At 69.6% G+C, this 113,258-nt stretch carries 103 protein-coding genes, 2 pseudogenes and 1 CRISPR repeat array (1 of these 106 running past the window's edge); of the genes and pseudogenes, 49 read left to right on the top strand and 56 right to left on the bottom strand.

What is annotated here, in order from left to right; all coding sequences use genetic code 11:
* Nucleotides 1–386 precede the first annotated feature (386 nt).
* Nucleotides 387–758, top strand: coding sequence for a DUF742 domain-containing protein (locus BQ8420_RS32860; protein ID WP_235006381.1), 372 nt, complete (start codon nt 387–389; stop codon nt 756–758).
* A gap of 255 nt (nt 759–1,013) precedes the next feature.
* Here BQ8420_RS32860 and BQ8420_RS19990 read toward each other — a convergent pair whose 3' ends face one another.
* Complete coding sequence (locus BQ8420_RS19990) at nt 1,014–1,919, bottom strand: NADP-dependent oxidoreductase (RefSeq protein WP_087100676.1); 906 nt, start codon at nt 1,917–1,919, stop codon at nt 1,014–1,016.
* Between the two features lie 120 nt (nt 1,920–2,039).
* Here BQ8420_RS19990 and BQ8420_RS19995 point away from each other — a divergent pair, with 120 nt between their 5' ends.
* Nucleotides 2,040–2,405: a MerR family transcriptional regulator gene (locus tag BQ8420_RS19995; protein WP_087100677.1), complete on the top strand. Its 366-nt coding sequence runs from the start codon at nt 2,040–2,042 to the stop codon at nt 2,403–2,405.
* Nucleotides 2,406–2,427: 22 nt separating this feature from the next.
* Here the strand turns inward: BQ8420_RS19995 and BQ8420_RS20000 are convergent, their stop codons facing one another.
* Nucleotides 2,428–4,455, bottom strand: coding sequence for an AfsR/SARP family transcriptional regulator (locus BQ8420_RS20000; protein ID WP_200816011.1), 2,028 nt, complete (start codon nt 4,453–4,455; stop codon nt 2,428–2,430).
* 129 nt (nt 4,456–4,584) lie between these two features.
* Here BQ8420_RS20000 and BQ8420_RS20005 point away from each other — a divergent pair, with 129 nt between their 5' ends.
* Nucleotides 4,585–5,463 carry an alpha/beta fold hydrolase gene (locus BQ8420_RS20005; protein WP_087100679.1) on the top strand — a complete coding sequence of 293 codons (879 nt, stop codon included), beginning with the start codon at nt 4,585–4,587 and terminating at the stop codon, nt 5,461–5,463.
* Between the two features lie 29 nt (nt 5,464–5,492).
* On the opposite strand, the gene BQ8420_RS20010 is transcribed toward BQ8420_RS20005, so the two are convergent.
* From BQ8420_RS20010 to BQ8420_RS20020, 3 genes are read right to left on the bottom strand one after another with little or no spacing between them, the layout of a single operon-like run.
* Nucleotides 5,493–6,305, bottom strand: a complete 813-nt coding sequence (locus tag BQ8420_RS20010; protein WP_087100680.1) for an ABC transporter ATP-binding protein — start codon at nt 6,303–6,305, stop codon at nt 5,493–5,495.
* 57 nt (nt 6,306–6,362) lie between these two features.
* The gene (locus BQ8420_RS20015) at nt 6,363–7,460 is read right to left on the bottom strand and encodes an iron chelate uptake ABC transporter family permease subunit (protein WP_087100681.1); all 1,098 of its coding nucleotides are present in this window, start codon (nt 7,458–7,460) and stop codon (nt 6,363–6,365) included.
* Nucleotides 7,457–8,491, bottom strand: coding sequence for an iron ABC transporter permease (locus tag BQ8420_RS20020; protein ID WP_087100682.1), 1,035 nt, complete (start codon nt 8,489–8,491; stop codon nt 7,457–7,459). The genes BQ8420_RS20015 and BQ8420_RS20020 overlap by 4 nt, the downstream gene beginning before the upstream one ends.
* A gap of 160 nt (nt 8,492–8,651) precedes the next feature.
* On the opposite strand from BQ8420_RS20020, the gene BQ8420_RS20025 reads away from it, so the two are divergent.
* Nucleotides 8,652–9,665 carry an iron-siderophore ABC transporter substrate-binding protein gene (locus BQ8420_RS20025; protein WP_087100683.1) on the top strand — a complete coding sequence of 338 codons (1,014 nt, stop codon included), beginning with the start codon at nt 8,652–8,654 and terminating at the stop codon, nt 9,663–9,665.
* 65 nt (nt 9,666–9,730) lie between these two features.
* Here BQ8420_RS20025 and BQ8420_RS20030 read toward each other — a convergent pair whose 3' ends face one another.
* From BQ8420_RS20030 to BQ8420_RS20055, 5 genes and pseudogenes are all read right to left on the bottom strand, one after another.
* Nucleotides 9,731–10,600, bottom strand: a complete 870-nt coding sequence (locus tag BQ8420_RS20030; RefSeq protein ID WP_087100684.1) for a trans-aconitate 2-methyltransferase — start codon at nt 10,598–10,600, stop codon at nt 9,731–9,733.
* Between the two features lie 124 nt (nt 10,601–10,724).
* Nucleotides 10,725–10,868: pseudogene (locus BQ8420_RS20035) on the bottom strand (XRE family transcriptional regulator); the annotation flags it as partial.
* Nucleotides 10,869–11,379: 511 nt separating this feature from the next.
* A complete protein-coding gene (locus tag BQ8420_RS20045; protein WP_087100685.1) occupies nt 11,380–12,147 on the bottom strand; it encodes a TSUP family transporter in 768 nt (255 codons plus the stop codon).
* 319 nt (nt 12,148–12,466) lie between these two features.
* Entirely contained in the window at nt 12,467–13,099 is a 633-nt protein-coding gene (locus BQ8420_RS20050; RefSeq protein ID WP_087100686.1) for an alpha/beta hydrolase, read from the bottom strand.
* Entirely contained in the window at nt 13,096–14,046 is a 951-nt protein-coding gene (locus BQ8420_RS20055) for a ring-cleaving dioxygenase (RefSeq protein ID WP_087100687.1), read from the bottom strand. Before BQ8420_RS20055 ends, BQ8420_RS20050 begins: the two co-directional genes overlap by 4 nt.
* Before the next feature lie 277 nt (nt 14,047–14,323).
* On the opposite strand from BQ8420_RS20055, the pseudogene BQ8420_RS20060 reads away from it, so the two are divergent.
* A pseudogene (locus BQ8420_RS20060) lies at nt 14,324–14,737 on the top strand (DUF2254 family protein); the annotation flags it as partial.
* A 67-nt stretch (nt 14,738–14,804) separates the two neighbouring features.
* On the opposite strand, the gene BQ8420_RS20065 reads toward BQ8420_RS20060, so the two are convergent.
* Both BQ8420_RS20065 and BQ8420_RS20070 read right to left on the bottom strand, forming a co-directional pair.
* Nucleotides 14,805–15,059 (bottom strand): DUF397 domain-containing protein, encoded by a 255-nt coding sequence (locus BQ8420_RS20065; RefSeq protein WP_087100688.1) that lies wholly within the window; start codon nt 15,057–15,059, stop codon nt 14,805–14,807.
* Entirely contained in the window at nt 15,059–15,907 is an 849-nt protein-coding gene (locus BQ8420_RS20070) for a helix-turn-helix transcriptional regulator (protein ID WP_087100689.1), read from the bottom strand. Before BQ8420_RS20070 ends, BQ8420_RS20065 begins: the two co-directional genes overlap by 1 nt.
* Before the next feature lie 211 nt (nt 15,908–16,118).
* On the opposite strand from BQ8420_RS20070, the gene BQ8420_RS20075 reads away from it, so the two are divergent.
* Both BQ8420_RS20075 and BQ8420_RS20080 read left to right on the top strand, forming a co-directional pair.
* A complete protein-coding gene (locus BQ8420_RS20075; RefSeq protein ID WP_087100690.1) occupies nt 16,119–16,493 on the top strand; it encodes a hypothetical protein in 375 nt (124 codons plus the stop codon).
* Between the two features lie 109 nt (nt 16,494–16,602).
* Nucleotides 16,603–17,058, top strand: coding sequence for a GNAT family N-acetyltransferase (locus BQ8420_RS20080; protein WP_087100691.1), 456 nt, complete (start codon nt 16,603–16,605; stop codon nt 17,056–17,058).
* Nucleotides 17,059–17,351: 293 nt separating this feature from the next.
* Here the strand turns inward: BQ8420_RS20080 and aroA are convergent, their stop codons facing one another.
* Complete coding sequence (gene aroA / locus BQ8420_RS20085) at nt 17,352–18,641, bottom strand: 3-phosphoshikimate 1-carboxyvinyltransferase (protein WP_087100692.1); 1,290 nt, start codon at nt 18,639–18,641, stop codon at nt 17,352–17,354.
* Between the two features lie 50 nt (nt 18,642–18,691).
* On the bottom strand, nt 18,692–20,011 hold the full coding sequence (locus BQ8420_RS20090; protein ID WP_087100693.1) for a hypothetical protein: 1,320 nt from the start codon (nt 20,009–20,011) through the stop codon (nt 18,692–18,694).
* A 421-nt stretch (nt 20,012–20,432) separates the two neighbouring features.
* Between BQ8420_RS20090 and BQ8420_RS20095 the strand changes: the two genes are divergently transcribed.
* Complete coding sequence (locus BQ8420_RS20095) at nt 20,433–21,008, top strand: hypothetical protein (RefSeq protein ID WP_087100694.1); 576 nt, start codon at nt 20,433–20,435, stop codon at nt 21,006–21,008.
* 132 nt (nt 21,009–21,140) lie between these two features.
* Here BQ8420_RS20095 and BQ8420_RS20100 read toward each other — a convergent pair whose 3' ends face one another.
* From BQ8420_RS20100 to BQ8420_RS20125, 8 genes are all read right to left on the bottom strand, one after another.
* On the bottom strand, nt 21,141–21,401 hold the full coding sequence (locus BQ8420_RS20100; protein WP_200816012.1) for a hypothetical protein: 261 nt from the start codon (nt 21,399–21,401) through the stop codon (nt 21,141–21,143).
* Between the two features lie 318 nt (nt 21,402–21,719).
* The gene (locus tag BQ8420_RS20105) at nt 21,720–22,238 is read right to left on the bottom strand and encodes a GNAT family N-acetyltransferase (protein WP_087100695.1); all 519 of its coding nucleotides are present in this window, start codon (nt 22,236–22,238) and stop codon (nt 21,720–21,722) included.
* A gap of 9 nt (nt 22,239–22,247) precedes the next feature.
* Entirely contained in the window at nt 22,248–23,828 is a 1,581-nt protein-coding gene (locus BQ8420_RS20110) for an asparagine synthase-related protein (protein ID WP_087100696.1), read from the bottom strand.
* Nucleotides 23,829–23,869: 41 nt separating this feature from the next.
* Entirely contained in the window at nt 23,870–24,031 is a 162-nt protein-coding gene (locus BQ8420_RS32395; protein ID WP_200816013.1) for a hypothetical protein, read from the bottom strand.
* A gap of 203 nt (nt 24,032–24,234) precedes the next feature.
* A complete protein-coding gene (locus BQ8420_RS20115) occupies nt 24,235–24,414 on the bottom strand; it encodes a BldC family transcriptional regulator (RefSeq protein WP_087100697.1) in 180 nt (59 codons plus the stop codon).
* A complete protein-coding gene (locus BQ8420_RS33070) occupies nt 24,411–24,545 on the bottom strand; it encodes a hypothetical protein (protein ID WP_255404892.1) in 135 nt (44 codons plus the stop codon). The genes BQ8420_RS20115 and BQ8420_RS33070 overlap by 4 nt, the downstream gene beginning before the upstream one ends.
* A 127-nt stretch (nt 24,546–24,672) precedes the next feature.
* The gene (locus BQ8420_RS20120; protein WP_087100698.1) at nt 24,673–24,936 is read right to left on the bottom strand and encodes a hypothetical protein; all 264 of its coding nucleotides are present in this window, start codon (nt 24,934–24,936) and stop codon (nt 24,673–24,675) included.
* On the bottom strand, nt 24,933–25,286 hold the full coding sequence (locus BQ8420_RS20125; RefSeq protein ID WP_087100699.1) for a HAMP domain-containing histidine kinase: 354 nt from the start codon (nt 25,284–25,286) through the stop codon (nt 24,933–24,935). The genes BQ8420_RS20120 and BQ8420_RS20125 overlap by 4 nt, the downstream gene beginning before the upstream one ends.
* Before the next feature lie 552 nt (nt 25,287–25,838).
* Between BQ8420_RS20125 and BQ8420_RS20130 the strand changes: the two genes are divergently transcribed.
* From BQ8420_RS20130 to BQ8420_RS20140, 3 genes are all read left to right on the top strand, one after another.
* Nucleotides 25,839–26,648, top strand: a complete 810-nt coding sequence (locus BQ8420_RS20130; protein ID WP_087100700.1) for a helix-turn-helix transcriptional regulator — start codon at nt 25,839–25,841, stop codon at nt 26,646–26,648.
* Nucleotides 26,645–26,830: a DUF397 domain-containing protein gene (locus BQ8420_RS20135; RefSeq protein ID WP_087100701.1), complete on the top strand. Its 186-nt coding sequence runs from the start codon at nt 26,645–26,647 to the stop codon at nt 26,828–26,830. Before BQ8420_RS20130 ends, BQ8420_RS20135 begins: the two co-directional genes overlap by 4 nt.
* A gap of 121 nt (nt 26,831–26,951) precedes the next feature.
* Nucleotides 26,952–27,103: direct repeats of the CRISPR family, unit length 29 nt; unit sequence CGGTCCATCCCCGCGTGCGCGGGGCTCAC.
* Nucleotides 27,104–27,336: 233 nt separating this feature from the next.
* The gene (locus tag BQ8420_RS20140; protein WP_087100702.1) at nt 27,337–28,116 is read left to right on the top strand and encodes a thioesterase family protein; all 780 of its coding nucleotides are present in this window, start codon (nt 27,337–27,339) and stop codon (nt 28,114–28,116) included.
* Between the two features lie 18 nt (nt 28,117–28,134).
* Here BQ8420_RS20140 and BQ8420_RS20145 read toward each other — a convergent pair whose 3' ends face one another.
* Complete coding sequence (locus tag BQ8420_RS20145) at nt 28,135–29,364, bottom strand: MFS transporter (protein WP_087100703.1); 1,230 nt, start codon at nt 29,362–29,364, stop codon at nt 28,135–28,137.
* 69 nt (nt 29,365–29,433) lie between these two features.
* Between BQ8420_RS20145 and BQ8420_RS20150 the strand changes: the two genes are divergently transcribed.
* From BQ8420_RS20150 to BQ8420_RS20160, 3 genes are all read left to right on the top strand, one after another.
* Complete coding sequence (locus BQ8420_RS20150; protein WP_087100808.1) at nt 29,434–30,366, top strand: LysR family transcriptional regulator; 933 nt, start codon at nt 29,434–29,436, stop codon at nt 30,364–30,366.
* 76 nt (nt 30,367–30,442) lie between these two features.
* A complete protein-coding gene (locus tag BQ8420_RS20155; protein ID WP_369825521.1) occupies nt 30,443–30,811 on the top strand; it encodes an ArsR/SmtB family transcription factor in 369 nt (122 codons plus the stop codon).
* Between the two features lies 1 nt (nt 30,812).
* Nucleotides 30,813–32,534, top strand: a complete 1,722-nt coding sequence (locus BQ8420_RS20160; RefSeq protein WP_087100705.1) for a SulP family inorganic anion transporter — start codon at nt 30,813–30,815, stop codon at nt 32,532–32,534.
* Between the two features lie 22 nt (nt 32,535–32,556).
* On the opposite strand, the gene BQ8420_RS20165 is transcribed toward BQ8420_RS20160, so the two are convergent.
* Nucleotides 32,557–33,453 carry a DUF817 domain-containing protein gene (locus tag BQ8420_RS20165; protein ID WP_087100809.1) on the bottom strand — a complete coding sequence of 299 codons (897 nt, stop codon included), beginning with the start codon at nt 33,451–33,453 and terminating at the stop codon, nt 32,557–32,559.
* 170 nt (nt 33,454–33,623) lie between these two features.
* Here BQ8420_RS20165 and BQ8420_RS20170 point away from each other — a divergent pair, with 170 nt between their 5' ends.
* The 3 genes from BQ8420_RS20170 (at nt 33,624) to BQ8420_RS20180 (ending at nt 36,224) form a co-directional block, all read left to right on the top strand.
* Entirely contained in the window at nt 33,624–34,403 is a 780-nt protein-coding gene (locus BQ8420_RS20170) for a hypothetical protein (protein ID WP_235006383.1), read from the top strand.
* A 224-nt stretch (nt 34,404–34,627) separates the two neighbouring features.
* Nucleotides 34,628–35,734, top strand: a complete 1,107-nt coding sequence (locus tag BQ8420_RS20175; protein ID WP_087100706.1) for a ferric reductase-like transmembrane domain-containing protein — start codon at nt 34,628–34,630, stop codon at nt 35,732–35,734.
* A gap of 76 nt (nt 35,735–35,810) precedes the next feature.
* Complete coding sequence (locus BQ8420_RS20180) at nt 35,811–36,224, top strand: DUF6221 family protein (protein ID WP_235006384.1); 414 nt, start codon at nt 35,811–35,813, stop codon at nt 36,222–36,224.
* Between the two features lie 73 nt (nt 36,225–36,297).
* Here the strand turns inward: BQ8420_RS20180 and BQ8420_RS20185 are convergent, their stop codons facing one another.
* Entirely contained in the window at nt 36,298–37,167 is an 870-nt protein-coding gene (locus BQ8420_RS20185; RefSeq protein WP_087100707.1) for an NAD(P)H-binding protein, read from the bottom strand.
* A 160-nt stretch (nt 37,168–37,327) separates the two neighbouring features.
* Between BQ8420_RS20185 and BQ8420_RS20190 the strand changes: the two genes are divergently transcribed.
* On the top strand, nt 37,328–37,915 hold the full coding sequence (locus tag BQ8420_RS20190; RefSeq protein ID WP_087100708.1) for a TetR/AcrR family transcriptional regulator: 588 nt from the start codon (nt 37,328–37,330) through the stop codon (nt 37,913–37,915).
* A 57-nt stretch (nt 37,916–37,972) separates the two neighbouring features.
* Here the strand turns inward: BQ8420_RS20190 and BQ8420_RS20195 are convergent, their stop codons facing one another.
* The 6 genes from BQ8420_RS20195 to BQ8420_RS20220 all read right to left on the bottom strand — a co-directional run bounded on the left by BQ8420_RS20195 (nt 37,973) and on the right by BQ8420_RS20220 (nt 44,062).
* Complete coding sequence (locus BQ8420_RS20195; protein WP_087100709.1) at nt 37,973–39,433, bottom strand: aldehyde dehydrogenase family protein; 1,461 nt, start codon at nt 39,431–39,433, stop codon at nt 37,973–37,975.
* 52 nt (nt 39,434–39,485) lie between these two features.
* Nucleotides 39,486–40,271: an ABC transporter ATP-binding protein gene (locus BQ8420_RS20200; RefSeq protein ID WP_087100812.1), complete on the bottom strand. Its 786-nt coding sequence runs from the start codon at nt 40,269–40,271 to the stop codon at nt 39,486–39,488.
* A 54-nt stretch (nt 40,272–40,325) separates the two neighbouring features.
* Nucleotides 40,326–41,237, bottom strand: a complete 912-nt coding sequence (locus BQ8420_RS20205) for an ABC transporter permease (protein ID WP_200816014.1) — start codon at nt 41,235–41,237, stop codon at nt 40,326–40,328.
* On the bottom strand, nt 41,234–42,073 hold the full coding sequence (locus BQ8420_RS20210) for an ABC transporter permease (RefSeq protein ID WP_087100710.1): 840 nt from the start codon (nt 42,071–42,073) through the stop codon (nt 41,234–41,236). The genes BQ8420_RS20205 and BQ8420_RS20210 overlap by 4 nt, the downstream gene beginning before the upstream one ends.
* Entirely contained in the window at nt 42,070–43,038 is a 969-nt protein-coding gene (locus BQ8420_RS20215) for an ABC transporter substrate-binding protein (RefSeq protein WP_087100711.1), read from the bottom strand. The genes BQ8420_RS20210 and BQ8420_RS20215 overlap by 4 nt, the downstream gene beginning before the upstream one ends.
* Nucleotides 43,039–43,105: 67 nt before the next feature.
* Entirely contained in the window at nt 43,106–44,062 is a 957-nt protein-coding gene (locus tag BQ8420_RS20220) for an ABC transporter substrate-binding protein (RefSeq protein WP_087100712.1), read from the bottom strand.
* Nucleotides 44,063–44,475: 413 nt separating this feature from the next.
* On the opposite strand from BQ8420_RS20220, the gene BQ8420_RS20225 reads away from it, so the two are divergent.
* The gene (locus BQ8420_RS20225) at nt 44,476–45,180 is read left to right on the top strand and encodes a GntR family transcriptional regulator (RefSeq protein ID WP_235006385.1); all 705 of its coding nucleotides are present in this window, start codon (nt 44,476–44,478) and stop codon (nt 45,178–45,180) included.
* A 110-nt stretch (nt 45,181–45,290) separates the two neighbouring features.
* On the opposite strand, the gene BQ8420_RS20230 is transcribed toward BQ8420_RS20225, so the two are convergent.
* The 3 genes from BQ8420_RS20230 to BQ8420_RS20240 form a co-directional block, all read right to left on the bottom strand.
* The gene (locus BQ8420_RS20230; protein WP_087100714.1) at nt 45,291–45,956 is read right to left on the bottom strand and encodes a lytic polysaccharide monooxygenase; all 666 of its coding nucleotides are present in this window, start codon (nt 45,954–45,956) and stop codon (nt 45,291–45,293) included.
* A 57-nt stretch (nt 45,957–46,013) separates the two neighbouring features.
* Complete coding sequence (locus BQ8420_RS20235; protein WP_235006386.1) at nt 46,014–46,991, bottom strand: glycoside hydrolase family 5 protein; 978 nt, start codon at nt 46,989–46,991, stop codon at nt 46,014–46,016.
* A 293-nt stretch (nt 46,992–47,284) separates the two neighbouring features.
* Complete coding sequence (locus BQ8420_RS20240; protein WP_087100716.1) at nt 47,285–49,108, bottom strand: serine/threonine-protein kinase; 1,824 nt, start codon at nt 49,106–49,108, stop codon at nt 47,285–47,287.
* 280 nt (nt 49,109–49,388) lie between these two features.
* Here BQ8420_RS20240 and BQ8420_RS20245 point away from each other — a divergent pair, with 280 nt between their 5' ends.
* The 4 genes from BQ8420_RS20245 (at nt 49,389) to BQ8420_RS20260 (ending at nt 53,859) form a co-directional block, all read left to right on the top strand.
* Nucleotides 49,389–50,642: a cytochrome P450 gene (locus BQ8420_RS20245; protein WP_087100717.1), complete on the top strand. Its 1,254-nt coding sequence runs from the start codon at nt 49,389–49,391 to the stop codon at nt 50,640–50,642.
* An 18-nt stretch (nt 50,643–50,660) separates the two neighbouring features.
* Entirely contained in the window at nt 50,661–51,791 is a 1,131-nt protein-coding gene (locus BQ8420_RS20250) for an endo-1,4-beta-xylanase (protein WP_087100718.1), read from the top strand.
* 66 nt (nt 51,792–51,857) lie between these two features.
* Nucleotides 51,858–52,778, top strand: a complete 921-nt coding sequence (locus tag BQ8420_RS20255; RefSeq protein ID WP_087100719.1) for an aminoglycoside phosphotransferase family protein — start codon at nt 51,858–51,860, stop codon at nt 52,776–52,778.
* A gap of 109 nt (nt 52,779–52,887) precedes the next feature.
* Nucleotides 52,888–53,859 (top strand): alpha/beta hydrolase, encoded by a 972-nt coding sequence (locus BQ8420_RS20260; RefSeq protein ID WP_087100720.1) that lies wholly within the window; start codon nt 52,888–52,890, stop codon nt 53,857–53,859.
* Here BQ8420_RS20260 and BQ8420_RS20265 read toward each other — a convergent pair.
* Both BQ8420_RS20265 and BQ8420_RS20270 read right to left on the bottom strand, forming a co-directional pair.
* On the bottom strand, nt 53,801–54,628 hold the full coding sequence (locus BQ8420_RS20265) for a class I SAM-dependent methyltransferase (RefSeq protein ID WP_200816015.1): 828 nt from the start codon (nt 54,626–54,628) through the stop codon (nt 53,801–53,803). The genes BQ8420_RS20260 and BQ8420_RS20265 overlap by 59 nt on opposite strands.
* A gap of 170 nt (nt 54,629–54,798) precedes the next feature.
* Nucleotides 54,799–55,764 carry an AraC family transcriptional regulator gene (locus BQ8420_RS20270; protein ID WP_087100721.1) on the bottom strand — a complete coding sequence of 322 codons (966 nt, stop codon included), beginning with the start codon at nt 55,762–55,764 and terminating at the stop codon, nt 54,799–54,801.
* Between the two features lie 82 nt (nt 55,765–55,846).
* On the opposite strand from BQ8420_RS20270, the gene BQ8420_RS20275 reads away from it, so the two are divergent.
* Entirely contained in the window at nt 55,847–56,701 is an 855-nt protein-coding gene (locus BQ8420_RS20275) for an NAD(P)H-binding protein (protein ID WP_087100722.1), read from the top strand.
* A 44-nt stretch (nt 56,702–56,745) separates the two neighbouring features.
* Here the strand turns inward: BQ8420_RS20275 and BQ8420_RS20280 are convergent, their stop codons facing one another.
* The gene (locus tag BQ8420_RS20280; protein WP_087100723.1) at nt 56,746–57,450 is read right to left on the bottom strand and encodes a pentapeptide repeat-containing protein; all 705 of its coding nucleotides are present in this window, start codon (nt 57,448–57,450) and stop codon (nt 56,746–56,748) included.
* A 36-nt stretch (nt 57,451–57,486) separates the two neighbouring features.
* Nucleotides 57,487–59,067 carry a PucR family transcriptional regulator gene (locus tag BQ8420_RS20285; protein ID WP_087100724.1) on the bottom strand — a complete coding sequence of 527 codons (1,581 nt, stop codon included), beginning with the start codon at nt 59,065–59,067 and terminating at the stop codon, nt 57,487–57,489.
* A 313-nt stretch (nt 59,068–59,380) separates the two neighbouring features.
* Between BQ8420_RS20285 and BQ8420_RS20290 the strand changes: the two genes are divergently transcribed.
* The 5 genes from BQ8420_RS20290 (at nt 59,381) to BQ8420_RS20310 (ending at nt 66,377) form a co-directional block, all read left to right on the top strand.
* A complete protein-coding gene (locus BQ8420_RS20290; RefSeq protein WP_087100725.1) occupies nt 59,381–60,250 on the top strand; it encodes a xanthine dehydrogenase family protein subunit M in 870 nt (289 codons plus the stop codon).
* Nucleotides 60,241–60,756 (top strand): (2Fe-2S)-binding protein, encoded by a 516-nt coding sequence (locus BQ8420_RS20295; protein WP_087100726.1) that lies wholly within the window; start codon nt 60,241–60,243, stop codon nt 60,754–60,756. The genes BQ8420_RS20290 and BQ8420_RS20295 overlap by 10 nt, the downstream gene beginning before the upstream one ends.
* Nucleotides 60,753–62,111: an 8-oxoguanine deaminase gene (locus BQ8420_RS20300; RefSeq protein ID WP_087100727.1), complete on the top strand. Its 1,359-nt coding sequence runs from the start codon at nt 60,753–60,755 to the stop codon at nt 62,109–62,111. The genes BQ8420_RS20295 and BQ8420_RS20300 overlap by 4 nt, the downstream gene beginning before the upstream one ends.
* Nucleotides 62,111–64,543 (top strand): xanthine dehydrogenase family protein molybdopterin-binding subunit, encoded by a 2,433-nt coding sequence (locus BQ8420_RS20305; protein ID WP_087100728.1) that lies wholly within the window; start codon nt 62,111–62,113, stop codon nt 64,541–64,543. The genes BQ8420_RS20300 and BQ8420_RS20305 overlap by 1 nt, the downstream gene beginning before the upstream one ends.
* A 391-nt stretch (nt 64,544–64,934) precedes the next feature.
* The gene (locus BQ8420_RS20310; protein ID WP_087100729.1) at nt 64,935–66,377 is read left to right on the top strand and encodes an NCS2 family permease; all 1,443 of its coding nucleotides are present in this window, start codon (nt 64,935–64,937) and stop codon (nt 66,375–66,377) included.
* Nucleotides 66,378–66,455: 78 nt separating this feature from the next.
* On the opposite strand, the gene BQ8420_RS20315 is transcribed toward BQ8420_RS20310, so the two are convergent.
* Complete coding sequence (locus BQ8420_RS20315) at nt 66,456–67,661, bottom strand: serine hydrolase domain-containing protein (protein ID WP_087100730.1); 1,206 nt, start codon at nt 67,659–67,661, stop codon at nt 66,456–66,458.
* A gap of 198 nt (nt 67,662–67,859) precedes the next feature.
* Here BQ8420_RS20315 and BQ8420_RS20320 point away from each other — a divergent pair, with 198 nt between their 5' ends.
* Nucleotides 67,860–70,472 (top strand): molybdopterin-dependent oxidoreductase, encoded by a 2,613-nt coding sequence (locus BQ8420_RS20320; RefSeq protein WP_087100731.1) that lies wholly within the window; start codon nt 67,860–67,862, stop codon nt 70,470–70,472.
* Nucleotides 70,469–71,455, top strand: a complete 987-nt coding sequence (locus tag BQ8420_RS20325; protein WP_087100732.1) for a xanthine dehydrogenase family protein subunit M — start codon at nt 70,469–70,471, stop codon at nt 71,453–71,455. Before BQ8420_RS20320 ends, BQ8420_RS20325 begins: the two co-directional genes overlap by 4 nt.
* A gap of 82 nt (nt 71,456–71,537) precedes the next feature.
* On the opposite strand, the gene BQ8420_RS20330 is transcribed toward BQ8420_RS20325, so the two are convergent.
* Together BQ8420_RS20330 and BQ8420_RS20335 are read right to left on the bottom strand one after the other, a co-directional pair.
* Nucleotides 71,538–72,518, bottom strand: coding sequence for a D-alanine--D-alanine ligase (locus BQ8420_RS20330; RefSeq protein WP_235006387.1), 981 nt, complete (start codon nt 72,516–72,518; stop codon nt 71,538–71,540).
* Nucleotides 72,519–72,542: 24 nt separating this feature from the next.
* Entirely contained in the window at nt 72,543–73,865 is a 1,323-nt protein-coding gene (locus tag BQ8420_RS20335) for a PLP-dependent aminotransferase family protein (RefSeq protein ID WP_369825522.1), read from the bottom strand.
* Between the two features lie 466 nt (nt 73,866–74,331).
* Between BQ8420_RS20335 and BQ8420_RS20340 the strand changes: the two genes are divergently transcribed.
* The gene (locus BQ8420_RS20340) at nt 74,332–74,982 is read left to right on the top strand and encodes a hypothetical protein (protein WP_087100735.1); all 651 of its coding nucleotides are present in this window, start codon (nt 74,332–74,334) and stop codon (nt 74,980–74,982) included.
* A 349-nt stretch (nt 74,983–75,331) separates the two neighbouring features.
* Here the strand turns inward: BQ8420_RS20340 and BQ8420_RS20345 are convergent, their stop codons facing one another.
* Together BQ8420_RS20345 and BQ8420_RS20350 are read right to left on the bottom strand one after the other, a co-directional pair.
* Entirely contained in the window at nt 75,332–76,639 is a 1,308-nt protein-coding gene (locus tag BQ8420_RS20345) for a GAF domain-containing protein (RefSeq protein ID WP_087100736.1), read from the bottom strand.
* A gap of 508 nt (nt 76,640–77,147) precedes the next feature.
* Nucleotides 77,148–78,713 carry a PucR family transcriptional regulator gene (locus tag BQ8420_RS20350; RefSeq protein WP_087100737.1) on the bottom strand — a complete coding sequence of 522 codons (1,566 nt, stop codon included), beginning with the start codon at nt 78,711–78,713 and terminating at the stop codon, nt 77,148–77,150.
* A 250-nt stretch (nt 78,714–78,963) separates the two neighbouring features.
* On the opposite strand from BQ8420_RS20350, the gene BQ8420_RS20355 reads away from it, so the two are divergent.
* From BQ8420_RS20355 to BQ8420_RS20375, 5 genes are all read left to right on the top strand, one after another.
* Entirely contained in the window at nt 78,964–80,481 is a 1,518-nt protein-coding gene (locus BQ8420_RS20355) for a sodium:solute symporter (RefSeq protein ID WP_087100738.1), read from the top strand.
* Nucleotides 80,482–80,516: 35 nt separating this feature from the next.
* Nucleotides 80,517–81,476 (top strand): agmatinase, encoded by a 960-nt coding sequence (gene speB, locus BQ8420_RS20360; RefSeq protein ID WP_087100739.1) that lies wholly within the window; start codon nt 80,517–80,519, stop codon nt 81,474–81,476.
* A 5-nt stretch (nt 81,477–81,481) separates the two neighbouring features.
* Entirely contained in the window at nt 81,482–83,122 is a 1,641-nt protein-coding gene (locus BQ8420_RS20365; protein WP_087100740.1) for a thiamine pyrophosphate-binding protein, read from the top strand.
* A 369-nt stretch (nt 83,123–83,491) separates the two neighbouring features.
* On the top strand, nt 83,492–84,997 hold the full coding sequence (locus BQ8420_RS20370; protein ID WP_087100741.1) for a cytosine permease: 1,506 nt from the start codon (nt 83,492–83,494) through the stop codon (nt 84,995–84,997).
* A gap of 29 nt (nt 84,998–85,026) precedes the next feature.
* Nucleotides 85,027–86,460, top strand: coding sequence for an aminobutyraldehyde dehydrogenase (locus tag BQ8420_RS20375; protein WP_087100742.1), 1,434 nt, complete (start codon nt 85,027–85,029; stop codon nt 86,458–86,460).
* 80 nt (nt 86,461–86,540) lie between these two features.
* Here the strand turns inward: BQ8420_RS20375 and BQ8420_RS20380 are convergent, their stop codons facing one another.
* Nucleotides 86,541–87,038 (bottom strand): NUDIX hydrolase, encoded by a 498-nt coding sequence (locus BQ8420_RS20380; RefSeq protein WP_200816016.1) that lies wholly within the window; start codon nt 87,036–87,038, stop codon nt 86,541–86,543.
* Between the two features lie 146 nt (nt 87,039–87,184).
* On the opposite strand from BQ8420_RS20380, the gene BQ8420_RS20385 reads away from it, so the two are divergent.
* Nucleotides 87,185–87,736: an AAA family ATPase gene (locus BQ8420_RS20385; RefSeq protein ID WP_087100815.1), complete on the top strand. Its 552-nt coding sequence runs from the start codon at nt 87,185–87,187 to the stop codon at nt 87,734–87,736.
* A gap of 76 nt (nt 87,737–87,812) precedes the next feature.
* Here BQ8420_RS20385 and BQ8420_RS20390 read toward each other — a convergent pair whose 3' ends face one another.
* Nucleotides 87,813–88,433 (bottom strand): TetR/AcrR family transcriptional regulator, encoded by a 621-nt coding sequence (locus BQ8420_RS20390; protein ID WP_087100743.1) that lies wholly within the window; start codon nt 88,431–88,433, stop codon nt 87,813–87,815.
* 211 nt (nt 88,434–88,644) lie between these two features.
* Nucleotides 88,645–89,481: a dimethylargininase gene (ddaH, locus tag BQ8420_RS20395; RefSeq protein ID WP_087100744.1), complete on the bottom strand. Its 837-nt coding sequence runs from the start codon at nt 89,479–89,481 to the stop codon at nt 88,645–88,647.
* Between the two features lie 261 nt (nt 89,482–89,742).
* Between ddaH and BQ8420_RS20400 the strand changes: the two genes are divergently transcribed.
* On the top strand, nt 89,743–90,837 hold the full coding sequence (locus tag BQ8420_RS20400) for an alcohol dehydrogenase catalytic domain-containing protein (protein ID WP_087100745.1): 1,095 nt from the start codon (nt 89,743–89,745) through the stop codon (nt 90,835–90,837).
* A 112-nt stretch (nt 90,838–90,949) separates the two neighbouring features.
* Here BQ8420_RS20400 and BQ8420_RS20405 read toward each other — a convergent pair whose 3' ends face one another.
* The 6 genes from BQ8420_RS20405 to BQ8420_RS20430 all read right to left on the bottom strand — a co-directional run bounded on the left by BQ8420_RS20405 (nt 90,950) and on the right by BQ8420_RS20430 (nt 97,487).
* Nucleotides 90,950–92,659, bottom strand: a complete 1,710-nt coding sequence (locus tag BQ8420_RS20405) for a dihydroxyacetone kinase family protein (protein WP_087100746.1) — start codon at nt 92,657–92,659, stop codon at nt 90,950–90,952.
* Nucleotides 92,660–92,696: 37 nt separating this feature from the next.
* The gene (locus BQ8420_RS20410) at nt 92,697–93,566 is read right to left on the bottom strand and encodes a dihydrodipicolinate synthase family protein (RefSeq protein WP_087100747.1); all 870 of its coding nucleotides are present in this window, start codon (nt 93,564–93,566) and stop codon (nt 92,697–92,699) included.
* A gap of 49 nt (nt 93,567–93,615) precedes the next feature.
* Nucleotides 93,616–95,127, bottom strand: a complete 1,512-nt coding sequence (locus tag BQ8420_RS20415; RefSeq protein WP_087100748.1) for a tripartite tricarboxylate transporter permease — start codon at nt 95,125–95,127, stop codon at nt 93,616–93,618.
* A gap of 109 nt (nt 95,128–95,236) precedes the next feature.
* Nucleotides 95,237–95,740 carry a tripartite tricarboxylate transporter TctB family protein gene (locus BQ8420_RS20420; protein ID WP_087100749.1) on the bottom strand — a complete coding sequence of 168 codons (504 nt, stop codon included), beginning with the start codon at nt 95,738–95,740 and terminating at the stop codon, nt 95,237–95,239.
* A gap of 4 nt (nt 95,741–95,744) precedes the next feature.
* Nucleotides 95,745–96,716, bottom strand: coding sequence for a tripartite tricarboxylate transporter substrate binding protein (locus BQ8420_RS20425; RefSeq protein ID WP_087100750.1), 972 nt, complete (start codon nt 96,714–96,716; stop codon nt 95,745–95,747).
* Between the two features lie 90 nt (nt 96,717–96,806).
* A complete protein-coding gene (locus BQ8420_RS20430) occupies nt 96,807–97,487 on the bottom strand; it encodes a GntR family transcriptional regulator (RefSeq protein ID WP_087100751.1) in 681 nt (226 codons plus the stop codon).
* A gap of 600 nt (nt 97,488–98,087) precedes the next feature.
* Between BQ8420_RS20430 and BQ8420_RS20435 the strand changes: the two genes are divergently transcribed.
* Nucleotides 98,088–99,746 (top strand): FAD-binding dehydrogenase, encoded by a 1,659-nt coding sequence (locus BQ8420_RS20435; protein ID WP_087100752.1) that lies wholly within the window; start codon nt 98,088–98,090, stop codon nt 99,744–99,746.
* Nucleotides 99,747–99,921: 175 nt separating this feature from the next.
* Nucleotides 99,922–100,572: a Uma2 family endonuclease gene (locus BQ8420_RS20440; RefSeq protein WP_087100753.1), complete on the top strand. Its 651-nt coding sequence runs from the start codon at nt 99,922–99,924 to the stop codon at nt 100,570–100,572.
* Between the two features lie 52 nt (nt 100,573–100,624).
* On the opposite strand, the gene BQ8420_RS20445 is transcribed toward BQ8420_RS20440, so the two are convergent.
* Both BQ8420_RS20445 and BQ8420_RS20450 read right to left on the bottom strand, forming a co-directional pair.
* Nucleotides 100,625–100,873 (bottom strand): hypothetical protein, encoded by a 249-nt coding sequence (locus tag BQ8420_RS20445; RefSeq protein WP_087100754.1) that lies wholly within the window; start codon nt 100,871–100,873, stop codon nt 100,625–100,627.
* A gap of 16 nt (nt 100,874–100,889) precedes the next feature.
* Nucleotides 100,890–101,798, bottom strand: a complete 909-nt coding sequence (locus BQ8420_RS20450; protein WP_087100755.1) for an SPFH domain-containing protein — start codon at nt 101,796–101,798, stop codon at nt 100,890–100,892.
* 103 nt (nt 101,799–101,901) lie between these two features.
* On the opposite strand from BQ8420_RS20450, the gene BQ8420_RS20455 reads away from it, so the two are divergent.
* Nucleotides 101,902–102,399: a PH domain-containing protein gene (locus BQ8420_RS20455; RefSeq protein ID WP_087100756.1), complete on the top strand. Its 498-nt coding sequence runs from the start codon at nt 101,902–101,904 to the stop codon at nt 102,397–102,399.
* Entirely contained in the window at nt 102,396–104,198 is a 1,803-nt protein-coding gene (locus BQ8420_RS20460) for a PH domain-containing protein (protein ID WP_087100757.1), read from the top strand. Before BQ8420_RS20455 ends, BQ8420_RS20460 begins: the two co-directional genes overlap by 4 nt.
* Nucleotides 104,199–104,348: 150 nt before the next feature.
* Here the strand turns inward: BQ8420_RS20460 and BQ8420_RS20465 are convergent, their stop codons facing one another.
* Nucleotides 104,349–104,702, bottom strand: coding sequence for an STAS domain-containing protein (locus BQ8420_RS20465; protein WP_087100758.1), 354 nt, complete (start codon nt 104,700–104,702; stop codon nt 104,349–104,351).
* A 460-nt stretch (nt 104,703–105,162) separates the two neighbouring features.
* Here BQ8420_RS20465 and BQ8420_RS20470 point away from each other — a divergent pair, with 460 nt between their 5' ends.
* From BQ8420_RS20470 to BQ8420_RS20480, 3 genes are all read left to right on the top strand, one after another.
* Complete coding sequence (locus BQ8420_RS20470) at nt 105,163–105,699, top strand: NUDIX hydrolase family protein (protein WP_087100816.1); 537 nt, start codon at nt 105,163–105,165, stop codon at nt 105,697–105,699.
* Nucleotides 105,700–105,818: 119 nt separating this feature from the next.
* Nucleotides 105,819–106,421: a TetR family transcriptional regulator C-terminal domain-containing protein gene (locus tag BQ8420_RS20475; protein ID WP_087100759.1), complete on the top strand. Its 603-nt coding sequence runs from the start codon at nt 105,819–105,821 to the stop codon at nt 106,419–106,421.
* A gap of 28 nt (nt 106,422–106,449) precedes the next feature.
* Nucleotides 106,450–107,139: a nucleoside/nucleotide kinase family protein gene (locus tag BQ8420_RS20480; protein WP_087100760.1), complete on the top strand. Its 690-nt coding sequence runs from the start codon at nt 106,450–106,452 to the stop codon at nt 107,137–107,139.
* A gap of 13 nt (nt 107,140–107,152) precedes the next feature.
* Here the strand turns inward: BQ8420_RS20480 and BQ8420_RS20485 are convergent, their stop codons facing one another.
* Nucleotides 107,153–108,418, bottom strand: coding sequence for an NAD(P)/FAD-dependent oxidoreductase (locus tag BQ8420_RS20485; RefSeq protein ID WP_087100761.1), 1,266 nt, complete (start codon nt 108,416–108,418; stop codon nt 107,153–107,155).
* A gap of 258 nt (nt 108,419–108,676) precedes the next feature.
* On the opposite strand from BQ8420_RS20485, the gene BQ8420_RS20490 reads away from it, so the two are divergent.
* The 3 genes from BQ8420_RS20490 to BQ8420_RS20500 form a co-directional block, all read left to right on the top strand.
* On the top strand, nt 108,677–110,035 hold the full coding sequence (locus BQ8420_RS20490; protein WP_200816017.1) for an MFS transporter: 1,359 nt from the start codon (nt 108,677–108,679) through the stop codon (nt 110,033–110,035).
* Nucleotides 110,036–110,244: 209 nt separating this feature from the next.
* Nucleotides 110,245–111,585 carry a VCBS repeat-containing protein gene (locus BQ8420_RS20495; RefSeq protein WP_087100762.1) on the top strand — a complete coding sequence of 447 codons (1,341 nt, stop codon included), beginning with the start codon at nt 110,245–110,247 and terminating at the stop codon, nt 111,583–111,585.
* A gap of 152 nt (nt 111,586–111,737) precedes the next feature.
* Nucleotides 111,738–113,258 carry the 5' portion of an NACHT domain-containing NTPase gene (locus tag BQ8420_RS20500; protein WP_087100763.1) on the top strand. The gene runs 1,791 nt beyond the window's last position, so only the first 1,521 of its 3,312 coding nucleotides appear in the window; its start codon is at nt 111,738–111,740; the stop codon falls past the right edge of the window.

Below are 113,258 nucleotides of genomic sequence, written 5' to 3' on the forward strand. Positions count from 1 at the left end.
CGTCCGCCACTCCCCCGAAAAGCGAGCCCATGCCCCACGAGAAGCGTCGGCCGCTTCGCGCCCGCATGTTCACCCTGGTGTTGACCCCCAACGCCCCCGGGACTCCCCCACCGGCCACGCCACCGACACCTTCCCCACCGCCGAGGCCCAGGCCTGTCGATCCCACGCAGTCCCCCGCCCGGCACCGCGAGGGCGAACGCACGATCACCACGACCGGAACACGGAAGGATGATGTCGATGTCGGCGAGCACCGCGGCACGAGGCCTGGCCCTGGGCCAGGAGGGTTCGACCACCCGGCCGCACCGGTCGAGGGGCGACCGGGCGGATCGGGTGTGCGGGGCACGGCGCGCACTGTCGGCGCCGCCACCCGGCAGAGGAGGTCGGGGGTGATCCGGCCGCCGTGGCGGGGCCAGGGGTGGTCGGACGAATCGAGTCTGATCCGCCCCTACTCGCTCACCGGGGGGCGTACCCGGCCCACCCGCGCGGACCTGTCGGTGACCACCCAGGTGGTGGCGGTGCCCTCTGTCGAGCCGACCGAGCTGGACGCGGAGTTGGAGATGATCCTGTCGATGTGCGTGCGTCCGGTGCCGGTGGCCGAGGTGGCCGCTCGTTCGGGGTTCGCTCTGGGGGTGCTGCGGGTGTTGTTGTCGGACCTGGCGGACCAGGGACGGTTGATGGTGCACACCAACGACCGGGATCGACTTCGCCCCGACGCGGACACCCTGCGTTCGGTGTTGGCGCGGATCAAGGAACTGTGACTTCCTCATCCCTGCCCTTCAGGGCCGGGATGAGGAAGTGGCCCCGGTTCAGCTGCTTTCAAAGCTTGGAGGAAACACCCTCGTGCGCCTCGACCAGTCGCTGATGGTCGCCGATGCTCATGGGGTTCCTCGGCCCGGGTGAGGCCCACCGCGGTGGACATGGCGGGCGAGTGCACCGCGCAGCACACGCACGAGCACCTGACCGCGCCGGAACGATCAGGGCCTGGATCGTCCCGGCGCGGCGAACGGCGGTGGTCAGATGCCGATCACGACCTTTCCACGTGTGCGCCCGCGCTCACCGTGCGCGTGGGCGTCCGCGATCCGCTCCAGCGGGTAGGCCCGCTCGATCCGTGGGGTGTAGCGGCCTTGTCGGCCGAGTTCCGCCGCCGATGCCAGGAGTGCGGAGTCGTTGACCGCGTTGACGATGTGCGTGCCCAGGCGTTGGGCGTTGGCGTGGTCGGCGATCGTCGATACGCGCGTGGGGGCGCCCGTGATCGCGACGAGGTCGTCCAAGGAGCCGGAGGCCGCGGTATCGAGCACGAAGTCGACCCCGTGCGGAGCGAGTGCGGCCAGGCGCTCGGCGAGGCCGTGGCCGTAGGTGGTGGGAACGGCTCCGAGGTCGGTCAGGAACTCGTGGTTGCGTTCACTGGCCGTCCCGATCACGGTGGCGCCTTGAGCCAGCGCGATCTCGACCGCGGCGCTGCCCACGCCTCCGGCGGCGCCCTCGATGAGGAGGGTGCGTCCGGAGAGGGGGCCGAGCGCGTTCAGCCCGCCCAGCGCGGTCACCGATGCCAGGCCCGCGCCGGCGGATTCCTCGTCGCTCCACGTGGTGGGCGCGTGGGCCCAGGCGGAGAGTACGGCCAGTTCCGCTGTCGCCCCGGTGACACCGCCCAGGCCGAAGACACGGTCGCCGACCGCTGCCCCTTGGACGCCTTCGCCGACCTCGTCGATCACTCCGGCGGCGTCGCGTCCGGGGATGGCGGGCAGTTCTACGGGCAGCAGCCCCTGTAGCGCGCCGGCACGCGCCTTCCAATCGATGGGATTGACGCCGGCCGCCGCGACGCGAATACGGATCTCTCCGGGCCCGGGGTGCGGGTCCGGGGCCTGCTCGATCACCAGGTTCTCCACACCGCCGTACTCATGGAAGCGAGCTGCGCGCATGATGTGCTGTCCTACCTTTCCAGGATGCACCGAAATCCGGTGTTTGTTCGACGCCCGTTACTCTAAAACCTGACGTTGACGTCAGGTGCAAATCGAAACCGTCGGACGAGGGGAAGACCCGTGCGCATTGGTCTGGTCGCCGAGAAGACGGGCGTGAGCGTGAGAGCGCTGCGCTACTACGAAGAGCAGGACCTGTTGACCTCTGAGCGCAGCTCCGGTGGCCAGCGGCACTACCCGGACACCGCCGTGGGCCGGGTGCGGCTCATCCAACAGCTCTACGCCGCGGGCCTGTCGAGCAAAATGATCCGCGAGGTGCTGCCGTGCGTGGACACGGGTGTGGCGACACCGGTCATGGTGGACCGGCTGACCGGCGAACGCTCGCGCATCGACCAGCAGATCACGGACCTGCTCGCCGTGCGCGACCGTCTCGACCAGGTCATCGGCGCCGTGAGGGATTCGACCTCTGACCACGCCCAAGCGCGGTGACCGCGCCACCCGCGAGGGTTCCTCACCGGAGGTGGGACTCACCGTCCGGCCATCCGTGGGTGGAAATCCCCGCCGATTCCGGCGAGGAGGGCTGAAGAGCGTGTTCGACGCGCTCCAGCAGATCGCTGACCGGACCCGCGGTGAACAGGCCTCCGGCCGCGCCTGCCTGTTCACCGCGGGCCGGTGTCAGGGCGGTGTGGGCGCGACGCAGCGCGGGCCGGTGGTCGAGGGTCAGGGCGGCGTGGGCGATGAGTGCCCAGTGGGCCTCCATGAGCAGACCGGGGCCGGGGTCCTCGAAGCGGTCCAGGGCCAGGGCGGCCTCCTCGGCCCGGTCCTGGGCGAGTAGCCGTGCGGGAAGCGCCCAGGGTGCGTGCGGGCCCCACTCGGTGCCCGGTTCCTGCGACCAGGGCAGTCCGTGGCGTGACCGTAGGCACGCCAGGGCCAAGGCCAGAAGGCCTTCCTCCAGGCCGGGCATGCCCGCCGAAGCGGTGTGCTCGGCGGCGGCCCGGTAGGCGTCGGCCACCCGTTCGGGGTCCTGGCCCTGAAGGTCCAGGCGCAGTGCCCGGTACCAGGTGGTGAAGACCTCCACCAGGGGGCGTTCGTGGCGGCGGGCCAGGGACTCGACCGTCCCCACGTGGTGGTCGGCCCGCTCGACGTCCCCCAGCGCCGCACCCGTCTGCACCCCGATCAGGTGCCCCAGGATCTCGAAGGAGACGGCCCCTTGGCGGGCGGCCACCCGGACCAGTTCGTCGCCGATCCGCCCTCGCTCGGTGGCCAGCCCGGTGCGGTGGAAGGTCTGCATCCACCGGCCGTTGAGCGTGAACGCCAGCAGTGCCGGGTCGCCCGACTCGCGGGCCAGTTCTTCGGCTTCCAAGGCGGCCCGGCGTGGGCGTGGGGAGCGTGCTCCGCGCGATTCCAGGGCGATGGTGGTCAGTAGTCGGGCGCGTACCGCCCGGTGTGCGTCGTGGCCCAGGCCGGTCAGGGTCTGTTCGGCGGCGGCCACTACGCGCGTGGCCTGGTCGGGGTCGTCGGAGCGGGTCCAGTTGGCGGGTACGTCGAAGGCGCCGATCACTCGGGCGGTGAGTTCGGGGTCGCCCAGTTCTCGGGCGGCGTCGATGGCCTCCACGCGACGTTCTCGTGCGCCGACGAGTCCTTCGGGGCCGGTCAGGGCCAGGGTGCGCAGTAGGCCCACGGTGGATTCCAGGCGGGCTCGTGGTCCGGGGCCGGCCCGGTAGGCGCGGGCGGTGCTGTGCCAGAGCCGTTCGACGACGTCGGTGGGGCGTTCGGGTTCGTCCAGGTGGTCGGCTTGGTGGAGGATGTCGTGTTCGAGGCGGCGTAGGGCCCTGCTCGGGTCCAGGCCCAGGTCGTGGGCGAGCAGGGTGCGGGCGCGGCGCAGTACCTGGAGTGCCTCGCCTTGGCGGCCGGCCCGGTACAGGGCGGTGGCCAGGAGTTGCCAGGCCTGTTCACGCCAGGGGTGGTCGGCCACGTGGGCGTCCAGGTCGGCGATGGCCCGGTCGGTGTCGTGGGTGTCCAGGCGGGCTCGGGCCAGGGTTTCCACGGCGCCGAGTCGTAGTTCGCTCAGGCGGGCGCGTTCGGCCCGGGCCCAGGTGGTGTGGGCGACGTCGGTGTAGGCGGGTCCGCGCCACAGTCCCAGGGCTTGTTCCAGGGTGTGCGCCGTGCGGGCCGGGTCGGTGTCCGATCGCGCTTCGGTGAGGGCGTGTTCGAACTCGTGGGCGTCCACACGGTGGGTGCGTAGTGCGTATCCGGGGCCTTGGGTGATGAGCAGGCTCGGTGGGGTGCGGGGGGCGCGGTCGGGTTCCAGGGCTCGGCGCAGGGCCGCGACGAAGGTGCGCAGCGCCCCTACGGCGTCGGCGGGCGGGTCTTCCTCTTCCCACAGGTCGTCGACGAGTACTTCGACCGGGACGACGCGGCCGTGGGCGATCAGCAGTCGGGCCAGGACCTGGCGGTGGCGTGGCCCCTTGAGCGGCAGGGTGTGGCCGTTGCCGTCCCAGGCCCGCACGGGTCCCAGCACCCCCAGTCGCACCGTCACCGGTCCCACCCCCGTCTCCCCCGGCCTGTTCGAACAGGGATCACGGTACCGCGTGCTCATCGGTTGCTCATCGGGGCCCGACAGGCTGGTCACGTCCGCTTCTTCACCTGTTGTGAGAGGAACTTTCGCATGTCGAGTGTCATGACCGGTTTCGAACACCATCGCGTCCCGGTGGCCGAGGACGTGTCGTTGAACGTGGCCGTGGGCGGGTCCGGGCCCGCCGTGGTGCTGTTGCACGGTTTCCCGCAGACCCATCTGATGTGGCGGCACGTGGCCGCGGAGTTGGCCGAGGAGCACACCGTCATCTGCCCGGACCTGCGCGGGTACGGGGCCAGCGACCGCCCCGCCGAGAGTGGGCCCCACACCTATTCCAACCGCACCATGGCCGCCGATGTGGTGGCCTTGGCCCGGGCTCTGGGGCATGAGCGTTTCGCGTTGGCCGGACACGACCGGGGTGCCCTGGTGGGGATCCGTGCCGGGTTGGACCACCCCGAGAACGTCACCCATCTGGCCGTGCTGGACGTGCTGCCCGTTCCGGAGATGTGGGAGGCGTTGCAGGGGGTTCAGGGGGCGGTGGGCTTCCACCTGTATCTGATGGCGCAGCCGCCCGGGTTGGCCGAGGCGATGATCGAGGCCGCCCCGGAGGTGTTCTTCGGGTACTTCCTGGACCTGTGGGCGAACTCGCCCGAGGCGATCCCCGAGCCGGTCCGCCGCACCTACCTGGAGGCGTGCGCGGGCGCGGTGCCCTCGATCGTGGCCGACTACCGTGCCTCGGCCGGTATCGACCTGGAGCACGACCTGGCCGATCGCGCCGCCGGCAACCGGCTGAGCATGCCGGTGACGGTGTTGCAGCAGGACTGGGGCGCCGCGCTGGGGTACGACGCCGCCGCCCTGTGGGGCCGCTGGGCCAAGGACCTGCGCCACGACACGGTGGGATGTGGGCACTTCATGGCGGAGGAGGATCCGGCCCTGGTCGTCGAGGAGCTCCGCGCCCTGCTTGGGCGCTGACCTTCTGCCGGCCTCGCGATGGGCACCCCTTACTCGTGGTCGCGGCGCACCCCGCGCCGGTCCAGTGGCACGATCATCGGGGTGTTGGTCTCGGGGTCGGCGATGATGCGTACCGGCAGCCCGAACACCTTCTCCACCAGGTCGGCGGTGACCACGGTGGCCGGGTCGCCCTCGGCCACGATCGCGCCGTCCTGCATGACGATCAGGTGGGTGGCGTAGCGGCAGGCGTGGTTGAGGTCGTGCAGGACCGCCACCAGGGTGTGGCCCTGGTCGGTGTGCAGGTCCGCGCACAGGTCCAGCATGTCCATCTGGTGGGCGATGTCGAGGTAGGTGGTGGGCTCGTCCAACAGCAGCAGCGGGGTCTGTTGGGCCAGCACCATCGCCAACCACACCCTTTGGCGTTGACCGCCGGAGAGTTCGTCCACCGACCGATCGGCCAGCGCGCTCACCCCCGTGGACTCCATCGCCTGGGCCACCACCGCCTCGTCCTGGGCCGACCATTGGCGCAGGAAGCTCTGGTGGGGGAACCGCCCGCGGGCCACCAGGTCGGCCACGCCGATGCCGTCCGGGGCGATGGAGGTCTGGGGCAACAGCCCCAACCGGCGGGCCACCTCCTTGGCCGGGTAGGAGCCGATGACCTGACCGTCCAGCAGCACGTTGCCCTCGGACGGTTTCAGGGTGCGGGAGAGGGCGCGCAGCAGCGTCGACTTGCCGCAGGCGTTGGGGCCCACGATGACGGTGAAGGAGTTGTCGGGGATGGTGACGGCCAACTCGCGCGAGATGACCCGCTGGTCGTAGGCGAGGGTCAGGTCATGGCCGGTCAGGCGGGTCTGGTCGTTCATCGTCGCTCTCTTCGAGGTACGCGGGACGTCTGAAGGGTTCGGGGCGAGGGCGTGGGGTCAGGCGTGGCCGCTGCGCCACTCGGTGTACAGCAACCAGATCAGGTAGCTGCCGCCGATGACGGCGGTGACCACGCCCACCGGCAACTGGGTGGGCGCCAGGGCGCGCATGGCCACCAGGTCGGCGATCACCAGCAGGGTGGCGCCCATGAGCGCGGACCCGATCAACGTGGTGCCGCCGGTGCGCATCAGGCGCCTGGCCAGTTGGGGTGCGGCCAAGGCCACGAACCCGACGGGGCCGGCCACCGCGATGGCCGCACCGGTCATCGCGCTGGCCGCGGCCAGCGCGATGATCTGGGTGGAGCGGATGTTCACGCCCAACCCTCGGGCGGCGTCATCGCCCAGTTCCATGTACCGCAGACGCTGACCCATGATGAACAGCACCGGCGCCAACGCGGCGAAGCCGATCCATACCGCGAGGACCTCGCCCCACCCGCGTCCGTTCAGGCTGCCGATCATCCAGATCTGCGCGCCCAGGGCGTCGGTGAGTTCGGCGCGGGTCAGCAGGTAGTCGCGTACCGAGGCCAGCATCGCCGACACACCGATACCGATCAGTACCAGCCGGTATCCCTGTACACCGTTCTTCATCGCCAGCAGGTAGACCACGGCGGCGGTGATCAGGCCACCGGCGATGGCGCCCAGGGAGACCACCAGGCGGCCCGCGCCCAGGATGAGGATGGCGAAGACCGCGCCGGTGGCGGCGCCGGAGGTGAACCCGATGATGTCGGGGCTGCCCAGGGCGTTGCGCGACAGGCTCTGGAACACGGCGCCGGCGATGCCCAGGGCCGCGCCCACACCGATCGCGGTCAGGGCGCGCGGCAGGCGCACCCCTTGGACGAAGAACACGTCCAGTCGTTCGCCGTAACCCATCAGCGCGCCGGGGACCGCCGACAGGGGGATCTCGTAGTCGCCGACCGTGACCGAGACGACCAGGGTCACCACGCTCACCACGGCCAGGACCAGGCACAGGATCAGGGTGCGCGGGCGCAGCAGGAAGGAGAGGCGTTCGCCCTTGCTGCGCCAGGCCAGGGTGCCGCGCGGGCGTGGGCGCGGGTGGGTGTGGTCGTCGGTGCGTGGTGGGGCCAGGGTCTTGTTCACAGTTGGGCCATCTTTCTACTGCGGACCAGGGCGATGAACAGGGGTGCGCCCACGAAGGCGGTGATGATGCCGACTTCCAGCTCGGAGCCGGGCAGGATGACGCGTCCCACGGTGTCGGCGGCGGTGAGCAGGATCGCGCCCAGGACGGCGGAGTAGGGCAGCATCCAGCGTTGGTCGGGGCCGGTGATGACCCGGGCGGCGTGCGGGATGATCAGGCCGACGAACCAGATGGGTCCGGCGGCGGCGGTGGCGGCCCCGCACAGCAGGATGACGGCCACGGCCGTTCCGGCGCGGATCAGGGGGATGCGGGCGCCCAGGGTGGCGGCCAGGTCGTCGCCCAGGGCGATCGCGTTCAGGGAGGGGCCCAGGGCCAGGGTGAGCACGATGCCCACGGCCAGGAAGGGGGCGACCTGCCAGAACAGGTCCAGGTCGCGTCCGGTGAGGGAGCCCACCTGCCAGAAGCGGATGCGGTCGAAGACGAAGTCGTTGAGGACGATGACCCCGTAGATCAGCCCTTGGAGGACGGCGGCCAGGGCGGTTCCGGCCAGGGCCAGGCGGACCGGGGTGGCGCTGGCGCGTCCGCGTGAGCCCAGGGCGTAGACGGCGATCGAGGCCACGGCGGCGCCGACGAAGGCGGGCCAGACCAGGCCCGCGCCGCTGAGGCCGAACAGGAACACGGCGATGACCACGGCGGCCGCGGCACCGGAGTTGATGCCCAGGATGCCGGGTTCGGCCAGGGGGTTGCGGGTCAGTGCCTGCATGAGGGCGCCGGCCATGCCCAGGGCGGCGCCCACGAACACGCCGATGATGGTGCGGGGTACGCGCAGGGTGCGGATGACGTCGTGGTCGTAGCCGCCGTTGTAGGCGGTCAGGGCGGCCCAGACGTCGGCGGCGGGGATGGATTTGGCTCCCACGGTGACGCTGAGCAGGGCGCAGACGGCCAGCGCCGCCAGGGCGACGACGAGACCGATGGGGCGGATCACGCGTCGGGTGAGGGTGGGGCGCGTTGGTGTGGGCGCGCGCAGGGCCACGGCTTCCCCGTTCTGGTGCGGGTTCGGATGGTGATTGTGGGGGGTGGTGGCGCCGGCGGTGCCGACGACGCATCGTACGGCACCAGGGAAACCCTGACGAACCCCCCTGGGACAGGTTAGCCTTACCTACGTCATTTTCGCACGGAAGGGTCCCCCAACGATGCCTCGCACACGTTTCTTGCTCACCCTTGTCTGCCTGCCCCTGGCCGGGGCGCTCGCACTGACCGGGTGCGGGCCCGGCTCGAACGAGACCGGTTCCCAGGACTCGGCGGGCGGGGACACCCGGACCGTGGAGGGGGCCAACGGCGCGGTGGAGGTCCCGGCCGAGCCCGAGCGCGTGGCCGTGCTGTGGCGCCCCACCCTGGCCGCGGTGACCGGGCTCGGGCACGAGGTGGTGGGCACCATGGGCACCCCCGGTTCGGACGACCAGGGGTTGGCGCCGTTCCTGCCCGCCGACGTCGACGGTGGGGCGTTGACGCTGGTCACCAACTCCCCCGTGGAGGACGACGTCAACATCGAGGAACTGGCCACCGCCGAACCGGACCTGATCATCGGCGTGGACACCCAGATGGGCGCCCAGACCGAGATGCTGGACTCCTTGGAGGCGATCGCCCCCACCGTGCTGTTGGAGTGGGAGGGCACCGGTTCCTGGCGCGGGCACCTGGAGGAGGTCGCCGAGGTCCTGAACGCTCAGGAGGCGGCCGAGGAGGCGTTGGGCGCCTACGACGCCGCCATCGAGCAGGCGCGCACCCGGATCGAGGAGGCGGGTGTGGAGCCGGCCGAGACCGAGGTGTCGCTGGTGCGGTTGCAGGACGAGAACGAGATCCGGCTGGAGACCCCCGCGTCCTTCCCCGGACAGGTCGTCGACGACCTGGGTTTGGCCCGCCCGGACTCGCAGTTGGAGGCCGAGGGCGAGAGCGACTTCATCTCGCTCAGCTACGAGAACCTGGAGCAGGGTGATGGCGACGTCGTGTTCGCCCTGGCCGGATCCGGTTTCCCCGGTGCCCCGGACACGTTCACCGATGGGGTGTGGTCGAACCTGAACGCGGTGGAAGAGGAGCGCATCTACCGGGTGGACCACGACTTTTGGGGTGCGGCCAACCACCACGGCGCCCACCGCGTCATCGAGGACGTCACCGCGGCCCTGACCGGTGAGATGGACCCGGCGGTGTAGGCCTGTTCGTCGACCGCTGAGGATCCACCGCTGAACCTTGTGGCGCTCCCTGCTCGATCCTTGTGTCAGGTGCGGCGGGCGGCCCAGACCGTGCGTTCGGTGCGTACCGTCAGGTCATCGCGGCGCAGCACGCTGCCCGGACCGTTGGTGTCGAGGAGCCGGTCGAGCGCGGTGAGGTCCTCGGAGGAGATTCTGTCGGCGATGACACCGCGGATGCGTTGCAGGACGCCGAGGGCGTAGCAGCCGATCGCCTCGTTGCGGTCGTCTTCGATGTCGACGGCGATGGTGCGTTCGCCTTCTACGGTGAAACCGACGTCGGTCAGCATCGGCCCCCAGTCGGCACCGCGGCCGGGCATGTGTTCCTTTTGGAGACGGTCGGCCGCGGAATGGACGCGCTCTTCGAGGCCGGGCCGGTCCCTCGGCGCGTTCTCGGGCAGAAAGCGAGGGTGGCCGGCCAGTTCCACGACGGCGAACAGGGCGCCGGGAGCGAGCGCCTCGTGGACGTTGCGCAGCGCGCGGTCGGGTCGGGCCATGTGGTGCATCGAGGCCGACGCCCACACCAGGTCGGGTGTGCCGAGGTCGGGCCAGGCGGTTTCGTCGAGGTCGGCCTGTACCGTGCGCACGCGGTCCTGGACGCCGAGGGCACACGCCTTGGTGCGCAGGCGCTGAAGGTGTTCGATGGAGGCGTCGACGGCGGTGACGTGCGCGTCGGGGAAGCGGTCCAGGAGGGCGAAGGTGCCCGTACCGGTACCGCAGCCCAGATCCACGAGATGGTGGGGGGCGGTCTTCAGCGGCAGCCAGGCGGTGATGGAGGCGGTGTGCTCGGCGAGGACCTCTGCGTCCAGGTCCAGGATTTCCGCCTGGACCTCGGTGTCGGTTCCGGGCGTGTGGTGGGTGTGTGTTTGGTGAGGTGCGTGGGTGTGTGCGTGGTTCATGCCTGGCACCTTAGGAGGGCTTTGCGTTCGAAGCCCATCTTCTTGCTGTTTGCGCAAAAAGGTGGGTGGGCGTACTGCTCGACACGCAAGAGCCCGCCGCTGCGCGAGACCGTGGGCTCGGCCCTCACCCGGGGGCGCCCTGGTCGCCGTCGCGCTGGTGGCCGCGGCGGGCGTCGCGGTCGAAGATGCCCAGGATCTCGCAGGGCCCGCCTTCGACGCCGATCGCGTGCGGCATCATCGTGGGGAACTCGGCCGCCTGGTTGGTCTCGGGGTTTGAGCAGTAACCGAACGGCCGGTCGCGTTAAGCGGAAGAACCCCGACCGAGAGATCCGGGCCGGGCGAATGCGGTGTCCGTTCGCAGTCGACCTGCTCACTCCGAAGTCGACCTGGATGGACGCCAATACAGCGCCCCTACCGCGAAGACCACGGCGAGGCACGTGAGCACCCCGAGGGCCCAGATACTGGTCTGCTCATCCGAGCGGAACAGCGATGGGATAAGCAGGATCAACCCGGAAGCCGATATGGCCATCCCCAGCAGGCTGATCACGAACATCCACGTCTTTTTCATCATGATGACCTCAAAAGCAGCCGGCGACGGCGGTGATCGACCCTGTTCCGACAGCAGCGTAGGCGCCGATGCAGGCGACACATACCGCCCTACCCACTCCGGGCACCGGACACGAACCCCCACGGGCACTGACGAGGAGAGCTGAGAAGGCGCCGCTTACGCCGAGAACCGTCGCGACGCAGGCGGCAGTGGCTCCCCATGGGCGTGCGGGTCAGGTGAAGACGTCCCAGCCCATGCGTACCAGCAGCGCCAGCACCACCACGAGCAGAACGATCCGAATGAACCCGGCGCCCCGTCGCAATGCCATGCGGGCGCCGACCTGCGCGCCGATGATGGTGCACACCGCCAAGCCCAGACCCAGCAGCCAGTCGATGTGCCCGCCCAGGCCGAAGACCACCAGGGCACCGATGTTGGTGCACACGTTGATGATCTTGGCCGCGGCCGAGGCGTGCAGGAAGTCCATGCCCAGCACCGCGGTGAAGGCGATGATGAGGAAGACACCGGTGCCCGGGCCGATGAGCCCGTCGTAGAAGCTCACCCCCACCCCGGCCAGGGCCAGGACGGCCAGGATCCGGTTGCGGGTGCGCAGTGATGGGTCGGAGGTGGTGCCCATGGTGGGTCGAAAGACCACCAGCAGGGCCACCCCGGCCAGGACGACCATGATGACGGGCTTGAGGACGTCGGCGGTCAGGGCGGTGGCCAGTCCCGCGCCCAGCCCTGAGCCGATCAGGGCCAGGGCGCCGGTGGGCACGATGACGCGGTGGTCGAGTTTGACCTTGCGCGAGTAGGCCACGGCGGCGGAGACGGTACCGAAGACCGCGCCGAGCTTGTTGGTTCCCAGCAGGGTGGCCAGGGGTGTGGTGGGGGCGGCGACCATGAGGGCGGGCAGCAGGAGGAGACCTCCTCCCCCGACCACAGCGTCGACCCATCCGGCGGCGACGGCGGCCATCAACAACAGGCCGAGGATCTCGGGGTCCATCAGCGGACCTGCACGAGGAGAGAGGGGATCATGGGTTCTTCTTCGGGGCGGGGAACGGGACGCGTGCCAATCTAGACGGCCGGGCCGAGCGCTTTGTCAGCGGACCGGCGGAACTGTCCCTTTCCGGTTCCGGGGTGCGGCCTCAGTCCCCCAGCGCGGGTGATCTTGAGTCGAAGGTCGAGGTGTGAACGGATCGTATGAACAGATCAGTCACCTTGACGATGTAGATCTTAAGAAGGGTATGAAGAAGCGGTGACGTTCAGGTACAGGGAACGCCACCGCCGTTGCACGAGGGCCCAAGGAGGAAGGCCCTCAAGTTCTAGAAGCCGGCCCCCGCGAACCACTCGGTGGCCCGCGCCACCATCTGCGGCGGCAACTGGTGTCCCCCGGAGTGTTCCTCGGCGCGCACGTCCGCACCCCGCTCCCCCAGTTGGGCCGCCACCAGCCGCGCCTGGTCGATGGTGGTGATCGGGTCGGCCGCCCCGTTACCCAGGAACACCCGGGTCCCCGACAGGTCGACCGGATCGGGCTCGCGCCCCTGCAACGGAGCGCCACCGGCGAACAGCGCGGCCCCCGCCACCAGCCCCGGGCGCAGCAACAGCAGCCCCGCCCCGGTGTTGGCGCCGTTGGAGAACCCGCTCACCACGATCCGCTTCGGGTCCAGGTCGTAGGTGAGGGTGGCGGCCTTGACGAAGTCGGCCAACTCGGCGGTGCGCACGATGAGGTCCTCCACATCGAAGACCCCTTCGCGCAGGCGACGGAACCAGCGGTTCATGCCGCTCTCGCTGACCTTGCCGCGCGGTGAGAGCAACGCGGCGCCCGGGGCCAGGGCACGACCCAGCGGCAGCAGGTCGTGTTCATCGGCGCCGGTGCCGTGCAGAAGCAGCAGTGTGGGCGCGTCCGGCACGGTGGCCGGCTCGAAAACGTGGACGAAGTCCTCGGTGGTGGTCACCGGGGCACCTCCAGGTGGGGCAGGTTGGCGGCGATCTGGTCCTGGCGGGGCTGTAGCCACGGCGGCAGCTTCAGCGAACGACCCAGATCCATCAGGGGTTCGTCGTAGTCGAAGCCGGGGCCGTCGGTGGCGATCTCCAGCAGCACGCCGCCGGGTTCACGGAAGTAGATCGAGGTGAAGTAGCTGCGGTCGCGGATCTCGGTGACCCCCACCCCGTCATCGGCCAAGCGCCGACGCCAGGCGTCCTGGACGGAGGTGTCGGGGGCACGGTAGGCGACGTGGTGGACGGTGCCGGCGGCGACCAGGCCGCGCTCGGCCTTGGGGTCGGCCAACACGTCGACGATGGTGCCTACTCCGTCGCCGGAGTCGTTGGTGTGGAAGCGCATCCGGTCGGCGCTCTCGCTGTGCAGTCGAAAGCCCAACTGGTCGCCGAGCATCTGTGCGGTGCCGTCGGCGTCCTGTTCGGTCAGGGTGACGGCGCGGATGCCGCGAATGGCGCGGTCGGTGGGGACCGCTCCCCCGTCCCAGGGGTCGGTGTCGTGGTGGTCGGCGCTCGCGGCCAGTTCGATGAGCAGGCCGTCGGGGTCGCGCAGGCTCAGCACGTCCTCCTCACCGCGCTCGGTGGGGCTGGTGAAGGGGATGTCGAGCGTGGAGAGGTGGTCGGCCCACCAACTCAGGGAACCTTCGGGGACGGAGAAGGTCGTGGTGGTGGCCTGGCCCGCACCGATCCTGCCCTTGGGCGCGTCCGGCCAGGGGAAGAAGGTCATGATCGTGCCGGGGTTGCCGGCACGGTCGCCGTAGTACAGGTGGTAGGTCTCAGGGGAGTCGAAGTTGACGGTGCGCTTGACCAGGCGCATGCCAAGGACGTTGAGATAGAAGTCGGCGTTGGCCTGGGGGTCGCTCGCGATGGCGGTCACGTGGTGGATCCCCGAGGGGCGCACATCCATGGGTCCTCATCCTCTCCTGAAGCCGTGGTTCACCAACTCCAACAAGTTGAATCTTAAACTAATTCCGGGCGGATGTCTGCCCAGCGACACTGCGATTCGCTCTGTTTCTCCTGAGAACGACCGAATCGATCTGCGATCAGTATCGGCCGAGGACCACTGATACGTCGGCCGAATCTCCGTTCCCGGATTCCCCGACCCGTGAGCGTCCAAGAGATTCGGAAGTGGATCCGCGAACCGCCGACCTTTCCACGGATCGGCGCCGTCTGGACACCGAGCCGTGCGAAGGTCCAGGTGTGGCCCGTGTCGGAGTCGGCGGCTGACACACGGCCGGCCAGGTTCGGCACATGGGCAGGCCACTCCCCCACCGCCGACGAAGGAACCGGCCGCAGCCACGACCACCCGGGCATTCTCCCGAACCGGAGCGGGTCTGCTGATCTGGGTGAACGAACGCGCCTTGGTCACATGGGTACGGCGCAACGACGCCTTCGTGCAGGTCGTGCCCAGGATCGGCGACCATGTGCCCGATGGCGGCGTGCTCCTGATCGTGCGGTCCAGGGAAGAGCCGCGAGCCGTCGAGCATGCGACTCGGACACCGCACACCGGGCGGGAGCGGTCCATCTACCAGGCTCTGGCGATTGGTCTACGGCAGATCGTCGACATCGGTGTGCGCGCCCAGGCGTTCGGCGAGAACAACCAGACCACCGGGGGTTGGGCGGCTGGGAGCGGCTACTGGAAAGTGTCTGAGGAGTGGGGGCGCCTCAGCGGGTGGCGCTGCCCAGCAAAGCGGCCCACTCTGAGGAGGAGAAGGAGAGGTAGCCCAGTTCGCGCTGGGTGGAGTCACGCACAGCGAAGCCCTGGGGTTCGTTCAAGAAGGGACCGGCTTCGACGCAGCTCCGGTCACCGTTTGGGCTGTAACTGCTGATGTGCCAACCCACCTCGACATACTGGCCACCACTGTCAGAGCTGTAGCTACTGGTGCGCCAACCCGCGATCGTCGACGTGTCCCGATGCATTACAGATTCCTCTCCAAGGCCGCGATGAACGCTACCGAGTCTTCAGGGTCCAAGCTCATCTCGCGCAGCCGATCATAAGAATTGGCCTGCCGCAGGGCGTCATCGGATTCCATGTAGAAACCGCCCGCAGGGCTTACAGCATAGGCAATGAGGGAAAAGGGGTCCGACATGTGAAGCAGCATGAACCCACCGTTAGGGCTCACCAGCGCTCCGGCCTCGAAAGGAACCACCCGGATCTCGATGTTGGGGCGTTCCACTCGGTTGAGCAAGTGCCGGTACTGGTCCCGCATCACCGTTCGACCGCCGACGATGCGACGGAGAGCTGCTTCTTCCATCACGATCTCCAGTTGTACGGCGTTCTCACCTTCCAAGATCTTCTGACGTGACATCCTGAGCTCGACGCCTCGTTCGATCTGAGCAGGTGAATCATGTGGGTTGGCCGCACGAAAGAGCGCTTCGGCGTACGCGGGTGTTTGCACCAGCCCGTTGATGGGCGTGACATCGAAGGCCTGTATCCGCTCGGCGCGACTCTCCAACCACATGTAGTCGACGAACCAGTCGGCCACCTCGGAGGAGTACTTCTCCCACCAGCCGGTCTTGCTGATCTCATTGGCGAGCTTGAGCAGGGCAGAACGCTGCTGTTCACCCTCGACTCCGTAGAGGTCCATCAAGGCCAGCACCTCAGGCTCGCGGACAGGCAAGGCGCCCGACTCGAACTTGCTGATGGCGGAGAAGCTTCGCTGTAGGTACTCGGCCGCGTCGGTCAGCTTGAGGCCGTTCTGCTCACGCAGCTCCCTCAGCATCTTCCCCAACCATTGCGCGCGCAGGGTCGGCTTCCGCTTGGGCATCCGGGCCTCCTTCAAGAGGTCTAGGAAAATTGTACAGACAGCTTGACTTCTACTTTGATTCAGCCCACCCTAGCAGTAAGTGAGACAGGTCTCACCTGGGGCGATCACCCCAGGTAGTGCCTTCCCGCTGACACAAAAGCAGCCGCCCGGGGTGGGAACTGAGATTGGACCCTCTCCCCCACCTCGGGCGGCCTGACAGGACGGAGCATCGATGACCGACATCCACGTCCCTCCTCCCATTCTTCCCCAGGGGTGGGACGAAATCGACACCTCCATCGATGACGAGGCGCCGACCGCCCTCGACGATGAGCAGTTCCGGCGGTACTGCCTGACCATCCGCGACCTGCTGCGCGCCGCCGGTCTGCGGGTTCGTGACTACGACCGGCGCACCCCGGACATCCTGAACGTCAACGACGGGGACTTGGACATGCAGATCCAGTTGGACCGGTACCGGACGGCCGACGTCGAGATCCATCTGGGCGAGGCCCTTCCCGAAACCGGAACCTGTGTGCGGACCGCGAGCCGAATGGTGCGCCTGTTCGAGCTCGCCCGCGCGTTCGACCAGGCCAGGGAGCGGCTCACCTGATCCGCTTCCGATTCGCTCGCCCGGAACCCCACCTCACCCCTTCGGGTGGGGTTTCCCGAATCGGTCGCGCCTCCTTGGCAGACAGGGCCAAGGGCATGAGCATGGAGATATGGACACGGTGGTGCGTGACGCCGTCCCGGGCGATGGGCCCGGGATCGCCGCGCTGATCACCAAGGAGGCCCCGCACCTCGACTTACAGGGGTATCCCGATGGTCGATGGCCGGAGTTCCTGGTCGTGCTGGTCGCGGAACGGGCCGGTCGCGTCGTCGGCTGGGCGGAGGGGATCCTCGACGGTGAGTACGAGGGTTCGGGTGCTCCGGTCCCTCCCCCGCACGGGTACATCCTGGCGACCGTCGTCGACGAGGAGATGCGCCACCAGGGGATCGGCGGCGCACTCATCGAGAAGTTCATGCAAGAGGCCCTCGCAGCGAAGGTCGAGTGGGTCTTCCTCATCCCCGAAGGGGGCGAGGGGTACGAGGACCGCGTCCGTTTCTTCATCAACTCCGGCTTCACCCCCACGGAAGTCCTGGACGAGAAACGCCTGATCATGGCCCGCTGGACCTGATCCACCCTCACCTCTACATCCCGACCTACAGCACTGCCCTCGACATGCCATGGTCGACCCCCGAAAATACCCGCTCGGCCCCGGTGAAGAGGGCGGCCCCTGAGCGATCCGCCCCACCCCGTGCAGGGCTCACACACCGCTGGCTTTGACCACATGAAGTACGGTCCCGCCGGGCTTCACCCCCAGCGATCAACACGGCGATGTCACGCTCGGCTTCGATCTCAGCTTCTTCGAGCCGCTGCGCGGGGTTGCGGGGGAGGGATTTCCTCGGCAGTAGGCGGTCACGTGACCGCCTACTCCTCCAGGCTCACAACGGCACCGGAGGCCGCGACCAGGTGCTCGACGAAGTCCGGATAGGAGGTGGCTACCGACCCCCACCCGGAGATCGTGGTCTGCCCGTTGGTGCGGGCCACGGCCGCGATGGCAGCCGCCATCGCGATGCGGTGGTCACCAGCGCTGTCCACCTGCCCGGAGGTGAACGCGGCGTCCCCGCGCCCGTGGATGACCATGCCGTCCGGACGCTCCTCGGCGTGCACGCCGAACGCGGTCAGCATCGCCACTGTTGAGGCGACCCTGTCGGATTCCTTCACCCGCAGCTCCTTGGCTCCGGTGATGACCGTGGTCCCCTCCGCCCCGGCCGCCGCCACAGCCAGAACAGGGATCTCGTCCACGATCCCCGGTACGTCCGCGCCGGTGATCTCCACCCCGCGCAGCGGGGCGGCGACCACGCGCACCGACCCCGTCGACTCCTCCACCTGCACGTCGGCGCCCATCCTGCGCAGGATGTTCAGGAAATCCGCCCGTCCGAACCCCAGGTACAAGTTCGGCAGCTCGATCTCCCCGGCCAGGGCCGCGGCCACCGCCCAGAACGCCGCTTGGGAAGGGTCACCCGGAACTGTGTGCTCAGCCGGTGACAGCAGACCAGGGTGCACGGTCACCGCGGTGTCATCGATTTCGACCCGGCCTCCAGCCGCGAGCAGCATCTCCTCGGTATGACGTCGAGTCGGGTGCGGCTCGATGACCGTGGTGGGCCCCTGGGCGGACAGCCCGGCCAGGAGCAGACAGGACTTGACCTGCGCAGACGCTTTCGGAAGCTCGTAGGTGATCCCGGACAGACCGCCCCCGCGAATCACCAGTGGGGCCAGACGGCCACCGTCACGGGCATCCACTCCGGCGCCCATGAGCCGGAGGGGCTCGGCAACGCGGTCCACGGGGCGCTGACGCAGGTACCGGTCGCCGGTCAGGACACTGAGCCCTGGGTACCCCGCGCACACCCCGGACAAGAGTCGGATGCCGGTTCCGGCGTTGCCACAGTCGAGCACATCCACGGGCTCGTGCCGCAGCCCTCCTCGCACGGTCACGGCACCGTCGGCCTGGTCGAGGAATTCCACCCCGAACTGTTCGAGCGCGCCACGGGTGTGGGTGGCGTCCTCGCCTCGGGAGAGCCCGGAGATGGTGGAGGTCCCCTGGGCGAGCGCGGACAGGATCAGGGCCCGGTGGCTGATGGACTTGTCTCCAGGCACCAAAACGGTGCCCTGGACCCCGGAGGCCGGGGCGGTGATCGTCAGGACGTCGTTGTGCATGTTTCTCGATCCAGTTGGTTGGTCCGGCTCGACCACGCTCGGGGACCGGGTCAGGTGGCGGTCTCCCATATCCGGCTGGGATGGCAGCGTGGGCAGGGGCCGAGATCCTCATGGACCTCGGCCATCGGGTTGAAGCGAATGACATGTCGGCGTTGTTCGTGACAGGAGCGGTCCCCACAATGTTCGGGCGGTGCGGGTGCGGTATCCGGTAGGGCCTCGTCGAGCACACCCATCAGGGCGCCGGCCGGTTCGTCCAAAATGGCGAAGGGTCCGGGATCGGGAAGGTCCTCGCACCTGTGGCAGCGAGTGCGCAGGCCGGTGGCGTCGGCGGTCAGGGCGATACCGGGATGGGCCGTGCACGTGGGCGGTGCACCTGCCCGGGTGAAGGGATCTCGGTCGGCCATCGGGTCCGGTTCTCGGCGCGGGCGAGGGACCTTGGGCACGGAAGGACCCGGCAGGCCGCCAGGAGCGCGGTTGCGGGCGACCCAGATCGGCAGCGCCTCAACGAGGTGGCCGGGGCGGCAACGAGTGGACAGGACCGCGTACAGCGACATCGTGGTGTCGTGGTCCGAGCTCAGCCACTCCAGGAGTTCGGTGGGGCCCACCCGGTCATCGGCCAGCTGCTTGACGGCCCGGAGCGCGGCGGGCAGATGTTCCAGGACCAGGCGGCGATGCTGCCAGGGTTTGAGCCCCAGGCCGGTCTCCTCGGCGATCTGGGGGATGACGGTGCGTTCCAGTAGGCCGCCCCGGTCGGGGACGGGCCGTTCAGCTTCGGGGACGCCCCACTGGTCACCGTCGGTGTCGTCGGCGGGGGCGCCGTCGGCATCGGTGTCGGTGTTCGTGGTGGGGAGCTCGCTCGCGCGCGCCCGCGCGCCCTCCTCCCCCTCCCCTTGTTCTTGTGTATTGGTCTTCTTGTGTTTGGTCTTCTTAGGGGTGCGATTTTCCTCCGTTGGGTTATCCAACTCTGGAAAATCCCACTTAGGTTCTGACCTGCTGCTTTCCAGGAGGACGAGGTCCTTTCCCTCCAGGGAGCGGGCGAGCTCGGCGACTCGCTCCGGCAGGGACTCGGGATCGTCGGTGACCACCCAGTAGGCACCACCGAGGCACCCCAATTCGTCGCGGACCCGGTAACGGCGCAGGTAGCCGAAGGCTTCGAGTTCCTTGAGTCCGGCGCGGACCGCGGCCGCCCCACCAGGTGAGTTGGCGATGAGCTGTTCTAGGCCGATGCCCCACCCTTGACGGTGCGAAGCGATGAAGATGAGGAGGCCACGGGCCTTGTAGGACAGGCGTTTGTCGCGGATCGCGGCGTTGAGCACCCTGGTGAATCGATCGCCACCGAACCGGCCTCGGACGATGGTCGCGTAGCTCACGGCGTCACCTCCGGGGAGAGGTGGAACGTGAGGGCGACACGCGAAGCGGTCCCCCTGCTTCGGGCACGGGACGCTGTAGGCTTAGGATGCACTCCTAGCCGCCTTCCTGGTGTTGCAGGTTGGTGGTCAGAGCCCGGCAGGTGTTACCAGCACCGGTCGGGCTCGCTTTTTTCGAGTTGTGGGGGTCAGCCTAGCCTGACCGAACCCGTGTTCGGGGACAGAAGAAGAACCTGCTCAGGACCGTTTCGGCAGGCCCGAGAAACGAGTGCGGGGCCGATTCGTAGCCGACCGGACGGTGATTGCTCCCGGATCGACGCGCCCCTCGGCGTGTGCACGCTCCATTCGTAGGCGTCGCGCTTGGATTCCGTCAACAGCGCCTTTGTTCGGAAAACACTCTTCCCGCGTCTCCCCACGTGCAAGCATGAACAAAGCTCGTGAACGGTTCGGGGAAGAGGGTCTCGGGATGCCCAAGAAGAAGACGAAGAAGTCGATCAGTGCCAAGGACGCGCGGCGCAAGAAGGCACGGATGTCGGCGATGCAGCGCGCCCGCACCGGCCGGACACATTTCCCGATCGACTTCGGTCCCATGAGTCCCGATGGGATGAATCCGCAGGCGCTGTCCGAACACCTGCCCCTGGCACCGGCCCACACCCACGTGGACCCGTCCGACGGAAGCAACAATGAGTTGCCGCGGTCCCCGGCGCGTACCTGGTTGGAGATGTCCAGGGCCGGAGGCGGCGAAGAGGCCCTGGAGGTAGTCGAACGCTGGCCGTTTCGCCTGGTCCGGGCCGGTCGAACAGTCTCTCCGAACAAGGGCTGGTCCTGCCTGCGGCTGCTGGCGTTGGGGACCAAGGAGAACATGCGCTCGCTCTGCGACGGCCTGATCGAGCTGGAGGATGCCTCGTTGCAGACCTGGGACCCGCGCACCAACGCTTACGTACTGGCCAAGGACGTTCCGGAAACCAGCCACATGAGCCGAGCCGAAGCCTTGGTCTGATGAACGAATGCGCCGGAGCCCGAGTCCAAGAGCCTGCTGCCCACGACCGGGCCAAGGACGCGCTCGCCCCCTCGGTGCCCTCCTAGAACACGCCCCTTCAGCACGAACGGATACTCATGTCACTCGGGGCGGTCAGAGTGTCGAGGCGATGATGTTGGCCGGCTGGTCCAACCAGATGAGCTGCTGCTTCTTGGACATGGTCATGCCGAACCGGTCATGGTCGGGGCTGCCGGAGTCGAGCCACCACTGGTAGGCCGCTTCGAACTCCTGGAACAGTTCACGGGGTCCATACTGGCGGACCTCGTGAGAGGTAGCGCGCGGGTCGACGTGCCAGGAGGCCCAGGAGCCGCTGCCGGGGTCCACCAGGTACACGACGAACCGCTGGTCGGTCATCGTCACCGTCGCTACTGCCTGTTCTCGCCCTGCTTGTGTCAGTTAGTGAAGTTTATCCCCTGGTGTCCCACTTGATCCTGACACAGAGGGGGGCGGGGCCAGACTGTTACTTCTAGCTCCGCTTCGCGACCGCTACGTCGATGTCATCCCACAGTGAGCCCTCATCGGGGTGGAGGGCTCGGCCAAGGCTGACCGGTCCATCCCCGCGTGCGCGGCGCTCACTGTCGGGAAACGCTTGGGGGTGCGGTCATGCTTCGCTTTCTGCTTCTCGGGGGGCGGGGGCGGGGAGAGGACGGTCTCCCCGGCCCCGATCAGTCATCAGGTTCCGGCTGACACACCGAGCTGTTCGAGGTCCAAGCGCTCGGCTCGGCGTGCGAGTAGGTACAGGTGGCCGGCGCGGCGGTCCTGTTCCTTGACCAGGCTGAACCCCTGGGTCTCGTAGTACTTCACCAGCTCGGGGAAGAAGCACCCGCGTCGAACCCACTGACGTCCCTGCTGGGTGGCCTGGTCGACAGCCCACAGAGCGATCAGGGTGCCCGGCTTGTGCTTCCGGTATGCCGGGTCGGTCACCGTGGTGAACAGGTACAGGGCGGGTTCGGCTGCTTCCTCGGGTGTCCAGTCCTTCGGCGGGGCTTGCGTCATGACTGTGGTGCACCCCACGATCCGCTCACCATCCACGAGCACCCACATGGTGCCGCCCCCGGCCTGCCCAGCGAGATCATCGACCAGGTCCCGCCACGACTCCAACCCCTGGTCCTCTTGCCAGCCGCAGCGGGCTCGGATCATCGACGCGACCCCGGGTGTATCGGCCGTGGTGGCCTTGCGCATGGTGAACATGGGGTCCTCTCAGTGGTTCAGGAAAGCGGTGGCGCTCATGTGCAGGCTCAGGACTTCCAGGAGTTTGGAGTCCTGCTCTTCTCGGTAACGGGTGGCGGCCAGATGTTCGACCGCAGACCGAAGTCCGTCCGGGTCGACCAGGCCTGCGTCGAACAGGGGCGACCCTTCGGTCAGCATACGAGTGAACAACGCGGGGGCGTAGGTGGTCAGGGAATGCTCGATGACCTCGGCGAACGACTCGCGCTCTACGGGGTGGACGACGTCCTCGCTCATCCCGAGCACCCACAAGCGGCGGCGCTGCAACTGTTTCAGCTCACGCCACGCGAACGGCAGCTGTTCACCCAACTCGACCATGACCGGGTCGGCGAACGGGTGCATCGGCCAGAGCCCTTCCCTCAGCAGGACCGGCGCGGTGGTCTCCAGCGACAACAACGTCATGGAGTTGACCCGGGCCGGCGGCGCGATCCCGTCGTCAGCAAACTCCAACACAGCGCGGGCACGAGGCCCCACCCACGGCAGGATCTGAGCATCGGTGATCTCACCCAAACCCTGGTGGGGTTCCTCCTGCTGGGTGAGGGCGACCATCTCATCACCCCCGAGTCCGGTCACAACGGTGCGGGCCCCGGCCTCGGCGACCGCACGCGCCATCTGAGTGAACGGATGATGCAATGGGTCCTCGGTCGGGCTGACCACATCTCCACCCACCCACCGGCACCCGGGTGCCAACGGCGGGAACTCCATAGCGTCGATGACGATGTCGGTGTCGGCGAACTTCACCCGGTCGCGCATCTCAGCGCGGCGCCGGATCTGTTGCTCCCGGCCCGGCCCGCCGATCAACAGGGTGGCGGTGGGGAACAAGCCGGGATGGCGCTCGGCCACTCGGGTGGCCACGGTGCCCGAGTCGAACCCGCCCGTCAGGTGGAACAGGGTGGTGTCCTCGGCCCAGGGGCGCCGGTCCATCGCGGTGTCCATGGTGGTGACGAACGCGCCTAGGACGTCCGCGTCGGGCAACAACTCCCGGGGGGAGAAGTGCAGCGCCGGGGCGGGGTAACTGATCCACAGGTGCCCGCCGTAGTGCGCGGTGGCCCGTTCCGTGAGCCGGTGTACGCCCTGGAACAGGGTGTCGGTGCTGTACCGGGGCCGATAGATCAGTAGCCGGGCGGCCTCCTTGGGGTTGAGCCCGGTGGCGTGGTCGCGTAGGTCGGCCATGTCCCATGACCCGAACAGGGATCGGCCGTCGTCGGCGAGGTAGAGCGGCGTGGTCCGGGCCGACCCTGCGGTGACGCGCACGGGCTGGTCGAGTTCAGTCTCCACGAGTACGTAGTCGGTCGGCCAGTCGGTGACGGCGACGCGCGCCTGGTCGTACTCGCCGGGGGTGAGTTCACGAACAGTGGGGTCGGCCGCTGGGCGGTCGGCGACACGCTCACGGACCATGATCAGGGTGCGGTGCCCGTCGGTCGCGGCCAGGTGTTCCACGAGCGGGTGGGTGAAGGGCTCGACACGGCTGCGCTGGTCGAGGGTGCTGTAGCACGCCCCGGACCAGGCCCAGGTCGGGTTGTCGCTGTAGGGGGTCAGACGCAAGCTCAACATGGGGGGCTCCGGGGCGTGCGTAGGTCAGCAGATGTGGGTGGTTAGCGGGCGGTGGTGTCGTAGGTGTGCGCGGCATCGGAGGACCCCGAGGACTTCTTGTACTCGTGGCTCTGCTCGGGGCTCTGCACGATGAGGTGTGCCGGGGTGCTGAACAGGTCCACCCACACGGCCGGGGCCGGTGCGGGGGGCAGGAAGTCGTTCATGTTGCTCCTTACGTGGTCACTGGTGGTCTTTGGTAAGGCCACCTGCTTACCCTCCGCACCTGCTGCACAGCCTGCCGGGGCATTCCGCGCCGCATTCGGAGCACGTTCCCTTCTTCATTTGCCTCACCTCCTTTCATGTGTTGGTAAGCGGTGCCGCACCCCCCGCCGGGGAAGAGCTGAGGAGGGAGCGGGGGTGCGGGGGTCTATCCGCGTTGGGCTAGGAGGGTACGGATCTCCTCCTGCCGGTAGCGGTGGTGGCCGCCCAGGGTGCGGATCGAGGTCAGCTTGCCCTCCTTGGACCAACGGGTCACGGTCTGGGGGTCCACCCGGAACAGGGCGGCCACCTCGGCGGGGGTGAGTAGGGGGTCGGGGAGTCCGTTCACGGGTTGCCGTTCTTGTCGTCGGGCTCGGTGGTGCCGTACTCCGGCTCCAGGCGGCGGGCCTGGGCGTCCACAGCCGCCTGCTCCTCAGGGGTGAGTGGGGCGTCCTCATCGTCTGGTCGTCTCGTGGTCACGGCGCACCTTCCTTCCCGACCGGGGGGGGGGGGGGCTGGCTCTGATTGGACCCAGAGCCAGCCCCCACCTTTGTGGTGAGGTGGTGATGTTCCCCGACCGTCACAGGGTTTCCATCACCTCACCGGTCTATGAGGTCTGGTACCGGTCAGGGTGTCGGGTGAGGAGGTGTCGGACTCCGGATCTGAGTTGGGCCCATTGGGCGGAGTCGAACCGGGCGGCGGCGGCCAGTGCAGCGGCGGACTGGGCGGCTGCCTGCCGGGCGGCCACCATCTCTAGGAGCGCCAACCCGGTTTGGGCGTCAGCGGCGGCCCGCGCCCGGTGGGCCATCACCGTGGGGGTTTGCTGCTCGGCCCACCCCGTGTAGGGGGGCACCCGCATCGGATAGCTCATGGCATCTCCAGGGCGGCGCGCAGAGTGATCTCACCGGCGGGGGTGGAAACCCAGTCCCAGAACACGGAGACGTGATCGACCAACAGCATCCCAGACCGGTCGGGGCGCAACTCCGGCAGCGAGGGGTGGACCACCCCAGGCCGGGGACCCTGGTCAGTGACGGACAAGTACGCCAGGAACGGGCCACGGCGAATGGTCACCGTGGTCTCCCTACCAGGAAGCCCGGACGCGGTGTGGCGGTGCGCGTTGGAGACCAGGGCGACCGCCACGGACGCGGCATCACACGCCCTCGCATCACCGCACCGCATGTGCCGCCACTGCTGGTACACCCACCGCTGGACAGCGGTCACATCCCGCTCGGTAGAGCCGACCACGATCCCGCTGGTGTGGGCGGGCAGGCCGGTGAGCCGCTTGGGGTAAGGGCCGGCCGGTTGGGGTTTGAGAATTGGAATGTCTGGTGTGCGCGGTCGGGGGACGGTACCATTCATGCTGTCTCACTCCGGTGTGTTCGGGGTGGGGCTACAGTCCCGGGCGACCGCCTTCGACTTCGGTCACCGGGGCTTTTCTTGTGTGGTGGTCGACCCGTCTCGCACCGAATCGTTTGAGACGGGTCGACTCTTGCTCCCGCCCCGTGGAGGGCGGGGTGTTCGAGGTGGCCACCCCACGGGCCGTGTCACTCGTAGGGTGGCCGGTTCAGCTCAGGAACCCCACATCTCCCCAGACGAAGATCCGCTGAGCTGGTCCCCGATTCAGGTACTCCCCGAAGCGGGATCGGCACGGTGAGGTGCCTGAAAGGGACTCTTCCACTGCTGGCCAGGTTGGTCTATATTCATCGCACAGAACGTTTACGTTCCTATGGCAAGCGATACAAACTGATAGCCCGGTGATATTGGTGGTGAGGTGTGGGATCAAGCGATTCCGCCCGGCAGCGCTTCGGTAAGCTACTCAAGAAATACCGTGCCCTATCAGGCATGACGCAACAGGAGCTAGCCAAAGCTGCCGTGATCGCGCAGAGCACCGTCAGCGAACTAGAGGGAGGGAGGAAAGGGACACGACGCGAGCAAGTGGAACGAATAGACGCAGCTCTTATCGCTCACGGGGTGCTGCTGAACGCATGGGAAGCAGCGTTCTCCCCAACAGGGATGATCGGGTACTTCCGTGAAGTCGCTGAGGATGAGCAGGTCGCTATCGAGATCCGTGAATACGCGCTCGGGCTTGTGCCTGGACTGGTGCAGGTTGAACAGTACGCGCGGGCGATCAGTGAGCTTGCGTCCCCCTATGCCTCACCAGGGCAGATTGACCAGATTGTCCAGGCGCGTCTTTTCCGGCAACAGATCCTTGACCGGGAACACCCGCCGATGATGGTCGTGATACTGGATGAGTCGGTTCTCCGTCGCCGGTTCTCTAACCCCAAGGTGATGCCCGCGCAGATTAGCCACCTATTGGAGCTGAGCTATCGTCCCCGTATCACCATCCAAATCATCCCAACCGACACCGAGGATCACGCGGGCCTGAGCGGGTCGTTTAGGCTGAGCACTGCCCCTGACAGCAGCCCCTTCGCTTACGTCGAGGGCCAAGAGACGGGCATGACCCTCAAGGAACCCGAGATCGTGGCAAGCTATGAGCGAACATTCGCGGACCTGCGAAGCTTCGCTCTGCCTGTGCCCGCGTCACGATCCCGGATGGAAGAGATTCGAGGAAGCATCACATGATGACCGATGGTTGGAAGAAGTCCAGCTACAGCAACGGCCAGGGCGGCAACTGTGTGGAGGCGCGCAGCGATACGGGCGCTTCCCAGGTGCTCATGCGTGACACCCAGAACCGTGAGCTGGGCCACCTGGAGATGCCCGCGTCGGAGTGGGCGACCCTGCTCCGCACCGCAGCACGTGTCTAGCGATATCGCTTTGACATGAGTCGGACCCCACCAGAGGAGTTGGTGGGGTCCGGTTTTGTGTTCAGCGGGCACAGGCTACCCCGGGGGTCTACCGACCACCAGGACCAAAGGCCCGTCACTCCGGTCCATCCCCGCGTGCGCGGGGCTCACCAAGAGGGTTGGCGCGGTTAGATTCGGATTCACGGTCCATCCCCGCGTGCGCGGGGCTCACCCCGCGGCTCCTTTTGATTGACGAAATGGGGTCGGTCCATCCCCGCGTGCGCGGGGCTCACAGTTAATGACCTGCGACAACGCGAGACTTTATCTTCGCGTTATCAAGCACTGAGGGGTGCAACTGCTGATGATCCTACGGGAGCTTTTGGCCTGAGACAGGTAACGACCATGACCTCTGAGGCTCGCTCACGTTGGCCCCGAACCTGCTCGCTTGGAGTGGGGGTGGCGGCTTCCGGGTCGAGGCGCATCGGGGAGGATGCACTTGGCATGACCCCGTTGCGCAGGAGAACTCCTTGTCCCAGTCCCAGAACGCCTACTTCGTCCGGACCGGCGCTGACCGTTTCGTTCCCACCGAGCACGTCAGCGGCGCTTGGAACACCGCCGAGCAGCACTTCAGCCCGCTGGGCGGTCTCATCACCCACGCCATCGAAACCCACACCGCCGATCGGGGCCTTCAGCTCTCCCGGATCAGCTTCGACATCCTGGGCACGTTGGCGATGGACGAGTGCCGCATCGAGGTGAACACCATCCGTCCCGGGCGCACCATCGAGTTGGTCGAGGCGCTGGTGCACATCGGGGACCGCACCGCGGTGCGGGCACGGGCATGGTCGCTCATGGCGGGCGAAACCGGCACGATCGAGGGCGGCGGAGCCGACCCCCTGCCCGATCCGGAAGGCCTGGCGAAGAAGCCGCTCAGCTCGATCTGGCCCGGCGGGTACATCGCCTCCCTGGACGCTCGCCCGGTCGTCCCCTCCGTACCGGGGCGTGGCACGGCGTGGCTCTCCACCGACGTGGAACTGGTGGCCGGCGAGAAGGCCGGCCCGGTGGCCTCCTTCGTCAAACTGGTCGACACCGCCAACGGTGTCGCGGTGCGCGAATCTCCCCTGGAGTGGATGTTCCCCAACGTCGACCTCACCGTGCACCTGTTCCGGCAGCCGGAGGGGGACTGGGTCGGGCTGGACACCACGGTGGCCTTCGGCCCCACGGGGCTGGGTCTGACCAGCTCGGCCCTGCACGATCGGCGGGGGCAGGTCGGCCGCGCCGAGCAGAGCCTCACCGTCCGCCCCATGTAGCGGTCACGGGTGGGTGTCTCAGGAGGTCGGGAGTCGGCGCAGGCGTAGGGCGCACAGGCCCGCGAGCACGGTGAGGGTCATGGCCAGGGCGACGGTTCCGTTCCAGCCCACGGCGTCGTAGACCACGCCTCCCAACCACCCGAACAGGCTCGCACCCAGGTAGTAGGCGAGCGTGTAGACGGCCGTGGCCTGCGCGCGGCCGGTGGTGGCGTGGGATCCCACCCAGGCCGAAGCGGTGGCGTGGGCGCAGAAGAACGCGAAGGTCAGCAGCAACAGGGTGGCCGGCAGCAGGATGATCGAGGTGGTGAACAGTCCGCCGAGTCCGATCAGGAGCAGGACGGTGGCGGTGGTGAGCACTCCGTAGCGCCCCCAGCGCAGGGTGGCCGATCCGGCCATCCCTGAGCCGACCATGCCTGCGGTGTAGGACAGGAACAGCAGTGAGGCCACGGCCTGGGACAGGCCGAAGGGTTCGTCGGTGAGGCGGAAGCCCAGGACGTTGTACACGGCCATGAAGGCGCCCATCAGCAGGAGCGCCTGGGCGTACATGGGCACCAGGCCGGGGGTGGTCATGGCGGCCTTGAGTCGGCTGCCCATGCCGAGGGTGTCGTCGGTCGAGGCGGGGCGTGTGGCGGGCGCGCCCTTGGTCTGTCGGGGCAGGACGAGGACGAACACCACGAGGGCGACCAGGCCCAGGATGGTGTTGGCGGCGATGCCCCACTGCCAGCCGCCGTGTTCGGCGGCGAAGCCCGCCAGGAGGCGTCCGCCCATGCCGCCGAGGGGGTTACCGGCGATGTACAGGCCGGTGGCCTTGGGTGCGTCGCGGGGGTGGATCTCCTCGGCGAGGTAGGCCACGGCGGCCGCCGAGACCCCGCCCAGGGCGGCGCCCTGGAGGGTGCGCAGGAGCAGGAGCGTCCAGAGTTCGGTGGCGAAGGGCGCGGCGGTGCCCAGCACGATGGCCAGCAGGAGGGAGAGGCCGATGACGCGGGCGCGGCCGATACGGTCGGCGACACCGCTCCAGATGAGGGTGAAGCCGGCGAGGCCGCCGGTGGCCAGGGAGACGGTGAGCGCGGCCTGGCCCGCGGAGGTGCCGAACCCCGAGGCGATGGCGGGCAGGATCGGCTGGACCGACCACAGTTGGGCGAAGGTGGCGACGGCGGCGGCGATCAGGGCGATGACCGTGCGCCGGTAGGCGGAGGTGCCGGCCCTGGGTCTGGGGTCGGTCGAGGGTGGCACGCTGGTCACGGTCATGGTTCAACGCTAGGAAGCCCGCTTTCATACGTCCAATGCATGCTTTCACGTTCGTGCATACTGATCTGCATGGATAGCGCTGAGCTGGACGACCTGACCCATGTGTTGGCGCCCCGATTGCGGATGTTGTCGGCCATCGCCAGGACCCAGCACATCACCCACGCGGCTGCGTCCCTGGACATGCCACAACCCACGCTGAGCAGGGCTTTGGCCCGACTTCAGGAGGAATTGGGCATCGCGTTGATCGAACGCACCGGGCGTGGGATCCGACTGACCCGGGCGGGGCGGACGCTGCTTCCGCACGTGGAGCGGTCGCTGGAGGATCTACGCCAGGGTGTGGCCGAGCTCACCGGCGCCGAGGAGGGCCGGGTGGCGTTGACGTTCCTGCCCACGCTGGGGGTGGAGGTGGTGCCGGTGTTGCTGCGGGGCTTTCGCGCCGAGCATCCGGGGGTGCGTTTCACCCTGACCCAGGAGCCGTGGGCGCAGTCGCTGCGGCGGTTGTCGTCGGGAGACGCGGACCTGGCGTTGACCTCTCCCCTGCCCTCGGGTCAGGGGTTGGTCTCCCAGGTGTTGCAGACCCAGTACCTGCGTCTGGTGGTACCCGAGGGGCATCCGTTGGCGGGGCGGGGCGAGGTGTCGTTGGCGGCGGCGCGCGATGACTTCATCCTGCTCAAGCCGGGTCGGGGGGTGCGGCACCTGACCGATCGGCTCAGCGATCGGGCCGGGTTCACGCCCACGGTGGCGTTCGAGGCCGACGACATCAACACGGCCCGGGGGTTGGTCGCGGCGGGGTTGGGGGTGTCGGTGCTACCGGCCCGCCCCAGGGGCCCGTTGGGCGGCACGGTGGAGCTGGTCATCATCGATGGTGAGGCCGAACGGCCGGTGGGCATCGCGTGGCCCAGTGCGGGTTCGGGCGGTGGTTACGAACCCCCGGCGGTGGCGTTGTTCCGCGAGTACGTGTGCCGGGTGGGCCCGAAGGTCCTTCCGAACCTGACCGGGTGATCGGGCCACCGGCCGCGTCCGACCCCGCCCACCGGGTTCACGTCATGACGATGTGAAGATTTCTTCAATTAAGCATATGGTGGATGTGATCATCACGTCCCCGAACCCGAGGCCTACTGTGCACCGTCCCCTCTACCAGGCCAAGGCGGAGTTCTTCCGCATGCTCGGCCACCCCGTCCGCATCCGCGTCCTGGAGCTACTCCAGGACGGCCCCAAACCCGTCCGTGAACTCCTGGCCGACGTGGACGTGGAACCCTCCAACCTCTCCCAACAGCTCTCGGTCCTGCGCCGCTCGGGCATCGTCACCTCCCGACGCGAGGGCTCCACCGTGGTCTACGAACTGGCCGGTGCCGACGTCGCCGACCTCCTGGGCGCCGCCCGCCGCATCCTCACCGAACTCAGCACCGGCCGTGAGGAACTGTTGGCGGAGCTGCGTGAGAGCTGACATGACGCAGACGACTCCCGCCCCGGGCATCGGGCGGAGGCTGTGGGCGAACACGCGCGCGCTGTTGCCCCGACGCTCCGACTTCACCACCATGCGCCGCTCCCCCGGCCGGGACCTGCTCGCCGGGGTGACGGTCGCGATCATCGCGCTGCCGCTGGCCCTGGGCTTCGGTATCTCCTCCGGACTCGGCGCTCAGGCCGGGCTGGTCACCGCGATCGTGGCCGGGTTCCTGGCCGCCGTGTTCGGTGGCTCCAACCTCCAGGTATCGGGACCGACCGGCGCCATGACCGTGGTGTTGGTGCCCATCGTGGCCGTGCACGGGCCCACGGGTGTGCTCATGGTGGGGATGATGGCGGGGCTGATCCTGCTGGCCCTGGCCTGGGCACGGGGCGGCCGGTACATGCGCTACGTCCCCGCTCCGGTGATCGAGGGGTTCACCCTGGGCATCGCCGTCGTCATCGCCCTCCAGCAGGCACCGTTCGTGCTGGGTCTGCCCCAACCAGAGGGACACAACGTGCTGGCCGGTGCGATCTCCCTGGTCGTGGACTTCAGCGCCGACCCGGACTGGACGCCCCTGCTCATCGCCCTGGGCGTGGCCGCGGTGATGCTGGTGGGGGCGAGGTGGCGACCCACGTTGCCCTTCTCGCTGTTGGCGGTGGCCGCCGTGACCCTGTTGGTGCACCTGACCCCGTTGTCCACGCCCACGATCGGCGCCCTGCCCACGGGTCTGCCCGCGCCCTCGTTGTCGTTCCTGGACCCTTCCGCCGTGGGACCGCTGACGAGCGCGGCCCTGGCGGTGGCGGCGCTGGCCGCGCTGGAGTCGTTGCTGTCGGCCACGGTGGCCGACGGGATGCGCGTCGACGAACGGCACGACCCCGACCGCGAACTCTTCGGGCAGGGCGTGGCCAACCTGGTCGCGCCGATCTTCGGTGGTGTGCCGGCGACCGCCGCGATCGCGCGAACGGCCGTGAACGTGCGTTCGGGTGCCAACAGTCGTCTGGCCGCGGCCTCGCACGCCCTGGTGTTGGCCGTCGTGGTGCTGCTCGCCGCCCCGTTGGTGGGGATGGTGCCGATGGCCGCGCTGGGCGGTGTCCTGTTGGCCACGGCCGTGCGGATGGTCGAAGTGGGGTCGGTGCGCGCGATGATGCGTTCCACTCGGGGCGACGCCGTGGTGTTGGTGCTGACCGCGGTGGCCACCCTGGCCCTGGATCTGGTCACGGCGGTACTGCTGGGGATGGCGGTCACCGCGTTCCTGGCCCTGCGCGCGGTGGCGCGCGATGCCCGCCTGAACCGGGTGGAGTTGTCCCAGGGGCCGTCCGGCGACCACGGTGTGCGCGAACGCGCCCTGTTGGACGAGCACATCGTGGCCTACCGGCTGGACGGGCCGCTGTTCTTCGCTGGAGCGCACCGGTTCCTGTTGGAGTTGACCGAGGTGGCCGACGTGTCCGTGGTGATCCTGCGGATGTCGCGGGTCAGCACGGTGGACGCCACCGGGGCGTTGGTGTTGGGCGACGCGATCGAGCGCTTGGAACGACGCGGCATCACCGTGCTGCTCTCGGGGGTGCGGGCCGACCACACGCGGGCTTTGACCTCGCTGGGGGCGGTCGCCCGGTTGTTCGAGCGGGGGTCGGTGTTCGGCAGCACCCCCGAGGCGATCGACTTCGCCCACGGCCTGTTGCGAGAGCGAGGAACCCTGGGCCACGAAGGGACTGCTCCCGCCTGAGTCCGTCGGGGTGGCCACGGCCTCACCGGGTAAGTTGGTGGTCCTGCGGTGGGATGTGCAGGGGGCGGGGGCGGTAGACGAAGGTCACCAGCACCACGGAGATGATCATCAGCAGCAGCCAGGCGACCAGTTTGGCCGGGGAGACCATCTGCCAGCCGTCGGCCTGGTGGGGGTAGAGCCAGGATCCGGCGGCGGTGGCGATGTTCTCGGCGATCCAGATGAAGAAGGCCACGCCGCCGAACGCGACCAGGATGGGCATGCGCCGCCAGGGGCGGGATCGGTGGTTGCGAAAGTGCATGGTGCAGCGCAGGTACAGGGCCACGATGAGGACCAGCAGCACCCAGCGGGTGTCGAACAGGTAGTGGTGGCCGAAGAAGTTGAGGTAGATCGCCAGGCCCAGCAGGGCGGTGGCCCAACGCGGCGGGTAGTGGTCGAAACGCAGGTCGAACAGGCGGAACACGCGCACCATGTACGAGCCCACGGCGGCGTACATGAACCCGGTATACAGCGGTACCCCGGCGATCCACAGCAGCCCGTCGCCGCCGTACTCCCAGGAACCCACGGACGTCTTGAAGATCTCCATGGCCGTGCCGACCAGGTGGAACAGCACGATCACCCAGAGCTCGCGTCCACTCTCCAGGCGCAGGATCAGCATGAGCGCCTGGATGGCGACCGCTCCGATGACCAGGGCATCGCTGCGCGAGAGCGCGACGCTCTCGGGATACCACAGGTGGGTGGCGATCAGCAGGACGAGCATGGCGGCGCCGAAGACGCACGCCCAGGCCTGCTTGAGGGTGAAGACGACGAACTCCAGCACTCCCCCGCCCACACGTCCTTGGAGGGCTTCCAGTCGCCTGTTCGCCCACGTGTCCAGGCGCCGTTCGAGGGAGGTCAAGGACCGGGGGTGCTCTTTCGTCATGCGCTCGATCGTAGGGGCGGCCGCGTGGTGGCCGGGCGCGAGCATCAGCGCCTTTCGACGCTGGCCGGACCAGGCCCCACGAACTCGCCCCACGGGATCGCCGTGACCCGGCGCGGGCATGGGGAGGAAGATGGGTTGAGGTGACCTCCCCGTCGGTCTACGGTGTCGGAATGTCGACTCCCCGAGATCCCCGAACCCCCGGAGTCGGCGACTCACGCCCCTTTTCGGAGCGACACCGCCGCCCCCTTCAGATCATCGCTGCCGTCACCGCCACAGCCGTCGTGTTCACCATCGCCTGGTTCGCCCTCGCACCCGCCCCCGCGGCGCCGGGACCTTGGGACCACGCCCCGATGGCGGTGTGCTCCGAATCCGAGGGCACGGTGCTGCACGCCGACGTGGACGGCGACGGCCACCTGGACGAGGTCCGCGACCCGGATCGAGAAGGCGTGATCACCGTCGAGGGCGGCGGCGACGCTTGGCGGACCGACCTCCACGACACCCTGTCCCGTCTGGTGGGCATCGTGCGCGTGGACGATCCGGACCGAGAGACACGGGGCACGCTCGGGGACTTCGACGGCGACGGCCACGTCGATCTGGCCCTGTTCTGGTCGGCGCCGCACTCGGGCGATGACCCGGTGGAGGACATGCCGATCCACGAGGTGCACTTCGGACCACTGTCCCGCGACCTGACCAGCGAGAGGGTCGGCCCCCTTCGCATCGACTTCAAGGGGTTCGTGTACGGGATACGGGCCGGTGACCAGAACGGTGACGGCCGAGCCGAACTCCAGGTTTTCCAGACCGCGGGCGACGGTGGGGTCGACCAACGCGTCGGCCACTACGACGACGGCGGTGTCACCGTGGACAACGAGACCATCGATTTCCACGACACTTCGAGCTGGCGCCGAACCGATCTGGGGTGGGATGACATCGAGACCTGCTCCGGCGAGTAGGCGCACCCACCCCAAAGCCTGGCAAGCGCTTTCTTCTTGGTAAGCGCTTGCATGATATTTTCCCAGCTCACAGGAACCATGCTGCCCGAACAACGATGATTGAGCACTCAACAGGCCTGGGCTCGACGTCGACTTTCCGCTAGCGTTCCACTTCGGTCCGTGTTCCCCCGGTCACCCTCCCCTTCCTCGGAACCGGATATCCCCACCCCTCACCTGGAGCCGTGATGTCCTCCCCCGCCAGACCGCGACCCCGGCTCGACCGCCGGACGCTGCGCGCAGACCTGCGCACTCTGCTCCTCGACTCCACCGCCGCCCTGGTGGTGACCGCGGTGATCTTCGTGGTCCTGTACCGGCGCATCGACGACGGCACCTCGGCGACCCTGGAGGTCATGCCCTACCTGGCCGACGCTCGGATGTACTGGCTGTACTGGGCGTGCCAGGCCTTCGGCTGGTCGGCGATGCTGTGGGCGTGGATCACCGTCATGCTCGGGCTGTTGCGCTCGACCCGGCCGGTGTCGTGGTCGCCGGTCTCCCACGCCCGCCTGGAGCTCTGGCACCGGGTCACCAGCATCACCACCATCGGACTGATGTTCGCCCACGCCCTGGCGTTCTTCCTGGAACTGCTCCGCCAGAACGAGGACGGCCTGTCCTCGGGACGGCTGGTGTGGTCGGCCTTCGTCGACGTCTTCGTCCCCGGCGGGTACGCGACCGGCACCGGCCAGGTCGCCATCCTCCTCGGCCTGATCGCCCTCTACCTGGCGATCCCCCTGGGGCTGTCGTTCTACATTCGGGCGTGGACGGGTTCGCGCCTGTGGCGGGTGCTGCACCGGTTCGTCATCCTGGTCTACGTCCTGAGCGCGTGGCACACCCTGTTGTACGGCACCAACGTGTGGTTCGACGGCTGGTTCCGCACCCTCGTGTGGGGCCTTCAACTTCCGGTGGCCCTGCTGTTCCTGGCCCGGCTGCTGACACCGCTGCGACGCGAGGAGAGGCTCACCCGCACCGAACTCGGCGGTGGCGCCGGTCCCCTGCTGCGGCTGGGCGGTCGGCTGCTGGCGGCGGCCGGTGTGGTCGTGGTCCTGCTGGTCACGGTCACCGGCCGGGACGGCGGCAGGACCCCCGGGCAGGAGTCCGGGGACATGCTCATCACTCAGCCCATGGTCTGGGGCGGGCTCGTGGTCGTGCTGACGGTGATGGGCGCGGTGGCCCTGGCCGTGAGGTCGAGCGGGGAGCGGGTCTCGCGAACCGAAGGAATCGAACCCGGGTCGCGGCAGAAGGAGTCACCCCTGGACCCCACCTCCGATCGAAGTGACTCCGAACACCCGCTGTAGGATTTTTCGAAGAATGGTCCGGTGTTCCCCGACGCACGAAGCCATCGGGGAACACCGGAACGATCAGGGGGATTCGTTGGACGCATTGCTCTCGTTCCTGTGGGCGCGCACGGATGAAGGGTGGCGGGGCGCGCTGGCCGCGGGGGCCTCCTCCGCCGCGCGAACGTGGTCCGCGCGGCCGGACCGCGTGGAGTCCGCCGATGGTGCCACCGTGACGCCGACCTCAGGAGAAGACGCGCGGGTCGACCGCGCGCGCTCGGAGCACATCACCCGGAACGACCCCGCGCACGCACTCCGGACCCTGGAGTCCACCCGGCGTCTCCTCGAACAGTACGAACTGCTCCACGCCGATATGGTCGAACATCCGGAAAGGGAGATCCTGCTCCGCGAGTACGAGGAATTCATTCTTCCCCTGCTCGCCCTTCCGTTCTCCGATCACCCCGATCATCGTCCGGAATGGTCTCCTCGGGAGGCTCCCCCACGACGGTGAGTCCTTTTTCGGCGCCCATGTCCGGGGCCGAGGAATCCCGTGGCGCTCGCCCTCGATCGGTCGCCCGAGCCCTTCAGGCGTCGATGTGCTCCGCGAGTTGGTCGGCGAGTTGGTCGGCGACGCCTCGGGGTTCACGACCGAGGAGTTCGGCCAACAGCGGATCCCGTTCGGCGAAGTAATCCTCGCGGGTCGCGCGGAACATGGTGAGCATGAAGCGGGCCGCCTGCTCCGGAACACCGTTGGCCACCTGATCGGCGACCCACTGTTCGTCGTCCACGACGACGCGTTCGATGGTGCGGCCACTGAGTCGGGAGACGTGAGCGGCGAAGTCGTCGAGGGTGACGGCCTCGCCGGAAATCAGGGTGATGGCCCCGTCGAAGGAGCGGTCACCGGAGAGAACGACCGCCGCGGCCTCGGCCAGGTCGGCGGGGGCGGTCCACGGGACGGGCCCGTCGGCCGGGGCGGCGATCGCCCCGGTTCGTCGCCAGGGCCCGAGCAGGGCTTCGAAGTCGTGCCCGAAGAAGCCGTAACGCAAGGAGGTCCACCCGGCCCCCGAACCGGCGAGGATCTCCTCGGTGGCGGCGTGGATGGCCGCCGGGGGGTAGGGGCCCTCGGCCGCGGCGCCCTGTTGGCTCGTGTACAGGATCCTCCGAGCGCCGGCCGCGACCGCCGCCTCGATCGCGTTGCGGTGCAGGCCCACCATGTCGGCCGTCGGGTCGTTGCCGGAGACCAGGAGCACCTGGTCGGCGCAGGCGAAGGAGTGGCGCAGCGCGGCCGGGTCATCGTAGGCGGCCTGTCGTACGCGCACACCGCGGTCCGCGAAGTGCCGCGCCTTGGCGACGTCGCGCACGCTGACGCCGATCCGCTCGGCCGGCAGGCGCTTGAGGAGGTGCTCGACGGTGGCCCCGTTGAGGGAGCCGGTGGCACCGGTGACGACGATCATGTTCGCGGCCCTTCCCTGTGTGCCCGCACTGGCGTGCGCCTCGGTGGCACACCGTCACGCAAGTTGACCAGTGGGGTCAGTTTCGCATCCGTCGTCGACGGTAGATAACCTGACCTCACGAGTCAAATTACGCTGGCGGTAGCGAGGGACGGTAGGGACCATGACAGGTGGGACACCCGCGAAACCTCGGCTGCGCGCGGACGCCCGGCGCAACACTGAGCAGATCCGCCGTGCCGCGATCGACGCCTTCCAGGGGCGGGGCCTGAGTGTGCCGCTGGAAGAGGTGGCCAGGGCGGCTGGGGTGAGCAAGGGCACCATCTTCAACCGGTTCGGCGGCCGGGTCGGACTCATCGAAGCCGTCATCGAAGAGGTCGTCGCGAACGAGCTCCACGCCGTCATCGATCACGCGCGCTCCCTCGAAGGAGCTGGAGAACGGGTCGCGTACTACCTCACCGCGATCCGCGATCTCCAGTACCGCCAACCCACCGCCAACGACGTCCTGCTGCAGGAATATCCCCACTCAGAACAGCTCATGGACATCTGTCGGGCAGCGGGAGAGATCAACGACGAACTCGTCGCGGCGGGTCACGCCTGTGGAACCCTGCGATTCGGGTTCACGACGGACGACCTCCACGCGCTCATCGTCGACAACGCGCTCGCCCTCAAACACGGCACCCGCCCGTCCCGGGAGGCGTACGACCGCCGCACCGCCTTCCTCCTCGACGGGATCCGTGGTCAGCACGGGTAACGCGGGTAACGCGGGTCGTTTCGGGGCCCGGTCGGGCCCCGAAACGACCCGGCCGGCCTAGAAGGGGTAGCGGGCGGGGTCGGCCTGCATGGTCACCCACTGGGTCTCGGTGAAGGCCTCCAGGTTGGCGCGGGTGCCACCGAAGCGCGAGCCCGTACCCGAGTCGCCCACCCCACCGAAGGGCGCCACCGCCTCGTCGTCGACCGTCTGGTCGTTGATGTGCACGATGCCGCTGGGGATGCGGTCGGCGATCTCCAGCCCGCGCATGGGGTTGGTGGTGATCACGCCCAGGGACAGTCCGTACTCGGTGCTCGTGGCCAGCTCGACGAGTTCGTCGATGGTGGAGAAGCGCGCCACCGGGGCGACGGGGCCGAAGACCTCCTCGGCGTAGGCCTCGGTGGTCGGGGTGACGTGGTCCAGGACGGTGGGCCGGTAGTACAGGCCGTCGTAGGTGCCGCCGGCGCGCAGGAGTGCCCCGGCCTCGACGCTGCCGGTCACCAGTCCGTGGATCTTGTCGCGCTGGCCGGCGTCGATGACGGGACCGAGGGCGGAGCCGTCCTGTTCGGTGCTGCCCACCACCAGGGCCTCGGCCTTGGCGGCGAGCTTTTCGACGTAGGCGTCGGCGATCGCCTCGTGCACCAGGTGGCGGCCGGTGGTCATGCAGATCTGGCCCTGGTGCAGGAAGGAGCCCCAGGCGCCGATGGAGGCGGCGGCGTCCACGTCGGCGTCGTCCAGGATCACCAGGGGCGAGTTGCCGCCCAGCTCCAGGTGGGCGCGCTTGAGGTGACGGGCGGCGGCCTCGCCGACCTTGCGGCCGGCGGGTGTGGATCCGGTGAAGGAGATGACGCGCACGGGCGGGGTGGCGACCAGGGCCTGGCCGGCCTCGGCGCCGCCGGGCAGCACCTGGAAGACGCCTTCGGGCACCCCGGCCTGGCGGAACACCTCGGCCAGGACCGCGCCGCCGCAGACGGCGGTGCGCGGGTCGGGCTTGAGGATGACGGAGTTGCCCACGGCCAGCGCCGGTGCCACGGAGCGGATGCCCAGGATGAGCGGGACGTTGAAGGGTGCGATGACGCCGACCACGCCCACGGGCACCTGGCGGGAGAAGCTCAGGCGCGGCTTGGCGGTGCGCAGGATCTCGCCGTGCGGTTGGGAGGCCAGGGCGGCGGCCTCGTAGCACTCCTCGGAGGCCACGTGTACCTGGAAGCCGGCCATGCCGGCGGCGGCGCCGCCTTCGTGGCTCAGCCAGTAGGAGATCTCCTCGGCGTGGGCGTTGAGGATGTCTCCGGCGCGGCGCAGGATGGCGGCGCGTTCCTCGAAGGAGGTGGCGGCCCAGGCGACCTGGGCCTTGGCGGCGCGTTCTGCGGCCTCGTGGACGTCGTCGGCGTCGGCGATGCCGATGCGGCCCAGGACGGTCCCCGAAGAGGGTGAGACGACCTCGGTGTCGCCTCCCTTGGCGGGGGTCCAGGTGCCGGTGAAGACGGCGGAGGTGAACTTGTCGACGTCGAGCAGGCTCACGGTGGGCTCCTTGTGTTTCGTTGGTGATGCGGCCGTTCAGAGGGGGCAGGCTCTAGGCGGCGGGCGCGGTGGTGCCCTTCTTGGCCTGTTGGATCTGGGCGTAGACGTGGGCGCGCAGTTGGGTGAAGCGTTCGTCCTGGCGGGTGGTGAGCTGGTCGCGTTCGGCGGGCAGGTCGACGGTGATGTCGTCCTGGACGACTGTAGGTGAGTTGGACAGCACCAGTACCCGTTCGCCCAGGTAGACGGCTTCGTCGATGTCGTGGGTGACGAACAGGACGGTCACGCCCAGGCGCTTCCAGAGTTCGCGGACCAGGTCCTCCAGGTCGGCGCGGGTCTGGGCGTCCACGGCGGCGAAGGGTTCGTCCATGAGCAGTACCTGCGGCTCGTAGGCGACGGCGCGGGCGATGGCCACGCGCTGTTGCATGCCGCCGGAGAGCTGCCAGGGGTAGGCGTCGGCGAATTCGGTCAGGCCGACCGCGGCGAGTGATTCGGCGACGAGCTCGGCTCGGCGGGCCTTGGGAAGCTTCTTCTCCTTGAGCGGGAGTTCGACGTTGTCGCTCACGCTCATCCAGGCGAAGAGGCTGCGCCCGTATTCCTGGAAGACCACGGCCATGCCCGGTGGGGGTGAGAGCACTGGCTGTCCGGCGAGTTCGACGGTGCCGTCGGTGGGGGCCATGAGCCCGGCGATGCATTTGAGCAGGGTGGTCTTGCCGCAGCCCGAGGGCCCCACGAGGCAGACCAGTTCACCTTCGGCGAGTTCGAAGGTCAGGTCGCGCACGGCCTCCACCGCCGTGGCGCCCCCGTTGTAGATCTTCTGCAGACCGGTGACCTTGAGCATGGCGGAGCGTTCTCCCAGGTGGTGCGGGGTGTGTTCGTGGGTGGTGGTCATGAGTCACTCTCCCCGGTGTGCGGCGCGCAGGCCGCGGTACCAGCCCAGGACGCGACCTTCGACGAGTTCGAACAGGGACGACAGCACGAAACCGATGATGCCGAGCAGGACCATGCCGGCCCACATCTCGGGGATGGCGAAGGTGCGTTGGAACTGCACGATGGCGAAGCCGAGGCCGCTGGAGCTGGCGAACATCTCGCTGATGACCATGAGGATGATGGCCAGGGCCAGTGCCAGGCGCAGACCGGCCATGATCTGAGGGCTGGCCGAGCGCAGGATGAGCACGCGAAGGCGGGTGGTGCCGGTGATGCCGTAGCAGCGCGCGGTGTCGGACAGGACGGGGTCGACGGCGCGCACGCCTTCGACGGTGTTGAGCAGGATGGGCCACACGCACCCGAAGACGATGACGGTGATCTTCATGGTGTCGTCGATGCCGGCGAGCATGATCATCAGCGGCACCAGGACGGGCGGCGGGATGGCGCGCAGGAACTCCAGGACGGGTTCGATGGTGGCGCGTACGCGGGCGTCCAGGCCCAGCAGGACGCCGAGGCCGACTCCGATGAGGGCGGCCAGGGCGAAGCCGACGGCGAGGCGTCCCAGGCTGGGCAGGACGTCGACGAAGAAGCGGTCGGAGAACCACAGTTCGACGAAGGCCGTACCGATGGCGGCCGGGGTGGGCGTGTAGAAGCCGGCGCCGGGTTGTGCGGTGAAGGCCCAGTACACGCCGATGAGCACGGCGGGCAGGAGCAGGACGTGCGCGGTGCGCAGGGCCGCTCCGGCCGGTCCGCGGTTGCCGGGGCGGCGCCGCCGGGTGCGGGCCACGGGGCTCTCCTGTTCGGTCGGGTCCGCCTTGGGAGACGGGGTGTGGGTGTTCTCGGGCGTGGGCTGTGCCTGGCCGAGGGTGGTGCGGCTCATGTGTCGGCCTCCCCGCGCACCGAGGTGTGCCAGCGCAGGACGCGGCGTTCCAGGGCGCGCACACCGATGTTGATGACCACGCCGAGGATGCCGGTGGCGATGATCCAGGCGTAGACCAGGGCGATGGCGTTGCCCTGTTGGGCGGTGGTGATCTGTTGTCCGATGCCGGGTGAGCCGATGATGAGCTGGGCGGTGATGGACAGGATGAGCCCGACGGCGGCGGCCAGGCGCAGCCCGGTCATCAGGTAGGGCAGCGTGGTGGGCCACACGACGTAGCGGATGCGGGCCAGGCGGCCCAGTCCGTAGGAGCGGGCGGTCTGTTCGGCGACCGGGTCGACGTCGGCCACCCCGTAGAGCACCTGGATGTAGATGAGCCAGAAGCAGGCGTAGATCACCAGGAGCAGGGTGGAGCGGATGTCGGTGCCGTACATGAGCACGGCCAGCGGGATGAGCGCCACCGACGGGATGGGGCGTAGGAAGTCGACGGTGGAGGTGGTGAAGGCCCGCACGCGCGGTGCCGCTCCCAGGGCGAAGCCCAGGAGGACGGCGGCGACGAAGGCGATGGCCAGACCCAGGGCCCATCCGTACAGGGTGTGTCCCACGGCCTCCCAGAACGGGGCGGTGAGCGCGCGTTGGGCGAGGGTGAGCAGGACTTCGGAGACGGGCGGGAAGTAGCGTTCGGGCACTACTCCCAGGCGGGGTGTGGCCTCCCACAGCAGGAGGAAGGCGGCGATGCCCAGGAGGCCAAGCAGGGGCCGGTTGGGTGCGGTGCGCGCCCGAGCGCCCGGGCGGCGGGTGCCGCCCGGGGTCGGGGCCGTCGTGGTGGCGGTGCTCATCGGATGAGGGTGTCCAGGTCGGGATCGGCGTCGATGATGCCGTCGGTGACCATCAGGTCGGCGAGGGTGGCCACGGCGTCACCGTCGATGTCGGTGGGGAAGCGCGGCCAGCGCAGGTCGTCGATGATCGCCTCGTCGATCTCGGTGTAGGTGGTGAGGATCTGGGCGGTCTCCTCGGGGTTGTCCTCGGCGTAGGTCAGGGAGGCGTCCATGGCCTCGCTGAAGGCGTCGACGGTCTCGGGGTCCCCTTGGATGAGTTCCTCGCCGGTGAAGTACGCGGCCACGGACAGGTCCTCGTGCAGGTCGACGAAGTTGCCGGCGATCTCGGTGGCGCCCTGTTCCAGGGCGATGGTCAGGAAGGGCTCGACCACCCAGGCGGCGTCGACCTGGCCGTTGCTCAGTGCGCTGGGCATGTCGGGGAAGGCGAGTTCGATGAATTCGAGGTCGGTGGCGTCGCCGCCGTCCACGCGCACCGAGTTGCGCACGGAGGTGTCACCGATGTTGTTGAGGTTGTCGATGGCCACGGTGGCGCCGTCCAGGTCGGCGGCTCCGGTGACGTCGCTGTCGGGCGGAACGACCAGGGCGCTGTAGTCGGTGGCGGCGTCGCCGGTGGTGGTCATGCCGTTGGCGACCAGGGTCAGGGGCAGGCCCTGTTCGCGGGCGATGATGACGGAGGCCAGGTTGCCAAAGGCGAAGTCGAGTTCGCCGCTGACCACGCGGGGCACGGTGGTGGCGCCACCGCCGCCGGTCTCGATGGTCACGTCCAAGCCCTGTTCTTCGAAGAGGCCCTGTTCCACGCCGAGGTAGAGCGGGGCGACCGCGGTGATCGGCAGTACGCCCACGCTGACGGGGGTGAGTCCACCCTCGTCGGCGGCGCTGTCCGTCTCGCCGCCACAGGCGGTGACGGTCAGGGTGAGTGCGGCGCCGGCGGCGAGCACCCCCAGGCTGGTCTTGTTCGCGGTCATGTGTTCTCTCCAGGGACAGGGACAGGGACGGGGACACTGGCAGCGGGGCGGGGGGTGGTTCAGGGGATCAGGGAAGGAGCGCGTCCAGGTCGGGTTCGGAGTCGATGAGGCCGTCGGTGACCATCAGATCCGCCAGGGTCTGGACGGATTCGTCGTTGATCTGCGCGGGGAATCGGGGCAGGACCATCTGTTCGATGACCTGCTCGTCGATCTCGGTGTAGGTGCCGAGGATGCGTCGGACCTCGTCGGGGTTGTCCTCGGCGTAGGCCAGGGATTCCTCCAGCGCGGCGGTGATGTCGGCGAAGAGTTCGGGGTCCTGGGCCAGGCGGTCCTCACCGGTGAAGTACGCGGCCACGGACAGGTCGGGGTGGGTGTCGACGAAGTTGGAGGCGATCTCGCGGTGTCCGGCCTCGCGGATGGTGGAGGCGAACGGTTCCACGGCCCACACGGCGTCGATCTGGCCGGTCTCCAGTGCGGCGGGCATGTCGGGGAAGGGCAGTTCGACGAAGTCGACCGCGGTGGGGTCGCCGCCGTCGGCGCGCACGGACTGGCGGACGGTGGTGTCGCCGATGTTGTTGAGGTTGTTGGCGGCCACGGTCAGACCTTCGAGGTCCGCGGCGCCGTTGACGTCGCTGTCGTCGAGGACGAACACGCCGCCGAAGTCGGCGCCTTGTTCACCGGCGCTGGTGACGCCGTTGGTGAGCGCGGTCAGTGGCAGGCCCTGTTCGCGGGCGACGATGAGCGAGACGACGTTGCTGAAGGCGAAGTCGAACTCGCCGCTGATGACACCGGGGACGATGGCGGCGCCGCCGGAACCGGACTCCAGTTCCAGGTCGATGCCGCGGTCGCTGAAGAACCCCTGGTCGACACCCAGGTAGATGGGCGCGACGTCCACGATGGGGATGACGCCGGCGGTGACGGTGGTGAGCTCTCCTTCGTTCGTGCCCTCCTCGGAGGGGGAACAGGCCGCGGTGGCCAGGAGCGCGGCGGAGGCGGCGACCGCGAGTGCCGGGGACAGACGCATGGGATCTCCAACAGGGGGCGCGACACACAGGGATGTACGCTTTGCGAACACGTGTTCTTAAAGTGAACATAAGTGATCCCGATCACCAGGTCAAGGCGTGCATGAGGCACATTTCAGACACGTGAACAGCGAAAAGGTCGGATGACCGAGCCTGGGCAGCACCTTCGGAGGGGCGCGCGAGAGGAATGGGCGCCGCGAACGAGCGCGGGCGTCAAGAAGGGCCGGGGCGCCCTGAGAGAATCGAAGAGCCCGTGGTCCGGGTCAGGACGGGACCCGGACCACGGAGTCGAAACCCCGTACGGGGCCCCATATTCGACCCTGTGTTGTCCCAATGTCAACATTTGTACATCGAAGCGGTACTGAGACCCGAAAGATTCGTGTCCACGGTCGCGTACGCCGTACACTTTTGCGACGTGGCACGAGACGATGGCGGTAACAGCGGAATGCGACGAGTCCGCAGGCGAGGCCTGGCCCACGAGGCGGCCGACCGTATTCGGGAGTCCATCCTCGACGGACGGGTCTCCCCCGGCTCTCCCCTGCGCGAGGTCGAACTGGCCGCCTCCCTGGACGTGAGTCGCGGGTCGGTACGCGAGGGACTGGCCGTCCTCGAACGCGAGGGGCTCGTGCGCAGCGAGTGGCACCGCGGCGCTCGGGTGATGGACCTGCGCTCCCGGGACGTCGACGAGGTCTACACCGTGCGGGCCGCCTTGGACCGGCTGGCCACCCTCAGCGCCGCCTCCCGCATCGTCCCGGCCCAGCTGGCCGAACTGGAATCACTGGTCCAGGCCATGGGGCGGGCCTTGGAGGGCGACGCCGACGGACTGACGCTGATCGCCCTGGACCTGGCCTTCCACGACCGTGTCTACGCCATCGCCGACAACAGCCGTCTCACCGACGCCTGGCACGGCGTGCGCTCCCAGGTGCGCCTGATCCAGCTCACCCGCATCGAACACGACCAGGCCCACTACCGCGACCTGTTGGTCGGCGAACACCACGAACTGGTGCGCCTGATGAGTCGTGGCCCCAGCGAGGCACTGGCCCGGGCCGCCGAGGAGCACGTGGACTCGGCCCGCCGCGCCCTGATCCACCTGCTCGGCCAAGCCCCCCGGGGCCGCTGAGGCGCCCGCGCCCGGCACGGGTCGGGGCCCGGCCTCCTCCTGCGAGACCGGGCCCCGACCCTCCGGAGAGGGTCTTGAACCGACGGGATCCGACGGGATCCGGACGCTACCTAGTCGAAGACCACGTCGGAGCAGTTGTAGAAGGCCTCGGGGCTGTCGGAGCGCTCCCAGACCACATAGACGAGGTGCTGCCCCGAGCGCTCGGGCAGGTCGACGTCCCAGCGGTACTCGGCGCCCTCGACCCCGCCCTCGCTCAGCGGCGGGTCGGTGACCTCGCTGATCAGCTCCAGGTCGGACCAGTTCAGCGGGGAGTCGGGTGACCAGCCGGTGTTGGTGACGTAGGTGTAGAAGGTGCCGGGGTGGTGGGCCCAGGCGTTGTGGTGGAACTCGACCGTCTGGCCCGAGGGCAGCGACGTGGTGGGCCAGTCCGAGCGCACCGCGTTGAACGCGGCGAAGTCGGGGGTGGGCCCGCACAGCTCACCGTCGGCCACGACCTCCTGGTGCCGGCCGTCGGCGTCGCTGATCAGGTTGCCGAACCAGTTCCAGAACGGGTAGCTGCCGCCCTCGTCCAAGGCGTCGGCGCAGGCGGGGTTGGTGGGTTCGACGTTGCCGCCCTGGCCGCCCTCGATGCCATCGGCATAGCAGGCGTAGGTACGGCTGGCCGGGTAGGTGAAGGCGCCGTGCGCCTCGGCCGACTCCGCGCTCAGAGTCAGGGCCAGGCCGCCGACGAGGGCGGCCGAGGCGGTGAGAGCTCCGGTCCTGGCGAGGGTTCTCATGGGGGGTGTCCTTTCGAGGGGGGTACGCGGGGTTCGGTGGTGAACGGAGCGCGTTCCTCAGCCGCCGGTGGCGATGCCGTTGGGGCCGTGGAAGAGGCGCTCTCCCCATTCGGTGATCCGGTCGGCGTCGAAGTCCTCGACGATGTCGAGGTACTCCACGCCGCCGCTGTTGCCGCTCCAGGACCAGCCGATGTAGCCGAGTCCCAGGCGGTCGGCGTGGGCCATGATGGCGTCCTCGTCGGGGTCGCCGTCGCTGTGCTCGTGGCCGAACTCGCCGATGATCAGGGGCAGTCCGGCGTCGGTGAAGTGCTCCAGGTAGTCGACGACGGTCGACTCCTGTTCGTAGACGCCGTACATGTGGATGGAGAAGACGGTGTTGTCGTGGGGGTCGACGTCGGCGACCTCGGGGGCGGACTCGCGCATGGAGCCCTGCCAGTCCTGGCCCCAGTTGGGGGCGTCCACGACCAGCATGTGGTCGAGGCCGGCCTCGCGCAGGCGCACGATCGCGTCGGAGGTGTCGGCGGCCCAGTACTGGTTGGTGGCCTCGTCGTTGCCGTAGGGCTCGTTGCCGATGTTGACGATGATGTGGTCCTCGGCGCCGTCGAGGGCGCTCTGGACGTCGAGCCAGTAGTCGACGGCCTGGTCCAAGGTGGCGGCCTCGGGCTCTTCGCCGTAGCCGGTGGTGTCGTGGACCTCCAGCACGCACACCAGGCCCAGGTCGGCGCACTGGGCGACGAGGTCCTGGATCTGGCCTTCGTCGGTGCGGTCCCAGCGGTCGCCGCTGCTGAGGACGACGCGCACGGTGTTGGCGCCCAGTCCGGCGATGTCGGCCAGGGCGGTGGGGGTGCGGTCGGTGAACCAGGCGTGGGGGTGACTGACACCCCGCATGATCAGGTCGGTGCCGTCGGCGTGGGTCAAGCGACCCTGGTCGTCGACGTGCAACCCGGTCTCGGCCGCGGCGGGGGCGGCGTGGGCCAAGAGGGGAAGGGTCAGGGCGAAAGCCGCCAGGGACACCAGTGAGCGGGGTCGGTGCACTGTGCTTCTCCGTCGGTCTTTGTGACTACCATTCGCGAGAACACGATTTGGGAGCGTTCCCATGGCGCTTGTGGTGCAACTTAACAAGAGAAAAACCCCGCCACAATAGGGTTTCGGGCTGATCTTTCACTCACAGCTCAACTGAGCACACGTTAAGTTAACTGGACACTCAGCGCCGGAACCATCACGAGCTGCGTTGACACCGACTGATCACACCAATAAGTGGGGGCGGGGGACCGTTTCGGTCCCCCGCCCCCCCCTTCGGCCGGTTCGATTCTGTCCGGTACCGGGCCTCAGGCCCAGAAACCGAAGCTGTACAGCAGCCCGTTGGTCGCCGCGATGACCCCCATCGCCAGCACCGCGCCGGTCACGTACGAGGTCCGCAGCGAGCGCACCAGGAACTCCAGCGCCACCAGGTTGTTCAGGATGAAGTAGCCCAGCATGGTCGCGTGCCAGAAGGAGTCCATGCTCCAAGGCTCGAAGTAGTACGAGGCACCCGTCCACACGTCGGTCTCGGTGGTGAACCACGACCACCCCAGCGCCGCCCCGTAGCCCAGCGGGATCTGGATCAGCGGCAGGATCAACAGCGGCAACACCTTGACGAAGCCCCACAGGCCGGGCTGGTCCGCGCGGCGGGCCTCCGACTGCGCCCGACGGGCCGCGTCCTGTTCGGCGCGCATCCGGTCACGATGGGCACGTTCGGCCTCTTGGCGGCGCCGCTGCTCCTCACCCTGTTGCCGGGCGCGCTGTTGCTCCTCCTGCTGCCGGCGTTGCTGCTCCATCTGCCGGCGACGCTGTTCCTCGGCCTGCCTCCGCTGGTCCTGGCGCGGGTCGGTCGCCCCACGTCGCTCCCCGTACAGGTCCGCGTAGGGGTCGTCTCCCCCGGGCTGCTGGTGCTGCCGCGTGGCGTCGTAGCCCCCGGTGGCCGGAGGGCCGCCGGGCTGCTGCTGAGTGCCCGGGAACTGCTGGGTGGGCTGGTAACCCTGCTGATATTGCTGGGTGGGCTGGTAGCCCTGACCGGTCTGCTGCCCCTGGTTCCCCAGGACCGAGGTCGCCCCGGCCGAGGGGTCCTGCCCCTGTCCGCTCGCGGGGGCCACCCGGGTGGACTGGTCATCGCTCAGCGCGCCGGCCGCGGCGGCTCCGGCGGCCGCACCGGCCACCCCGCCCAGGGCGGCGGCGCCTCCGGCGCCCAGCCCCTCGGTGCGCTGGTGATCACCGGTGGCACCGGGATCGACGGGCGAAGTCGCCAGGGCCTTGTTGATCTTGGCCACCTGTTCCTGCACGCCCATCATCACCGCGGGCGGGAGCCAGGCCTGGCCGACGTGCACGTCGCCCAGGTAGTCCAGGATCTCGCCGGGGCTCGGGCGACCCTTGGCGTCCTTGGACAGGCAGGCCGCCAACAGGTGCCGTAGCGACTCGGGCACACCCGACAGGTCGGGTTCCTTACTGATGATGCGCATGACCATGGTGGGCATGTTGCCCTCGCCGAAGGGCCCGCCCCCCGAGACCGCGTGGGCCAGTACCGCCCCGTAGGCGAACAGGTCGCTGGCGGGGGTGAGCGGCTCGCCCTGGACCTGCTCGGGGCTCATGAAGCCCGGGGTGCCGATCACCGACTGGGTGGCGGCGGTGCCGTCGGTGGCCCGCGCGATCCCGAAGTCGATCACCCGCGGCCCGTCCTCGGCCAGCAGGACGTTGCCGGGCTTGAAGTCGCGGTGGATCAACCCCACCCGGTGGATCTCGACCAGCGCCTCGGCCAGACCGGCCGCCAGCACCCGCACCGATGCCTCCGGTAGCGGGCCGTGCGCCTCCACGGCCTCGTCCAGGGGAAGCGAGGGGACGTAGGAGGTCACCAGCCACGGCACCTCGTCGTCGGGGTCGGCGTCGATCACCGGTGCGGTGAACGCACCACTGACCTGGCGGGCCGCGTTCACCTCGCGGGCGAACCGCTCCCGGAAGGAGGTGTCCGCCGCCAGGTGCGGGTGAATGCGCTTGATCGCGACGGCGCGGCCGCCGGCCGAGCGTCCGAAGAACACCTGACCCATGCCACCGGCGCCCAAGCGCCCGATCAGCCGGTACCGGCCGATTCGCTCCGGATCAATGCTCTCTAGCGGCCCCAACGTCCTCTACCTCCGGCCTGTACAGCGTTGTCCTATGTGGAACGAGGCCCCAGTCTAGGGCGTGGTGCCCCCACCCGAACCACCGTCGACGAGTGTGATCCGGTGCCGGGCCAGGGTGTTCGCGCCGCCACCGGCAGGACGGGTGGAAGGGCACGGGGAACGAGCAGGACCGGGCCCATGGTTCCCACCTGGCCACACACGGCCAACCATGCGAGCGAAGGGGCCCGAGGGGGAAGGCCGACTTAGTGTCCAAGGACATCACCGACAGGATGAGGCGCCCGTGAAGACTCTCGACACCCTGCGTACCGACGCCCAGTTGCGCACGGCCCACGGCGTGTCCTGGGTGGTGGCCCAGACCGGGGACCATCCCAGTCGGCTCCTGCACTGGCCCTGGCGGGAGAACCCCTTTCCCACCTACCGGCGTCTGCGCGAGCGGGGTCCGGTGGTCCCCAGCCGGCTGCCCTTCCTCACCGCCACCACCCGCGCCGCGATCGAGAAGATCCTGCGCAGTCGCGACTTCGGGGTCCGCCCACACGGCGACTTCAATGTCGCCGAGCAGTTCAACGTGATGGATCTGTCGTTCCTGCAACAAGACCCTCCCGACCACACCCGGTTGCGCAAGATGGCCCGCCCGGCGTTCTCCCCGCGTCGGATGGAGGGGTACCGCGTCGAGATCGAGAAGATCACCGAGGATCTCCTCGACCGCGCCCTGGAACGCGGTGAGTTCGACCTGATGCGTGACTTCGCCCAGCCCCTGCCCATCATCGTGATCAGTGGCCTTTTGGGCGTTCCCGAACGTGATCAGGCCGATTTCGACCGCATCGGCAACGTCATCGGCACGGCCCTGGACGGGGCCCGTTCGGCGCGTCAACTGCGCCAGATCCAGAAGGCGACGGCGGAGTTGGACATGTTGATCGAGCGTTTGATGGTCGAACGTCGAGCCGACCCGCGTGAGGACGTGCTCTCCGACCTGGTCGCCCAGCATGATGACGGACGAATGAGCGCGACCGAGCTGGGCGCCATGTTCCGATTGTTGCTGGTGGCCGGGTTCGAGACCACGGTGAACCTGATCGGAAACGGGGTGATGGCGCTGTTGCGCCACCGCCACGAGTGGGAACGTCTGGTCGCCGATCCGGAACTGGCCGGCGGTGCCGTGGAGGAGGTTCTGCGTTACGACTCACCGGTCCAACTCACCGGGCGTTGGGCGCACCACGACACCGAGGTCGAAGGCGTTCCGATCAGCGCCGGCCAACAGGTCATGTGCCTGATCGGGTCCGCCAACCGCGACCCCGGACACTTCACCGAACCCGACCGCTTCGACATCACCCGCGCCAACGCCGCCGAGCACCTGTCCTTCTCCGGCGGGGCGCACTACTGCCTGGGAGCTCCGTTGGCCCGGCTGGAGGGCGTGATCGCCCTGCGAGCTCTGAGCCGGCGGGTTCCGGGGCTGCGGCCCACGGCGATGCCCACCCGACGCGACACACTGACCGTTCGTGGACTGGCGACGTTCCCGGTCACCACCGGGGAGCGGTAGAGGAAGCGGAGGCGGCGGGTGCGGAAGACGACCGAGAGGCGTCGGCGCACGGCCACACGCGGGCGAGGTGTACTACTCGCGGCGGGGGCGGTGTGCGTGGTGATCTTCGTGGTGGCGGCGGTATTGGCCCTGGTCCTACCCGGGCCGGCCGAGGAACCCGGAAGCGACCTGCCCGGGTTGGCCGAGTCGCACGGCATCAAGCTGGGCGTGGCCGTGGCGGTCGACCCGCTGCGGGACGACTCCGACTATCAGGACATCGTCACCGACCACTACACGTCGGTGACGGCCGAGAACACCATGAAGTGGGAGCACGTCCAGCCCGAGCGCCATGAGTTCGACTGGAGCGGCCCCGACACCATGGTCGACTTCGCCGAGGACCACGGCCTCGACATGCGCGGACACACCCTGTTGTGGCACAACCAGCAGCCCGAGTGGCTGGCACAGGGCTTCTACGACTCCGACGAGCTGCGCGAGGTCATGCGCGAGCACATGGAGGCGCTGGTGGGCCGCTATCAGGGGCGGATCGACTCCTGGGACGTGATCAACGAACCCTTCGAGGACGGCGGCCCCGAGCTGCGCGACAACCTCTGGTACCAGACGCTCGGCGAGGACTACATCGCCGAGGGGCTGCGGATGGCGCACGAGGTCGACCCCGACGCGAAGCTCTACATCAACGAGTTCGGGATCGAGGGCGGCGGGGACAAGGCCGACGCCCTGTACGAGCTGGCCTCCGGGCTGTTGGAGGAGGGGGTTCCGCTGCACGGCATCGGTTTCCAGGGGCACTTCGTGCACGGCGACGTGCCCGAGGACCTGGCCGAGAACATGCGACGTTTCGCGGACCTGGGGCTCGACGTGGAGATCAGCGAACTGGACGTGCGCATCGCCGAACCGGTCACCGACGAGGCCATCTCCGCCCAGGCCGAGGAGTACCGGCGGGCCGTGGAGGCGTGCCTGGACGTGTCGCGTTGTGTGGGCGTGAGCGTGTGGGGGGTGACCGACGCCCACTCGTGGATCCCCGAGTGGTTCCCCGGCTATGACTCGGCGCTGCCCTTCGACGAGGACTACCAGGGCAAACCGGCGCTGGGCGGGATGGTCGAGGCGCTGCGACGGGACCGACGGTCACCGGGTCGACCGGCGCCCGGAAGGTGAGAAGCGGGTGCGGGCAGGGGCCCGTACCCGCCATCCTGGGTCGCACCCGACCCGAGGAGCACCTCCATGGACAACGATTCCGTCCGCCCCGTCAGCGTGCCGGACGCCCTGGTCGAGACCGTCACCTCCTTCTTCGGCCCCGAGTGGGCGCGTCGGCTGCCCGCCCTGGCGATGGAGCGGATCGACGGGTGGGGGCTGACCGTGGCCGGCGAGAGCATGCACGGGGCGGTGGCCCTGGTGGTGCCGGTGCGTCGTGCCGACGGCACGTCGGCGGTGCTCAAGATCCAGCCCCAGGACCCCGAGACCGAGGGGGAACCCCTGGCCCTGCGCGCTTGGAACGGTGCCGGCGCGGTCCGACTGTTCGATCACGACCCCCGGACCGGGGCGATGCTGCTGGAGACCCTCGACGCGGGTCGACGTCTGGACGACGAGCCCTTGGAACCGGCCCTGGAGGTCATCGGTTCCCTGGTGGCGCGGCTGACCGCCCACCCGGGGCCGGAGGGGCTGCGCGGACTCGGGCCGCTCACCCGCGACATCGCCGTCCGGGGGCGGGCCGGGGTCGCCCGGATGGCGGAGTCCTGGCGACCGGTGTTGGAACGCTGGGCGGCCATCGCCGACGAGTTGTCCGCCGATCCGGGCGATCGTCTCCTGCACTGGGACCTGCACTACGAGAACGTGCTCGCGCCGTTGGAGGGCACCGATCGGGGCGATTGGTTGGCGATCGACCCCAAGCCGCTGGTGGGCGATCCCGGTTTCGAGCTGTTGCCGGCGTTGCGCAACCGTTGGGCCGAGGCGGAGGAGACCGGCGACCCCGTGCGAGCCACCAGGCGCAGGTTCGACCTGCTCACCGAGGTCGCCGGGCTGGACCGGGAACGGGCTCGGGCCTGGACGCGGGTGCGGCTGCTCCAGGACTGCCTGTGGATGCAGGACGCACGCCACCGTGTGCCGCGCGTGCACGCCCTCATCGACCGGGCGTTGAACGGCTGAGGGGTCGGGGCCGAGGACTTCGACGCTCGGGTCGGGGCCCCGAACGGGGTCCGATGTCGCTTTCGGTAGGGTTCCGCCACCTCAGTGATCCCTTTGCGGAAAGGCCCCGATGTCCATTCCCCGCCCGCCCTTCGACCCCGAACTGTTGCCCGCCCTGGCCCGGGTCAACGCCGAGATGCCTCCGGGCATCGGCCCGGAGCAGATCGACGCGATGCGCGTCCGCGCCGCCCGTCTGGCGCCCGGGGACGAGACCGACATGACCCTGGGCGGGGTCTTCACCGAGTCCGAGCACACCGCGCCGGGGTCGGAGGGACACGCGGTTCCGTTGCTCGTGTGGCGGCCGAGGGAGACCACCGCGACCACCGGTGCGCTGTACTGGATCCACGGCGGCGGGATGATCGGCGGGACCCACCGTGGCGGCGAGATCCCCGAGCTGCTGGAGATCGCGCACGAGCTGGATCTGATCGTGGTGTCGGTGGACTACCGGTTGGCCCCCGAGCATCCGCATCCCGCCCCGGTGGAGGATTGCTACGCGGGGTTGGTGTGGTCGCACGAGAACGCCGCCGAGCTGGGTGTGGACCCCGAGCGCATCGTGGTGGGCGGCGCCAGCGCCGGGGGCGGTTTGGCCGCCGCCGTCAACCTGCTCGCCCGGGACCGCGGCGGTCCGGCCCTTCGAGCGCAGCTGCTGCTCTACCCCATGTTGGACGACCGCAACGCTTCGGTCTCCGCCCACCAGATGGCGGGTGTGGGCACGTGGGACCGCACCTCCAACGACACCGGGTGGGGCTGCCTGCTCCAAGGCGCGCACGGCGGTCCGGACACCTCGCCCTACGCGGCGCCGGCCCGGGCGGAGGATCTGTCGAACCTGCCCCCGACCTATCTGGAGGTGGGGACGGCGGAGACCTTCCGCGACGAGGTCGTCGAGTACGCCTCCCGGATCTGGAAGGCCGGTGGTCGGGCGGAGTTGCACGTGTGGCCGGGCGGCTACCATTCCTTCGACGCCATCGCCCCCGACGCGGCCCTCAGCCGGAGCGCGCGGGGTCAGCGGCTACCGTGGCTGCGCCGCGTCCTGACCGATTGATCCTGTTTCCACGGTTTCGAGGCCGGTGGGCCTCCACCAGGAAGCGGTGCGCGGTGCAGACCAGGGCACCTTCGACGAGGATGCGTTCGTGCACACGCCGTAGGGCCTCCCACGTACGTGCGACGTCGAAATCCTGTGTCTGCCAGGGAACGCGGCGTAGGTGGAACACGAGCGCGCCCACATCGTGGAAACGCAGGGGCGACCGTGCCTCCTCGGCCGTGGTGACAACCAGGCCGGCCCGCTCCAGGTCCGCCGCCGCCTCGCCCACGTCCCACCGATCAGGCCGTGCCGGCGGGGCCAGACCCAGAGCGTCGTTGATCTCCAATCCGTCGTCGGCGCCGACCTGTTGGGTCAGGAACCGTCCGCCGGGACTCAGGAGACGGTGGACCTCACCGGGTGTGTAGGAGGAGTGCCGGTTCAGCACCACGGGGAACCGCGCATCGGGCAGCGGGACGGCGTCGTTCTCCTCGGGCCTGACCACGGTCACCCCCAGCGAAGCGAGCCGAGTGCGCGCGGCGACGACATTGGGCGGCCAGTCCTCGGTGGCGATCGAACCCGGAGGTAGCGGCGCGAGTTCGGCCAGAACCTCCCCTCCCCCGGTGCCCAAATCCAGTACGGGGCCGGTGGCCGCACGCACCAGCGAGTGGGCGTGATTCCCATAGGACCAGGGCGGGTCCTCTTGGACCATGCGCCCCTTGACGAAGGAGAAGTCCCAGCCCCGCAGGGGTTGCGTCCGAGCCTGTTCTACCAGGGCGATGAAGTCGTCCATCCGCACACCTTCCGGGAAGAGGAGGAGGCCAGATTAGAGCGGATCGGGCCGGGACCTCCACCGGGTTTTGCCGTCCCTTGAAGCGGAAGCGAACTCGGGGTGCGTCCGGAGGAGGCCTACTCCGTGCTGACCCGGGATCGCTGACCGATCTGTCCCCACCGACCGGGGCGTCAGGATTGAGACACCAGGGCCGGGGTCTCCATCGACCTTCGGCGGCGGTGAGCGGTGGGGGTGGTGCCGCGAACGCGTTTGAAGGCGGCGCTGAGCGCGAAGGCGGTCGAGTAGCCGACCCGACGGGCGATGGTGTCCACGGTCTCGTCCGTGGTGCGCAACCGCTCGGCGGCCATGCACACCCGCCACTCCGCCAGGTAGGTCATGGGCGGGGTACCGACCAGGGCCGCGAAGGTGCGGGCCAGGGCCGCCCGGGAGACCCCGCACCGTTCGGCCAGTTCGGCCACCGTCCAGGGGTGGGCGGGTCGGTTGTGCATCAGGCGCAGGGCGCGACCGACCACCGGGTCGCCCATGGCGGTGTACCAGGCGGGCGGTTCCACTCCGGGTAGGGAGAACCAGGCGCGCAGCTTGGTGATCAGGGCCAGGTCCAGCAGTCGATCCAGGACCAGCTGTTGGCCGGGGGCGGCGCAGGCGACCTCGGCCTCGATCATCGCGCCGAGTGGGTCGTAGCACTCGTCGGCGGGCACCACCAGGACCGGGGGCAGGGCGGAGAACAGGTAGGGGCCGAGGTCGTCACTGACCTCGTAGGAGCCGCTCAACAACAGGTCGGGGGCGTCCGAGGTGTCACCGTAGGTGCGCGCTCCCAGGGTGGTCTCCTCGCTCAAGCGTTCGCCGTCCGGGCCCAGGCACAGGTCCGCGTCCACCACGGTGCAGCTGATGGAGGCGTCGACGGGGTGGGCGATCGTGTGGGGTCCTGGTGCGCGCAGCAGGGCGGTGTCACCCGGGCCCAGGGCGAGTGGTTCGGTGTCGGCGAGGGCGATCCAGGCGTGGCCGCGCACCATGGTGACCAGGGTCAGGGGCGAGGTCTGATCGAAGCGCACGGCCCAGGGCGGTGTCATGACGGACCGGCTGAACAGGGCTCCGCGGGAACGGACCCCTTCCAGGAGGTCGGCGAGTGCGTCCATACACCTCAGCGTAGACGCTCGGATATCGATTCGAGCTTTTCGGCCATGGAACGTCTCGGCCATGCGGGGTTGACTCGGTGACATGACAGAGAACACGACACGGCGACCGGTCCTGGTGACCGGCGCGAGCGGAATGACCGGACGGCGGGTCCTGGCGGGGCTGCGGAACCTGGGGGTGGCCACGCGCGCGGCCTCGCGGTCCTCGGAGTGGCGCTTCGACTGGCAGGACCGGAGCACCTGGGACCGGGTTCTGGACGGCGCGGGGTCGGTGTACCTGGTGCAGTACGACCCCGAGCCGTTGACCGAGGCGTTCGTGGAACGCGCGGTCGCGCACGGGGTGGAGCGGATCGTGCTGCTGTCCGCCCGCGGGGCGGATCGGCCCGGTTACTTCGAGGGCGTGGACGAACCCGTCACACACCTGTTGAGCGAGGAGGCCGTGCGCACGAGCGGTCTGGAGTGGACGATCCTGCGCCCGGGGTGGTTCGCGCAGAACTTCGACGAGGGGGTGCTGGCCGACGGGGTGCGTGAGGGGGTGCTGCGTCTGCCCACCGGCGAGGGCGCGGTGGCCTGGATCGACGCCGAGGACATCGCCGCCGTCGCGGTGGCCGCCCTCACCGAAGAGGGTCACCACGGGCGCGCCTACGAACTCAGTGGGCCACGCGCCCTGACCCTGACCGAGGCGACCGCCGAGATCTCCACCGCGTCGGGGCGCCCGGTGCGCTATGAGGCGGTGTCGGTTCAGGACTACGTCACCGAACGCCTCGCGGCCGGTTGGTCGCGCGGGGACGCGCTCCTGATGACCTCGTCGCTCTCCGCCATCGCCAAGGGCCGGGAGGAGCGCCCCTTCCCCGGGGTCCGCGAGGCCTTGGGGCGCGAACCACGCGGGTTCGCCGAGTTCGTCGAGGAGGCCGTCGCCGCCGGGTCGTGGGTTCGCTGAACCCGCCGGGGCGGGGTCTGCGACGTCCCCGCCCCTCGGCTCGCCTACTCGGTGACGGTGATACCCAGGGAGGCCAGGATCAGCCCGGCCTGGACGGGGCCGATGGTGGCGCCTCGTAGGTGACCGGCCAGTTCCAGGGGCACCTCCCCCAGGTCCGCGCCGCGCAGGTCGGCCCCGGCGAACTTCGCCCCCACCAGGTGCGCGCCGCGCAGACGCGACTCCACCCACACCGTCTCGCGCAGATCCGCCGCCGCCAGGTCGGCCTCGTCCATGCGCAACCCCTCCAGGGTCTGTCCGCGCAGGACGATCCCCTTGCACCGGGCCAACATGAGGTTGCACTGGACGAAGGTATAGCCGATGCCGCGCAGCGAGGTGAGCCCCGCACCGGTCATCCGGCACCCGGAGAACACGGTGTCGGTGAGCAGGGCGCCCTGCCAGCGGGTGTTGGCCAGGTCCACCCGCTCGAAACGGGTGTCGGTGCAGTCGGAGTGGTTCAGGGAGGCGCCCGAGGCGCTGCCGCCGGTCACGACCGCGCCCTCCAGTACGGCCCGTTCCAGGCGCGCGCCGTCCAGTCGACAGTCGACCAGGCGGGCGTCCACCAGGTAGGCGTCGCGCAGGTCGGCCCCGCTCAGGTCACAGCGGGTCAGGACACGGGGCGAACCCACGTCGTGGGACAGCGCCTCGCGCAGGTCGAGTTCGGACAGGTCGGCGTCGGTGGTCTCGGCGGTGGCGAGAAGGTCGGTGCTCACGCCGAGGAGACTAACGGCCGGTGCCGACAGGCGCGGTCAGTCCCGCAGTTTGAGCGCCAGGAACAGGTCGACGCGGTGTTCGAGGTTGCTCAGGTCGCGCCCGGTCAGCTGTTCCACCCGGCCGATGCGGTAGCGCAGGGTGTTGACGTGGACGTGCATGGCGGCGGCGCAACGCTGCCAGGACCCGGAGTGGTCCAGGAACCGTTCCAGGGTCTCCACCAGATCGGAGCGGTGGTCGCGGTCGTAGGCGAAGAGCGGGCCCAGCAGACGCTCGCGGTAGGAGGTCTGCACCTCCTCGGGGACCGACGCCAGCAGGAGTTCGTGGGAGTCGATCTCGGCGCCGGCGATGACGCGGGAGCGTCCACCGCGCAGTTCGGCCAGGCGCCGGGCGTGGCGGGCCTCGACGGCGGCGCCGCGCAGTTCGCCGATGCCTCGGGTGGCCGAGCTCAGGCCGATGGCCAGCCGGTAGTCGAGCAGGCCGGGTTCCAGGACGCGGGCACGGTGGACGAGTTCGGTGCGCAGGGACTCGCCCCGGGCCCGGGCCTGCTCGTCGGGGCCCTCCACCGGAATGACCGCCAGGGTGTCGTTGTCGCCGGTGACGACGGCGCCGGGGTGGTCGGCGAGCAGTTCGGCGACCACGCGGCGGGCGAGGTCGGGCACCCGGGGCTCGGGCAGCATCATGGCGCTGACCACCACGTGGGCGCGGTCGTCGGGGGCGGGCCTTTCGCCGGTGCCGTGCAGCAGCGCGGCGACCTCGTCGAAGCGTTGGGCGGCGAGCAGGCGTGGCAGGCCCTCCAGATGGCGGGCCGTGGTCAGGGCGCGTTCCTCTTCGCGGCTGCGGGACAGGACACCGATGGAGACGAGTTCGGCGACGGTCTCGTGTTCCTCCTCGCTCCAGGCGTCGTGGTCGCCGGTGACCACCAACAGCCAACCGGACAGCGGGTGCGACTCCTTGGCCCGTACGGGAAGGACCGTGACGGCGCGGCCGCCGTCGTTCTCCCCTGGAAGGCGGGTGCCGTGGGGGAAGGAGGACCAGGTGAGGGCTTTGGTGGCGAGGTGTTCACGTTCGTGGGGGGAGAGCGGATCGTCGACGGAGGCGATGGTGCGACCGGTGGAGGAGAGTACCCAGGCCCGGAGCCCGGCCTGGGTGGCGGCCGAGGCGAACGCCCGGGGGAAGTCGGCGCCGGAGGCGACGTCGGCCATGAGGCGACGGTGTCGGTCCCGGGTCTCGGCGATGGTGGTGAACCGGCGCTGGGTCAGTGAGCGCAGGACCTCCTCGGTCACGGCGCCGAAGGAGGTCTCCGCGGGGATCTCCACGAGGGGGACGTCGTGGGCGCGACACGCGGCGATGAGGTCGTCGGGGATCTCGCCCAGTGCGGTTCCGGCGCCCACGGCCACGGAGCCGGCGCTCAGGATCGAGGAAACGAAGGTCTCGGAGTCCTCGGGGCGGGTACGCCACATCATCCCCGTGAGCACGAGTTCACCGCCGCGCAGGTAGCGCGCGGGTTCGAGCAGGTCAGTGGTGTAGGCCCACCGGATGTCGCGGTGGGCGTGCTCCGCCCCCGTCAGGAACCGCAGGTGCAGTCTCTTGACGGCGAGCAGGTCACTGATCTGCATGGACTTCCTTCGGTGTTCGGGTGGGCGTGTCTCCACCTGGGATGACTCCGGGTCAGGACACAGTGTGTCCCACGATGAGCGCGTCGCACACCCGAGGCGGAGTACTCGATGTTCTCACCGATGTCATTTGGAGGAAACGACCAACCACCGCTGTTCGTTCCCCGATCACTTCATGTCATCGACGCCTGGTCGGGTCCGGATTTCCAGTGGTGTACTTCACAAGATCGCCCCCTATTCACCGGGTCCCCCGGTTTCAATGAGGGTCCGCGTCGACGAGGACGCGGTCGGACCACAGCGCAGGACGAGGACGAGCATGGAATTCCTGAGGCCCTCCACGTTGGTGGAGGCCCTAGAGGCCAGGAGCGCCCACCCCGACGGTGTACCCATCATGGGCGGCACGGACGTGATGGTGGCCCTCAACTTCGACAAGAGCCGACCTTCGGCCCTGATCGACCTGACCCGGGTCCCGGAGCTGACCGAGTGGGGCACCGACGGTGACCACGTCCGTCTGGGCGCCGGGGTCTCCTACACCGAGGTCATCGAGAGCCTCAGCGGTGCCGCGCCGGCGCTGGCCAAGGCCTCCCGATCGGTGGCTTCGCCACAGATCCGCAACCGGGGCACGGTCGGCGGCAACCTGGGCGGGGCCTCCCCCGCCGGGGAGTCGCACCCGCCGCTGCTGGCCACGGACGCCGAGATCGAGCTGGCGTCGGTGCGCGGCACCCGCAAGGTCAAGGCACGCGACTTCTACCGGTCGTTCCGCAAGACGGCCCTGAGCGAGGACGAGCTGATCACCGCGATCCTGCTCCCCCGCGCCACCGGGCCACAGCAGTTCGCCAAGATCGGCACCCGCAACGCCATGGTCATCGCCGTGACCTCCTTCTCCCTGGCGCTGGACACCGAGAACCGGAAGGTGGGCACGGGGGTGGGCTCGGCCGGGCCGACACCGCTGCGCGCCGAGGCCGCCGAGGAGTTCTTGGAGGCCGAGTTCGATTGGGAGGACGGTCGTCCCCTGGCCGAGTCGGTGGTGCGCCGCTTCGGCGACCTGGTGGCCGCGGCCGCCCGCCCCATCGATGACCAGCGCGGCAGCGCCGACTACCGCAAGCACGCCCTGTCGGTCATGGCGCGCCGTGCGCTGAGCTGGTCCGTCACCGACTACCGGAAGGAGTCCTCGCGATGCGCGTGAATTTCAAGGTCAACGGTGAGGACGTCACCGCCGACAACGTCTGGCCGGGCGAGAGCCTGTTGTACGTGCTGCGTGAGCGCTTGGGTCTCCCGGGCAGCAAGAACGCCTGTGAGCAGGGTGAATGCGGTTCGTGCACGGTCTACTTCGACGGTGTGACCGCCTGTTCGTGCATGATCGCCGCCGGGCAGGCCGAGGGACGCGAGGTCGGCACCGTGGAGGGTCTGGCCAAGGAGCCGGGCAAGGGCGGTGACCGCACCCTGGGCGACGTGCAGGAGGCGTTCGTGGAGGCGGGCGCCGTGCAGTGCGGTTTCTGCACCCCCGGGCTGCTGGTGCAGACCGACGACCTGCTGGAGCGCACCGTGGGCTGCGGCAAGGACGCTCCGGCCGACGCCGAGATCCGTGAGGCGCTGGCGGGGAACCTGTGCCGCTGCACCGGGTACGAGAAGATCATCGACGCGGTGCACCTGGCGGCCGAGCGCCGCGCCGAGGCCGGGAGCGCCTCATGAGCAGGGTCATCGTGATCGAGGGCGCCCACGTGGTGACGGTGGAGGGCCCCGAGTACGCCGACGGGCACGTCGTGGTGCGCGACGGGCGTATCGCCGCCGTGGGCGCGGGCCCCGCCCCCGCCGTGGAGGGCGACTTCGAGCGCGTCGACGGCCGCGGGTGCGTGGTCACGCCCGGTCTGGTCAACACGCACAACCACCTCTACCAGTGGGCGACGCAAGGGTTGTTCGCCGACGGCACGCTCTTCGAGTGGTTGGTGGGTTCCTACGAGATCTGGCACCGTTTGGACGCCGACGTGGTGTCGGGGACGACGTCGGCGGGGCTGACACACCTGGCGCTGTCGGGGTGCACGACCGCCTCCGACCACCACTACATCTACCCGGCCGGGCGCGGCGACATCGTGGCCGCCGAGGTGGAGGCCGCCCGCGAGGTGGGCATCCGTCTGGACCTGGCGCGCGGTTCGATGGACCGCGGCCACAGCCAGGGCGGTCTGCCCCCGGACAGTGTCGTGGAGACCTTGGAGGGCGCCCTGGCGGGGACCGCCGCGGCGATCGACACCCATCACGACGCGTCCTTCGATTCCTTGACCCGGATCGCGGTGGCGCCCTGCTCGCCGTTCTCGGTCTCGCGGGAGTTGATGGTGGAGGCCGCGGTGCTGGCCCGCGCCAAGGGGGTGCGACTGCACACCCACCTGGCCGAGACCCTCGACGAGGAGGAGCAGTGCCTGGCCGAGTTCGGGTGCACCCCCGTGGAGTACGCCGAGAAGCTGGGCTGGCTGGGCGATGACGTGTGGTTCGCGCACGCGGTGCACCTGTCGGACTCCGCGATCGGTCGGATCGCGGCCACCGGCACCGGTGTGGCGCACTGCCCCACCTCCAACGCCCGTCTGGGCGCGGGCATCTGCCGGGTGCCCGAACTGCTCGACGCCGGCGCCAAGGTCGGTCTGGGGGTGGACGGTCCGGCTTCCAGCGAACTGTCCACGATGGCCGGCGAGATGCACCAGGCGCTCTTGATGGCCCGGGCCCGCAAGGGGCCGCAGGCGCTCACCGCGCGGCAGTCCCTGGAATTGGCCACGTTGGGCGGGGCCCGTGTGCTGGGCCGTGACCGCGAACTGGGGTCGTTGTCGGTGGGCAAGCTCGCCGACCTGGCCCTGTGGCGGGTGGACGGATTGGGTTACGACGTCATCGACGATCCGGTGGTGGCGATGGTGTTCGGCCCGACACCGCCCCTGGAGCGTCTGTTGGTCGGCGGGAACACCGTCGTCGACCGTGGAGAAATGCGCACTTTGTCGGCCGAGACCGCCGCCACGCGCGGCCGTGCCGCACACCGGAGTCTGATCCAGGAGGTGAGCCGCTGATGGCGGCGACGACCCGTACCGTCACGGACCTTTCCAGCACGACCAAGGACGGCGTGGGCGCCAGCCCGCGCCGCCCGGACGGCACGCTGAAGGTGACCGGCGAGTTCGCCTACTCGTCGGACATGTGGATGGAGGACATGCTGTGGGGCGCCACCCTGCGCAGCCCCCATCCGCACGCGAAGATCCTCGGCATCGACATCACCGAGGCCCTCAAGGTGCCCGGTGTCCAGGCGGTGCTGACCCACGAGGACGTTCCCGGCGAGAAGCGCTACGGCCTGGAATTCCAGGACCAGCCGGTGCTGGCCTACGACAAGGTGCGCTACAAGGGCGAAGCGGTGGCGATCGTCGCCGCCGACCACCCCGAGACCGCCCGGCGGGCGATGGAGCGTATCAAGGTCGACTACGAGGTGCTGGCCCCGGTGAGCGACTCCCGGCGCGCGGCCCTGGACCCCGACTACCCGCTGGTGCACGACAAGGGCGATCTGCCCGAGCACCCCGAGTACAACCAGAGCGGCAACCGGGTGCGCTACCAGCCCATCCGCACGGGTTCGTTCGTGGGCGGGGCCGCCTCCGCCCAGGGGCGCGAGGAGACCCTGGAGCGGCTGCGCTCCGAGGCCGACGCCGTGGTGTCCACCGAGTACGAGGTGGGCATGCAGGACCAGGCGTTCCTGGGCCCGGAATCGGGCATGGCGGTCCCGGCCGAGGACGGCGGGGTGGACCTGTACGTGGCCACCCAGTGGCTGCACGTGGACCAGAAGCAGATCGCGCCGGCCCTGGGCCTGCCCCAGGACAAGGTGCGGCTGACCCTGGCGGGCGTGGGCGGCGCGTTCGGAGCCCGTGAGGACCTGTCGATGCAGGTCCACGCGTGCATGCTGGCGCTGCACACCGGCAAGCCGGTCAAGTTCGTCTACAACCGGGAGGAGTCCTTCTACGGACACGTGCACCGTCACCCGGCCAAGATGCGCTACGAGCACGGCGCCAAGGCGGACGGCACGCTGCTGTACGCCACCCTGGAGATCATCGTGGACGGCGGCGCGTACGCGTCGGCGACCCCCGCGGTGGTGGGTGTGGCCTCCTCCCTGGGCATCGGCCCCTACGAGGTTCCGAACGTGCTGGTGGACGCCTACGGGGTGTACACCACCAACCCGCCGTGCGGGGCGATGCGCGGTTTCGGCGCGGTGCAGGCCTGTTTCGGCTACGAGTCGCAGATGGACAAGCTCGCGGAGAAGCTGGGGTTGCACCCGGTGGACCTTCGGCTCAAGAACGCCATGGCGCAGGGCTCCCGGATCATCACCGGGCAGGAGATCGACATGCCGCTGCCCATGGCGGAGATGTTGGAGCGATGCCGTGACCTGCCGATGCCGGTGGAACGCACCGAGTTGGAGGACCCGACCGACCAGCGCACCCTGCCCGGCGGCGTGGCCGGAACCACCCGCGGCGAAGGTGTGGTGCGCGGCGTGGGCTACGGCGTGGGGCTCAAGAACCTGTGCTTCTCCGAGGGGTTCGACGACTACTCCACCGCCCGTGTCCGCATGGAGGTGGTCAACGGCGAACCGGTGGTGCTGGTGCACACCGCGGCCGCGGAGGTCGGCCAGGGACTGGTGACGGTCAAGGGCCAGATCGCCCGCACCGAGTTGGGTGTGGAGAAGGTCGTGATCGCGCCCTCCGACACCCAGGTGGGTTCGGCCGGCTCCTCCTCGGCCTCGCGCCAGTCGTACATGACCGGTGGCGCGGTGCGCGCGGCGTGCGCGTCGGTGCGCGCCGAGGTGTTCGAACTGGCCCGGGGCAAGGGATTGGTGCCCGCCGGGGTCGAGGACACCGAGCTGGCGCTGGACGGCGGCAAGCTCGTCTCCGCCACCGGCGATGTGCTGGCGTCGCTGGCCGGCCTCCTGGGCGAGTCCGCCCAGGGCGGCGAGGTCATGGAGCACACCCGTGAGTACCACCACCGGCCCACCGAGATGATCGACCCGGAGCTGGGGCAGGGCGACTCGCACAACCAGTTCGGTATGTGCGTGCACCGCGCCGTGGTGGACGTGGACGTGGAGCTGGGCCTGGTGAAGGTCGTGGCTCTGGACGCCGTCCAGGACGTGGGCAAGATCCTGCACCCGCAGCAGCTGGCCGGTCAGATCCAGGGCGGTTCCGCCCAAGGTCTGGGGTTGGCGCTGATGGAGGAGATCCTGGTCAAGGACAGCGAGATCCGCAACCCGTCCTTCACCGACTACCTCATCCCGACCATCCTCGATACCCCGCCGATGCGCATCGACGTGCTGGAGCGCCCTGACCCGCACGCTCCGTACGGGCTGCGCGGCGCGGGCGAGCCGCCGACGTTGTCGTCGACCCCGGCGATCGTGGCCGCGGTGCGCGACGCCACCAGGCGTCCGCTCACCCACGCACCGGTGCGCCCGGAGGACATCGTCGGCATCGATCTGTAGTGCCGCGTCGGTCGGGGTTCGCCCGTTACGGAGCGGCGTTCAGGATGGTGCATCGCAAGGCGGCGGGAAGTCCTCATAGTGGTTCCTATGTGGGCTTTTCGCCAACGCGGCGAGGTGCCGTGCTGAACGTCGCGACGGGGTGAACCTCGGCTGACGCGGCACCAGGTCGCCCGGCGCGTGCGCGTGGCACCCACCGAGCCGGGAGGGGCGGCAAGCGCCCGTCGCCCTTCCCTCCAAGACCCGCCCACCTCGGATTTCACCGACGCCCTCGGTCCCGAGGTGGGTGGCCGGAGGGACAACGCCGTCCCGCCGTACCCAAGTTCGACTACACAGAGTAGTCAACCCCCCGAAAACACGGCTTCGCCGTGCTCATCTCCCTCCAGGAGGGGACATGACCCGACTCGACGACTCCGGAGCGCGTTCCACGAAGCGCTCCGCAACGGATCGATCCTGGCTCGACCGCTTCTTCCTCGTCAGCGAACGAGGATCCACCTACGGCCGGGAGGTCCGCGGAGGGCTGACGACGTTCATGGCGATGGCCTACATCATCGTCCTGAACCCGCTCATCCTCAGCGGCGTCACCGACGTGAACGGTGACCAGCTCTCGGCCGGCCAACTGACCACCATGACCGCCCTGGCCGCCGGGCTGGTCACCATCATGATGGGCGTGGTGGGCCGTGCCCCCATCGCCTGCGCCGCGGCCCTGGGAGTGATGGCGGTGGTCGCCTACCAGGCGGCGCCGGTGATGGCCTGGCCCGAGGTGATGGGCCTGGTCGTGTGGCAGGGCATCGCCATCATCCTCATGGTCGTCACCGGGGTACGCACCGCGGTGATGAACGCACTGCCGTACAACCTCAAGATCGCCATCGGTGTGGGCATCGGCCTGTTCGTGTCACTGATCGGTCTGTCCAACGTCGGGTTCGTCAGCGCGGGCGACGGCGACAGCCTCCTACAGATCGGCGCCGAGGGCGGCGGCGGGCACCTGGACGGGTGGCCGATCCTGGTATTCGTGGCCGGGCTGATCCTGGCCTCGGTACTGCTGGCCCGCAGGGTCCCCGGTGCCATCTTCTACGGGATCATCGGTGCCACCGTGCTCGCGGTGGTCCTGCACAACGTGCTGCGCCTGTCCCCCGAGTCCTGGGGCGGCGGCGTGCCGGAGCTGCCCGGAAGCCCGTTCGCGGTGCCCGACTTCGGGTTGCTGTTCCAGGTGGACCTGTTCGGCGCCTGGACCACCGCCGGGCCGACCACCGCCGGGGTCATCCTGTTCACGCTGGTGTTGGCCGGGTTCTTCGACGCCCTGGGCACCATCCTGGCCATCGGCACCAAGGCGAACATCGCCGACCAGGACGGGCAGATGCCGCGGGTCAACCAGATCCTCATCACCGACGGAGCGGGGGCGGTGGCCGGTGGTCTGACCAGTTCCTCGGCGACGCTGGTGTTCGTGGAGTCCACCGTGGGGGTGAGCGAGGGGGCCCGCACCGGTCTGGCCAGTGTGGTCACCGGGCTGTTCTTCCTGAGCGCGATCTTCTTCGCCCCGGTGTTCGGCATGGTGCCGGCCGAGGCGGCGTCGGTGGCGATGGTGCTGGTGGGCGCCATGATGATGATGCACGTGGGGCAGATCGACTGGACCGACATGTCGGTGGCCATCCCCGCGTTCCTCACCATCGCGATGATGCCGTTCGCCTACGACATCGCCAGCGGGATCGGCATCGGGATCATCGCGTACACGCTGATCAAGACCGCGCAGGGCCGCTTCCGTGAGGTCGGTTGGCTGATGTGGATCCTGACCGTGGTGTTCGCCTTCCACTTCGCCATGCACTCGATGGGTCTGTAGCCCACGAGCAGGACTGTGGCCGGGTCGCGAGGACCCGGCCACAGGTGTGTTCGGGGTGTGCCGATGCGGTGGGTGGGCTCAGGGAACGGCCGTGGCCAGGCAGCGGTCCAGGGCACCGCGCAGGGCCACGTCGCGCGGGTCGTTCCAGATCCGCAGGCCCATCCGGTTGGGGACGTAGCCGTAGCCGGTGCCGGTGGCCGGATCGGCGAAGCCGAAGGAACCCCCGGCCCCCGGGCTGCCATAGGCGCGGCCGTCGGTGCCGAATCGCCACTCGGGGAAGGGCTTCCACATCCCCGACGAGTAGCGGGTGCGGACCTTGAGGTTGACGTCGCGCTCTCCTCCCGAGGGCGCTACGGGTTGTTCCTCCAAGGCCCGCAGGCTCTCGTCGCGCACCCCCAGCATCGGCGCGCCCTGCGCGAACTCGCCGTAGAGCGCGGCCAGCGAGCGAGCGGTGGCGAAGCCGTTGCCGTGCGGCAGTTCCACCGACCGGTAGGCGGGACCGGCGAGTTCGTCGGCCGTGCGCAGCGGCGGGTTGGCGAAGGTCCGCGCGGCGATGGTCCAGGGCAGGCAGCGCGCGAGTACGTGACCCAGGGGTACGGCGGTGGGGTCGGCGGCCAGGTCGCGCCAGGACCCTCCGGTCAGGCGGGCCAGTCGGTCCGGACCGATCCGATCGGGAAGTCCCACGTACAGGTCCAGCCCCAGGGGGCCGGCCAGTTCCTCGGCGAGGTAGGCGCCGACGGTGCGCCCGTCCACCCGGCGCAGCAGCTCGTTGACGTAGAGGCCGATGGTGACGCTGTGGTAGCCGTGCCGCGTGCCGGGTTCCCAGGCGGGCGCCTGGTCGGCCAGGACCTCGGCGAGCCGGTCGTGATCGGCCAACAGGTCGGGGGTGAGTTCGGTGTCCAGGTAGGGCAGGCCGGCCCGGTGGGAGAGCAGTTCGCGGACGGTGACGCGACCCTTGCCGTCGCGGGCGAACTCGGGCCAGTAGCGGGCCAGCGGCCGGTCGTACTCGAACAGCCCTCGCGAGTGGGCGTGGGCCAGGACCAGGGAGGTCACGCCCTTGGTCGCGGAGAAGACGAGGGCGAGGGTGTCGGACTCCCAGGGAGCCCCGGTGGCGGGGTCGCGCACACCTGCCCACAGGTCGACCACCGGGCGGCCGGCGTGGTGGACGGCCACGGCGGCGCCGGTCTCCCCGTGTTCGATGAAGTTGTTCTGGAAGGCCTCGCGGACCGGTTCGAAGCCGGACTCGACCCAGCCGCGGATACGCGGTGGAGGGGTGAGGTGCATGAAAGGGAATCCTCGGGAGGGGGATGACGTGTACTTTCGTCGCCCGCCACAGTATGCGAAGCCCGAGGTGGCAAGGCGGTCGAACCGGGCGCGGATTCGGGTCCGAGCCGCTGCTTCGAGCGAAAAGGTCTTTGACAGCGGAGGAAACGGCCGCTTAAGTTGACAGTGACAACTTTCGTCTGCCCGGGAAGACGCCCCATGGACACCACGGTCAACGGCGCCCCCACGCCCACCCCCGACGAACCCGAAGTCAACGCCGCCGAGCATCTGCGCGACACGCTCGGCCTGACCGGCACCAAGATCGCCTGCGGAAGCGGAGTCTGCGGTGCCTGCACCATCCTGGTCGACGGTTCCCCCACCGCCTCCTGCCTGTTGCCCTCCGCCCACCTGGCCGGACGTTCGGTCACCACCGTGGAAGGATTGGGCGGCGACCACCCCGTCCAGCGCGCCTTCGCCGCTCACGACGGCCTCCAGTGCGGCTATTGCACACCCGGCTTCGTGGTGGAGGCCTCCGTGTTCGTGGACGCCTGGCGCGCCGAGCACGGCGACACCGCACCGGACCGCGACACGATCGCCGACGCCCTGGCCGGGCACCTGTGCCGATGCGGGGCCTACGAGGGGATCTTCGCCGCCGTGGCCGCCGCTTGCGCCGGTGGGTTCGACACCGAACCCGTCGAGGCGCCGCCGCGCGCGGACGCCCCGGCCAAGGTGACCGGACGCGCCCGCTTCACCGGTGACCACGCACCACCGGGAACCTGGACCGGGGTGATCGTGCGCTCCACCGTGCCGCACGCCCGGATCCTGAAGGTGCGTCCGGCGCACGACGACGGTGGCGCGGAGGCTCCCCTGGTGGACCTGTTGGGCGAGGACCGCACCGTACGCCACGTGGGTCAGGCGATCGCCGCCGTGGCCGCGCCCACCCCCGCCGAGGCCCGCAGAGTGGCCGCGGCGGTACAGGTGGACCTGGAACCACTGCCCTCGGTGACCACCGTCGAGGCCGCCCGCCGGCCCGGAGCCCCGCTCGTGTACCGGACCAAGGCCGAACGCGCCGCCGCGCCCGCCTACGGTGAGGCGCCCACCCCCAGGGCACCGTGGAACGGCAACGTGCGCGGGCCCGGTGTGGTGAGCTGGCGCGGCCCCACGGCCGTGTCCCGGCTGCGCGCCGCCCGGCTGCGTGAGGACCCCCGGTTGGTGGCCGAGGAGTACACCACCGCCACCCAGGTGCACACCCCCTTGGAACCGCACGTGAGCGTGGCGTCCTGGGAGGACGGCCACCTGCACCTGCACGTGTCCACCCAGGCGCTGAGCAGGATCGTCGACAAGGTCGCCCGGCGCTGGGACCTGCCACGGAATCGGGTGCACGTGGTGGCCGAGTACGTGGGCGGCGGGTTCGGCGCCAAGGGCGCCCTGTCCCCGGACACGGTGGCCGCGGTGGAACTGGCCCGGCTGGTGGACGCTCCGGTCCGGGTGTCGTTGGAACGCTCCGAGGAGATGACCGACGCCGGCCACCGACCGGGCAACCGCACCCGTGTGGCGCTGCTGGCCGATTCCGAGGGCGACCTCAGGGCGCTGGCCGTGGACTCGGTGGGCGACGGCGGGGTGTCGGTGGGATCCAACGTCGCCACCTTCGCGGCGTTGATGTACGGACGTTCACCCCGGCGCGTGCGCGACTTCGACGTGGTCACCAACCGCCCCCCGGGCGAGCCGATGCGCGGCCCCGGGGGGCCGCCGATGGCGTGGGCGCTGGAGCAGGCCGTGGACACCATGGCACTGCGGTTGGGTGAGGACCCGCTGGCGCTACGGCGACGGTGGGACGGCAACCCCAAACGTCGGGCACTGTACGAACGGGTGGCGGATCTTCCGCTGTGGCGGGACCGTCCCCGTGGTGAGCGCACCGGTCGGTTCCGACGCGGTGTGGGGTTGGCCGCCGCCGGCTGGCCCTATCTGCTGGGACCACAGGCACAGGTGGAACTGACCGTGCGCGGCGGGGACCTGATGGTGCGTTCGAGCACCCAGGACATCGGCACGGGCATCCGGACAGTGTTGGGCGACGTGATCGCGGACCGGCTGGGCATCGACGCCACGGGCCTGACCGTGGAGATCGGGCACGGTTCCTCGGTGCACGGCACCGGGTCCTTCGGCAGTCGCACCACCACCTCGATGGGACCGGCCGCGGCCGACGCCGCCGACCGGTTGCGCGAGGCCCTGCGTGAACACTCCCCCGACGTCCCCGCGTCGGGGCCCATCCCCGAGCACACCTTCAAGGAGGCCCTGTCCGGGGCCGAGGGGCTGCGGGTGGTGGGCGAACGCGGCCTGGACCGTTGGGGGCGGCTCACCCCGAACATGGCAGGCGACCTGGCCGTGGGACGCGGCATGAGCGGCGCCGTGCACGTGATGGAGGTGGAGGTGGACACCCTGCTGGGCCGGGTGCGCCCCACCCGATGCTGGGCGGGGATCGCCGCCGGGCGCATCTACAACGAACGCATGGCCCGCAACCAGTGCGAGGGCGCCGTCGTCCAGGGGGTGGGCTACGCACTGTTCGAGGAACGGCGCGACGACCCGCACACCGGTGTGGTGCTCTCCGACGACCTGGAGGAGTACCGGCTGCCCGGTCTGGGAGACGTTCCCGAGACCGAGGTGCACTTCCACCAGGAGGGCTTCGAGCACGTGCCCGGCGGGGGAATCGGGCTCGGCGAGGTGTCGGTGGTGGGGGTGGCGGCCGCGCTCGGCAACGCCGTCTTCGACGCCACCGGCATCCGCCACCACGACCTTCCCCTGCGCCCGGACCGACTGATCGGAGCAACACGATGATCGTGACGCGACCCACGAGTATGGCCGAGGTAGCGGAGGACCTGGCCGAAGAGGGGGTGCGCCCGCGCGCCGGGGGCACCGACCTGACCGCCTGCCTGGAGACGGGGGTGATCGCCCCGGGGCCGATGGTGGACCTGCTGGGGGTGACCGGTCTGGACGAGGTGGACTGGCGGACCGACGGTTCGGCCCGGGTGGGGGCGATGACCACCGTCGCCGCGCTGGGATCGGACCCTGAACTGAGCAGGGCCTATCCGGCGTTGGCGGCCACCGCGCGGGCCCTGGCCACCCCGCAGATCCGGGGCAGGGGCACCCTCGGCGGCAACCTGCTCCAACGCAACCGCTGTGCCTACCTGCGCAACCCCGCCTTCACGTGTTTCCAGACCGGCGGGGACTCCTGTCCGGCTCGGGAGGGAGACCACCTGCGCGGGGTGGTGATGGACCAGGGACCATGCGTGGCCCCGCACCCGTCGACGCTGGCGGTGGCACTGCTGACCTACGACGCGAGCGCGCACCTGGCGACGGGTCCGGCCTCCGAGGTGTCGGTGGCCGACCTCTACGAGGGCACCGATCCCACACGTGACCACACGTTGGAGCGGGGCACGCTGTTGACGGCCGTTTCGTTGCCGGTCCCGGCCCCGGGTGAGCGCTCCGCCTACCGGAGGGCGACCGGCCGCTCCCGCGCGGAGTGGCCGCTGGTGGAGGTGGTCGTTCGGCTGGAGTGCGCCGACGAGGGTCGAGGTCCCGTGGAGCGGGCCGCGGTGGCGGCGGGTGCGGTGGCACGTACCCCGCTGCGGCTACCCGAGGTGGAGCGGGCCTTGGTGGGTGTGGCACCCGGTGCGGATCTGCCCGATCGGGTGGACGGGGCGTTGACCGCCCTGGCCGATCGGTGCTCTCCCCTGCCCGCCACCGGGTACAAGGTCCCCTTGCTCCAGGGGACGCTCCGTGATGCGATCGAGACGGCCCTGGAGGTTCCGAGCCGGTGACACGGGCTCGAAGCCCTTCCGGAGCCGTGGGTCGGGTGGGCCGCCGTGGCGTGGCGGCCCACCCGAGCCCATCCGGGTCCGCTCAGCCGCGCAGGTGCGCCTGGTGGGCGAGCTCGCGGCAGACCACCGCGAAGTCGAGCCCTTCGGCGGCGGCCGCCATCGGGAACGTGGACGTCTCGGTCAGACCCGGGGCGACGTTGGTCTCCAAGAAGACGACCTCCCCGTCGGAGTCGACCATGAGGTCGGTGCGCGACAGGTCGCGCAGACCCAGGGTGCGGTGGGCGGTCAGCGCCACCTCGGTGGCGGCGGCCACCACCGACTCCTCCAGGCGGGCCGGGCAGAAGAACTCGGTGCGCCCGGCCGTGTACCGGGCGGCGTAGTCGTACACCCCGCCGTCGGGGACGATCTCCACGGGGGGCAGGACCACCGGTCCCTCACCGGTGTCCAGGACGCCCACCGCCAGTTCGGTGCCCTGGATCTGTTCCTCCACCAGCGCGGAGTCGCTGTAGGCGAAGCAGGACATCAGTGCGGTGGACAGGTCCTTGACCGAGGCCACCGGGGTGGCGCCGAACGCCGAACCGCCACGGTCGGGCTTGACGAACAGCGGCAGGCCGAGCCGTTCGGTGAGCTTGTCCAGGAGCGCGGGGGCGCCCAGGTCGTGGAAGACGGACTTGGGCAGAGTGACGCCGCGCGGCACCCGAACACCCTTCTCGGCCAGCAGGGCCTTGGCGGCGGGCTTGGCGTAGGCGAGTCGGCAGGCTTGGGGACGGGCGCCCACGTAGGGCACCCCGACCAGTTCCAAGACCTCGCGGATCGCACCGTCCTCCCCGGCGGACCCGTGCAGGACGGGGAAGACCACCTGGGGCGGGTCGTCGCTCAGACGCTGGAGAAGCCCGGCGTCGACGTCGGTGACCTGCACCTCGATGTCGAGTCGGCGCAGGGCCTCGGCCACGCTGCGGCCGGATTGGACGCTCACCTCGTGTTCGGGGGACAGACCTCCGGCGAGGACGAGGACCCGGTCAAGATCGGCCACGGCGCGGACCTCCTTCTGTACTGCTGTCATGGTGCTGGTGTCCCTCAGGGGTGGTCAGGGGAGGTCAGGGGTGGGTGCCTGGCTGCCTTCGGTGGTCGTGGCCATCGCGGGGCCGAACGTGTCGCGCAGATCGATCTCGCCCTCGATGGCACCGACGAGCCTGCGGACGCCCTCCCGGATCTGTTCGGGTGTGGGATAGCAGAAGCTCAACCGCATGCTGTCGCGCCCGCGCCCGTCGGCGAAGAAGCCGGTGCCGGGAACGTAGGCGACGCGGTGGTTGACCGCGCGCGGCAACATGGCCTTGGCGTCGATGCCCTCGGGAAGGGTGGCCCAGACGAAGAACCCGCCCTCGGGCCGGGTCCAGGTGCAGCCGACGGGCATCATCGTGTTGAGCGCCCCGAGCAGGGCGTCGCGCCGCTCGGTGTACATGCTGTTGAACGTCTTGATCTGCTCGCGCCAGGGGAAGGTCTCCAGGTAGCGGCGCACCACGAACTGGTTGAACGTGGAGTGGCTGAGCATCGCCGACTCCGCGGCCAGGACGAGTTTGGCGCGCACGGCCGAGGGCGCCAGGGCCCAGCCGATGCGCAGGCCCGGCGAGAGCGTCTTGGACAGCGAACCCAGGTAGATGACGTTCCCGTCGCCCTGGGAGTACAGGGTGGGCTTCTGTTCGCCGTCGTAACGGAGCAGACCGTAGGGGTTGTCCTCGACGATGAGCACGTCGTGGCGGCGACAGACCTCCATGACCCGCTCGCGGCGCTCGGCGGACATGGTGATGCCGGCGGGGTTCTGGAAGTTGGGGATCGTGTAGAAGAACTTGACGGTGCGCCCGGCCTTGGCGGCCTCGGTGAGGGCGTGGTCGAGTTCGTCGGTGTCGACGCCCTCGTCGTCCATGCCCACGTGGCGGATGTCGGCCTGGAAGGCGGCGAAGGTGTTGATCGCGGTGACGTAGGTGGGGGCCTCGGTCAGCACGATGTCGCCGGGGTCGACGAAGACGCGGGTGATGAGGTCCAGGGCCTGCTGGGAGCCGACGGTGACGATGACGTCGTCGGGGACGGCCTGGATGCCCTCCAGGGTCATGTAGTCGCAGATCTGTTCGCGCAGGACGGGGTCGCCCTGAGCGGATCCGTACTGTAGGGCCGCAGTGCCCTCCTCGGAGACCACGTCCTTGACCAGGTCGCCGAGCTGGTCGAGCGGCAGGGCGGCGACGTTGGGCATGCCGCCCGCCAGGGAGACGATCTCGGGGCGGGACGCGACGGCGAAGAGTGCCCTGACCTCCGATGCGACCATGCCCCGTGCTCGATGTGCGTAGCGGCCGACGTGCGGGTCGATACGCGAGCCCTGTTGGCCGGGCTGCTGCTCTCGGTGGTCAGCGGACACGGTCCACCTCCGAAGGAAGGACGGTCTTGTGGGGTCTGCCGGGTCGGCCCGGGAGATCTTCGTTGATCCCTGGTTCGACGCCGGGTCGGTCCCCTTGGTTCACGCGAAGCCACCGGTGACGGTCGGGCCGGGTGTGGCGTTCGGTGAGTCGGTCGGGTCGTGGCGAACCGTGGGACACGGTTCGGGAAATATCCGGAGTCTAGCCCAGTGGCCGTGTAGGCACCCCCCATCAGGGCTTTCCTGTGCTCTGACACACATCGTCACCGATGTCCGGTGTGTCGCGTTCGGTGACGGAGACGGTACCCGGGTTCTCGGTGCGACTCACAGGCGAATGACCAGAACATGACGCACTTTTCACCCCTACCACCCGAGTTGGACATAGGTGTTTTCAGGGATTTCAAGGACATTGGTGCGGTAAACCATCGCTCCCGGTGACGGGCGCGTCACCCGAGAACCGGAGGAGACCATGGGAGTCCGCTCGACCACCATAAGCATCTCCGCGACGCTGCTGCTGTGCGGCGCGCTGACCTCGTGCACGGACACCGCCCCCACCGAACAGGAGATCGACGCCGAACACCTGGAGCTGGCGCGGGCCGCCGACGCCCTGTCGGCGTCGGTGCTGCGACCAGGGGTCGAACGCGCCTTCGCCCGCAAGGGGCACCCCATCGACGGCACGCTCACCTGCTCCTCCCCCGCCGCCCCCTCGGAGCCGGAGGCCTCCGGTTCCCCGTCATCGTCCTCCTCGCCCGAGACGACACGGGACGGGCAGGACACGGTCACCGCCCACGGCGCGCAAGACGAGTCGGAAGAAGGGGCCGAAGAAGGCGAAGAACCCGTCAGCGGCGATCTGGCGGTGATCTGCGAGGGGCTGGACCGCGACGGCGCCACATTGCGCTTCGAGGGCCGACTCTCCTCCGAGGCGCTGGCCGAACGCGCCCCGGGCGACGACAGTCTGCCCGGCGACTTCGCCGGGACCGTCGACGGCGACGAGGTGTTCGCCATGGACTGTTTCCAGTGCGCGCCACAGGTCCCCGAACCGGAGGAAGCCGAATCCGACGGGACGGAGACGGACGAGCTCGCGGGCGAGGCGGAGTCCGCCGCACCCGAAGACGAGTGAGGTCGTCGGCGTCGATGTCGGTACGGCCCGGTAGTGGAGATGACGGCCCGGGCCGCACCGCATCGCACGCGCTCGCTCCCGGAGGATTCCCCCGAATCTCACGTGGAGCACTCCCCGAAACACGTCCGCGTTGGCCCCCGAACCCCCCTCAAGGTCCGTAGGACACGGACGCGCCCCGCACCGATGGAACACCTCCGTGCCCTCTCTTGCCCGGAGGCACCCACCGGTGGGCGGGCCGCGCACCCCAAGTTGATCCCATGCGCCCCATATCCGGCAACGGTTGCAACAGGTTGCGACGCGCCTACCAGGCGCAACGATACGGCGACCCTGCTCGGACACCCCGGAAGGGTCACCCGGGGTGGTCGCACAAGGCCGCCCCCTCGTCGCGGTCCAGCAGGATCCGCACCCCCGGGGCCAGCGAACCCGGGAGCAGGTTGCCGGAAGTCCGGGGACCGATCACCCGGACCGTGACCTCTCCGGCGAACCGGTAGGGGCGGCTTTCGATCATCCCACCCAGGTTGCGCCGCACCCGGGACATCTCCGCGCGCACGGTGACCACGTGGCCGTCGGCCCCGAACAAATCCTCGGACAGCTCGGCGCCCGAACGTCCCTCCCGGTGCACGGCCAGCAGGAACAGCAGTTCCGCGTGGCGCGGGGTCAGGTTGTGCACCCACTCGCCACTGGGCCCGGCCACCGTCACCGTGGACGCTCCGGGTTTGGACAGGTCCAGGGTGACCGCGGTGGAGCCGGCCCGTTCCCCGGGACGGGGCCGGATGAGCCAGCCGCCCGGCAGGGGTTCCAGGGCGCACTCGCCCAGGGCCGGGATCCAGGCCGTACCGCTCTCGCAGTGTTTGGGCAACAGCACCCGCCGGACCGGTTCCATGTGCACCGCGGCGGCGGTCCAGCCGGTGTCGTCCACCACCAGGGCGGGTCGGTTGAGTCCGGCCAGCAGAGGCGCGGCCACCGAACGCAACCGTTCCAGGTGGGTGTGGTGCAGCCCTTGCAGGTGCGCCTGGGCCAGCTGGGCGACCGCGCTGACCAGGGCCAGGGTGGAGGGGTGGATGGTGGAGACCGGGCCGGTGACGTCGATGGCGCCCAGCAGTCGCCCGTCCCGGGGGTCGTGCACGGGGGCACAGGCGCAGGTGAGGGCGTGCAGGTTGCGCACGAAGTGTTCGGCGGAGTAGACCTGCACGGGACGACCGACCACCAGAGCGGTGCCGATGGCGTTGGTGCCGATGCTGCCCTCGTTCCAGAAGGCCCCTTCGACCAGGCCGACCCGGTCGCCGACCGTGCGCATCCGGTGGGCCCCCTCCCTCCAGAGCACCTGTCCCGAGGCGTCGGTGACCAGCATGATGTGGTCGGCCTCGTCGGCCACCGAGACCAGGGAACGGCGAATCAGCGGCAGCACTTCGGCGATGGGCGAGGCATCGCGTTGGCGTTGCAGTTCGTCCAGGCGGGACATCCGTGGCGGGGGGCCGCCGTCGGGATCGATGCCGAACCCGCGCATGCGCTCCCAGGAGTCCTCGATCACCGGACGCAACGGCGCGGGCGTGGGGCGCCCAGTGAGCAGCGCGTCGTGGGATCGGCGGAGCAGGTCGGCGTGCTCGCGCGCGTCCACCCCGGAGGGCAGCGCCGTGTCCAGTGATGGAAACCTCATGTGAGTCCTCGGGTGCGCGTCCCCGCCTTGAGACGGGGAGCTCGCCCCTTCCTCCTTCTACGTGACCAGACCCCGAGGGACCGGGGTCCTCGTGACCCCGTCAGTTTCCCGGTTCGACTGTGGTGAGACAGGGAGAACCGAGAGATGCCCTTGTTTCGGATGTCATTTCGGTTCCATCCTTCCGTTTTCTGCTCGAATTATCCTCGGGACCATACCGAACGCACTCATGCGCTTTTTCCGGCGAGGCGTCCCGGTTCGTGCCATCGTTGGTGTTTCGGTACGGGGGTGCGCAGGTCAGTGGACGGAGTTCGGGATGGGCAGCATCCCCAGAATCGAACGGGTCCATGAAACGTTCTGGAAAATGGCCGGATGCGGCCACTCGACGGAGCCGCGCATTCGACGCTGTCGTTGTTCGTCCGCGCAGGTGAGGGTGGTTATCGGGGGTTTTCGGTCGAGTGTCGTCACGTGCAGTGGCCCGTGCGGGATCTTGTGAAGGTTCCTGTGCGTGTCAAGGGCGACGGGTGAGGGCGAACCACAGACGCATGCGCCGTTCGGGGTCGGCCAGGTCCACGCCCAGGTCCCGTTCGATCCGGCCGATCCGGTAGCGGACGCTGTTGCGGTGCACCCCGAGGTCGGCGGCGGCCCGATCCCAGTTGCCGTGCCGTGCCAGCCAGGCGTGCAGGGTGGTGCGAAGGGTGTGGGCGGCGGGGGTGTCCTCGTCGAGCGGGCCGAGGATCTCCCGCGCGGGCCGGCCGGTGCCGTCGGGGTCCATGAGGGTGTCGAAGGGGTCGGTCTCGTCCGACCACAGCCGTGGCTCGCCCACGGCGCGGGCGCGCACCAGCAGGGTCGCGGCCCGGCGGTCGGCTTCGGGCAGGTCCTCGGGCGCCATGGCCGCGCTCAGGGCGCCGATCCACCCGTGGGAACGCAGGAGTTCCAGGTGGTCGCGGTGGGCCGGTTCGCCCCGGTCGGCGAGGACGGCGCGCACGCCGCCCGGCTCCTCGGTGTCGGGGGCCGCGTCGCGCAGGTGGGTGCCCAGGGGCAGGGCCCCGGCGGCGGTGTGGCGCCCTCGGGGGACGGGTGCGGCCCGCAGGACCCGGTAGCCGGTCCCCCGTCCCCGGTCGGAGACGGTGGTCCGGGGAGCGGGGTCTCGGGTGTCGGGAGCGCGGGTGTCGGCGAGTTCGGCCAGGGCCGCGACGGCGCGGGCGTTCAGGGCTCCGTCCAACAACAGCGCGGTGAGCGGCAGGCCGGGGGTGGGCGATTCCTCTCCCTCGGAACGCAGCAGCAGGTCGAGCAGGGCGGTGGCGGTACGCAGCACCTCCCGGTCCGTGATGCCCAGGGGGTCGGGGCGGCCCACCAGGACCACGCCCTGGTGTTCGGGCGGGGTGCCCACGGTGTGCAGGAAGACCTCGTCGGGGCCGCTGTCGGCCTTGGCGCTGCGCGGCCCCTTGGGGGCGGTGAGCTTGGTGAGCAGGGTGCGCAGCTCCGGGCCGAGGTCGACGGGTGCCCCGGCGGTGCGGCGCACGGGTGTGTCGGGCTCGGCCGGGACGAGGACGACCCAGGCTCCCAGGGCGTCGGCCAGCACCGCCGGCAGCCGTTCCACGGGGGTGGGCGCGGTGACGGCGCGGGCCAGGGCCTGGTGGGACTCCCCCAGCCGGCGCAGGTCGCGCAGGTGGCGTTCCTCCAGTTCCTCCCCCACCGCGCGACTGACCGCGGCGAAGGGGGAGCTCCGCGGCACCTCCAGTAGCGGCAGGCCTTGGAGTCGGCACTGTTCGACGAGGTCGGCCGGGATGCTCTGGTGGACGGGCGCCACACCGAAGCCGAGGGCCCCGACCCCCGCGCGCACCAGAGAGGCCACATAGGTGCGCACCTCCTCGGTGTCGGTGGGCAGGTTGACCCCGGCCGTGAGGAGGAGTTCGCCGCCGCGCAGATAGTCGGCGGCCACGACGAGTTCACTGGCCACCGCCCAGGTGATCGGCGGGTCACCGGCCTCGACCACCGCGATCAGGCCCAGGTCGCGGCGGGCCACCACCACGCTCAAGGGCACGTGGTGGGTGTCGCTCCCATGCTTGGGCATGTCCTCATCCCCTCCGGCCCGAGCGGGCCGATCCTTGTGTCCTGGACATGACGTACACGAGAACGCCTCCCGTACCGGCTGGACGATTCATCCAAGGTTCACCGGGAAGTCGTGCGGTTCGGCCACTGGAGTGGAGCCTACCGACTGCCTACGCTGACCGAAGCGATGTGACCTGCGTCAACGTCGCCAAGGTCCGTCCGATCCCCCTTCCCCCCACCACTCCCCGCAGTACTCCCCGCAAAGGAGCATCATGCTCATCGACACCGCGGTGATCGCCGCCTATCTCCTGGGCATGGTCGGCCTGGGCTGGTGGGGCATGCGCCGCGCCAAGAGCAGGTCCGACTACCTGGTCGCCGGCCGCCGCCTGGGCCCGCTGATGTACGCGGGCACCATGGCCGCCGTGGTCCTGGGCGGCGCCTCCACCGTCGGCGGGATCGGCCTGGGCTACACCTACGGGATCTCCGGCGCCTGGCTGGTCGTGGCCATCGGTGTCGGCATCCTCGCCCTGCACCTGTTCTTCGCCAAGCGCATCTCGCGGCTGAAGGTCTTCACCGTCTCCGAGATGCTGGACCTGCGCTACGGCGGCGACTCCCGGATCGTGTCCGCACTGGTCATGTGGGGTTACACCTTCGTGCTGACGGTGCCCTCGACCCTGGCCTTCTCCACCATCTTCAGCGGCCTGTTCGAACTGCCTCGTGTGGCCGCGATCATCCTGGGCGGATCCATCGTGGTGCTGTACTCCACGATGGGCGGCATGTGGTCGGTGACCATGACCGACATGGCCCAGTTCGTGATCAAGACGCTCGGGCTCCTGCTCGTCCTGACCCCGGTCGCCGTGTGGTCGGCCGGCGGTTTCTCCGGGATGCGCGAGTCCTTGGACCCCTCCTACTTCGACCCCACCGCCATCGGCGGGCAGACCATCCTCACCTACTTCGTCATCTACTCGCTGGGGCTGCTCATCGGTCAGGACATCTGGCAGCGCGTCTTCACCGGACGCGACGACCGGGTGGTCAAGGCCGGTGGGATCGGCGCGGGCGTGTACTGCCTGATCTACGGTGTGTGCGGCGCGCTCATCGGTACCGCCGCCGCGGTGATGTTCCCGAACCTGGCCAACCCCGACGACTCCTTCACCCTCATGGTGGAGGCCACCCTGCCGGTGGGTGTGGCCGGTCTGGTCATCGCCGCCGCGCTGTCCGCGGTGATGTCCACCGCCAGCGGCGCCCTCATCGCCTGCTCCACGGTGACCTCCACCGACCTGTGGCCGCGCGTGCGCGCCCTGTTCGGATCGAAGAAGGCCGCCGAGGGCGATCAGAACGGTGACGAGGTGACCGCCAACCGGGTGTTCACACTGGTCCTGGGTGTGGCGAGCATCTGTGTGGCGTTGGCCGTGGACAACGTGGTCGCCGCGCTCACCCTGGCCTACAACATCCTGGTCGGTGGCCTGCTCGTGGCCATCCTCGGCGGCCTGGTGTGGCGTCGCGGAACGCGCATGGGCGCCCTGACCTCGATGCTGGCCGGTTCCGTGGCCGTGATCGTGACCATGGCGATCACCGGGCTGCTCGCCAACGAACCCATCTACGTGGGGCTGGGCACCGCGCTGGTGGTCTACGTGGCCGTCAGCCTGCTCACCCCGCCCACCGACCCCGCGGTACTGGAACTGTGGCAGCGCCGCCTACGCGGCCAGGACACCGATACCACCGAGACCACGACGGGAATCGACGAGGACGCCACAAGCGTCGCGTCCACCACCCCGCCCCGGGACCGCTGACACCTCACAGCGGAATCGACGACACAGGAGATGACATGAACGCACCGATCGGACCCACCGACTCCAGCCTCGTACCTCGTTTCGCGGGCCCGGCGACCTTCGCCCGGCTGCCCCGTATCGACCAGGTGGAACACGCCGACATCGCCGTGGTCGGGGTGCCCTTCGACACCGGTGTCTCCTACCGGCCCGGCGCCCGTTTCGGCCCCTCGGCGATCCGTGAGGCCAGCCGGCTGCTGCGCCCCTACAACCCCGGCCTGGACGTGTCCCCGTTCGAACACCTTCAGGTGGTGGACGGCGGCGACATCGCGGTGAACCCGTACTCCGTCGGGGACGCGGTGGAGACCCTGGACCAGGGCGCCTCCGAGTTCGTGCGGGCCGGGACCCGCCTGGTGACCCTGGGCGGCGACCACACGATCGCGCTGCCCCTGCTCAGGTCCCTGTACCGCGTGCACGGCCCGATCGCCATGCTGCACTTCGACGCCCACCTGGACACCTGGGACACCTACTTCGGTGAGCCCTACACACACGGCACCCCGTTCCGGCGAGCGGTGGAGGAGGGCATCCTCGACACCGAGGCGATCGCCCACGTGGGCACCCGCGGCCCCCTGTACGGCAAGCGGGACCTGGAGGACGACCGTCGCTTCGGGTTCGGCATCGTCACCGCCGCCGACGTGCTGCGCAAGGGCGTGGACGAGATCGCCGACGCGCTGCGTCAGCGCATCGGGAACCGGCCGCTGTACGTGTCGGTGGACATCGACGTCCTGGACCCGGCGCACGCCCCGGGCACCGGCACCCCCGAGGCGGGCGGCATCACGAGCCGGGAGCTCCTGGAAATCCTGCGCGGGCTCGCCGACCTGAACCTGGTGGGCGCCGACGTGGTGGAGGTCGCCCCGGCCTACGACCACGCCCAGATCACCTCCACGGCCGCCTCGCACGTGGCCTACGACCTGGTCAGTCTGCTGGCCCTGAACCACCAGCGCACGACGGGAGCCTGATCGACATGGGTGGGAGCGCGCCGCGCAACGGTGGCGACCTGGTCACCGAGACCCTGACCGCTCTGGGGTCCCGGAGGTGCTTCGGCATCCCCGGCCAGCACGCGTTGGGGCTGTTCGACGCGCTGCGTCGCGCGCCCGGGCTGCGGTTCGTCTCGGCCAGGGTGGAGAACAACGCGGCCTTTGCCGCGGACGGGCACGCCCGGGTGACCGGCGAGGTCACCCCGTTGCTGGTCTCCACCGGGCCCGGCGCGCTGCTCACCCTGGCCTCCTTGCAGGAGTCCCGGGCGGCCTCCGCGCCGGTACTGGTGATCAGCAGCCAGGTGCCCCGTGCGGGACTGGGCGGTGGCCGCCATGGCTACCTGCACGAGCTGTCCGAGCAGTCGGCGTCCTTCGGCAACGTCACCAAGTCGACGTTCACGGTCCGATACGCCTCACAGATCCCCTCGGCGCTGACCGAGGCCTGGCGGACCGCAGCCCAGGCTCCCGCCGGCCCGGTGTTGGTGGAGATCCCGCAGGACGTGCTGCTGGAGCCCACGGTGGTGCCGCCGGTGACGGACGTGTCCGCGGAGCCGACCCCACTGGTTCCACGCGCGGAGGTCGTGGACGAGGCCGCCCGCCTGCTGGACGGGGCGCGGCGTCCGGTGGTGCTGGCCGGCGGCGGCGTGAGCCGCGCCGGCGGGCGAAGGGCGCTGTTGGAACTGGCCGAGGCCCTGCGGGCGCCGGTGGCCACCACCTTCGGCGGCAAGGACGCCTTCCCGTGGGACCATCCGCTCTCGTTGCGGTCGTGGATCGAGGACCGGTACACCACCGAGTACCTGGAGGACGCCGACGTGCTCCTGGTGGTGGGCTCGGGTCTGGGCGAGCTGTCGAGCAACTACCACACCATGGCGCCCCGAGGACGTGTGGTGCAGGTGGAGGCCGACCTCGGCAAGCTCGAATCCAACGTCCCGGCGTTGGGGATCCACGGCGACGCGGCCCTGACCCTGGAGGCGCTGGCCGCGAAGGTGCGGCCACGCGCGAAGGACCCCGAGGTCGAGACCGAGGTCGCCCAGGTCAGGGCACGGGTGGCCGAACGGCTGGCCGGGCAGGACCTGGCCGGCGAACAGGCCGTCCTGGCCGCGGTGCGCGATGCCCTGCCCGACGACGCGCCGAGCTTTTGGGACATGACCGTGTTGGCGTACTGGGCGTGGTCGGCGTGGGACCCGCGCGATGGTGCGATGCACTCCGCGCAGGGCTCCGGCGGACTCGGATACGGGTTCCCGGCGGCGCTGGGCGCCGCCGCCACCGGAAAGGGTCCGGTGCTGGCGGTCTCCGGTGACGGCGGTGCCATGTACTCGATCGCGGAGCTGGCCACCGCCCGTCAGCACGACCTGGACGTGACCTGGCTGATCGTCGACGACGGCGGCTACGGGATCCTGCGCGAGTACATGGAGGGCGCCTTCGGGGAGGCCACCCACACCGAGCTGGTCCGACCCGACTTCGTGGCCCTGGCGGCCTCGTTCGGGGTCCCGGCCACCCTGACCTCGCCCGAGCGGGTGGGGGCCGACCTGGCCGCCGCGCTGGCCGCCCCGGGCCCGAGCGTGGTGGTGCTGCCCACGCACGTGGGGCTGTTCGCTCCCACGCACCTGGACGGTCCCATGTCCTGACCGAACCTCCGTGTCCCGTTCCGGGACATGGGTGCTCCGCGTCGGTGCTCCGAAACCCCGACCGCGGGTGCGCGTCAACGGCGACGTGCGTCCTCGGTCCGGCCGGGCACCGGGTGACCGACCAGGAGCACACGCGTCCCGTTCCGGGACGCCGGCCGTCCGCACCGGACGGTCGATCCCGCTCTCGGGGCGGGCGTCAACGGCGCCGCGCGCCCCGAGAGCACCCGCACACGCCGGCCCCACCAACGGACACCGAAGTCCCCCGAGGGGACGCCGACGTTCCGTTCCGGAAGTGGCACGCGCCGACGACGCCGTGTGCCCGCCTCTCCCCGTTCCATCCCCGCTCCGCCATCCCTCAGGAGTACAGCCGTGTCCCAGTCCCGACCCGCCCCGGTGACGGTGGTGGAGACCCACGGGGTCGCACCGATCCCGGTCTCCGACCAGTCCTCACGCCCCTTCGACCTGTTCCGTCTCGCCTTCGGCGGCGCCAACACGTTCGCCACGATCATCCTGGGCACCCTGCCCATCGCCTACGGGCTGGGGTTCGCCGCCTCGGCCGCCGCCACGGTGATCGGGGTGGTGCTCGGGGCGCTCATCCTCTCCCCCATGGCGCTGTTCGGCCCCCGTACCCGCACCAACAACGCCGTCTCCTCCGGGGCGCACTTCGGTGTGGTGGGTCGCGCCCTGGGCTCGCTGCTGTCGTTGCTGACCGCCGTCACGTTCTTCTCGATCTCGGTGTGGGTGAGCGGTGACGCCATCGTCGGCGCCGCGCACCGGCTGGGACTGCCCGGCGGTGACGTGCTGCGCGCGATCTCCTACGGCGTGATCGCCGTGGCGGTCTTCGTGGTGTGCGTATACGGCTACCAGTTCATGCTCTTGATCAACAAGATCGCCGTGGTCGCCGGCAGCGCGCTGATGCTGCTGGGCTTCGTGGCCTACGGGGGCGCGTTCGACCCCTCCTTCGCCGGCAGCGGCGACTACATCCTGGGCGGGTTCTGGCCCACCTGGGTGCTGGCCGTGCTGACGGTGATGGCCAACCCGGTCTCTTTCGGCGGGTTTCTGGGCGACTGGTCGCGTTACATCCCGGCCACGACCTCCACTCGCCGGCAGTTGGCTGCGCCGTTCATGGCCCAGCTGTGCACCCTGCTGCCGTTCGGGTTCGGGTTGTTCACCGCGACCCTGGTCGCCGACCCCAACCGCTACGTGTCCGGGCTGGCCGCGGTCTCCCCCCTCTGGTACGCGTTGCCCCTCCTGCTGGTGGCGCTGGTGGGCGGCCTGTCCACCGGAACCACGGCGCTGTACGGCACCGGGCTGGACTTCTCCTCGCTGGTGCCGCGCCTGAACCGGGTCCAGGGCACCGTCGTGGTGGGTTTCCTGGCCTTGGCACTGGTGTTCGTGGGCACGTTCCTGTTCGACTTCGTCGAGACGATCAACGCGTTCGCGATCCTCATCGTCCTGCTCACCTCCCCATGGATGGTGATCATGATGCTCGGCTACGTATTCCGGCGCGGCCACTACCTGGTCGAGGACCTCCAGGTGTTCAACCAGGGACGCCGAGGCGGCGCGTACTGGTTCCGTTCGGGGATCAACTGGCGTGCGATGACGGCGTGGCTGCTGGCCGCGCTGGCCGCCCTGCTGTTCGCCAACACCCCACTGCTGGTCGGCCCCCTGGGGAACCTGGCCGCGGGCATCGACATCAGCCTCCCGGTGGCGCTGCTGACCGCCGCGATCGCCTACCCGGCGGCGCTGTTCCTCTTCCCCGAGCCGCGCTCGGTGTTCGGCCCGCAGGGGCCGCGCCTGGTGCCGGCCCGCGAGGAGACCGAACCGGCCCCCGTTCCCACCACCGAAGACGCGCCGACCACCGCGTCGCACTGACCACCCACGACTTCGAACGAAGGACCACCATGAACAGCCACGATCCCCTGCACAGCCTGGTCGGCGGCGAACCCCTGCACCCCGCGGGTGGTGCGACCCTGGACCTGGTCGACCCCGTCACCGGACAGGTGGCCGGTCGGGCCGGGGTCTGCGGGCCCGCCGAGGTGGAGTCCGCCATGGACTCCGCCGCACGCGCCTTCCGGACCTGGCGCCGAGCCACACCGGCACAACGCCAGGACGCCCTGTTGGCGATCGCCGATGACCTGGCCGCGCGTGCCGAGGAGTTCGCCGACGCCGAGTGCCGCGAGACCGGCAAGCCGCGCTCCTCGTTCCTGGACGAGGAGATCCCCTTCTGCGTGGACACCCTGCGATTCTTCGCCGGGTCCGCCCGACATCTGGAGGGCAAGGCCGCCGCCGAGTACGCCACCGACCGCACCTCCTGGGTCCGTCGGGAACCGGTGGGCGTGTGCGTGGGCATCACCCCGTGGAACTACCCCCTGATGATGGCCGTGTGGAAGATCGGTCCGGCGCTGGCCGCGGGCAACACGGTCGTGCTCAAGCCGGCGGAGAGCACGCCCACCACCACGGTCCTGCTCGCCGAGATCGCCGCACGGGCACTGCCCGCCGGTGTGGTCAACACGGTGGTGGGCGACCGCGACACCGGCCGCCTGTTGGTGGAGCACCCGGCCACGCGCCTGGTCTCGGTCACCGGTTCGACCCGGGCGGGGGCACAGGTGGCCAAGGCCGCCGCCGACGACATCAAGCGGGTGCACCTGGAATTGGGCGGCAACGCCCCGGCCATGGTCTTCGACGACGCCGACGTGGCCGGCGCCGCCGCCGGTGTGGTCGCGGGCGGTTTCCTCAACGCCGGACAGGACTGCACCGCCGCCACCCGCGTCATCGTCCAGGAGGGGGTGCACGACGCGTTCGTCGCCGAACTGACCCGCTTGGTCGCGGCGCAGGTCACCGGACTCCCCTCGACCGAAGAGAGCGACTTCGGGCCGCTCAACAACGCCGACCAGTTCGCCCGGGTCACCGGGCTGTTGGAGCGTCTGCCCGCGCACGCACGGGTGGAGACGGGCGGGCACCGGGTGGGCGAGGCCGGGTTCTTCCTGGCGCCCACCGTGGTCTCCGGTCTGCGCGCCGACGACGAGATCGTGCTGGAGGAGGTCTTCGGCCCGGTGATGACCGTGCAGCGCTTCGCGGACGAGGACGAGGCGGTCGAGTTGGCCAACGGGGTCGAGCAGGGGCTCGCCTCGTCGGTGTGGACCCGTGACCACGCCCGGGCGATGCGGGTCTCCGCCGAGCTGGACTTCGGCGCGGTGTGGCTCAACACCCACGGCGACCTGCTCTCGGAGATGCCGCACGGCGGCTTCAAGCGGTCCGGATACGGCAAGGACCTGTCGGCCTACAGCCTGGAGGACTACACCCGAGTCAAGCACGTGATGAGCGCCCTGGACTGACGCCGTGCGCGGATCCGCCCGGGTCTAGGGCGGATCCGCGTGTGCGCAGCCGGCACCGGATGTCGTGGAGGATGAGTCCGTCACCTCAAGGGCCTGTCGTCAACAGGGAGCCGCCACCGCTGTTCAGCGACCTTCGCGGCCCCCTTGAACTGTTCCTGTGCCGGCGCACCCCAGTCGAGCAGGCGCTCGGCTTCAGGCAGGGAACACCGGCGCCGGATGTGGACCCGGCCGTTGTCCGGATCCGGGGTGCGCTCACCGACCTCGACCAACCGGGCAGCCATTCTCAGTTGGGCACGCAGCGGCGGCCCACCGGCCTCGCTCACGCTCTGATAGCCCAGGTACACGGGGTCGTCGAAGCGGACCTGGACTTCCTCCCACACCTCACGTTCCAGCGTGGCAACGGAATCCTGATCGATCTCAGGCTCAGGCGTCCCTCCGGGCAGGTTCCACGCACCGAGTTCCTCGTCGTAGAGCACGACCACGCGCCCCAGATCGTCGAACACATACCCGTACACCTGGGTGATGGGAAGGTCTGCCGGGGGATATTCGTCGCCGTGCCAGAGGTAGCTGATGGCCATATCCCCAACCTAAGGTCTCAGAGATCGTCACACCGGCAGATCAAGGGGCTGGAACGCCAGAGGGTGATGATTTTCGAGAAAGCCGCAGAGAAGGAGCCGGCTCGTTGCGGCCCTCGGGTGATGTGCTCTGGCCTAGGGTCGTGGCCATGACTGCGCTGGGAGGCGATGAACTCCACCCCTGCCGCCCTCGGTTGATCGTGCTGCGCGGTAACTCCGCGTCGGGCAAGAGCACCGTGGCCCAAGCGTTGCGGGCGAGGTACGGGCGCGGTCTCGCGATCATTTCGCAGGATATGGTGCGTCGCGACATCCTCAAGGAGAGGGACCTCCCGGGCGGCGTCAACATCGATCTGCTCGACCTCATGGCCCGCCACTCTCTGGAACACGGCTTCCATGTCGTGGTGGAAGGCATCCTCTACGTCGCCCATTACGGGGACATGCTCACCCGCCTGGTGGACGACCACCGGGAGACGGCGCACTGCTATTACTTCGACGTCCCGTTCGCGACCACACTGGAGCGGCACACCACCAAGCCCATCGCCGACGTGGTCGGGGAAGCCGATCTGCGCCGGTGGTGGCGGCCTCGCGACCTGCTCCCCAACGGAGTGGAGAGGCTCATCGACGAGCACAGCGGCATCGAGCACAGCGTGGTGCGGATCCTGAACGACTGCGGCTTGGTGACGCGTGAGCCCCGCGTCTGAGCGCTCGTCCCCTCAAGAGCGCCGCAGCGTCCTGGCCGGCACGGAGGTGGCCCCTCCTGATTACCCGCCGGCTTCGTCAGACCTCGGCGGGTCCGCGCGTGCGCAGGTGGGACCAGGTCAGTTCGGCGACGTGCCCGGCCATGGTGTCGGGCGTCTCGTCCGGGTGATCCAGGAGCCAGTCGGCGAAGGCGTCGGCGGTGCTCACCGCCACCCGGGCCAGCAGTTGGGCGTCCCGGGTGTCCATGTCGCCGTAGTCGTCGCGGGTGCAGGCGGTGATGAGCTCGGCCATCTCCGAGGTGACACGGTCGCGCACGCGGGCGGTCTCGGCCTCGAAGGGCTGTCCCTGGGCGGCGGCCCGCCGGTAGAGGACGGTCCAGCTCTCCCGGTTGTCGACCACGAACGCGAAGAAGGCGCGCATGCCTCGGCGCAACGGGTCGTCGTCGGTGGGGCGGGGTGCGTGCACGGCGGCGCGGATGGCCTCGACGAGGCGTTCCATCTCCCGGCGCACACAGGCGGTGAAAATACCCTCCTTGGAACCCAGGTAGTGGTACACGGTGGGTTTGGAGGTCCCGGCGGCCACCGCGATCTCCTCCACGCTGACGGAGTGGTAATCGCCCCGGGAGAACGCGGAGACGGCGGCGTCGATCAGTTGTTGTTCCCTGACCTCGCGCGGGAGTCTGCGTTGTTTGGTCTTCACGTGAACCGACCCTAACGGGATCGGTGGAAGTGGCGAGGGGGCGCCGGAGTCGAGTCGGGTCGCGCGCTTCGGGGTCGGTCGGTGTCGCGCGTGTGACCTGTGCGCCCGTGCCCGCAATGGTTTCGGCGGGTGGCGCATCCCACACTCCGAGAGGTTTGAATGGGCGGATTCCGCACGGTGGTGCGCGGGATCCGCCCCTTTCGTTCGGTCGTCAGGTGGGTGAGTCGCGCAGTTCCAGGGTGCAGCACTTGGCGCCGCCCCCGGCCTTGCGGAGTTCGTCGAGTTCGATCGGGTGGACCGTGTATCCCAGGGCGCGGAGCCGGTCGGAGAGTGCGGTGGCCTCGGCGGCGATGACCACGTTGCGGCCGTCCGCGACGGCGTTCAGCCCCAGGGCGGCGGCGTCCTCCTCGGTGGCCAGGAGCGCGTCCGGGTACAGGGCGCGCAGCACCCGACGGCTGCCCTCGGAGAACGCACCGGGGTAGTAGGCGATCTGGTGTCCGGAGAGGACGAACAGCGCGGTGTCCAGGTGGTAGAAGCGGGGGTCGACCAGTTGCAGGGTGACGACCGGGCGATCCAGGAGACGTTCGGCCTCCTGGTGGGCGGCGGCCTCGGTACGAAAGCCCGTGGCGGCCAGGATGACGTCGTCCAGGGTGATGAAGTCGCCCTCACCCTCGTTGACGTGCTTGGGTTCCTTGGTCTCGACGTAGCCGGCCTTGCGGAACCAGTCGAGGTAGGCGGGTCCTTCGGGGGTGCGTTCGGCGCTGGCGAACCGGGCCCCGTAGACCCGGCCGTCCACGACCAAGGCGCCGTTGGCGGCGAAGACCATGTCGGGAAGGCCTTCGATGGGGGCTATCTCGCTCACTCGGTGTCCCAGGGAGCGGTGGAGGTCGCGGAGCCCTTCCCATTGCCGAACGGCGCGGTCGCGGTCCACGATCAAGGTGGGATCCATCCAGGGGTTGATCGCGTATTCCACCGCGAAGTAGGTGGGACGGCACATCAGATAGTGCCGGGGCGCCGCCACCGGCGCCGAGTCTTCGGGTCGAACCATGGAACCTCCCCATCGAGGTGCCTCGGAGGCCGAACGGCCCACGGTGGTTCAGGCCTTTACCACCGCGTTTTTCCGGGCGGACATTCCTTGGATACCCACGCCGCGAGGGCGCCAATATCGGCTTTCCCACGGATCATCCGGAAACGGATGTTTCCGGGCGTGGGCGCGCCTCGTCCCACCCGGTTCGAGGACACCCCCTCACAACAGACCGACCGGCCGGTATTGCTAGGGTCGCGGCAGTTCCCTGATTGGAGTACTCCCATGAGCACGACCGTCAAGGCCGCCGTCTTCCACGAGACCGGCGCACCCCCCGAGATCCGTTCCCTGATCCTGCCCGACCCCGGCCCCGGACAGGTACGGGTACGCCTGACGGCGGCGGGCGTGTGCCACTCCGACCTGTCCCTGTCCAACGGCACCCTGGCCCAGTCCTGGCCCGCCGTCCTGGGGCACGAGGGCGCCGGCACCATCGAGAAGGTCGGCCCCGGGGTCGAGCACCTGATGCCCGGTCAGCAGGTCGTCCTGAACTGGGCCCCCGCCTGCCGAGAGTGCTGGTTCTGTCTCCAGGGGGAGCCGTACCTGTGCGAGCACGCCCTGGACGGCACCCTGGTCCCCTACGCCGAACTGACCGACGGCACCCCCGTCTACGCCGGTCTGAGCACGGGCGCCTTCGCCGAGGCCACGGTCGTCTCGGCCAAGTCCGTGATCCCGCTCCCCGACGGCATCGACCCGACCGTCGGGGCCGTGCTGGGATGCGCGGTGGTCACCGGTTGGGGCGCCGTCAACAACGCGGCACGCCTGCGGGAGGGACAGTCCGCGGTGGTCCTGGGGTTGGGCGGGGTCGGCCTGTCCGTTCTCCAGGCCGCCCGGATGGCCGGGGCCGGACCGCTGATCGCGGTGGACGTCTCCCCCGACAAGGAGGAGTTGGCCCGTTCCCTGGGCGCCACCGACTTCCTGGTCGCCGATGGATCCACCCATAAGGCCGTCAGGGGGCTGACCGGCGGGCGCGGAGCCGACCACGCCTTCGAGGTGGTGGGCAAGGCCCAGGTGGTGCGCACCGCCTGGAACTGTGTGCGCCGGGGCGGAGTCGTGACCGTGGTGGGCCTGGGCTCGGCCAAGGACGAGGTGTCCTTCAACGCCCTGGAACTGTTCCACCAGGCACGCACCGTGCAGGGGTGCGTGTACGGCTCCAGCGACCCGGATCGGGACATCCCGATCCTGGCCGAATCGGTGCGCTCCGGCGACCTGAGGCTGTCGGCGATGGTCACCGACGAGATCCCCCTGGAGGGCGTTCCCCAGGCCTTCGAACGGATGCGTCAGGGCAAGGGCGGCCGATCACTGGTGCGGTTCGGGGCCTGAAAGCCCCGATGACGAACGTTCGGGGGACCGTGATGGTGGACGACCCCCACGGGCCCCCGAACGCGGGACGTCTCCGCGGTGCTCCCCTCACGGCACACCGCGAAGACCCGTCTCAGAGCAGGACGTCGCGCAGTTCCTCCAGGAACCGCAGGAGGGCGACCGAACCCGGGTCGCGCTCACCCGCTCCGCGCTCACCCACCCAGGCGGCACGGCCCTTGGCCGACGTCAGAGCACTGGTCTCCTCCACCGCACGCCCGGCGGCGGAAGCCGCGTCCCGTGCGGCGACCATCGGGTCCCGCGCACCGGTCAACGCCTCCTCCACCAGCAGCAGCCCGTCCACGAAGGTCTTGTCGCCGGGCTCGGCGCCGCCCCGTTCCCGCACCCGGCGGGACACGGCGGCGGTGAGGCGCGCGGCGTCATGGACCGAGACGGAGGGAAGTTCCTCCGACTCGGCGGCCGCCGCGAGCAGGCCCGCGCCGGTCAACGCCGCGAACGTGGAGGGGTTGGCCGCCGCGAACGCCGTGGCCGTGGCACGCAGCACGTCGGCGTGGTGGGCGTCCTCGGGCAGCGCGAGCAGCGCCTCGCGGACGGCCGACGCACCCGAGGAGACCGTGATCCCCAGGTCGCCGTCGCCGAGCCGCGAATCCAGCAGACGCAGTTCCTCCGCGTGCGAGGGCAGGCGCTCCATGGTGGCGATCAGGGTGCCGCGCAGCGCACTGGCGGTACCGGTACGACGCGCGGCGGGGGCCGAGCCCGTACCGGTCTCGGCGCCGGACGTGCCCGTCTCTTCCGTCCGGGCCCGTGGCGCGGGCGTGTTCCCCTGACCGAAGAACGGGGACGCGGCCGGCTCGTCGATGAGTTCGGCCAGTTCGTCGTCGAGCAGCAGCACGGAGACCGAGGCCCCCGCCATCTCCAGGCTCGTCGCGAACTCGCCCACGTAGCGCCGGTGGATGACCACGCCACGCTCCCCCAGTACCTGGTGGACCCGGCGGTAGATCAGGTAGAGCTCCTCCAGCGGGGTGGATCCCAGGCCGTTCACCAGGACCGCGACCCGGTCCCCGGCCTCGGGTTCCAGTTCGCCGAGGATCTCGGTGAGGAAGCGGTCGGTGATCTGGTCGGCCGTCTCCAGCGGTCCCCGGTGGCTGCCCGGCTCGCCGTGGATGCCGATCCCGACCTCCATCTCCCCCTCGTCGAGGGTGAAGGTGGGTTCACCGGCGGCGGGGAGGATGGTGGGAGACAGGCCCACGCCCATCGTGCGCGTGACGTCCACGGTGCGTTGGGCCACCGACCGCACCTTCTCCAGGTCCTCGCCGCGTTCGGCGGCGGCCCCCGCCGTCTTGTAGGCGAAGAACAGCCCCGCCACCCCGCGCCGGGTGTCCTCCTTGCCGCGGGGAGCGGACAGGACGTCGTCGGTGCCCAGCACGGTCGCCGTCTCGACGCCCTCCGCCGCCACGACGTCCCCGGCGAGGTCGAAGTTGTAGACGTCACCGCCGTAGTTGCCGTACAGGTACAGCACACCGGCACCGCCGTGGCTCGCGCGCGTGGCGGCGGCGATCTGTTCGGCGGACGGGGAGGAGAACACGTTCCCCACGGCCACCCCGGTGGCCAGGCCCTGTCCCACGTAGCCGAGGAACAGGGGGAGGTGGCCCGAGCCGCCCCCGGTCACGATGCCGACGCGTCCCTGGACGGGCGCGTCGGCGCGCACCAGCGCCCTGCGGTCGTCGGTCGCCGCGCGCAGCCGGTCGGGGTGCGCCATGAGCAGCGACTCGGTGACCTCGTCGACGAAGTCCTCGGGTCGGTTGATGATCTTCTTCAGCGCCATGTGCGCTCACACACCTCTCGCACTACAACCGTCGGAGTCAGGCCAGGTCCCGCGCGGTCTCCTTGAGGACCGTCAGGTCGGCCTCGGAGACGGCGTCGCCGCACACGCGGGCGGGTCCGGCGGAGATCCCTTGTACTTCCAGGCCCGCCTTGAGGTGCGGGATGCTGCCGCTCTTGACGGCCGCCACCGCGCGCTCCACCAGGGGCTGCGCGGCACGCACACCTTCGGTGTCACCGCTGTTCAGGGCGTCGCGCAGCGCCACGAACGGCTTGGGGAAGACGGAGGAGACACCCGAGACCACGCCGAGACCGCCGGCGCGCACGAACTCCTCGAAGGCGATGTCGTTGCCGGACAGGACGTCGAACCCGGCGGGGGCCTGCGCGAGGTAGGCCGCCACCGACTCGTCGCTCTCACCGCTGATCTTCACGCCACGAACACCGATGTCGTTCAGGCGGCGCAGTACCGAGGGCGCGGCCGGGGTGGTGGAGCGCGCCCGGAACAGGTAGGCGTGCACCTCGGCGTCGCCGGCCGCCGCCACCAGACGCTCGTAGTAGCGCACCATCGCGTCCTCGGGCGAGGGCAGGAAGTAGGGGGTGATGGCGGCGAACCGGGTCGCCCCGGCCGCCACGGAGGCACGGACCAGGGACTCGGCCTGGCGGGGCGCGGCCGCACCGACGTGGGCGTAGACCCCCTCGGGACCGAAGACGTCCAGGGCCAGGCGGATGACCTCGATTCGTTCGGTGTCGTCGAGGGCGGTGAACTCGCCGGTGGTACCGGCGACGAACACACCGTCGACGCCGCGGTCGCGTACCGCGGTGAACAACGCGGTGGCGCTGCCCGGGTCGAGGGCCTCGTCCTGGGCGAACGGGGTGGGAAGGGCGGTGATCACCTTCGCGTTGGCGGGCATGGGTGTTTCTCCTCAGGTGGGAAGGGACGGGAAGGGCGACGGTTCCGGGTCAGGACGTCGCGGTGGTGGTGCTCTCCGCGGCGCGGGCACGGCGTGCGCGCCAGGCGTTGCGCAGCGGCGGCGCGAGCAGGGCGAGCGCGCTCACCGCCAGCAGACCGAGCGCGATGGGGCTGGTCAGGATGTTCGCCGGACCGCCGATCTCCAGGGCCCGACGGAGGTTGCCCTCGGCCAAGCCGCCGAGGATGAGGCCCAGGACGACCGGGCCGGGCGGGATCCCGAAGCGCTTCAGGAACAGGCCGACGACACCGAAGACGAGCATCACGGCGACGTCGAAGACGCTGTTGTTCACGGCGTAGGTGCCGACCATGCAGAACACGAGGATGACGGCCCACAGGAAGTGCTGCGGCAGTTCCAGGAGTTTGGCCACGCCGCGCATGCGCAGGACGCTGATCACGAGTGCGACCACGGTCGCGATGAGCATGATCCCGGCGATGCTGTAGACCAGGTCGGGCTGGTTGGCGAACAGGGACGGGCCGGGCTGGATGCCCCAGACGACCATGGAGCCGATCATCACGGCCATCACGGAGTCGCCGGGCAGGCCCAGGGCCAGGGTGGTGGTGACGGAACCGCCGAGGGTGGAGTTGGACGAGGTGTCCGCGGCGGTGAGGCCCTCCAACGAACCCTTGCCGAACTCCTCGGGGTGTTTGGAGAGCCGGCGTGCCTGGTCCCAGCCGAGGATGCCCGCGATGTCACCGCCGGTGGCCGGCACGATGCCGACCACGCCGCCCACACCGCTGCCGATGGCCAACGGCTTGAACATGGTGCGCCAGTCCTCGCGGGTGGGGAACCAGCGACCGAAGTCCTTGATCGGTTCCACCCCGCGGCCCTTGCGGTGCACGAGGATCTGGTTCATCACCTCGGCGATACCGAAGAGACCGATGATCGCGGCGATGAAGGGGATGCCGTCGGACAGCTCGGACGCACCGAACGTGAACCGGGGTGTGCCCGTGATGGGGTCCCGGCCGACGGTGGCCAGGAGCAGACCGAACCCGCCCGCGATGAGGCCTTTGACGATCCGCCCGCCGGACACACCGATCATCATCGTCAGACCGAACACGACCAGTGCGAACATCTCGGCGGGGCCGAAGTTCAGGGCCAGCCTGGACAGCGGGATCGCGGCGACCATCAGCAGGACGATGCCGACGAGTGTGCCCCACGCCGAGGCGAAGGCGGACGAGGTCAGCGCCAGCCCCGCCTTGCCCTTTCGGGCCATGGCGTAGCCGTCGAAGGTCGTGGCGATGGACGCCGGGGTGCCCGGGGTGTTGATCAGGATCGCCGGCACCCGGTCACCGAAGTTCGCCGACACGTAGATCGTCAGCAGGACCGCCAGGCCCGGAAGCGGCTCCAGGGAGAGCGTGAAACCGCTGGCCAGGGCGACGGCCATGGTGGCGGTCACGCCGGGGAAGGCACCGACGAGCATGCCCAGGAGGGCGCCCGCGGCGATGCACAACAGGATCATGGGGTCCAGGAGGGCGCTGAAGCCCTCGACGATCGGACTCATCGGAATCCCTTCGAGGAGACACTGGTCTTCGGACCAGGGAGGGGTCGAGCCCTTGTGGCACCGGTGTGAGGCCGATGGGCGGTCTTCCGTCCCCGGCCGTTGACCGAAGTCACAGCGGGACTCTCAGGAAGACGCCGAACAGAAGGTAGAGAATCGCGGTCACCGTGATCGGGAAGAGGATCAGCGCCTTCCACCCGCGGCCGCCGCCCAGCCAGGTCAGGGCGATGAACAGCAGCAGCGTGGAGACCCGGAAGTCGATGAAGTACCAGAGGACGCCGTAGCCCACGATCGTGGCGAGCATCGCGGTGAGCCGCCATGCTCCCTGACGGGTGGCCTCCTCGGGCACGTCCTCCTCCACCGTGACGGTCGAGCGCCGCAGCGCCCCCACGGCCAGGAACACGCTCAGCAGCAGGACGAGGGCGGCCAGCAGCTCCGGCCACCACCTGGGACTGAACTGGGTGAGACGGGCCCCTTCCGGGACCTGCGAGGCGAGGACGAAGGCGACCACGGCGAAGGCCGCGGCGGCCAGGGCGGGGATCAGGTCCCGCAGTCTGCGTCCCGGACGCGCCGCGCTCGTGGCGGGCGCGTCCGGGTTCGTGGTCGTGTCACCCATCGGGTCAGTCCTGGCCTTCGAGCAGCTCGCCGAAGCGGGCGTACTCCGCGTCGACGAACTCGGCGAACTCGTCCGAGGGGACGTTGACCGGGATGTTGCCCGAGTCGGTGATGATCGTCTGGAAATCCTCGGAGGAAGCCGCTTCGGTGAACGCCTCCTCCAGCGTGGACCGGGCCCCGTCGGGGAGGCCGGCCGGAGCGCCGATACCGCCCCAGCCACCGATCACGATGTCCACGCCCTGCTCGGTGGCGGTCTGCACGTCGGGCAGCGACTCGGAGGGCTCGGCGTCGAAGACCGCCAGGACGCGGACCTGCTCGTCGGCGTGCGCCGGAGCGGTCTCGGAGATACCCGCGACCACGGCGTCGACCTGGCCGCCGACGGCGGCCGTGACGGCGGGGGCGCCACCGTCGAAGGGCACCGGCTGGAACTCGGTGTCGGTGGCCTGGCCCAGCTCGGTGGTGGCGGCCTCCCAGATGGAGCCCGCGCCCGAGTTGGACACCGCGATGGAGCCGGGCTCCGAACGAGCGGCCTCGACGAGGTCTTCCAGGGTCTCGTAGGGGCTGTCCGCGGGGACGGCGATGGTGGCGGGGACCGACACCATCTGCCCGATGAGGTCGTAGTCGACCGGGTCGACCTCGTAGCCCTGGTAGCCGAGCATGACGCTCTCGACCGGCAGGTAGCCGATGGTGTAACCGTCGGCCGACTGCGAGGCGAGGTTCTCCAGGCCAACGGACCCGGCACCGCCGCTGCGGTTCTCCACGACGATGCTCTGCCCCAGGGTGTCCTCCATTTCGGAGGCCAGGGTGCGGGCCGCCAGGTCGGAGGCGCCTCCGGCGTCGTAGGGCACGACGAGGGTGACTTCCTGGCTGGGGTAGTCCGAGGCGTCCTCGCTGACGCCGCCCCGGTCGGCGCAGCCCGCGGTGAGGGCGGTGACCGCCAGTGCGGCCGCGGACAGGCGGAAGGTGGTGGAACGCATGGTGTTCTCCGATTTCGGTGGAACCGGCTCCGTTGACGGGTCGCGGGACATGAGCCGAGGATCTGTGGGACGTAGATCGCGTCCCGTGGGTCAGGTGGACGTGGGCTGCGACGTGGGCTGCGTATAGGGAGCCCTGAGTCGGAGCCTGGCGTTGTCCAGGTGGCCGTGGAGTTCGTCGAAGACGGCGTCGGGCTCCCCGGACTCGATCAGGTCGGCGAGGATCTCGTGTGCCCGAACGGAGGGGCCCAGGTCCTCGTAACGCTCGTTGGAGGCCAACAGGAGTACCTCGATGGTGGGCCGGTACTGCGCCCACACGTCGGCGAGGCGCCGGTGTCCGGCGACGTCGTAGAAGACCGAGTGGAAGTGCACGTCGGCGGCGGTGAAGGCGTCGGGGTCCCGCTCCTGTCGGGCCTTGCGCATCCGCTCCAGAGGAGCGCGCAGACCGTCGGTGAGCCTGCCCCGGTCCTTGTTCAGCCCGATCTCCAGGGCGAGCCGTTCGAGCGATCCGCGCAGTGAGAAGAGTTCGTCGATGTCGTCCCCGACCAGGCCCACGACCGTGGCACTGCGTCGGTTGGTGTCGATGAGTCCTTCGGAGGCGAGGATCTTGAGGGCGTCGCGGATGGGCCCGCGGCTCAGGTCGAACTGCTCGGCCAGGGGGCCCTCGACCAGCGACGCACCGGGGGCATAGCGCCCGGTGATGATCAGACGTCGGAGTTCTCCGGCGACCTTCTCGCCGAGTGCCCGCTGCTTGATGGGCAAGATCTCCGACATGGCGTCCTCTCGGTTAACTGTTAACTGTTAACCAGATTGGATCACGGTGTGACGCGTGTCAACTGTTGACCCATAACGCGTCCCATGCTCCTGATGTCTGATTTCACCGAACCCCTTGCGCCATCGGGGATGCGGATCCCTCGCCGAGCCGAAAAATATACGGGACACCCGACCTCGGGGAATCACCGAAAGGATCAGCGTCATCACACACGGTCACCGACAGGTGTCCGTCGGGTGAACGGAAGGTTCTCCCGGGGTGTCCTCACCGCGCGACCCGCTCTCGGATGTTCCTCCTTCTCGGAGGTTCACGCGTCATCACACGACGAGGGCCCCTCCCGAGGTCCACGCGGGTCACCTCGACCGGCTGGAGTGGTCGGATCGAAAGGACAGGGGACTCTTCGCTCCGAGGGCAAGGGATGACCTGCGCGAACCTCGGGGAGCGGGCACCTCCGTGCGCGGCCGCGTGATCGTGCCCGAGGCCGGCCGGTTTGTCACACCCTGACAAAGGGTGTGGTGCGCGGCGCACATACCCCTTGCCGTTGGACCCGGGCCGGTGCACAGTCTTCACCACCACGTACCAGGACCAGCGAGGAGTCACCCATGAGCACCGACCAGACCGACGCGATCGTCGTCGGGGCAGGGCTGGCCGGACTGGCCGCGGCCGCCGAGCTGGCCGATGCGGGCAAGCGGGTGATCCTGCTGGACCAGGAGCCCGAACAGTCCCTGGGCGGTCAGGCGTTCTGGTCCTTCGGCGGGCTGTTCTTCGTGGACTCCCCCGAACAGCGCCGCATGGGCGTCAAGGACTCCAAGGAGCTCGCGCTCCAGGACTGGATGGGCACCGCCGACTTCGACCGGCCCGAGGACGCCTGGCCGCGCAAGTGGGCCGAGGCCTACGTCGACTTCGCCGCCGGGGAGAAGTACTCGTGGCTGCGTCAACAGGGCCTGAAGATCTTCCCGGTGGTGGGCTGGGCCGAGCGCGGCGGGTACCTGGCCAACGGGCACGGCAACTCGGTGCCCCGCTTCCACATCACCTGGGGCACCGGCCCCGGCGTGGTCGCCCCCTTCGAACGCCGGGTGCGCGCCGCCGTCGAGAAGGGACTGGTGGAGCTGCGGTTCCGCCACCGGGTGGACGAACTGGTCGTGACCAACGGGACGGTCACCGGGGTCCGCGGCACGGTGCTGGCCCCCAGCGACGTCGAGCGGGGGCGGGCCAGCAGCCGGGACGCCGTGGGCGAGTTCGAGGTGGGCGCCCAGGCGATCGTCGTCACCGCCGGCGGGATCGGCGCCAACCACGACCTGGTCCGCCAGAACTGGCCCGAGCGGCTGGGCAAGGCCCCCGAGCACATGCTCTCGGGTGTGCCCGCCCACGTGGACGGGCGAATGCTCGGCATCACCGAGCAGGCCGGCGGCGAGATCATCAACCGCGACCGGATGTGGCACTACACCGAGGGCATCCAGAATTGGGACCCGATCTGGGACAGGCACGGCATCCGCATCCTGCCCGGCCCGTCGTCGCTGTGGCTGGACGCGACCGGCAAGCGACTGCCCGTGCCCTACCTCCCCGGGTTCGACACCCTGGGGACCCTGGACCACATCATGAAGAGCGGCCACGAGTACACGTGGTTCGTGCTCTCCCAGAAGATCATCGAGAAGGAGTTCGGCCTGTCGGGTTCGGAGCAGAACCCCGACCTGACCGGCAAGGACCTCAAACTGGTGTTGCAGCGGGTCCTGCCGGGAGCCCCGGGCCCGGTCGAGGCGTTCAAGCAGCACGGTGCCGATTTCGTGGTCGCCGACAAGCTTCCCGAGCTGATCCGCAAGATGAAGGCGGTCACCGGTGACGAGGTGCTCGACGCCGACACGGTGACGCGCGAGGTGGTGGCCCGCGACCGCGAGATGGTCAACACCTTCACCAAGGACCTCCAGGTCATGGCGATCCACAGTGCCCGTAACTACCGGGGCGACAAGCTCGCCCGGGTGGCGACCCCGCATCAGATCCTGGACCCGAAGGCGGGCCCGCTCATCGCGGTCCGGCTGCACATCCTCACCCGCAAGACCCTGGGCGGTCTGCACACCGACCTGGACGCCCGTGTGCTGCGCGCCGACGGCACCCCGCTGCCGGGGGTGTACGCGGCCGGTGAGGTCGCCGGGTTCGGCGGCGGTGGCGTGCACGGATACCGGTCCTTGGAGGGCACCTTCCTGGGCGGCTGCATCTTCTCCGGCCGCACGGCGGGAAGGGCCGCCGCGGCGGCGCTCGGCTAGGCACGACGCGGAAGGGGGTGGGGCCGGCCGGTGTCGGTCCCACCCCCTTCTTTTTTGGTCGACACCAGGAGCCGAATGATGTGGGTTCTTATTCGCGAATTTCGCCATTTCCACCTCACGCTCCCCAGAACTCCGCAACGCTGGTCTCCATGCGAATGAGGAGGCGACGACTGTCATGACCACCGACAAGACGGACCCGGGACCGGCACCGCTCACCGTGGAGGATATGCGGAAGATTCCGGACGACGGGCGGCGCTACGAGCTGGTCGACGGGAGGCTTGACGTGTCCCCCGCCCCCGTCAGCTTCCACACACTGGCCACCGCACGTCTCACCGCCCACCTCAGCAACTGCGCCCCGTCTGGGCTCCTGATCATGGACGGTCCAGGGGTGATTCTCAATGCGGAACGTACGCGCTACCGAGTCCCGGACTTGGCCGTGATTCGTAGCGAGGATTTCCAGATGCCCTACACGACCACACCTCCGCTGCTGGCGGTGGAGGTGGTCTCACCCGAGAGCGTGTTCCGGGACCACCACACGAAACGGCAGGAGTACGCCACCTTCGGCATTCCTTCGTACTGGGTCCTCACTCCCGATCCCGACAAGCCGAGCATCATCGAATTCCGGTTGAAGGACGGTGAGTACACGGAGGTGGCCCCGGTGTTCGGTGAGGACGTCCTGGAGACCGAACTGCCCTTCCCGGTACGGGTCGTACCGCAGTGGCTCCTGCGCTTGGACGGTGACTGGCGTCGGCACATCGGTGGGCCGAAGGAGGCGGAGGATGCGAAGACGGCGCAGGAAACGGAGAAGCCGGAGAGCGGCGCGTAGCCCTCACCATGACGGCACGGAGCCGGGTGTCCCCCTCGGGCACCCGGCTCCGTCATGTCCGCTCCGGTCCCTCCTCCGCACCTGTTTCGGGTTCATCGGAGGCGGCCTCGGGCTTTCGTGGTCTGCCACGACGCGGAATGTCCCGCACCTCTTTGGGCATCCGGCCCGCGTCGTCCAACGCGCGGCGTAGCAGGAACTCGATCTGGGCGTTGGTGCTGCGCAACTCGTGACCGGCCCAGCGCGCGAGCGCGTCGTGGACGGCGGGGTCGAGCCGCAGCAGCACCTTCTTGCGCTCGGACAAGGCACCTCACCCGGATCTACTGGTACAGGGTCCCGGCGTTGACGATGGGGCTGGCGGGGCGGTCGGAGCACAGCACCACGAGCAGGTTGCTGACCATGGCGGCCTTGCGCTCCTCGTCCAGGTCCACCACGTTCTCGTCGGCCAGACGTTCCAAGGCGCGGTCCACGAGGCTGACGGCGCCCTCGACGATCTCGGCGCGGGCGGCGATCATCGCGCCGGCCTGCTGGCGCTGGAGCATGGCCTGGGCGATCTCGGGCGCGTAGGCCAGGTGGGTGAACCGGGACTCGACGATCTTCACGCCCGCGGCGTCGACGCGTTCGGCGACCTCCTTGGACATCTGTTCGGTGATGGCGTCGGCGCTGTCGCGCAGGGACGTGCCGTCGCCCTCTCCGTAGGAGTCGTAGGGGTACTTGCCGGCGATGTGGCGCACGGCGGCCTCGGTCTGGGTGGAGACGAACTGGATGAAGTCGTCCACCTCGAAGGAGGCGCGGGCGGTGTCCTCCACCTGCCAGACCACGACGGCGGCGATCTCGATGGGGCTGCCGGAGGCGTCGTTGACCTTCATGACGGAGGTCTCGTGGTTGCGGATCCGGGTGGAGATCGCGTTGCGCACGGTGAGCGGGTTGACCCAGCGCAGACCGTCGGTGCGGATGGTGCCGACGTAGCGGCCGAAGAACTGCACGACCTGGGCCTCGTTGGGGGCGACCATGGTCAGCCCGAAGGACAGGACCGCGCCGACCAGTGCCAGGACCACGCCGACCGCGATGAGGAACGTGGGCAGGTCGAGCAGTGGCAGCAGGGCGATACCGACACCGCCCAGCAGGAGGACCATCGCGACCACGAACATGGGGATCCCGCCGTACCCGAAGGCGGCGCGTTCACGGTACTGAGGCGCCGGTCTGGTGACGCCGGGGGTCTCGCTCATCTCGGTTCCTTCCTTAGGTGATGACTTGATCATAGCATTGTGATATCACTTTTAATAACAAGCCCGCCCCGGCGGCCCCCTACCGAGAGGAAACGTCGACGCCATGAGCAACGACGCTCTGCGCCTGCGACCGCCCAACCATCGCGTGGACCGTCGCGCGGTGGGTTGGTGGACGACACAGGCCCTGTCCGTGACGGTCGTCCTCACCGTCATCCCCGTCGTGCCCGCGCTGATCTGGGAACCGGTGCGGTTCTGGTTCCTCGTCGCGGCCGGGGTCCTGGGCGGAATCGGGTTGCTGATCACCGCGGTGATGCCGCGGTGGCGCTACCGCGTGCACCGTTGGGAGATCACCGACACCGCCGTGTACACCTCCAGCGGCTGGCTGTGGCAGGAGTGGCGGGTCGCGCCGATGTCGCGGATCCAGACCGTGGACACCGCGCGCGGACCACTACAGAGAGCCTTCGGTCTGGCCAGCGTGACCGTGACGACGGCCTCCGCGGCCGGACCCATCGAGATCAGCGGACTCGACCACGAGCTCGCCACCGAGGTGGCCGACCAACTCACCGACAGCACCGAAGCGGTTCCGGGGGACGCGACATGACCTCCCACGACGATCACCGACCCGAAGAGCTCCCGACGAACACACCTCACCCCGAGACGGACCCGACCACGGCGGAACCGACCGCACCCGAACAGGACGTCCCCACCGGGGCCGACGAAGCGGGCGACGACTGGCTGGGGCTGAGTTCCCTGTCGGTGTGGGCCAACACGGCGATCGTGGCGCTGTTCATGGTCCCCTCCGCCATCGTCGCCACCGTCGTCCTGGTCGTGGTCGACCAGCCCCTGTGGGCGCTGCTGCCCCTGCCGGCCACCGGCGCGTTCATCGCCCTGATGACCTACCTGGACATGCTGCGGCTGCGCGCGGTGCGCTACCGGGTCACCGCCGACCGCATGGAGATGCGTTCGGGCATCATCGCCAAGGCCTACCGTTCCATCCCGCGTGAACGTGTGCGCAGCGTGGACGTGGCCGCACCGATCTACGTGCGGGTCTTCGGCCTGTGCACGGTGACCGTGGGCACCGGTGAGAAGGTCGGCGCCGGCGCCGACCAGCTGAAGCTGGAGTTCGTCACCGCCGAACAGGGTGAGCGGCTGCGCCGTGAGCTGCTGCGGCGGTCCGGGACCGCCGGCGTTTCCGAGACCTCCGCCGAAGGGGAGGACGGGTCGGTCGACGAGGACGGTGTCGAGCTGGCCCGGTTGAACCCGCGCTGGTTCGCCTACGCGCCCGCCACCACCGCCACCTTCGGCATCGGGCTCGGTGTCATCGCCGCCCTCGTCGGCGCCAACGCCCAATCGGGCGGGCACGGATGGCAGTGGATCTCCGACCGGGCGGGGCTGCCCGGCGGGCAGCAGATGGCCGACTTCGTGATGTCGCAGCTACTGCTCGTGGTGCCCCTGTTCCTGTTGGGTCTTCTGCTGTCCGGTGTGGTCATCCTGCTGTTGGCCGCGTTGGAGACCTGGTGGGACTACCGCCTCACCCGTGAGTCCGATGGCACGGTGCGGTTGCGCCGAGGCCTGCTGACCAGCGTGTCCCTTTCGGTGGAGGGCCGCCGTCTCAACGGTGTGGTCCTGCACGAGCCGTTCGTGCTGCGTTCGGTGCGCGGGGCGAGCATCCAGGCGGTCGCGACCGGGTTGGAGGGCGGCGACGACAAGAAGACCAGCGCCAAGAGCCGGCTGTCCCCGGCCATGCCGCGCTCCCGGGCGCGCACTCTGGGCGCGGCGTTGATGCGCCAGGAGCGGTCCCCACTGGACGTTCCGTTGGCCGCGCACCCGCGGGCCGCGTTGCGCCGCCGGTTCACCCGGGCGACCTTCGTGACCCTGGCGGGGGTGGCGCTGGCCGGCGGACTGGCGTGGCTGCACATGGTCGCCACCGAGAGTTGGTGGGAGGTGGCCCGCACGATCGAGGAGAACGTCATCCCGATCCCGCTGGTCGTCGAGAGCGTGGAGGCCACCCCCGGGTGGGGCTGGTTCGCGCTCGCCATCGTGCTGGGCGTGCTGGCGTTCTGGTACGCGGTGGGCTCCTACCGAGGGCTCGGGCACGGCCTGCACCCGAAGTACCTGGTGCTGCGCAAGGGCATGGGGGTGCGGGACACGGTCACCCTGGAGCGGTCGGCGGTGATCGGCTGGCGGATCACCCGCTCGCCCTTCCAGCGCAGGTTGGGGCTGGCGGACGTGTCGGCGACCACGGCCGCCGGCGCCGGAATGTACTCCGCCTTGGACGTGGGTCTGGGCCAGGGTCTGGCCTGGGCGGACGAGGCGGTCCCGGAACTGCTCGCACCCTTCCTGGAACGCCCCGAGGGCGCCGAGGCGACCGAGGGCTCACGTCCCGCACCACTCCCCTGACGGGGTGAGGCGCCTCGCCCGACGGAGCCGAGTGCATGGACCGGCAGGTGAGGCCCTGAGCCGGGCGCCCGACTTCCCCACGGGCGCCGGGCACGGGGCCGTTTCGTCTTCGCGCGCCCCCGGTGGCCACGAGCCGCCGGGGCGAAGCCGTCAGGAAACGGGGTTGTCCTTGAAGGGCGGGCCGTCCGCGCACAGTCCGCTGGTGTGGGTCAGCGCCATCTCCACGATGGGATAGATGTCGAACAGGCGCCGCATGCCCAGAGCTTCGAGGACCCGTTCGGCGATGGACGCCGGTTCGGCCAGGACCATGTGTCTGCCCCGCTCCTTGAGAGCACGATGGACGGCGACCAGGGCGCGCACGCCGCTGGCGTCGAAGAACCCGAGCCCGGACATGTCCACGACCAGGCAGTCGCACCGGGAGGTCTCGACCGCCCCGAGGAGACGTTCACGTAGGCGGTCGGCGGTGGCCAGGTCCACTTCCCCGTGGACGCGCACCACCGTCACCCCCGTACAGGAGATATGTTCCCGGGCCGAGAACGGTACATCCTTCGCCACTCGGGCCACCTCTCACCGGACGTAACCTTTCCACTACGCAACCGCGTACGAGATCGTAACCTCTCCAGAGAGGTCGTGGGAGGCTTTTGATGAGAAAAACCCCCGAAATCTCGCTGATGTGGCTCTGCGGGCAGTTCGGTCTCACCTCACCGCACGTTCACCCGCCCCTGGGGTCCGGGCCACGCTCCACAGAGCCCACACAGATCTCTCTCGGACACTCCCGAAGTCGGACCCGCGCCGTGCTTTCCTAGCGCCCGTGCGGTAGAAGCGGTACTTGGACGCCCGTGTGAGGGCCGGTCCTCCCGCTACCCTCGGGGAGCGGGAGGATGGCCGCATCGAGGGACACGAACAGAGCGAAGGGAGGGAGCGGCCCATCGACCGCCCCGAGCGGGCGACGGCCGCGTACCCCATGACCGAAACCGCTGACACCCAACCCGGCTGGTTCTCCTCCGAGGAGTTGGAGAGTGTCCGTGGCCGCATGCCCGTGCTCTACGTCCAAGCCGTGCCCGTTCGCGTCGACGAGAGCGGTGCCGTGACACACGTGGGCCTGCTCATGAGGGCGGGCTCCGACGGCAGCTTCAACCGGTCGGTGGTCTCGGGCCGGGTGCTGTACCACGAACGGGTGCGCGACGCGCTCCTGCGCCACCTGGAGAAGGACCTGGGACCGGTGGCCCTGCCACGCATCCCCAGTTCCCCGCAGCCGTTCACGGTCGCCGAGTACTTCCCCACCCCCGGGATCACCCCGTTCCACGACACCCGTCAGCACGCGGTGGCCATGGCCTACATCGTGCCGGTGAGCGGTGACTGCCAGCCCCGCCAGGACGCCCTGGACCTGGTGTGGTTCACCCCGGACGAGGCCACCGGCCCGGAGGTGCGGGAGGAGATGCAGGGCGGCCAGGGTGTCCTGGTGCGCCAGGCCCTGGCCTTCGTCGGGCACGCCCCCTGACCCTTCGCGGGGCCGCCGACGCCCGCCGACGCCCGGCGGCCCCGCGAAGCCGATCGAACCGCCGCCGGCCCCTACGCTCCCGAAGGCGCACCCGGCACATCACGAGAAGGACGACGCGGATGGCTCCCGAACGGGTCGACCAGGCGGCACGGCGTGCGGAGGTCCTCTCCTCCACGATCCGGGTGTCCGCCCGTGCGGATCTCGCCGCCCCCAGGGTCCAGGACGTGACCGCCGAGGCGGACGCGGCCGAGGACCGCGGCCTCCCGCCCTTCGGCTTCGGCGGCCCGCCGGCCACCCCGGCCGGGCGCGTGGCCGAACACATGACCGCTCTGCTGCGGCACGCACGTCAACCTCAACGCCGCGCCGTGGACCGGCTCACCGAACTGCTGCGGTCGACCGTGGCGCTGATGGCCCAACAGCCCGACCTCGACCGGGTCCTGGTGGACCTGTGGGCGGCCGAACGCACCCCGGCCCTGGCCGGAACCCCGGACATGGCCGCCGTGTACCGCGACCACCGGGCCGTGGTCACCGAACTGCTGCGCGAAGGCGCCCGGGAGGGCGACCTGCGCCCCGGTACGGGCCCTGCCGAGGCGGCCGTGCTCGTCGGCGCCGTCGAGGGCTGCCTGGTGCGGTGGCTCATCGACCCGTCGGTGCCCTGCGAAGAACTCTCCGAACCGATGATCGAGGTGTACCTGTCGGGTCTGCGCGACGATCGGGCGTGACGCCCCGGTTCGGCATAGGCTGGAGTCCATGCTCGACTCCCTCGTAGCCGACGTCCTCGCCCTGGTTCCATCGACCGACGCGGAGCACCCGCGCCGTATCGTGCTCGGTCTGGCCGGTGCCCCGGCCGCGGGCAAGTCCACCCTGGCGCGCTACCTGGTGCACGTGGTGAACGAGACCCTGGGCACGGGCACCGCCGGTTATCTGCCCATGGACGGCTACCACCTCTCCAACGCCCAGCTCGACCGCTTGGGCCGGCGCGACCGCAAGGGCGCACCCGACACCTTCGACGTCCACGGTTACCTGGCGATGTTGCGCCGGCTACCGGCGGAGACCGACCACGCGGTCTACGTGCCCGACTACGACCGGCGCCTGCACGAACCCGTGGCCGGGCGGCACGTGATCGAATCGCACACCCGCCTGGTCGTGACCGAGGGCAACTACCTGGCCTCCGACCACGCCCCCTGGGACCAGGTGCGGGGGCTGCTGGCCGAACTCTGGTACGTGGAAGCCACCGATCAGGTGCGCGAGCGCCGGCTGCACCGACGGCAGAGGGCGGGCGGCGCCGGTGCGAGCGCCGCCCGGGAGTGGGTGGAACGCAGCGACCGGCCCAACGGCGAACTGGTGAAGCGTTCCCGCGACAACTGCACTCGGGTGGTCCGGGTCAGCGGTGTACCGCGGATCCGTTCGGGGGAGCACTCCCGCGTCCGACGCCGCTGACCGCCGGGCGCCCTCAGGCGGGCAGGGCCGCGGACTCGGCGGGGACACGGCGTAGGAAACGGCGCCCCGACCAGCGCACCAGCCTCAGGTACAGGTTCGGTTGTGTCTGTCCGCCGCGCAGTCCATCGTAGGCGCCGGCGACGATGAACTCCTTGTACAGGGCGGCCAGGCGTCCGGTGAGCACGAAGCGCGTGGGAGTGTCGTCGCCGCGCACGAACTGGATCAGTCCGTCGCGTCGGCCCAGGCTCACACACTGGAACAGGTAGCCGAAGCCGGGCCCGTGGTCGGTAGGGCGTGGATCCGCCGAACGCGCCCGGGAACCGGCACCCGAGGCGGAGGGCCTTCCTCCGAGGGAGTCGGCGACCGTGTCGGCGGCGCTCCATCCCATGGGCAGACCCATCGCGCAGGACATCCGCAGTTGCCGACCGTCGACCGCCCGGGCGTGGGCGGCGTCGCCCACCACGAGGATCTCCGGGTGGGACACCGAGCGTTGGTCCGCGTCGACCAGGGCGCGTCCGCTGTCGTCGACGGTCGGTCCGGCCGTCGCCAGGGGGCCCAAGACGCCGAACCCGGCGTTCCACACCACCACGTCGGCGTCCACGCGCCCGCCACCGTCCAGGCTCAGCCCGGCGGCGTCCACCTCGGTCACCCCGGTGTGTTCGCGCACGGTCACTCCGAGACGGTTCAGGACCCTGTGCAGGTGGGCGCGGCCACGGTCACCGACCCCGGTGCCGACCCGGCCGCGGGTGATGAGTTCGACCCGAAGGTCGGGGTGGTTCTCGGCGAATTCGGTGGCCACCTCCACACCGGTCAGGCCGCCGCCGACCACGGCCAGGGTGCGCGGCGGATTCCGGCGGACGTGGTCGGCCAAACGCCGTGCGGCGGTGAGCGAGGCGGTGTCGTGGGTGTACTCGGCCACCCCGGGCACGGGTGCGGGCGCGGCGTCGCTGCCCAGGGCGTAGACGAGGGTGTCGTAGCGAAGCGCGCGCGGACCTTCTTCGGTGTGGACGTCGACGGTACGCGCTCGGGGATCCAGGCTCTCGACCCTGCCGAGGATCAGGTCGACCTCGGTGTCGTGGAGGGGCTCGGTGAGCGGGTGTGTCCCCACGTCCTGTCCGGCGGCGACCTGGTGCAGGCGGACCCGTTCGACGAAGTCGGGGGCAGCGTTGACCAGGGTGACGCGCAGGTCGAGGGAGCGTGTGCGGGCGTGGTGGGCGGCACGTCCGGCGGCCGCGAGTCCGGCGTAACCGGCGCCGAGCACCAGGAGTTCGTGAGCCATGGGGTCCTCCCCGAATCGAAGAGCTGGTTTTCCTCCACATGACGAGACGGGCGCCCGCCGGCGTGACATCATTCCCAGTGGTTCGAGTCACTCACGACGCGAAAAGCCCGGCATGGCAGGGTTTGTCGCGTTCAGGACGTGTAGACCAAAGCGGGCACCCACCCCCAAGTGTCCACATGGCGAGACAAATGTCCCACATAGTGTCCACGGGGACTAATATCCAGCCATCCACCCGCACTGACCTGGAAAGAAGTCCTCATGACGGACGTCTCCAAAGAGAACCCGTCGCCACGGCCACAAGCCGAACCGACGCAACCTCCGACCAACCCGAAGCGGAAGGTCCTCACGGCGAGCCTCGTGGGCACGTCCATCGAGTTCTACGACTTCTACGTCTACGCGACCGCCGCGGTCCTGGTCTTTCCCTACCTGTTCTTCCCCGAGGGCGACATGATGGCGGCCCGCCTACAGTCGCTGGCGACCTTCGCCATCGCCTTCGTGGCCCGCCCCATCGGCTCCTGGGTCTTCGGCCACTTCGGCGACCGCGTCGGCCGCAAGACCACCCTCGTGGCGTCCCTGCTGACCATGGGCATCGCCACCGTGGCGATCGGTGTGCTGCCCACCTACGCGCAGATCGGCGTGGCCGCGCCCCTGTTGCTGGCGCTGTGCCGGTTCGGTCAGGGGCTGGGGCTGGGCGGCGAGTGGGGCGGCGCGGCACTGTTGGCCACCGAGAACGCCCCCGCCGGCAAGCGCGGCTTCTACGGCACGTTCCCACAGTTGGGCGCGCCGATCGGGTTCTTCCTGGCCAACGGGGTCTTCCTCATCCTGAGCCAGACCATGAGCGACGAGGCGTTCCTGGCCTACGGCTGGCGAATCCCCTTCCTGATCTCCATCGTGCTGATCGTCATCGGCCTGTGGGTGCGCCTGACCCTGCACGAGACCCCGGCCTTCGCCAAGATCGTCGCCTCCGGTGAGCGCGTCAAGACCCCCATCGTCGAGCTGTTCCGCAACAACTGGCCGGCCGTGGTCATCGGCACCCTGATCATGCTGGCGACCTACGTGTTGTTCTACCTGATGACGGTGTTCTCGCTGGGCTTCGGCACCGACCCGGTCACCGGTCTGGGCTACGAGCGTTCGCAGTTCCTGGTGTTCCTGCTCATCGGTGTGGTGTTCTTCGGGATCTTCACCCCGATCTCGGGTCTGCTCGCCGACCGGTTCGGTCGCAAGCCCACCCTGGTCACGGTCACCATCGCCATCATCGTGTTCGGCTTCGCCATGGGCCCGCTGCTGGGCAGCGGCAGCACCTTGGGCGTGATGGCCTTCCTGATCATCGGCCTGTCGCTGATGGGGCTGACCTTCGGCCCCATGGCCGCGGTCCTGCCCGAGCTGTTCCCGACCAGGGTCCGCTACACCGGCGCCTCGGCCGCCTACAACCTGGCCAGCCTGCTGGGCGCCTCCTTCGCGCCCTACATCGCGACCTGGTTGGCCGGCACCTTCGGTCTGGCCTGGGTCGGCGGTTACCTGATCCTGGTCGGGTGCATCACCCTGGGCGCCCTACTGGTCAGCCGGGAGACCAGTGACGCCGACCTGGACGAGATCTCCGCGAAGGTCACCCGGTAGCGCTGGGAAGGCCCCCATTCCTCGCACCCGAAGCGGGTCGGACGGCATCGCCGCCCGGCCCGCTTCTTCGTACGTCCGAACGGGACCGTCCCGCCTTTCGACACCCGGTTCCGTAGGAAACCTGCACCCATAAGTAGGGGTCCGTCAACGGATTTCGATGCCCGAGCGTCGAACCCACACGAGCATTCACTCCATCGAAAGACCCCTCCATGAAGCAACGGTTCACCCTCCCACCGCTCTTGGCCCTCACCCTGATCGCCGCGGCCGGTTGTGGAAACGCCACCACCGACCTGTCCGACGCCGCCCCCGCCCGGGGAGAAGGCGAAACCCCCGTGGACGGACTCCCCCTGCTGCCCGTCCATGGGTACCTGGGTGGTGAGGTCGAGGGCGAACCGTACGTCGGGGCGCTCTTCGGCGGCGAGGGCGGACTCGACGCCGAACGCTCCGTGGTCCTGTCCCGGTCCGACCTGGAGCTGTCCGGGGAACAGGAATACCTGCTGGTCATGGACACCGGTGACCTGGACGGCGACGGTCACACCGACCTCATCGTCGACGCCCAGGACGGCGGATACCTCGTGTGGGGCAGTCCGGAGGGCCCCGTCGGTCCCGCCGTCCCGCTGCCCTGGCTCTCGGTGGACCAGCCCTGGGGTATGGGCGCCATCTCCCTGGCCGTCGGCGACATGAACGGTGACGGCGACACCGACGTCGCGGTCCTGGACGGCCTCATGGGCACCCCCACCGATGAATGGGAGAGCACCTTCCACCACGGCCCCTTCGACCGTGACGGCACCCCCGTCGCCTCCGAAGAGTTTCCGCTGCCGGAGGACGCGAACGACGCGACGATCAGGTCCTTCGACGCCGACGGCGACGCCTACGAGGACCTGTTGCTGGTCCGCGGTTCCGACGAGTCGCCCGTACGCCACATCGTGCTGCGTTCGGGCCAGGACGGCCCCGCCCAGGAGATCGTGGGCGACACCGCGCCCGGACACGAACACGTGCCCGCCGACGTCGACGGCGACGGCGCGACCGACCTGCTCGTCGGGGTGAGCGGGATCCCCAACAACGAGCCCGGCCACGACGACGAACTGCATCCCGGATACGTGGACACCTACCTCTCCGGCGAGGGTTACCTGGACGCCGACCCGGTGCGCGTGGACCGTGACAGCGCGGGTGTTCCCGGCGAGGCCGAGGACGGCGACGGGTTCGGCAACGGCCTGTTGGTGGGCGATGTCGACGGCGACGGTATCGATGACGTTGTCGCCATGACCGGACCGTTCTTCGGCCACTCCGAGGCCACCCTGCTCCTGGGCGGAGCCGAGGGACCGACCGGCGAGGGCGGGGTCACCGTGCAGGTGCCCTCCTCCGACCTGGGCAACCTGCGCCACCACTCGCTGGCCGACTACGACGGTGACGGGCACGCCGACCTGGTACTGAGCACCGCCGAACAGTCCATGTACCGCATGTCCGACGACGAGTACGCCGTGTTCCTGGGCGGGCCCGACGGATTCGCCGACGAACCGGACACGGTCTTCACCACCGAGGGGTTCTAGGAGCCCCTGTAGGGGCTTTCGGGGTCTGCGGGCACGGGGGCCCACGGACCCCGAGAATCCGGGCCGGTTCGGGCTGTGGAAAACCCACCGAACCGGCCCCTCCCGCTCTAATCTGGAGGGACCCCCTGTCCCCTCCCCTTTCCGGAGCGTTCGTGTTCGAAGCCGCACTGAAACTGGGTGTGGCGGTCGTCAAGGCCGCCTGTGGAATCTGGATCGGCAACCCGCTCGCCGAGAGCGCCGCGACCACCGTGGCCGACCTCGTACAAGAGAAGGTCACCGGAAGCCGAGAGCAGCGCAGGCTCAAGCGCCGCTTCGACGAGATCGAGGAGAGCGTCGCCGAACGGGTGCTCGGCTACCTCGATCACGAGTTCCGTGGGCTGGCCGAGAACGAACGCGAGGCGGCGGTGCTCGCCGTGGCCGACACCTTCGACAAGGCCGGGCTGACCGACCGCACCCTGTTCGAGCAGGACCTGGATCCGCTGTACCTGGAGCGGTACCTGCGCGCCAAGGCGCCACGGGCGACCCGGGACCTGAGCCAGGCGGCGGTGGCCCTGTACGACCGGGTACTGCCGGAAGCGTGCGCGTACGTGATGGCGACCCTGTCGGCGCTGCCACGGTTCCAGACGGGCGCGTTCACGGAGTTGCTGCGGCGGGAGACGCTGCTCTTGGGCAAGGTCGAGGAACTCCTGGACCGGGTACCGAGGCAGGAGGAACTCGCCGGGCGCGAGCGTGACGCGGACGCGGCGTTCCTGACCGCCTACCGCCGCAAGGCGGCGGAGCGGTGGGACGTGCTGGAGCTGTTCGGCACCGAGGCGGGAACGAGAAGGTATCCGCTGAGCACGGCGTACCTGAGCCTGCGGGTGTCCGGTGAGTGGCGGGAGAGGAACCTCGACCTCTTCAATCATGACTCTCCCTACCCGACCGGTGATCTGCGAGTGGAGCAGGTCCTCGCCCTGCACCGGCGCACCTTTCTGCGCGGGCCGGCGGGTTCGGGCAAGACCACCCTGCTCCGTTGGGTGGGTGTGCGGGCCGGACAGGGGGACTTCCCCGAGACGATGTCCTCCTGGACCGGGTCGGTGCCCTTCCTGGTTCCGCTGCGCGAATACGTGGAGCGCGAGCTACCCGAGCCCGCCGACTTCGTCCGACACACCGGCCGGCACCTGGCCGATCAGGCCCCTGCCGGTTGGGCCACCAAGGTGATGTCCGAGGGCCGGGGCATCGTTCTGCTGGACGGGGTGGACGAACTTCCACAGAGCCGGCGTGAGGCCGCCCGCCGCTGGCTGAGTGGGCTCCTCACCGACTTCCCCGACTGCCGTTACGTGGTCACCACGAGGCCCGGGGCGGCCTCGGAATCCTGGTTGGACACGGAGGGATTCACCGCCACCGAGCTCCAACCACTCGGCGAGGAGGACGTACGGGCCTTCATCCACCATTGGCACGAAGCGGTACGCGGTGAAGTCACCGAAGAGAACGAACGCGAAGTGCTGACCCGGCACGAAGCCGAACTCACTCGGAAGGTGCTGGGCCAACGCCATTTGCGCTCGATCGCCTCGACACCGCTGTTGTGCGCCTTGCTGTGCGCGCTGCACCGGGATCGGCACACGTCCCTGCCACGGGATCGGATGGAGGTGTACGAGGCGGCGCTGGCCATGCTGCTCAAGGAGCGCGACCAC

The organism is Nocardiopsis sp. JB363 (assembly GCF_900143625.1).
Taxonomy (GTDB): domain Bacteria; phylum Actinomycetota; class Actinomycetes; order Streptosporangiales; family Streptosporangiaceae; genus Nocardiopsis.

Coding starts and splice junctions, on each gene's coding strand:
- BQ8420_RS20430 (WP_087100751.1), bottom strand. CDS start 97,487: ATGTCGGAGATCTTGCCCATCAAGCAGCGGGCACTCGGCGAGAAGGTC.
- BQ8420_RS20490 (WP_200816017.1), top strand. CDS start 108,677: ATGACGGACGTCTCCAAAGAGAACCCGTCGCCACGGCCACAAGCCGAA.
- BQ8420_RS20150 (WP_087100808.1), top strand. CDS start 29,434: ATGGATAGCGCTGAGCTGGACGACCTGACCCATGTGTTGGCGCCCCGA.
- BQ8420_RS20495 (WP_087100762.1), top strand. CDS start 110,245: ATGAAGCAACGGTTCACCCTCCCACCGCTCTTGGCCCTCACCCTGATC.
- BQ8420_RS20435 (WP_087100752.1), top strand. CDS start 98,088: ATGAGCACCGACCAGACCGACGCGATCGTCGTCGGGGCAGGGCTGGCC.
- BQ8420_RS20265 (WP_200816015.1), bottom strand. CDS start 54,628: ATGGACGACTTCATCGCCCTGGTAGAACAGGCTCGGACGCAACCCCTG.
- BQ8420_RS20285 (WP_087100724.1), bottom strand. CDS start 59,067: ATGCAGATCAGTGACCTGCTCGCCGTCAAGAGACTGCACCTGCGGTTC.
- BQ8420_RS20260 (WP_087100720.1), top strand. CDS start 52,888: ATGTCCATTCCCCGCCCGCCCTTCGACCCCGAACTGTTGCCCGCCCTG.
- BQ8420_RS20095 (WP_087100694.1), top strand. CDS start 20,433: ATGAACAAAGCTCGTGAACGGTTCGGGGAAGAGGGTCTCGGGATGCCC.
- BQ8420_RS20270 (WP_087100721.1), bottom strand. CDS start 55,764: ATGGACGCACTCGCCGACCTCCTGGAAGGGGTCCGTTCCCGCGGAGCC.
- BQ8420_RS20350 (WP_087100737.1), bottom strand. CDS start 78,713: ATGCCCAAGCATGGGAGCGACACCCACCACGTGCCCTTGAGCGTGGTG.
- BQ8420_RS20315 (WP_087100730.1), bottom strand. CDS start 67,661: ATGCACCTCACCCCTCCACCGCGTATCCGCGGCTGGGTCGAGTCCGGC.
- BQ8420_RS20105 (WP_087100695.1), bottom strand. CDS start 22,238: ATGTTCACCATGCGCAAGGCCACCACGGCCGATACACCCGGGGTCGCG.
- BQ8420_RS20075 (WP_087100690.1), top strand. CDS start 16,119: ATGACCGACATCCACGTCCCTCCTCCCATTCTTCCCCAGGGGTGGGAC.
- BQ8420_RS19990 (WP_087100676.1), bottom strand. CDS start 1,919: ATGCGCGCAGCTCGCTTCCATGAGTACGGCGGTGTGGAGAACCTGGTG.
- BQ8420_RS20160 (WP_087100705.1), top strand. CDS start 30,813: ATGACGCAGACGACTCCCGCCCCGGGCATCGGGCGGAGGCTGTGGGCG.
- BQ8420_RS20480 (WP_087100760.1), top strand. CDS start 106,450: ATGCTCGACTCCCTCGTAGCCGACGTCCTCGCCCTGGTTCCATCGACC.
- BQ8420_RS20070 (WP_087100689.1), bottom strand. CDS start 15,907: ATGCCCAAGCGGAAGCCGACCCTGCGCGCGCAATGGTTGGGGAAGATG.
- BQ8420_RS20300 (WP_087100727.1), top strand. CDS start 60,753: ATGAGCAGGGTCATCGTGATCGAGGGCGCCCACGTGGTGACGGTGGAG.
- BQ8420_RS20425 (WP_087100750.1), bottom strand. CDS start 96,716: ATGCGTTCCACCACCTTCCGCCTGTCCGCGGCCGCACTGGCGGTCACC.
- BQ8420_RS20330 (WP_235006387.1), bottom strand. CDS start 72,518: ATGACAGCAGTACAGAAGGAGGTCCGCGCCGTGGCCGATCTTGACCGG.
- BQ8420_RS20005 (WP_087100679.1), top strand. CDS start 4,585: ATGTCGAGTGTCATGACCGGTTTCGAACACCATCGCGTCCCGGTGGCC.
- BQ8420_RS20460 (WP_087100757.1), top strand. CDS start 102,396: ATGACCTCCCACGACGATCACCGACCCGAAGAGCTCCCGACGAACACA.
- BQ8420_RS20365 (WP_087100740.1), top strand. CDS start 81,482: ATGGGTGGGAGCGCGCCGCGCAACGGTGGCGACCTGGTCACCGAGACC.
- BQ8420_RS20310 (WP_087100729.1), top strand. CDS start 64,935: ATGACCCGACTCGACGACTCCGGAGCGCGTTCCACGAAGCGCTCCGCA.
- BQ8420_RS20415 (WP_087100748.1), bottom strand. CDS start 95,127: ATGAGTCCGATCGTCGAGGGCTTCAGCGCCCTCCTGGACCCCATGATC.
- BQ8420_RS20410 (WP_087100747.1), bottom strand. CDS start 93,566: ATGCCCGCCAACGCGAAGGTGATCACCGCCCTTCCCACCCCGTTCGCC.
- BQ8420_RS20025 (WP_087100683.1), top strand. CDS start 8,652: ATGCCTCGCACACGTTTCTTGCTCACCCTTGTCTGCCTGCCCCTGGCC.
- BQ8420_RS20210 (WP_087100710.1), bottom strand. CDS start 42,073: ATGAGCACCGCCACCACGACGGCCCCGACCCCGGGCGGCACCCGCCGC.
- BQ8420_RS20440 (WP_087100753.1), top strand. CDS start 99,922: ATGACCACCGACAAGACGGACCCGGGACCGGCACCGCTCACCGTGGAG.
- BQ8420_RS20290 (WP_087100725.1), top strand. CDS start 59,381: ATGGAATTCCTGAGGCCCTCCACGTTGGTGGAGGCCCTAGAGGCCAGG.
- BQ8420_RS20380 (WP_200816016.1), bottom strand. CDS start 87,038: ATGGCCATCAGCTACCTCTGGCACGGCGACGAATATCCCCCGGCAGAC.
- BQ8420_RS20375 (WP_087100742.1), top strand. CDS start 85,027: ATGAACAGCCACGATCCCCTGCACAGCCTGGTCGGCGGCGAACCCCTG.
- BQ8420_RS20200 (WP_087100812.1), bottom strand. CDS start 40,271: ATGCTCAAGGTCACCGGTCTGCAGAAGATCTACAACGGGGGCGCCACG.
- BQ8420_RS20345 (WP_087100736.1), bottom strand. CDS start 76,639: ATGAGGTTTCCATCACTGGACACGGCGCTGCCCTCCGGGGTGGACGCG.
- BQ8420_RS20170 (WP_235006383.1), top strand. CDS start 33,624: ATGTCGACTCCCCGAGATCCCCGAACCCCCGGAGTCGGCGACTCACGC.
- BQ8420_RS20205 (WP_200816014.1), bottom strand. CDS start 41,237: ATGAGCCGCACCACCCTCGGCCAGGCACAGCCCACGCCCGAGAACACC.
- BQ8420_RS20405 (WP_087100746.1), bottom strand. CDS start 92,659: ATGGCGCTGAAGAAGATCATCAACCGACCCGAGGACTTCGTCGACGAG.
- BQ8420_RS20120 (WP_087100698.1), bottom strand. CDS start 24,936: ATGAGCTATCCGATGCGGGTGCCCCCCTACACGGGGTGGGCCGAGCAG.
- BQ8420_RS20010 (WP_087100680.1), bottom strand. CDS start 6,305: ATGAACGACCAGACCCGCCTGACCGGCCATGACCTGACCCTCGCCTAC.
- BQ8420_RS20080 (WP_087100691.1), top strand. CDS start 16,603: ATGGACACGGTGGTGCGTGACGCCGTCCCGGGCGATGGGCCCGGGATC.
- BQ8420_RS20470 (WP_087100816.1), top strand. CDS start 105,163: ATGACCGAAACCGCTGACACCCAACCCGGCTGGTTCTCCTCCGAGGAG.
- BQ8420_RS20450 (WP_087100755.1), bottom strand. CDS start 101,798: ATGAGCGAGACCCCCGGCGTCACCAGACCGGCGCCTCAGTACCGTGAA.
- BQ8420_RS20485 (WP_087100761.1), bottom strand. CDS start 108,418: ATGGCTCACGAACTCCTGGTGCTCGGCGCCGGTTACGCCGGACTCGCG.
- BQ8420_RS20030 (WP_087100684.1), bottom strand. CDS start 10,600: ATGAACCACGCACACACCCACGCACCTCACCAAACACACACCCACCAC.
- BQ8420_RS20475 (WP_087100759.1), top strand. CDS start 105,819: ATGGCTCCCGAACGGGTCGACCAGGCGGCACGGCGTGCGGAGGTCCTC.
- BQ8420_RS20320 (WP_087100731.1), top strand. CDS start 67,860: ATGGACACCACGGTCAACGGCGCCCCCACGCCCACCCCCGACGAACCC.
- BQ8420_RS20100 (WP_200816012.1), bottom strand. CDS start 21,401: ATGACCGACCAGCGGTTCGTCGTGTACCTGGTGGACCCCGGCAGCGGC.
- BQ8420_RS20455 (WP_087100756.1), top strand. CDS start 101,902: ATGAGCAACGACGCTCTGCGCCTGCGACCGCCCAACCATCGCGTGGAC.
- BQ8420_RS20420 (WP_087100749.1), bottom strand. CDS start 95,740: ATGGGTGACACGACCACGAACCCGGACGCGCCCGCCACGAGCGCGGCG.
- BQ8420_RS20165 (WP_087100809.1), bottom strand. CDS start 33,453: ATGACGAAAGAGCACCCCCGGTCCTTGACCTCCCTCGAACGGCGCCTG.
- BQ8420_RS20305 (WP_087100728.1), top strand. CDS start 62,111: ATGGCGGCGACGACCCGTACCGTCACGGACCTTTCCAGCACGACCAAG.
- BQ8420_RS20275 (WP_087100722.1), top strand. CDS start 55,847: ATGACAGAGAACACGACACGGCGACCGGTCCTGGTGACCGGCGCGAGC.
- BQ8420_RS20145 (WP_087100703.1), bottom strand. CDS start 29,364: ATGACCGTGACCAGCGTGCCACCCTCGACCGACCCCAGACCCAGGGCC.
- BQ8420_RS20055 (WP_087100687.1), bottom strand. CDS start 14,046: ATGGATGTGCGCCCCTCGGGGATCCACCACGTGACCGCCATCGCGAGC.
- BQ8420_RS20385 (WP_087100815.1), top strand. CDS start 87,185: ATGACTGCGCTGGGAGGCGATGAACTCCACCCCTGCCGCCCTCGGTTG.
- BQ8420_RS20255 (WP_087100719.1), top strand. CDS start 51,858: ATGGACAACGATTCCGTCCGCCCCGTCAGCGTGCCGGACGCCCTGGTC.
- BQ8420_RS20295 (WP_087100726.1), top strand. CDS start 60,241: ATGCGCGTGAATTTCAAGGTCAACGGTGAGGACGTCACCGCCGACAAC.
- BQ8420_RS20220 (WP_087100712.1), bottom strand. CDS start 44,062: ATGCGTCTGTCCCCGGCACTCGCGGTCGCCGCCTCCGCCGCGCTCCTG.
- BQ8420_RS20190 (WP_087100708.1), top strand. CDS start 37,328: ATGACAGGTGGGACACCCGCGAAACCTCGGCTGCGCGCGGACGCCCGG.
- BQ8420_RS20355 (WP_087100738.1), top strand. CDS start 78,964: ATGCTCATCGACACCGCGGTGATCGCCGCCTATCTCCTGGGCATGGTC.
- BQ8420_RS20325 (WP_087100732.1), top strand. CDS start 70,469: ATGATCGTGACGCGACCCACGAGTATGGCCGAGGTAGCGGAGGACCTG.
- BQ8420_RS20110 (WP_087100696.1), bottom strand. CDS start 23,828: ATGTTGAGCTTGCGTCTGACCCCCTACAGCGACAACCCGACCTGGGCC.
- BQ8420_RS20135 (WP_087100701.1), top strand. CDS start 26,645: ATGATGACCGATGGTTGGAAGAAGTCCAGCTACAGCAACGGCCAGGGC.
- BQ8420_RS20185 (WP_087100707.1), bottom strand. CDS start 37,167: ATGATCGTCGTCACCGGTGCCACCGGCTCCCTCAACGGGGCCACCGTC.
- ddaH (WP_087100744.1), bottom strand. CDS start 89,481: ATGGTTCGACCCGAAGACTCGGCGCCGGTGGCGGCGCCCCGGCACTAT.
- BQ8420_RS20045 (WP_087100685.1), bottom strand. CDS start 12,147: ATGGACCCCGAGATCCTCGGCCTGTTGTTGATGGCCGCCGTCGCCGCC.
- BQ8420_RS20155 (WP_369825521.1), top strand. CDS start 30,443: ATGGTGGATGTGATCATCACGTCCCCGAACCCGAGGCCTACTGTGCAC.
- BQ8420_RS20215 (WP_087100711.1), bottom strand. CDS start 43,038: ATGACCGCGAACAAGACCAGCCTGGGGGTGCTCGCCGCCGGCGCCGCA.
- BQ8420_RS32395 (WP_200816013.1), bottom strand. CDS start 24,031: ATGAACGACTTCCTGCCCCCCGCACCGGCCCCGGCCGTGTGGGTGGAC.
- BQ8420_RS20175 (WP_087100706.1), top strand. CDS start 34,628: ATGTCCTCCCCCGCCAGACCGCGACCCCGGCTCGACCGCCGGACGCTG.
- aroA (WP_087100692.1), bottom strand. CDS start 18,641: ATGCACAACGACGTCCTGACGATCACCGCCCCGGCCTCCGGGGTCCAG.
- BQ8420_RS20400 (WP_087100745.1), top strand. CDS start 89,743: ATGAGCACGACCGTCAAGGCCGCCGTCTTCCACGAGACCGGCGCACCC.
- BQ8420_RS20340 (WP_087100735.1), top strand. CDS start 74,332: ATGGGAGTCCGCTCGACCACCATAAGCATCTCCGCGACGCTGCTGCTG.
- speB (WP_087100739.1), top strand. CDS start 80,517: ATGAACGCACCGATCGGACCCACCGACTCCAGCCTCGTACCTCGTTTC.
- BQ8420_RS20065 (WP_087100688.1), bottom strand. CDS start 15,059: ATGCATCGGGACACGTCGACGATCGCGGGTTGGCGCACCAGTAGCTAC.
- BQ8420_RS20230 (WP_087100714.1), bottom strand. CDS start 45,956: ATGAGAACCCTCGCCAGGACCGGAGCTCTCACCGCCTCGGCCGCCCTC.